Annotated in this window: 104 protein-coding genes and 1 pseudogene (1 of these 105 running past the window's edge); 32 read left to right on the forward strand and 73 right to left on the reverse strand. The window is 64.2% G+C overall.

Annotated elements, in window-relative coordinates:
- From katE to ACT54B_RS20160, 4 genes are all read right to left on the reverse strand, one after another.
- Positions 1-1,770, reverse strand: partial view of a catalase gene (katE, locus tag ACT54B_RS20145; RefSeq protein ID WP_476047747.1) — the 5' portion only. 306 nt of this gene lie to the left of the window's left edge; the window shows 1,770 of its 2,076 coding nt (coding positions 1-1,770); its start codon is at positions 1,768-1,770; the stop codon falls past the left edge of the window.
- 202 nt (positions 1,771-1,972) lie between these two features.
- The gene (locus ACT54B_RS20150; protein WP_476047575.1) at positions 1,973-3,058 is read right to left on the reverse strand and encodes an ABC transporter ATP-binding protein; all 1,086 of its coding nucleotides are present in this window, start codon (positions 3,056-3,058) and stop codon (positions 1,973-1,975) included.
- A gap of 24 nt (positions 3,059-3,082) precedes the next feature.
- The gene (locus ACT54B_RS20155; protein ID WP_476047577.1) at positions 3,083-4,519 is read right to left on the reverse strand and encodes an amidase; all 1,437 of its coding nucleotides are present in this window, start codon (positions 4,517-4,519) and stop codon (positions 3,083-3,085) included.
- 8 nt (positions 4,520-4,527) lie between these two features.
- On the reverse strand, positions 4,528-5,892 hold the full coding sequence (locus ACT54B_RS20160; protein ID WP_476047578.1) for an aminotransferase: 1,365 nt from the start codon (positions 5,890-5,892) through the stop codon (positions 4,528-4,530).
- A 192-nt stretch (positions 5,893-6,084) separates the two neighbouring features.
- On the opposite strand from ACT54B_RS20160, the gene ACT54B_RS20165 reads away from it, so the two are divergent.
- Positions 6,085-6,762, forward strand: a complete 678-nt coding sequence (locus tag ACT54B_RS20165) for a GntR family transcriptional regulator (protein WP_476047579.1) — start codon at positions 6,085-6,087, stop codon at positions 6,760-6,762.
- Positions 6,763-6,807: 45 nt separating this feature from the next.
- Here ACT54B_RS20165 and ACT54B_RS20170 read toward each other — a convergent pair whose 3' ends face one another.
- From ACT54B_RS20170 to ACT54B_RS20210, 9 genes are all read right to left on the reverse strand, one after another.
- Entirely contained in the window at positions 6,808-7,560 is a 753-nt protein-coding gene (locus ACT54B_RS20170; protein WP_476047580.1) for an SDR family NAD(P)-dependent oxidoreductase, read from the reverse strand.
- A gap of 15 nt (positions 7,561-7,575) precedes the next feature.
- A complete protein-coding gene (locus ACT54B_RS20175) occupies positions 7,576-8,376 on the reverse strand; it encodes an ABC transporter permease (protein ID WP_476047582.1) in 801 nt (266 codons plus the stop codon).
- Between the two features lie 3 nt (positions 8,377-8,379).
- Positions 8,380-9,666 carry an ABC transporter permease gene (locus ACT54B_RS20180; protein ID WP_476047584.1) on the reverse strand — a complete coding sequence of 429 codons (1,287 nt, stop codon included), beginning with the start codon at positions 9,664-9,666 and terminating at the stop codon, positions 8,380-8,382.
- Positions 9,651-10,697, reverse strand: a complete 1,047-nt coding sequence (locus ACT54B_RS20185; protein WP_476047586.1) for an ABC transporter substrate-binding protein — start codon at positions 10,695-10,697, stop codon at positions 9,651-9,653. Before ACT54B_RS20185 ends, ACT54B_RS20180 begins: the two co-directional genes overlap by 16 nt.
- A gap of 18 nt (positions 10,698-10,715) precedes the next feature.
- Positions 10,716-11,744: an ABC transporter substrate-binding protein gene (locus ACT54B_RS20190; protein ID WP_476047588.1), complete on the reverse strand. Its 1,029-nt coding sequence runs from the start codon at positions 11,742-11,744 to the stop codon at positions 10,716-10,718.
- A 35-nt stretch (positions 11,745-11,779) separates the two neighbouring features.
- Positions 11,780-13,081: an aspartate aminotransferase family protein gene (locus tag ACT54B_RS20195; RefSeq protein WP_476047590.1), complete on the reverse strand. Its 1,302-nt coding sequence runs from the start codon at positions 13,079-13,081 to the stop codon at positions 11,780-11,782.
- 14 nt (positions 13,082-13,095) lie between these two features.
- A complete protein-coding gene (locus ACT54B_RS20200; RefSeq protein ID WP_476047591.1) occupies positions 13,096-14,070 on the reverse strand; it encodes a transketolase family protein in 975 nt (324 codons plus the stop codon).
- Complete coding sequence (locus ACT54B_RS20205; RefSeq protein ID WP_476047749.1) at positions 14,067-14,930, reverse strand: transketolase; 864 nt, start codon at positions 14,928-14,930, stop codon at positions 14,067-14,069. The genes ACT54B_RS20200 and ACT54B_RS20205 overlap by 4 nt, the downstream gene beginning before the upstream one ends.
- A 279-nt stretch (positions 14,931-15,209) precedes the next feature.
- On the reverse strand, positions 15,210-16,133 hold the full coding sequence (locus tag ACT54B_RS20210) for a helix-turn-helix domain-containing protein (RefSeq protein WP_476047593.1): 924 nt from the start codon (positions 16,131-16,133) through the stop codon (positions 15,210-15,212).
- A gap of 170 nt (positions 16,134-16,303) precedes the next feature.
- Between ACT54B_RS20210 and ACT54B_RS20215 the strand changes: the two genes are divergently transcribed.
- The 5 genes from ACT54B_RS20215 (at position 16,304) to ACT54B_RS20235 (ending at position 22,445) form a co-directional block, all read left to right on the forward strand.
- Positions 16,304-17,512 carry an ABC transporter substrate-binding protein gene (locus ACT54B_RS20215; protein WP_476047750.1) on the forward strand — a complete coding sequence of 403 codons (1,209 nt, stop codon included), beginning with the start codon at positions 16,304-16,306 and terminating at the stop codon, positions 17,510-17,512.
- A 91-nt stretch (positions 17,513-17,603) separates the two neighbouring features.
- Positions 17,604-18,512, forward strand: coding sequence for a carbohydrate ABC transporter permease (locus tag ACT54B_RS20220; protein ID WP_476047595.1), 909 nt, complete (start codon positions 17,604-17,606; stop codon positions 18,510-18,512).
- Positions 18,512-19,363, forward strand: a complete 852-nt coding sequence (locus ACT54B_RS20225) for a carbohydrate ABC transporter permease (RefSeq protein WP_476047596.1) — start codon at positions 18,512-18,514, stop codon at positions 19,361-19,363. The genes ACT54B_RS20220 and ACT54B_RS20225 overlap by 1 nt, the downstream gene beginning before the upstream one ends.
- 56 nt (positions 19,364-19,419) lie before the next feature.
- Positions 19,420-20,511: an ABC transporter ATP-binding protein gene (locus ACT54B_RS20230; RefSeq protein ID WP_476047598.1), complete on the forward strand. Its 1,092-nt coding sequence runs from the start codon at positions 19,420-19,422 to the stop codon at positions 20,509-20,511.
- Positions 20,508-22,445: a beta-galactosidase gene (locus ACT54B_RS20235; RefSeq protein WP_476047600.1), complete on the forward strand. Its 1,938-nt coding sequence runs from the start codon at positions 20,508-20,510 to the stop codon at positions 22,443-22,445. Before ACT54B_RS20230 ends, ACT54B_RS20235 begins: the two co-directional genes overlap by 4 nt.
- A gap of 42 nt (positions 22,446-22,487) precedes the next feature.
- Here ACT54B_RS20235 and ACT54B_RS20240 read toward each other — a convergent pair whose 3' ends face one another.
- From ACT54B_RS20240 to ACT54B_RS20285, 10 genes are all read right to left on the reverse strand, one after another.
- Positions 22,488-23,561, reverse strand: coding sequence for an ABC transporter ATP-binding protein (locus tag ACT54B_RS20240; RefSeq protein WP_476047601.1), 1,074 nt, complete (start codon positions 23,559-23,561; stop codon positions 22,488-22,490).
- The gene (locus ACT54B_RS20245; RefSeq protein ID WP_476047603.1) at positions 23,558-24,358 is read right to left on the reverse strand and encodes an ABC transporter permease; all 801 of its coding nucleotides are present in this window, start codon (positions 24,356-24,358) and stop codon (positions 23,558-23,560) included. Before ACT54B_RS20245 ends, ACT54B_RS20240 begins: the two co-directional genes overlap by 4 nt.
- Before the next feature lie 12 nt (positions 24,359-24,370).
- Positions 24,371-25,231 carry an ABC transporter permease gene (locus tag ACT54B_RS20250; protein ID WP_476047605.1) on the reverse strand — a complete coding sequence of 287 codons (861 nt, stop codon included), beginning with the start codon at positions 25,229-25,231 and terminating at the stop codon, positions 24,371-24,373.
- Positions 25,232-25,293: 62 nt separating this feature from the next.
- Positions 25,294-26,271, reverse strand: coding sequence for an ABC transporter substrate-binding protein (locus tag ACT54B_RS20255; protein ID WP_476047752.1), 978 nt, complete (start codon positions 26,269-26,271; stop codon positions 25,294-25,296).
- A 78-nt stretch (positions 26,272-26,349) separates the two neighbouring features.
- Entirely contained in the window at positions 26,350-26,679 is a 330-nt protein-coding gene (locus tag ACT54B_RS20260) for an NIPSNAP family protein (RefSeq protein ID WP_476047607.1), read from the reverse strand.
- 11 nt (positions 26,680-26,690) lie between these two features.
- Positions 26,691-28,154, reverse strand: a complete 1,464-nt coding sequence (locus ACT54B_RS20265; protein ID WP_476047609.1) for an aldehyde dehydrogenase — start codon at positions 28,152-28,154, stop codon at positions 26,691-26,693.
- Between the two features lie 12 nt (positions 28,155-28,166).
- On the reverse strand, positions 28,167-29,204 hold the full coding sequence (locus tag ACT54B_RS20270) for an LLM class flavin-dependent oxidoreductase (RefSeq protein WP_476047611.1): 1,038 nt from the start codon (positions 29,202-29,204) through the stop codon (positions 28,167-28,169).
- Positions 29,201-30,130 (reverse strand): flavin reductase family protein, encoded by a 930-nt coding sequence (locus tag ACT54B_RS20275; RefSeq protein ID WP_476047613.1) that lies wholly within the window; start codon positions 30,128-30,130, stop codon positions 29,201-29,203. The genes ACT54B_RS20270 and ACT54B_RS20275 overlap by 4 nt, the downstream gene beginning before the upstream one ends.
- Complete coding sequence (locus tag ACT54B_RS20280) at positions 30,127-30,939, reverse strand: alpha/beta fold hydrolase (RefSeq protein WP_476047615.1); 813 nt, start codon at positions 30,937-30,939, stop codon at positions 30,127-30,129. The genes ACT54B_RS20275 and ACT54B_RS20280 overlap by 4 nt, the downstream gene beginning before the upstream one ends.
- Positions 30,914-31,516 (reverse strand): amino acid synthesis family protein, encoded by a 603-nt coding sequence (locus ACT54B_RS20285; protein ID WP_476047617.1) that lies wholly within the window; start codon positions 31,514-31,516, stop codon positions 30,914-30,916. The genes ACT54B_RS20280 and ACT54B_RS20285 overlap by 26 nt, the downstream gene beginning before the upstream one ends.
- Positions 31,517-31,615: 99 nt before the next feature.
- Here ACT54B_RS20285 and ACT54B_RS20290 point away from each other — a divergent pair, with 99 nt between their 5' ends.
- The gene (locus tag ACT54B_RS20290) at positions 31,616-32,329 is read left to right on the forward strand and encodes a GntR family transcriptional regulator (protein WP_476047618.1); all 714 of its coding nucleotides are present in this window, start codon (positions 31,616-31,618) and stop codon (positions 32,327-32,329) included.
- An 82-nt stretch (positions 32,330-32,411) separates the two neighbouring features.
- On the opposite strand, the gene ACT54B_RS20295 is transcribed toward ACT54B_RS20290, so the two are convergent.
- From ACT54B_RS20295 to ACT54B_RS20335, 9 genes are all read right to left on the reverse strand, one after another.
- A complete protein-coding gene (locus ACT54B_RS20295) occupies positions 32,412-33,110 on the reverse strand; it encodes a hypothetical protein (protein WP_476047620.1) in 699 nt (232 codons plus the stop codon).
- Positions 33,111-33,514: 404 nt separating this feature from the next.
- Positions 33,515-35,425: a HAMP domain-containing methyl-accepting chemotaxis protein gene (locus ACT54B_RS20300; protein WP_476047622.1), complete on the reverse strand. Its 1,911-nt coding sequence runs from the start codon at positions 35,423-35,425 to the stop codon at positions 33,515-33,517.
- 512 nt (positions 35,426-35,937) lie between these two features.
- Positions 35,938-37,233: an amidohydrolase family protein gene (locus ACT54B_RS20305; RefSeq protein WP_476047624.1), complete on the reverse strand. Its 1,296-nt coding sequence runs from the start codon at positions 37,231-37,233 to the stop codon at positions 35,938-35,940.
- A gap of 15 nt (positions 37,234-37,248) precedes the next feature.
- Complete coding sequence (locus tag ACT54B_RS20310) at positions 37,249-38,193, reverse strand: ABC transporter permease (RefSeq protein WP_476047626.1); 945 nt, start codon at positions 38,191-38,193, stop codon at positions 37,249-37,251.
- Positions 38,190-39,239, reverse strand: coding sequence for an ABC transporter permease (locus ACT54B_RS20315; protein ID WP_476047628.1), 1,050 nt, complete (start codon positions 39,237-39,239; stop codon positions 38,190-38,192). The genes ACT54B_RS20310 and ACT54B_RS20315 overlap by 4 nt, the downstream gene beginning before the upstream one ends.
- Complete coding sequence (locus ACT54B_RS20320; protein ID WP_476047630.1) at positions 39,229-40,785, reverse strand: ABC transporter ATP-binding protein; 1,557 nt, start codon at positions 40,783-40,785, stop codon at positions 39,229-39,231. The genes ACT54B_RS20315 and ACT54B_RS20320 overlap by 11 nt, the downstream gene beginning before the upstream one ends.
- The gene (locus tag ACT54B_RS20325) at positions 40,782-42,188 is read right to left on the reverse strand and encodes an amidase (protein WP_476047632.1); all 1,407 of its coding nucleotides are present in this window, start codon (positions 42,186-42,188) and stop codon (positions 40,782-40,784) included. The genes ACT54B_RS20320 and ACT54B_RS20325 overlap by 4 nt, the downstream gene beginning before the upstream one ends.
- Positions 42,189-42,197: 9 nt before the next feature.
- On the reverse strand, positions 42,198-43,190 hold the full coding sequence (locus ACT54B_RS20330; RefSeq protein ID WP_476047634.1) for a BMP family protein: 993 nt from the start codon (positions 43,188-43,190) through the stop codon (positions 42,198-42,200).
- 397 nt (positions 43,191-43,587) lie between these two features.
- Positions 43,588-43,887, reverse strand: a complete 300-nt coding sequence (locus ACT54B_RS20335; protein WP_476047636.1) for a hypothetical protein — start codon at positions 43,885-43,887, stop codon at positions 43,588-43,590.
- A gap of 332 nt (positions 43,888-44,219) precedes the next feature.
- Between ACT54B_RS20335 and ACT54B_RS20340 the strand changes: the two genes are divergently transcribed.
- The 6 genes from ACT54B_RS20340 to ACT54B_RS20365 all read left to right on the forward strand — a co-directional run bounded on the left by ACT54B_RS20340 (position 44,220) and on the right by ACT54B_RS20365 (position 50,508).
- Complete coding sequence (locus ACT54B_RS20340) at positions 44,220-44,684, forward strand: hypothetical protein (RefSeq protein WP_476047637.1); 465 nt, start codon at positions 44,220-44,222, stop codon at positions 44,682-44,684.
- A 59-nt stretch (positions 44,685-44,743) separates the two neighbouring features.
- On the forward strand, positions 44,744-44,908 hold the full coding sequence (locus ACT54B_RS20345; protein WP_476047639.1) for a helix-turn-helix transcriptional regulator: 165 nt from the start codon (positions 44,744-44,746) through the stop codon (positions 44,906-44,908).
- 35 nt (positions 44,909-44,943) lie between these two features.
- Positions 44,944-45,558 (forward strand): DUF2306 domain-containing protein, encoded by a 615-nt coding sequence (locus ACT54B_RS20350; RefSeq protein WP_476047640.1) that lies wholly within the window; start codon positions 44,944-44,946, stop codon positions 45,556-45,558.
- Between the two features lie 17 nt (positions 45,559-45,575).
- Entirely contained in the window at positions 45,576-46,250 is a 675-nt protein-coding gene (locus ACT54B_RS20355; RefSeq protein WP_476047642.1) for a response regulator transcription factor, read from the forward strand.
- Positions 46,251-46,793: 543 nt separating this feature from the next.
- Entirely contained in the window at positions 46,794-47,669 is an 876-nt protein-coding gene (locus ACT54B_RS20360) for a MipA/OmpV family protein (RefSeq protein WP_476047644.1), read from the forward strand.
- 1,159 nt (positions 47,670-48,828) lie between these two features.
- Positions 48,829-50,508 (forward strand): EAL domain-containing protein, encoded by a 1,680-nt coding sequence (locus ACT54B_RS20365; protein ID WP_476047646.1) that lies wholly within the window; start codon positions 48,829-48,831, stop codon positions 50,506-50,508.
- A gap of 91 nt (positions 50,509-50,599) precedes the next feature.
- Here the strand turns inward: ACT54B_RS20365 and ACT54B_RS20370 are convergent, their stop codons facing one another.
- The 5 genes from ACT54B_RS20370 to ytfQ all read right to left on the reverse strand — a co-directional run bounded on the left by ACT54B_RS20370 (position 50,600) and on the right by ytfQ (position 55,906).
- Positions 50,600-51,331 carry a FadR/GntR family transcriptional regulator gene (locus ACT54B_RS20370; protein WP_476047648.1) on the reverse strand — a complete coding sequence of 244 codons (732 nt, stop codon included), beginning with the start codon at positions 51,329-51,331 and terminating at the stop codon, positions 50,600-50,602.
- Positions 51,328-52,308 (reverse strand): galactofuranose ABC transporter, permease protein YjfF, encoded by a 981-nt coding sequence (gene yjfF, locus ACT54B_RS20375; protein WP_476047650.1) that lies wholly within the window; start codon positions 52,306-52,308, stop codon positions 51,328-51,330. Before yjfF ends, ACT54B_RS20370 begins: the two co-directional genes overlap by 4 nt.
- On the reverse strand, positions 52,305-53,312 hold the full coding sequence (locus ACT54B_RS20380; protein ID WP_476047651.1) for an ABC transporter permease: 1,008 nt from the start codon (positions 53,310-53,312) through the stop codon (positions 52,305-52,307). Before ACT54B_RS20380 ends, yjfF begins: the two co-directional genes overlap by 4 nt.
- Complete coding sequence (locus ACT54B_RS20385; protein ID WP_476047652.1) at positions 53,309-54,829, reverse strand: sugar ABC transporter ATP-binding protein; 1,521 nt, start codon at positions 54,827-54,829, stop codon at positions 53,309-53,311. The genes ACT54B_RS20380 and ACT54B_RS20385 overlap by 4 nt, the downstream gene beginning before the upstream one ends.
- A 114-nt stretch (positions 54,830-54,943) precedes the next feature.
- The gene (gene ytfQ / locus ACT54B_RS20390; protein WP_476047653.1) at positions 54,944-55,906 is read right to left on the reverse strand and encodes a galactofuranose ABC transporter, galactofuranose-binding protein YtfQ; all 963 of its coding nucleotides are present in this window, start codon (positions 55,904-55,906) and stop codon (positions 54,944-54,946) included.
- Positions 55,907-56,469: 563 nt separating this feature from the next.
- On the opposite strand from ytfQ, the gene ACT54B_RS20395 reads away from it, so the two are divergent.
- Positions 56,470-57,012, forward strand: a complete 543-nt coding sequence (locus ACT54B_RS20395; protein ID WP_476047654.1) for a lipocalin family protein — start codon at positions 56,470-56,472, stop codon at positions 57,010-57,012.
- Positions 57,013-57,535: 523 nt separating this feature from the next.
- Here the strand turns inward: ACT54B_RS20395 and ACT54B_RS20400 are convergent.
- On the reverse strand, positions 57,536-58,519 hold the full coding sequence (locus ACT54B_RS20400; RefSeq protein WP_476047655.1) for a sugar kinase: 984 nt from the start codon (positions 58,517-58,519) through the stop codon (positions 57,536-57,538).
- Positions 58,520-58,675: 156 nt separating this feature from the next.
- On the opposite strand from ACT54B_RS20400, the gene ACT54B_RS20405 reads away from it, so the two are divergent.
- Complete coding sequence (locus ACT54B_RS20405) at positions 58,676-59,446, forward strand: SDR family NAD(P)-dependent oxidoreductase (RefSeq protein ID WP_476047657.1); 771 nt, start codon at positions 58,676-58,678, stop codon at positions 59,444-59,446.
- Positions 59,443-60,336: an SMP-30/gluconolactonase/LRE family protein gene (locus tag ACT54B_RS20410; protein WP_476047659.1), complete on the forward strand. Its 894-nt coding sequence runs from the start codon at positions 59,443-59,445 to the stop codon at positions 60,334-60,336. The genes ACT54B_RS20405 and ACT54B_RS20410 overlap by 4 nt, the downstream gene beginning before the upstream one ends.
- A 31-nt stretch (positions 60,337-60,367) precedes the next feature.
- Here the strand turns inward: ACT54B_RS20410 and ACT54B_RS20415 are convergent, their stop codons facing one another.
- The 7 genes from ACT54B_RS20415 to ACT54B_RS20445 form a co-directional block, all read right to left on the reverse strand.
- Complete coding sequence (locus tag ACT54B_RS20415) at positions 60,368-61,381, reverse strand: aldose epimerase family protein (protein WP_476047660.1); 1,014 nt, start codon at positions 61,379-61,381, stop codon at positions 60,368-60,370.
- Positions 61,368-62,111 (reverse strand): GntR family transcriptional regulator, encoded by a 744-nt coding sequence (locus tag ACT54B_RS20420; RefSeq protein ID WP_476047661.1) that lies wholly within the window; start codon positions 62,109-62,111, stop codon positions 61,368-61,370. The genes ACT54B_RS20415 and ACT54B_RS20420 overlap by 14 nt, the downstream gene beginning before the upstream one ends.
- Before the next feature lie 20 nt (positions 62,112-62,131).
- The gene (locus ACT54B_RS20425; protein WP_476047662.1) at positions 62,132-63,004 is read right to left on the reverse strand and encodes a carbohydrate ABC transporter permease; all 873 of its coding nucleotides are present in this window, start codon (positions 63,002-63,004) and stop codon (positions 62,132-62,134) included.
- Positions 63,005-63,015: 11 nt separating this feature from the next.
- Positions 63,016-63,972, reverse strand: a complete 957-nt coding sequence (locus ACT54B_RS20430) for a carbohydrate ABC transporter permease (RefSeq protein ID WP_476047664.1) — start codon at positions 63,970-63,972, stop codon at positions 63,016-63,018.
- Between the two features lie 67 nt (positions 63,973-64,039).
- The gene (locus ACT54B_RS20435; RefSeq protein ID WP_476047665.1) at positions 64,040-65,254 is read right to left on the reverse strand and encodes an ABC transporter substrate-binding protein; all 1,215 of its coding nucleotides are present in this window, start codon (positions 65,252-65,254) and stop codon (positions 64,040-64,042) included.
- Between the two features lie 40 nt (positions 65,255-65,294).
- Entirely contained in the window at positions 65,295-66,392 is a 1,098-nt protein-coding gene (locus tag ACT54B_RS20440) for an ABC transporter ATP-binding protein (RefSeq protein WP_476047666.1), read from the reverse strand.
- Positions 66,392-67,636 carry an enolase C-terminal domain-like protein gene (locus ACT54B_RS20445; protein WP_476047668.1) on the reverse strand — a complete coding sequence of 415 codons (1,245 nt, stop codon included), beginning with the start codon at positions 67,634-67,636 and terminating at the stop codon, positions 66,392-66,394. Before ACT54B_RS20445 ends, ACT54B_RS20440 begins: the two co-directional genes overlap by 1 nt.
- A 164-nt stretch (positions 67,637-67,800) precedes the next feature.
- On the opposite strand from ACT54B_RS20445, the gene ACT54B_RS20450 reads away from it, so the two are divergent.
- Entirely contained in the window at positions 67,801-70,317 is a 2,517-nt protein-coding gene (locus ACT54B_RS20450) for a methyl-accepting chemotaxis protein (protein WP_476047669.1), read from the forward strand.
- A gap of 195 nt (positions 70,318-70,512) precedes the next feature.
- Here ACT54B_RS20450 and ACT54B_RS20455 read toward each other — a convergent pair whose 3' ends face one another.
- From ACT54B_RS20455 to ACT54B_RS20485, 7 genes and pseudogenes are all read right to left on the reverse strand, one after another.
- Positions 70,513-71,418, reverse strand: a complete 906-nt coding sequence (locus tag ACT54B_RS20455; RefSeq protein WP_476047671.1) for a hybrid sensor histidine kinase/response regulator — start codon at positions 71,416-71,418, stop codon at positions 70,513-70,515.
- Between the two features lie 115 nt (positions 71,419-71,533).
- A pseudogene (locus tag ACT54B_RS20460) lies at positions 71,534-72,493 on the reverse strand (porin).
- A gap of 247 nt (positions 72,494-72,740) precedes the next feature.
- A complete protein-coding gene (locus tag ACT54B_RS20465; RefSeq protein ID WP_476047673.1) occupies positions 72,741-73,781 on the reverse strand; it encodes a glutamine synthetase beta-grasp domain-containing protein in 1,041 nt (346 codons plus the stop codon).
- A gap of 268 nt (positions 73,782-74,049) precedes the next feature.
- Positions 74,050-75,369, reverse strand: a complete 1,320-nt coding sequence (locus ACT54B_RS20470) for a GGDEF domain-containing protein (RefSeq protein WP_476047674.1) — start codon at positions 75,367-75,369, stop codon at positions 74,050-74,052.
- 173 nt (positions 75,370-75,542) lie between these two features.
- Positions 75,543-77,285: a putative bifunctional diguanylate cyclase/phosphodiesterase gene (locus ACT54B_RS20475; RefSeq protein ID WP_476047676.1), complete on the reverse strand. Its 1,743-nt coding sequence runs from the start codon at positions 77,283-77,285 to the stop codon at positions 75,543-75,545.
- A 162-nt stretch (positions 77,286-77,447) separates the two neighbouring features.
- Positions 77,448-77,723: a cytochrome C oxidase subunit IV family protein gene (locus tag ACT54B_RS20480; protein WP_476047678.1), complete on the reverse strand. Its 276-nt coding sequence runs from the start codon at positions 77,721-77,723 to the stop codon at positions 77,448-77,450.
- A gap of 4 nt (positions 77,724-77,727) precedes the next feature.
- Positions 77,728-78,276 carry a cytochrome c oxidase subunit 3 family protein gene (locus ACT54B_RS20485; protein ID WP_476047680.1) on the reverse strand — a complete coding sequence of 183 codons (549 nt, stop codon included), beginning with the start codon at positions 78,274-78,276 and terminating at the stop codon, positions 77,728-77,730.
- Positions 78,277-78,515: 239 nt separating this feature from the next.
- On the opposite strand from ACT54B_RS20485, the gene greA reads away from it, so the two are divergent.
- Both greA and ACT54B_RS20495 read left to right on the forward strand, forming a co-directional pair.
- Entirely contained in the window at positions 78,516-78,998 is a 483-nt protein-coding gene (gene greA / locus ACT54B_RS20490; protein WP_476047682.1) for a transcription elongation factor GreA, read from the forward strand.
- 131 nt (positions 78,999-79,129) lie between these two features.
- On the forward strand, positions 79,130-80,572 hold the full coding sequence (locus ACT54B_RS20495; RefSeq protein ID WP_476047683.1) for a sensor domain-containing diguanylate cyclase: 1,443 nt from the start codon (positions 79,130-79,132) through the stop codon (positions 80,570-80,572).
- Positions 80,573-80,618: 46 nt separating this feature from the next.
- On the opposite strand, the gene ACT54B_RS20500 is transcribed toward ACT54B_RS20495, so the two are convergent.
- On the reverse strand, positions 80,619-80,957 hold the full coding sequence (locus ACT54B_RS20500; protein ID WP_476047684.1) for an HNH endonuclease: 339 nt from the start codon (positions 80,955-80,957) through the stop codon (positions 80,619-80,621).
- Positions 80,958-81,055: 98 nt separating this feature from the next.
- Positions 81,056-81,871 carry a helix-turn-helix domain-containing protein gene (locus tag ACT54B_RS20505; RefSeq protein ID WP_476047754.1) on the reverse strand — a complete coding sequence of 272 codons (816 nt, stop codon included), beginning with the start codon at positions 81,869-81,871 and terminating at the stop codon, positions 81,056-81,058.
- Positions 81,872-81,998: 127 nt separating this feature from the next.
- Here ACT54B_RS20505 and ACT54B_RS20510 point away from each other — a divergent pair, with 127 nt between their 5' ends.
- The 3 genes from ACT54B_RS20510 (at position 81,999) to ACT54B_RS20520 (ending at position 84,591) form a co-directional block, all read left to right on the forward strand.
- Positions 81,999-82,400 carry a hypothetical protein gene (locus ACT54B_RS20510; RefSeq protein WP_476047685.1) on the forward strand — a complete coding sequence of 134 codons (402 nt, stop codon included), beginning with the start codon at positions 81,999-82,001 and terminating at the stop codon, positions 82,398-82,400.
- Between the two features lie 137 nt (positions 82,401-82,537).
- A complete protein-coding gene (locus ACT54B_RS20515; protein WP_476047686.1) occupies positions 82,538-83,998 on the forward strand; it encodes an amidase in 1,461 nt (486 codons plus the stop codon).
- A complete protein-coding gene (locus tag ACT54B_RS20520; RefSeq protein ID WP_476047687.1) occupies positions 83,983-84,591 on the forward strand; it encodes a TetR/AcrR family transcriptional regulator in 609 nt (202 codons plus the stop codon). The genes ACT54B_RS20515 and ACT54B_RS20520 overlap by 16 nt, the downstream gene beginning before the upstream one ends.
- Before the next feature lie 27 nt (positions 84,592-84,618).
- Here the strand turns inward: ACT54B_RS20520 and ACT54B_RS20525 are convergent, their stop codons facing one another.
- The gene (locus tag ACT54B_RS20525) at positions 84,619-85,281 is read right to left on the reverse strand and encodes a DNA alkylation repair protein (RefSeq protein WP_476047688.1); all 663 of its coding nucleotides are present in this window, start codon (positions 85,279-85,281) and stop codon (positions 84,619-84,621) included.
- Positions 85,282-85,354: 73 nt separating this feature from the next.
- On the opposite strand from ACT54B_RS20525, the gene ACT54B_RS20530 reads away from it, so the two are divergent.
- Both ACT54B_RS20530 and ACT54B_RS20535 read left to right on the forward strand, forming a co-directional pair.
- Positions 85,355-85,936 carry a helix-turn-helix domain-containing protein gene (locus tag ACT54B_RS20530; RefSeq protein ID WP_476047689.1) on the forward strand — a complete coding sequence of 194 codons (582 nt, stop codon included), beginning with the start codon at positions 85,355-85,357 and terminating at the stop codon, positions 85,934-85,936.
- 17 nt (positions 85,937-85,953) lie between these two features.
- Positions 85,954-86,757 (forward strand): SRPBCC family protein, encoded by an 804-nt coding sequence (locus ACT54B_RS20535; RefSeq protein ID WP_476047690.1) that lies wholly within the window; start codon positions 85,954-85,956, stop codon positions 86,755-86,757.
- Positions 86,758-86,772: 15 nt separating this feature from the next.
- Here the strand turns inward: ACT54B_RS20535 and ACT54B_RS20540 are convergent, their stop codons facing one another.
- The 4 genes from ACT54B_RS20540 to ACT54B_RS20555 form a co-directional block, all read right to left on the reverse strand.
- Entirely contained in the window at positions 86,773-87,645 is an 873-nt protein-coding gene (locus ACT54B_RS20540; protein ID WP_476047691.1) for an aldose 1-epimerase, read from the reverse strand.
- Between the two features lies 1 nt (position 87,646).
- Positions 87,647-88,600, reverse strand: a complete 954-nt coding sequence (araH, locus tag ACT54B_RS20545) for an L-arabinose ABC transporter permease AraH (RefSeq protein WP_476047755.1) — start codon at positions 88,598-88,600, stop codon at positions 87,647-87,649.
- 42 nt (positions 88,601-88,642) lie between these two features.
- Positions 88,643-90,148 carry an L-arabinose ABC transporter ATP-binding protein AraG gene (gene araG / locus ACT54B_RS20550; protein ID WP_476047693.1) on the reverse strand — a complete coding sequence of 502 codons (1,506 nt, stop codon included), beginning with the start codon at positions 90,146-90,148 and terminating at the stop codon, positions 88,643-88,645.
- An 80-nt stretch (positions 90,149-90,228) separates the two neighbouring features.
- Entirely contained in the window at positions 90,229-91,212 is a 984-nt protein-coding gene (locus ACT54B_RS20555; protein WP_476047694.1) for an arabinose ABC transporter substrate-binding protein, read from the reverse strand.
- 261 nt (positions 91,213-91,473) lie between these two features.
- Between ACT54B_RS20555 and ACT54B_RS20560 the strand changes: the two genes are divergently transcribed.
- The 6 genes from ACT54B_RS20560 (at position 91,474) to ACT54B_RS20585 (ending at position 97,609) form a co-directional block, all read left to right on the forward strand.
- A complete protein-coding gene (locus ACT54B_RS20560) occupies positions 91,474-92,187 on the forward strand; it encodes a FadR/GntR family transcriptional regulator (RefSeq protein ID WP_476047696.1) in 714 nt (237 codons plus the stop codon).
- Between the two features lie 29 nt (positions 92,188-92,216).
- Positions 92,217-93,365 carry a galactonate dehydratase gene (gene dgoD, locus ACT54B_RS20565; RefSeq protein WP_476047698.1) on the forward strand — a complete coding sequence of 383 codons (1,149 nt, stop codon included), beginning with the start codon at positions 92,217-92,219 and terminating at the stop codon, positions 93,363-93,365.
- Position 93,366: 1 nt separating this feature from the next.
- Positions 93,367-94,146 (forward strand): SDR family oxidoreductase, encoded by a 780-nt coding sequence (locus ACT54B_RS20570; RefSeq protein ID WP_476047699.1) that lies wholly within the window; start codon positions 93,367-93,369, stop codon positions 94,144-94,146.
- An 86-nt stretch (positions 94,147-94,232) separates the two neighbouring features.
- Complete coding sequence (locus tag ACT54B_RS20575) at positions 94,233-95,948, forward strand: IlvD/Edd family dehydratase (RefSeq protein ID WP_476047701.1); 1,716 nt, start codon at positions 94,233-94,235, stop codon at positions 95,946-95,948.
- 11 nt (positions 95,949-95,959) lie between these two features.
- Positions 95,960-96,868 (forward strand): dihydrodipicolinate synthase family protein, encoded by a 909-nt coding sequence (locus tag ACT54B_RS20580; protein WP_476047703.1) that lies wholly within the window; start codon positions 95,960-95,962, stop codon positions 96,866-96,868.
- Between the two features lie 21 nt (positions 96,869-96,889).
- Positions 96,890-97,609 (forward strand): FadR/GntR family transcriptional regulator, encoded by a 720-nt coding sequence (locus tag ACT54B_RS20585; protein WP_476047705.1) that lies wholly within the window; start codon positions 96,890-96,892, stop codon positions 97,607-97,609.
- A 57-nt stretch (positions 97,610-97,666) separates the two neighbouring features.
- Here ACT54B_RS20585 and ACT54B_RS20590 read toward each other — a convergent pair whose 3' ends face one another.
- From ACT54B_RS20590 to ACT54B_RS20605, 4 genes are read right to left on the reverse strand one after another with little or no spacing between them, the layout of a single operon-like run.
- On the reverse strand, positions 97,667-98,812 hold the full coding sequence (locus ACT54B_RS20590; protein ID WP_476047707.1) for a hybrid sensor histidine kinase/response regulator: 1,146 nt from the start codon (positions 98,810-98,812) through the stop codon (positions 97,667-97,669).
- Complete coding sequence (locus ACT54B_RS20595) at positions 98,812-99,384, reverse strand: chemotaxis protein CheB (RefSeq protein ID WP_476047709.1); 573 nt, start codon at positions 99,382-99,384, stop codon at positions 98,812-98,814. The genes ACT54B_RS20590 and ACT54B_RS20595 overlap by 1 nt, the downstream gene beginning before the upstream one ends.
- Positions 99,381-100,214, reverse strand: a complete 834-nt coding sequence (locus ACT54B_RS20600) for a CheR family methyltransferase (protein WP_476047710.1) — start codon at positions 100,212-100,214, stop codon at positions 99,381-99,383. Before ACT54B_RS20600 ends, ACT54B_RS20595 begins: the two co-directional genes overlap by 4 nt.
- The gene (locus ACT54B_RS20605) at positions 100,211-103,657 is read right to left on the reverse strand and encodes a response regulator (RefSeq protein ID WP_476047712.1); all 3,447 of its coding nucleotides are present in this window, start codon (positions 103,655-103,657) and stop codon (positions 100,211-100,213) included. The genes ACT54B_RS20600 and ACT54B_RS20605 overlap by 4 nt, the downstream gene beginning before the upstream one ends.
- 332 nt (positions 103,658-103,989) lie before the next feature.
- On the opposite strand from ACT54B_RS20605, the gene ACT54B_RS20610 reads away from it, so the two are divergent.
- A complete protein-coding gene (locus ACT54B_RS20610; protein ID WP_476047714.1) occupies positions 103,990-104,835 on the forward strand; it encodes a YihY/virulence factor BrkB family protein in 846 nt (281 codons plus the stop codon).
- A 78-nt stretch (positions 104,836-104,913) separates the two neighbouring features.
- Here ACT54B_RS20610 and ACT54B_RS20615 read toward each other — a convergent pair whose 3' ends face one another.
- The 6 genes from ACT54B_RS20615 to gstA all read right to left on the reverse strand — a co-directional run bounded on the left by ACT54B_RS20615 (position 104,914) and on the right by gstA (position 108,715).
- Positions 104,914-105,954, reverse strand: a complete 1,041-nt coding sequence (locus ACT54B_RS20615; protein ID WP_476047716.1) for a DUF3618 domain-containing protein — start codon at positions 105,952-105,954, stop codon at positions 104,914-104,916.
- Positions 105,951-106,367, reverse strand: a complete 417-nt coding sequence (locus ACT54B_RS20620) for a phage holin family protein (RefSeq protein WP_476047718.1) — start codon at positions 106,365-106,367, stop codon at positions 105,951-105,953. Before ACT54B_RS20620 ends, ACT54B_RS20615 begins: the two co-directional genes overlap by 4 nt.
- Positions 106,351-107,286, reverse strand: coding sequence for a hypothetical protein (locus ACT54B_RS20625; RefSeq protein WP_476047720.1), 936 nt, complete (start codon positions 107,284-107,286; stop codon positions 106,351-106,353). The genes ACT54B_RS20620 and ACT54B_RS20625 overlap by 17 nt, the downstream gene beginning before the upstream one ends.
- Positions 107,287-107,500: 214 nt before the next feature.
- Positions 107,501-107,722, reverse strand: a complete 222-nt coding sequence (locus tag ACT54B_RS20630) for a tautomerase family protein (protein WP_476047721.1) — start codon at positions 107,720-107,722, stop codon at positions 107,501-107,503.
- A 1-nt stretch (position 107,723) separates the two neighbouring features.
- Complete coding sequence (locus tag ACT54B_RS20635) at positions 107,724-108,107, reverse strand: nuclear transport factor 2 family protein (RefSeq protein ID WP_476047723.1); 384 nt, start codon at positions 108,105-108,107, stop codon at positions 107,724-107,726.
- Positions 108,108-108,109: 2 nt separating this feature from the next.
- Positions 108,110-108,715, reverse strand: a complete 606-nt coding sequence (gstA, locus tag ACT54B_RS20640) for a glutathione transferase GstA (protein WP_476047725.1) — start codon at positions 108,713-108,715, stop codon at positions 108,110-108,112.
- 232 nt (positions 108,716-108,947) lie between these two features.
- Here gstA and ACT54B_RS20645 point away from each other — a divergent pair, with 232 nt between their 5' ends.
- The gene (locus tag ACT54B_RS20645) at positions 108,948-109,343 is read left to right on the forward strand and encodes a winged helix-turn-helix transcriptional regulator (RefSeq protein WP_476047727.1); all 396 of its coding nucleotides are present in this window, start codon (positions 108,948-108,950) and stop codon (positions 109,341-109,343) included.
- A gap of 19 nt (positions 109,344-109,362) precedes the next feature.
- Here ACT54B_RS20645 and ACT54B_RS20650 read toward each other — a convergent pair whose 3' ends face one another.
- The 4 genes from ACT54B_RS20650 to aqpZ form a co-directional block, all read right to left on the reverse strand.
- On the reverse strand, positions 109,363-110,412 hold the full coding sequence (locus tag ACT54B_RS20650; protein ID WP_476047729.1) for an MBL fold metallo-hydrolase: 1,050 nt from the start codon (positions 110,410-110,412) through the stop codon (positions 109,363-109,365).
- 219 nt (positions 110,413-110,631) lie between these two features.
- Complete coding sequence (locus ACT54B_RS20655; RefSeq protein ID WP_476047757.1) at positions 110,632-110,997, reverse strand: hypothetical protein; 366 nt, start codon at positions 110,995-110,997, stop codon at positions 110,632-110,634.
- An 84-nt stretch (positions 110,998-111,081) separates the two neighbouring features.
- On the reverse strand, positions 111,082-111,990 hold the full coding sequence (locus tag ACT54B_RS20660; protein WP_476047730.1) for a LysR family transcriptional regulator: 909 nt from the start codon (positions 111,988-111,990) through the stop codon (positions 111,082-111,084).
- A gap of 177 nt (positions 111,991-112,167) precedes the next feature.
- A complete protein-coding gene (gene aqpZ / locus ACT54B_RS20665; RefSeq protein ID WP_476047732.1) occupies positions 112,168-112,854 on the reverse strand; it encodes an aquaporin Z in 687 nt (228 codons plus the stop codon).
- Positions 112,855-113,131: the final 277 nt, after the last annotated feature.

A 113,131-nucleotide genomic window follows, 5' to 3' on the forward strand; every position in this document is an offset into this window, starting at 1 on the left:
GCCATCGATCATGAAATCGGCCGGGATGAGGCGGCCATCCGCGGCGATGACGCCGCCAACCTTCGGTGCGATGAGGGCGCATTCCGCCTTGGCGGCGAGAACCGCATCCCGAAGGCCGGCAAGCAGCTGCGCATCGACCCCGTCAGAAACGAGAATGCCGAGCTTGCGCCCTTCGAACCGCTTTGGCCCCTTCCTGACGATGCTGAGCGCCGGCGAGGGGTCGAGGTCCTGCCGGGTGGGCATGGCCGCATCGGCTGGCTTCGGCATCGACTGGAAGCCAAGCCGCTCCGCCACCGCATGGGCCAGCGTCTCGTCGATGTTCATCAGATGCGAGACGACGCGCTCGCGGATGACCGGTGTTTCCACGCGACTGAGTTCGAAGGTCAGCGCCATCTGGATATGGCGTTGCTCGGGCGGGGTCTGGCTGATGTAGAATTGCCGGGCCTGGCTGTAGTGATCGGCAAAGCTTTCGGGGCGCAGCCGCGCCTTGCGACCCTCTTCCTCGGCCGGCAGGGGAACGAAGCCCTGCAGGGGCGATTCCCGTGGCCCCTCGCCCCAGGAATTGGGCTGGTAATTCGCCCGTCCCACGGGATTGCGCATCGCCATATGTCCGTCCTGCTGGAAATGGTGGAACGGACATTTCGGCGCATTGATCGGGATATGGGTGAAGTTCGGGCCGCCCAGCCGCTTCAGCTGCGTATCGAGATAGCTGAAATTGCGGCCCTGCAGCAGCGGATCATTGGAGAAATCGATGCCCGGGGGCACGTTCTGGGTCATGAAGGCGACCTGCTCGGTCTCGAAGAAGAAATTGTCCGGCATGCGGTCGAGAACGAGCCGCCCGACCGGCTTTGCGGGCAGGATCTCCTCCGGAATGATCTTGGTCGCGTCGAGCACGTCGAAATCGAAGCGGTCGGCAAAATCCTGGTCGAAAAGCTGCAGGCACAGCTCCCATTCCGGAAAATTGCCGGCCTTGATCGCGTTCCACAGATCGCGGCGGTGGAAATCGGGATCGGCGCCGTTGATCTTCACGGCCTCGTTCCAGGCCACCGACTGAAGCCCGAGCTTCGGCTTCCAGTGGAATTTCACGAAAGTGGATTCACCCTTCGCATTGATCAGGCGGAACGTATGCACCCCGAAGCCTTCCATGAAACGGAAGGAGCGCGGGATCGCGCGATCGGACATCACCCACATGATCATGTGGAAGCTCTCGGGCGTGAGGCTGATGAAATCCCAGAAATTGTCATGGGCGCTCTGGGCCTGCGGAAAGGCACGGTCGGGTTCCTGCTTCACCGCATGCACCATGTCCGGAAACTTGATCGCATCCTGAATGAAGAAGACAGGGATGTTGTTGCCGACCAGATCCCAGTTGCCTTCCTGCGTATAGAGCTTGACCGCAAAGCCGCGCACGTCGCGCGCAAGATCGAAGGAGCCCTTGTTGCCGGCGACGGTCGAGAAGCGGACGAAGGCCGGGGTGCGTTCTCCGGCCCGCTGGAAGAGATCGGCCTTGGTATAGGCGCTGAGCGGCTCGTAGGTCTCAAAAAAACCGTGGGCACCATAGCCCCTGGCATGAACCACCCGCTCGGGAATGCGCTCGTGATCGAAGTGGAACATCTTTTCGCGGAAATGGAAATCGTCCATCACCAGCGGACCGCGCGGCCCGATCCGCAGCGAATTCTGGTCGTCCGCCACCGGGCCGCCCTGGGCGGTGGTGAGAACAGGCACGCCGTCTTCCGCAATCTGGTGGAGTTCGCCGCCCGTGCCCCGCAGCATCGGCTGGTCGTGGATGGCGACCCGTTTGGAGGCGGCATCGACGCCGGTGGTTCCCTGCCCCTTGCCCGAGGATGTGGATGTGTTCTTTGCCATGCCCTTGCTCCCGCTGCTGGATTTGCGCGGGAACGTAACCCTCTCGGCCGGGCAAAGTTCCGCCCGGCCCTTTCGCTGCTGCCCGGCCGTCAGGCCCGACGTCGCCGGTTCAGGCCGGGATCAGCACCGCATCGCCGCTGTCCCAGCCGAGCGCCAGCGTCTGCGCCGGCCGGATATCCGGACCGCCGCTGCCTGCATTCGGAATTTTCGCGACCAGACTGGCATTGTCCCCGAACCGCACATGCACCCGCTTGTGATCGCCGAGATAGATCACCTCCTCCACCGTGCCCCCGAAGGAGTTGCGGCAGGCGGTTTCCCGGTCGATCCGCACCCGCTCGGGACGAAGCGAGACGACCACGCGCTGGTGTTCTGCAAGCGCAAGCGGGCTTTCCACCACCAGGCCATGGCCGCTGTCGGTGCGGATGGCATATTCCTGGCCGCTCCGACCGGTGACGGTGCCGGCAAGACGGTTGTTTTCGCCGATAAAGCCGGCGACGAAGGCGGTCGCGGGCCTCTCGTAGAGTTCCGCCGGCGGAGCGAGCTGTTCGATCTTGCCCGCATGGAACACCGCCACGCGATCCGACATGGTGAGCGCCTCGGACTGGTCATGGGTCACATAGACGACGGTGATGCCCAGCCGTTCGTGCAGGTGCTTGATTTCGAGCTGCAGATGTTCCCGCAAGTTCTTGTCGAGCGCGCCAAGCGGTTCGTCCATCAGCACCAGGTCCGGTTCGAAGACGATGGCGCGGGCCAGAGCGATGCGCTGCTGCTGGCCGCCGGAAAGCTGGGCGGGCTTGCGGTCGGCAAAGGCCTCCATCTTCACCACGTCGAGGATGCGGCGGACCCGCTCGGCGCGCTCGGCCTTGCCGAGCCGGCGGATCCGCAAGGGGTAGTCGAGATTTTCCCCCACCGTCATGTGGGGGAACAGCGCATAGTTCTGAAAGACCATGCCGATATTGCGCCGGTGCGGTGGCACGGCGTCGAGCGATCGGTCGGCAAGCCGGATTCGTCCGCCGCTCGGCGCTTCGAAGCCGGCCAGCATCATCAGGCTCGTGGTCTTTCCCGAGCCGGAAGGGCCGAGCAGGGTGACGAATTCGCCCTTGCTGATCGACAGGTTGAGATTGTCGACAATCAGGGTTCGCCCGTCATAGCTCTTGTCGACATTGATGAATTCCACATAGTTCGAAACGGCCATAGCGCTTCCCCTTTTCTTGTCGTGTCATGCGGCGGCGTGGACGGGAGGCCGGCGGGCGGCCCAGGGCCGGGCTTCCTCCAGCCGGCCCGCGAGGTTGAACAGCGTGCCCTCGTCGTTGAACCGTCCGGTAAACTGGGTGCCGACCGGCAGGCCGTCCGCGCTCCACCAGAGCGGCACGCTCATGGAAGGCAGGCCCGCCATGTTGGCGAAGGTGGTAAAGGCGAGGAAGGCGAAGAACCGGTCCATCACCGCTTCGCCGCCATGCAGCCCCGCATCGAAATGACCCAGCGCCGGCGGCGGCGAACCGAGCGTGGGCGTCAGCCAGAGATCATAATCGCCGAGGAAGCGGGCGATGGCGCGGCCGACCCCGTGGAACCAGTGAAGATCGACGAGATAATCCGCCGCCTTGACCGTCGATCCGATCTCGAAAAGATACTGGTTGAACGGTTCGGCCTCTGCGGCCAGCTTCGCCGCCTGTTCTCCGCGGCTGCGGGCGATGGCGGTGATCGCCCGGGTGGCGGTCATGGCCCAGAAGCGCTTGTAGAGCGTTCGGTAAAGATCGCCGTCGAGGGCGGGAGACGCCTCCACCACCTCATGGCCCAGCGCCTCGCAAAGCCTCGCCGTCTCTCGCGTGGCGGCAACGCAGGCGGGGTCGACAGCGGTGCCGAGCAGGGAATGGGTCGTTAAGGCGATGCGCAGCCGGCGCGGTCTGGCCGCAAGCGCCGCGCCATAGGGTTCCGGCGGCTCGGGGGCGGTATAGGGGTCGCCCGGCATGCCGCCGCGGGTGGCGTCGAGAAGAGCGGCGCTGTCACGCACGGACCGCGTGATCACGTGCTCGTTGACGATGCCGCCCGTGCTGTCGCCGAGATCCGGACCGAGCGTGATGCGTCCCCGGGAAGGTTTGAGGCCGAAGAGGCCGCAGCACGAGGCGGGGATGCGGATCGAACCGGCGCCATCGCCGCCATGGGCGGCGGGCACGATGCCGGCGGCCACGGCCGCACCGGCCCCGCCGCTGGATCCGCCGCTGGAGCGGGTTATATCCCAGGGATTGCGGGTGGGGCCGAAGAGGCGCGGCTCGGTGGTGCCGAGGGTTCCGAATTCGCAGAGATTGGTTTTCCCGAAGGTGCTGAGGCCGGCCGACCGGTAGCGGCGCATCAGCTCGCTGTCATGGTCGGGCACCATATCCCGCGTCAGGGCGGAAGCCCCGGTCGTCGGCACCCCGGCCATGTGGCAATAGAGGTCCTTGACGAGGAAGGGCGCCCCGGCAAAGCGGCTGTCACGCGAGGCGGAACGGGCCTCCCGCCGCGCCGCTTCATCCAGCCGAAGCACGATGGCATGGATGGCGGGATCGGTTCGGTCGGCCCGGCGAATGGCCGCATCGACAAGCTCTTCGGCCGTGATCTGGCCGGACTTGACCAGGGCCGCCTGCGCGATGAGATCGAGATCGGCAAGTTCGTCCATGGCGCACCTCACCGGCCAAGCTCGGTCTGGACATCGGCGAGCGCCCTCGCGATACCCTCCACCAGCCGGTCGATCTCCTCCGTGGTCATGATGAACGGGGGGCAGATCGAAATGACATCGCCCATGTTGCGGATCATGACGCCATGGGCCCGACAACGCCGCTCCACCGCCGCGCCCACCTTCAAAGCCGGATCGAAGGGCGCGCCGGTCTTCCGGTCCGCCACCAGCTCGATGCCGGCGAGAAAGCCCGCGCCGCGAATCTCGCCGACGAGGGGATGGGGCGCCACCGCGCCTTCCAGCGCTGCAAAGAGATGCCGGCCAAGCGCCGTGGCCCGGGCAGGCGCATCGATCGCCCGATACTCGCGCAGCACCTCGGCCGCCACGGCCGCCGTCACCGGATGGCCGGAATAGGTAAAGCCATGGCCGAAGACGCCGATGCGGTCCGCCTCGTCGGCAATTGTCTGGTAGAGGGCATCGCCGATCACGGCGGCGGCAATCGGCAGGTAGCCGGAGGAAAGACCCTTGGCGACCGACATCATGTCCGGCACGAAGCCGAAGGTCTCCGAGCCGAACCACCGACCGGTGCGGCCGAAGCCGGAAACCACTTCGTCACAGAGAAACAGGATATCGTGGCGCGTCAGAACTTCCCGAATGCGGGGGAAATAATCCTTCGGCGGCGCCACCACGCCTCCCGCGCCCATGACCGGTTCGGCAATCATGGCGGCAATCGTTTCGGCGCCTTCCCTCTCGATCAGCGCCTCGAGCTCTGCGACGAGCCGGTCGCAATAGCCGGCTTCGGTCTCTCCCGGCTGCCGGTTGCGATAGGCATGCGGCTTTTCCGTGTAAAGCACGTTGAGCCCCGGCAGGTTGAAGCTTTCATGCATGTGGGGCAGGCCCCCAAGCGCGGCGCCCATGACAGTGCTGCCGTGAAATGCGCCCTTGCGGCTGATGATCTTGCGCTTGGCCGGTTTGCCCCGCGCGACATTGTAGTACCAGGCGAGCTTCACCATCGTGTCATTGGCTTCGGAGCCGGAATTGACGAAGAAAACCCGGCTGCCGGGAATGGGAGAGAGCTCCGCCACCTGTTCGGCAAGATCGGCGCAGGGATCGTTCGAGCGGTGGTTGAAGGTGTGATAGGTCGCGAGCCGGCGCATCTGCGCGGCGGCCACATCCGCCATCCGGTCGTTCGAGAAGCCGAGCGAGGCGCACCAGAGACCGCCCATCCCCTCCAGATAGCGATTGCCGGCGGCATCGATGACCGTCGAGCCCTCGCCCGCCACGATCATCAGCGGACCCTCCGCCTCCAGCCGGCGGGGATTGGTCTGGGAATGGAAATGATGCGCCATGTCGCGCGCCCGGGGAGCGTTCAGCAAGATAATCCTCCAAAAAACCGTATTGCGAATTATAAGTTATAAGTTATCAGATGACCGCGCAAGCGCTTTCCTGTGTCTTGCGGCAAAATTGATGCTTCCGCTCGCCGGGCGAGGGCATCTATAAGATATAAGTGGTTGGCGATTTTCCGCGCATGCGCTAAGCCGGCAACCTCGAACCAGGAGAGAATGCGAATGAGCATCATGGAGATGCAGCCGGGTGAAGCCGGCAGCCTGTCTGCGCGGATCTACACGAAGGTGCGCGAGGGTCTGATCGTCGGCAATTTTGCGCCCGGCGAACGGCTGCTGATGCAGGATCTCGCCGAGCAGCTCGGCACCAGCGTCACGCCGGTGCGCGAGGCCTGCCTGAGGCTTGTCAGCGAACAGGCCCTGGAACTCCGATCCGGGCGCTTCGTCACCGTCCCGGACCTCGGCAAGGGGCGTTATGTGCAGATCAAGATGATCCGCACCGCGCTGGAGGGTCTTGCCGCAGAGCTGGCGGTGGACAATGTGGAAGACAGCGACATCGAGGCGCTGGCCAAGGTGCATGCCCGCTTCGTGGAAAGCGAGAAGACGGGCGATCTCGAGGCGGCGCGCATTGCCAACCGCGCCTTCCATTTCGGGGTCTATCGCCTGTCGAGAATGCCCATGCTGATCGGCCAGATCGAAAGCATGTGGGTGTCCATGGGCCCGATCCTGAACGTCTATTACCGGGAAATTCCGCATGAATATGTGGGCGCGCAGGAGCATGAAAGCCTGATGGCGGCGCTGCGGTCCCGCGATGGCAAGAAGGCCCGGCAGGCGATCGAGAACGACATCAACCGGGCCGCCACGAGTTTCCTCTCCTATTTCGACGAGCGCGGGCTCGCCTAAAGCACGCCCGGCCAGCACCGGTTCGCCGGGCGCGCTTCCGCCGTTTCAGCCCCGGGACGTATCAAGGCTGCGGGGGGTGCGCAGGCCGGCGGTTTCCCCGCCGTCCACCGTGACGACGGTGCCGTTCACATAGGTCGAGCGATCCGAAAGCAGCCAGGCGACCACATCCGCCACCTCCCAGGCATGGCCGAAGCGGCCCGCCGGAATACGCAGCTCCAGCTGCCGCTTGCGGTCCGCATCGGCAAGGATCCGGTCCATCATGCGCGTCTCGATCTGGCCGGGGCAGACGGCGTTGAAGCGTACCTCCTCGCCGAATTCCAGCGCCAGCGCCTGGGTCATGCCGATCACGGCGGCCTTGGAGGCGCAGTAGACCGCCAACCCCTCTTCCCCCGTCTTGCCGGCAATGCTGGCAATGTTGACCACGGAGCCGCGCCCCTGCCTCAGGCCTTCAAGCGCATGGCGGATGAACAGAAAGGCGCTGCGGGCATTGACGGCCAGCACCTCGTCCCAGTCCTGCTGGGTCGCGGAGGAAAAGGCGATGCGCTTCGACATGCCCGCATTGTTGACGAGGCCGGCAATCCGGCCGTTGCCCCGCTCCAGCGCACTTGCGACGACGCGCTCGATATCCTCCTGGCGGCCGACATCGCCGGCTTCGAAGGTGACGCCCGGCAGCCGTGCGGCCAGCTCTGCTCCGGCGGCCGCATCCCGGCCGGTGGCGACGACGGGATGTCCCATGGCGGCGAGCGTTTCGACGCAGGCCCGCCCGATGCCATGCGTCGCGCCTGTTACGATGATCATTGCGTGAACTCCAATTCAGAGAGCTTGAATGCGCCGTGCCGCCGCGCGGGCCTGGACAAGAGCCCCGCCGCCCATGAGGACGATGGAGACAAGAACCAGCAGCGTGGACATGGCGAGGATGGATGGATCGATATTGTCCCGCAACCCGTCGAACATCTGGCGCGGCAGCGTGCGCTGGCCCGGCCCGCTGATGAACAGGGCGACGACGACTTCATCGAAGGAAAAGACGAAGGCGAAGAGGGCGCCGGAAACCACGCCCGGCGCGATCAGCGGCAGGGTGACGGTGCGGAAGGCCTGGAAGGGCGAAGCGCCCAGACTGGCCGCCGCGCGCACCAGATTGCCGTCGAAATGCTTGAGCGTCGCCGTCACCGTGATCACCACGAAGGGAACGGCGAGCACCGCATGGGCGAGCATCAACCCCGCGAAGGAGGCGACGAGGCCCAGTTTCGCGAAGAAGAAATACATGCCGACGCCGCTGATCACCACCGGCACGATCATCGGGGAAATGACGACGGCGAGCAGCGCCGAGCGGGCGGGCAGGTGCCCGCGCGACAGGCCGAGCGCGGCCAGCGTGCCGAGCACGGTTGCGAGAACCGTGGCCCCCGCCCCCACGATCAGGCTGTTGCGGAGCGCAGCCATCCAGGGCTGCGGTTGCAGGATCTTCTCATACCATTGCAGGGAAAAGCCCGGCAGCGGATAGGACAGGAAGTTGGCCGAGCTGAACGAGATCGGGATGACCGCAAAGGTCGGCCCGATCAGGAAGAGCATGGCAAGGAGGCAAAAGCCGATCTGCAGATATCTGAAATGCCTGGGCATCTGTCACTCCATTCCCACGATGCGGCCGATGCCGACCAGTTTGCCGACCAGACCGTAGAGCGCCAGGATACAGCCGAGCAGGAGCGCCCCGAGCGCGGCCGACATGCCCCAGTTGATCGTGGTATTGGCATAGAAGGCCACGAAATAGCTCAGCATCTGGTCCGATGCGCCGCCAACCAGCGTCGGCGTGACATAATAGCCGGCCGCGATGATGAAAGTCAGCAGGCAGCCGGCGCCGACACCGGGAAGCGTCATGGGAAAATAGACCTTCAGGAAGGTGGTCAGCGGCCCTGCCCCCAGCGATGTGGACGCCCGGACATAGCTCGGCGAGATGCCTTTCATCACGCTGATCAGGGGCAACACCATGAAGGGGAGCAGGATATGGACCATGGCGATGTAAAGCCCGGTCCGGTTGAAGATCAGCTCCAGCGGCATGCTGGTCAGCCCCAGTCCCTGAAGCAGACGGTTCACGATCCCCTCCTTCTGCAGAATGACGATCCAGGCGCTGGTGCGGACGAGAAGCGAGGTCCAGAAGGGCAGCAGCACGCAGGCGAGCAGGACGGCCGAGAAGCGCCCCCCGATGGCCACGATCGCATTGGCGACCGGATAGGCGAGCACCACGCAGATCAGCGTGACGACGGCGCTGATGGTCATGGTCCTGACCAGGGTCGCCAGGAACAGCCGTTCTTCCGGCGGCGCCAGGCTGACGCCACCCCCGTCGCCGGGACGCAGGTCGACGGCGGAAAGCAGGTAGAACCCGGTCAGCGGACCGGCATTCCTCTGGATCACCCGCCAGGTGGCCGGTTCGTCCCAGCGGCCGTCGAGCGTCACGAGCGCCTGCCGGGCATTGTCGACGGGCACCTGCCGCAGGCTGCGAACGGTTTTGGCCAGCAGGCTGCGGAAACCGGTCAGCTCGTAATTGAGCCGGCGTCCCGCTTCGGCAAGCACGCTCGGCTCGGCCCCGGACTTGATGTCGGAGACCAGCGCCTCGAAAGCCCTTTCCGGCACGGGCGCCGTACCATCCCATGTGCGCAGCACCTCCAGCGTGCCCGGCAGGGCCTTGCGGACCTCCGGGTTGCTGACCGCATAGAAGAGCATGGTGGCAAGCGGCAGCACGAAGGCGAAGACGATGAAGGCGACGAGCGGCCCGACGAGACCCAGCGAAATGAGCGTCTGCCGCCGCCGGTCGGCCCGGTAACCCGCCTGGAGCGCGACACCGGATCGGGCTTCGCTGAGGCCAGCCCCGGAGGGCTGGCCTGCAACAAGGGTAGAACTCACTGCGCCCGCCATGTCGCGAACCTCGCTTCCAGCGCTTCCCCGTTATCGGCCCAGAATTCGGTGTTGAGAGCAACCGCCGATCCCATGTTCGCCTCCGTCGTCGGCAGGTTCTTCGCCAGCTCCGGCGGGATGGCCGCGATGGCCTTCCGGTTGGTCACCCCGTAGGCGATGTGGCGGGGGAAGACCGTCTGCGCCGGTTCCGAAGCGGCGAAGGCGATGAATTTCTCCGCCGCCTCCAGGTTCGGCGCTCCCTTGACGATGGCCCAGTAATCGATGCCGAAAACCTGGCCGCCCCAGAGGAGGGCGAAGGTGCGTCCCGCAGCATTGGCGGCGGCCACGCGACCGTTGAACGTGGCGGTGGCGACCACATCGCCCGCCGCCAGCCTTTCGAGCGATTCCGCCCCGGTGGTCCACCACAGGATGGAGGGCTTGATGGCGTCGAGCTTGGCGAAGGCCCGGTCCTGCCCTTCCTTCGTGGCCAGCACCGTATAGACATCCGCCGGCTTCACGCCATCGGCCAGAAGCGCAATCTCCAGGGTCATCTTGGCGGTCTGGCGAAAGCCCCGCTTGCCCGGCCATTTCTGGAGATTCCAGAGATCGGCCCAGCTCTGTGGTCCGTCCTGAAGCGTCGCGCGGTCATAGCTCGGCACCATCGACCAGACGAAGGCGCCGACGCCGCATTCATTGTAGGCTTCCGGGAGGTAATCCTCCCGGTTGCCGATTTTCGACCAGTCGAGCGTCTCGAAGAGCCCTTCCGCGCAGCCCGACAGAAGCGTGTTCTGCTCGACCTGCATGACATCCCAGGACACGCTGCCGCTGGCCACCATGGCGCGCACCTTGGCCATCTGTCCGGAATAGGAATCCTCGGTCAGCACCGTCCCGGACTGCCGGGCGAAGGGTTCGAAAAAGGCCTTCCGCTCGGCATCCTGCAGGACACCGCCGGCGCCGACGACGGTCAGTCTGGCGGGCTCCGCGGCAAGCGGCGTCGCCCCGGCCAGAGCGGCGAGCAGGAAAAGCCCGCCGACGATCCGATGATAGGTCATGTCTCCTCCCCTCCCGGCTTATTGGGCGACCCAGCGATTGAAGCGCTGCTGCAGTTCTTCCTCGTGATCGACCCAGAAGGGTGTGCTGAGGGCCAGCGCTCCGGTCAGGTTCTCCGGGGCGGTGGGCAGCTGCGGCGCAATATCCGGGGCGATGCTTTCCGTGGCCCGGGCATTGGTGACGCCGTAGACCATCTTCTCGGCAAAGGCCTTCTGGGTGTCGGGGCTCGTCATGAAGGTGACGAGATCGAAGGCGGCCTTGCGATCGGCTCCCTTGGGGATGGCCCAGAAATCCATGGCATAGAGCTGGTTAGCCCAGGACATCTTGAAATGCCGGCCCTGCTTGTTGGCGGCAATCACCCGGCCATTATAGGCGGATGTCATGGTGACCTCGCCGGACGCCAGCCATTCCATCGGCTGCGCACCCGCTTCCCACCACTGGATTTCGGGCTTGATCTGGTCGAGTTTGGCGAAAGCCCGGTCCTGCCCCTCCTTGGTGGCGAGGACCGTGTAGATATCCTCCGGCTTGACGCCATCCGCCAGAAGCGCGATTTCCAGCGTCATGCGCGCCTGCTTGCGCAGTCCGCGCTTGCCCGGCCATGTCTTCAGATCCCAGAAATCCGACCAGGAGCGGACGCCGGACACCTTGTCTCCGTCATAGGCGAGGATCTTCGACCAGACGAAGGCCCCCACCCCGCAATCCGATTTCGCAGGGGCGATGATATTCTCCGCATTCGGCATGGTTTTCCAGTCGAAGGGTTCGAGAAGGCCCTGGTCGCAGGCCAGGATCATCTCGTTCTCGTCCATCTGCACCACGTCCCAGGTGGTGGTGCCGGTCTCGACCATCGCCTTGATCTTGGCGATGCCGCCCGTGTAGGACTCCTCCACCAGAGGCGATCCGGAGGCCGCCTCATAGGGCTTGAAGAAGGCTTCGCGCATCGCATCCTGCGTGGCGCCTCCGAAGCCGACGACCGTGAGATCGCGGGCCAGCGTCGGCGAAGCCGCGGCCATTCCGGCGATGACGGCCATGATTGCAGCAATATGTTTCATGGGTTCCCCTTTTTGCTTTGCTGATCAGGTGAGGTTCAGGCCGCCGCCGAGCGGGCGAGATCGGCCATGACGGTATCGATGAGCTCCAGCGTGTCATCGAGGACGCGCTCGTCGTGGCTCAGCGAGAGGTAGAGCCGCTTCAGTTGCAGCGGCTGGAAGATGTGGTTGGCTGCGATCAGCGCCCGGCGGAAGCGCAGGTCGAGCGCATCGTCATTGGCGAGGAGATCGGCATAGTCGCGGAATTCGCCGTCGAAGAAATAGACGAGCCAGACCGATCCATAGCCGGCCGCCTGCGCCTTCAGCCCGCGTCTGCCGATGATCTCGTCAATGCCGGCGCGCAGCCGGTCGCCGAGGGCGAACAGCCGTTCGTAGGTGCCGGGCCGGGACAGTTCGCGCATCGTGGCCTTCACGGCCGCCATGGAAGAGGGCGTTCCATTGAAGGTGCCCCCCATGAAGACCGCGCCTTCCCCCGTTCGCCCCACCCGCTCCATGATGTCCCGCCGGCCGGCGACGATCCCGATCGGGTAGCCGCTGGTGGCCGCCTTGCCGAAGGTGGCGAGATCGGGCGTGACGCCGAGAATGGACTGGTAGCCGCCCAGCGCATGGCGGAAGCCGGTGATGACCTCGTCGAAAATCAGCACCACGCCATGGTCCGTGGCGATGCGGCGCAGGTCGCGCAGGAACCGGTCCCGCGCGATGACCGCGCCCATGTTGTGGGCGATCGGCTCGACGATGATGGCGGCAACCTCGCCCGGATGGGCGCGGATATGGTCCTCCACCGCGGTCGCATCATTATAGGGAAGGATTTTCGTATGGCGGGCCGCATCATACAGGATGCCGTCCGACATGGGATCGAAGGCATTCAGCATCTGGCGGCTCGACTGGCCGTTCATGGCGACATAATCGTGCCAGCCGTGATAGCCGCCCTGGAACTTGATGATCTGCTTGCGTCCGGTATGGGCGCGCGCGAGGCGCAGGGCATGATAGGTGGCTTCCGAACCGCTGCTGCAGAAGGCCACCTGGTCGGCGCAGGGAATGGCCTCGACCAGCATTTCCGCCACCTCGACCTCCAGCTCGAGCACGCCGGCCCCGACAAGATCCAGGGCTTCGCCCGTCTCGGCGATGGCCGCAGCGAGGGCGGGATGGCGATGGCCGAGGACATTGGCGCCGAAGGCGCAGTGGTAATCGGTGTAGCGGGCGCCATCGGCATCGTAGAGATAGGGCCCTTCCGCCCGGGCAAAGGCGACCGGCCGGCCCAGCCGCCGGCTGGGGCTGAGAAGTCCGCCGGGAATGACCGCCTCGGCCCGCCGCGTAATGGATTGATTGTTCGTGGTCACGGGGAAAATCTCCGCTAGAGGGTTTCGAGGACGACGGCGCGAATGCCGTCACCGTCCAGGCGGTAGTGCCGGTAAAGATGGGTCGGTGGGGCGATGAGGCTGTATTCGTCGCGGATGCCATGGCGAACCAGACGCGCGCCCTTGCCCTTTTCGGCCAGCACTTCGGCCACGGCCCCGCCGAGCCCGCCGATGACATTGTGTTCCTCGACGGTGAGGATGATCCGCGAGCGCGCGGAGGCCTCGATGATCGCCTCCTCGTCCAGCGGCTTGATCGAATGCATGTCGATGAGGCCCACGGAATGGCCGGCCGCATTGAGCTCCTGCATCGCCTTCAGCGCCCCGTGAACGGGATAGCCGGCCGCAATGATCGTCACGTCCCGGCCGATGCCATGCACGATGGCCTTGCCGAGCTCGAAACGGACGCCCTCGTGGTAGACGACGGGATCATGGCCGCGATGGATGCGGAAATAGATGGGCAGCGGGTAATCGACGGTGGCTTTCAGCGCCGCCTCCAGCGCCGGCCCATCCGCGGTCGAGACCACCGCAAGATTGGCAATGCTGCGCATGATGGCCATATCTTCGGTCGCGTGGTGCGAGGTGCCGTAGAAGCCGAGCGAAATGCCCGTGTGGTGGCCGATCAGACGCACCGGCTGACGGCAATAGGCCACGTCCATGCGGATCTGCTCGCAGCAGAGCAGCGCAAGGAAGGAGGCAAAGGTCGCCACATAGGGGATCACCCCCGTCGTCGCCAGCCCGGCCGCAGCCGACACCATGTTCTGCTCGGAGATGCCGAACTGGACGAAACGCTCCGGAAAACGGGCGGCGAAGGCGGCAAGGCCGTTCGAATATTGCAGGTCTGCCGTGCCGGCCATGACCGGGTAGCCCGCCTCGGCAAGGCCGATCAGCGCGTTGGAGAGCGTCGGCAGGGAAGGCGCGCGGCGGTTGATCTCGCGATACTGCCAGGAATCTGGGGAAAGGAGCTGGGTCATGCGGAAATCACCGTGTTGAGAATGGTTTCGCGGGCACGCGCTTCGTCTTCCGCGCCGAGATAGCCGAGATGCCAGCCGGGCTCGGTTTCCATGTAATCGATGCCCTTGCCCTTCACCGTCTCGGCAATGATGCAGCAGGGCCGGGTGCGGGTGCGGTCGTCGCGAACGGCGCGCAACAGACGCGTCAGCGCGTCGAGATCGTGGCCGTTGACGGTGTGGACCTCCCAGCCGAACGCCCGCCATTTTTCATCCAGCGGCTCGATGGCGAGCACGTCATCCACCTTGCCGTCGAGCTGGTAGCCGTTGCGGTCGACGATCGCGACGAGATTGGACAGGCCCTGGCTGGACGCGCATAGGGCGGCTTCCCACACCTGGCCCTCCTGCATCTCGCCATCGCCCAGCAGCACGAAGGCGCGGAAATCCCTTTTCTGGAACCGGGCGCCGAGCAGCATGCCGATGCCGTTGGACAGCGCATGGCCGATGGAGCCCGAGCTGAAATCCACCCCCGGAACCTTGGTCATGTCGGGATGATCGCCGAGCGGGCTGCCGAGCCGGGTGTAGGTTTCCAGCCATTCGGGATCGAAGAAGCCGAGATCGGCGAGGATCGGAAAGAGACCGACCGCCGCATGACCCTTGCCCATGAGGAAGCGGTCGCGGTCTGCCCAGCCGGGCTCACCCCTCCGGATCCGCATCACGTCGTAATAGAGCGCGGCAAAAATCTCCGCGCAGGAAAAGACCGATGTGTAGTGCCCGACCTTGGCGATGGAGATGAGCCGGATCGTCTCGAGACGAACGAAGCGGGCTCGCTCCCTAAGAAGCTCCAGCCGGTCTTCAGGCAAAGGTTCGGTGTTGCGCGCCATCCCCCGATGGCCGCTTGCGATGTCTAGCGATGGCAAAACTGTGCTCCCGTTCTTACCTAGAACTTATAACTTATAAGATATAGGAAGCGAGGAAAGGGCGCAACCGTTTTCTTCACGCCGATGAAACAGGCGATCCAGGGCCGGCGGCGCGGCAAGAGGGTGGCTTGGGTGCCTGGGGCTTAAGAGAAAAAGCGGCCGCCGCCGCCGAAGCGGTAGGGCCTTGAGGCCCGCCGGAAGGGCATCCGGATAACGGGGGCGGTGGAAAGCGCTGTCAGGCCCTCAGGCGGCCACGGTGGCGCGGACCTTGTCGCGATAGGCGCCGGGCCGGATGCCGAAGCGGCGATGAAAGGCCTGATAGAAGCGCGACACCGAGCCGAAGCCCGCGTCGAAGGCGATGCTGGTCACGGGAATATCCGTACAGGCGAGCAGCGACTGGGCGGTATCCAGCCGATGCTGGATGATCGACTGGTTGATGGTCAGCCCCAGCGCGCGACGAAACAGCGAGGTGGCATAGTTCGGGTGCAGGCCCACATGGGCGGCCACATCGGGCACGCCGATATCCTCCAGCGCATGCGTGCCGATGAAGCGCAGCATGCGTTCGACCGTTTCCAGCCGCGCCACCGTTTCCTTGAAGCCACGCGTATCCAGCGTGGCATCGCGGCGCAGGTCGCGCCAGTCCTCCCGCGCCATGCGGCGAATGCGGGCGGAAATTTCATGCCGGGCAATGTCCACCGCATCCGCATCGCCGGACACCAGATACTCCCGCCAGCGCAGGAAGGTTTCCTGTTCGGACCGGGTGTCGCGGGCGGGCTCCAGCATGCCGCCCCGCAGCACGGTCTCGCGGAAGGCCTGGATATTCGGCAGTTCCAGAAACAGCGAGACCGGGACGTAGAGGCAGACGAACAGCGTTTCCTCCGCGCAATCCACCACCTGATGCGGCACCATGCCCCAGAACAGGCAGAAGCGCCCCTCGCCCAGATCGATCCGGCGCTGGTCGAAGCGATAGGTCATGTTGCCCTTGAGGACGAAGTTGATTTCCACCTGGCTGTGCATGTGCGGCATGGGCATGCGCTTGACCCGCATGAGATTGCCCGCGCACAGGCTGTGTCCCGCATAGACGACCATGGGATAGGCCGCGCCCCGGTCCGGATCCACCGGAACGGCACCCAGCCAGTCGATTTCTCTCAGTTCCGCGGTGAGCATCTTTGAAAACAGGAATTCAAATTGGATATCGGTGTAGCAGGCTACACTTTCCCCTCCTAACGTCAATGGCGTGAAGCGGGACGATTGGGAGTTGTACCCGCGCTCCTGCCCGAGGGGCAGGCAATCCGGGAGGACCGACCATGCATGCCAAACCCATTCTGCGCGCGCTGATGATGACCGTTTGCGGGCTTGCCGCCCTGCCGGCTCTGGCGGGCGAACTGGTGATCAATGCCGACAAGACCGATCCGCCGTCGAAGAAGATGATGGAAGCCGTCATCGCCGATTTCGAGAAGGAATATCCGGCGATCAAGGTCAAGTGGAACAATTTCGACCATGAAGGCTACAAGTCGGCGATCCGCAACTTTCTGACCGCGAACCCGCCGGATATCTTCGCCTGGTATCCCGGCAACCGCATGATGCCCTTCGTCAAGGCGGGGCTTGTGGAGGACGTGACAGATGTCTGGGAAAAGAACGGTCTTGGCAAAACCCTGGCCTCGTCGGCCCGCTCGGTCGAAGCGGATGGCCGCAAGTGGGGCATGCCCTATTCCTACTATCCCTGGGCGATCTATTATCGCGCCGACATCTTCAAGGAAAAGGGCATCGAGCCGCCGAAGACCTGGGCCGAGCTGCTCGCCGCCTGCGAAAAGCTGAAAGCCGACGGCATCACGCCCTTCGCCATCGGCACCAAGGCGCTGTGGCCGACGGGCGGCTGGTTCGACTATCTCGACCTGCGCGTCAACGGCTACGAGTTCCACATGGATCTCACCGCCGGCAAGGTCGCCTACGACGATCCGAAGGTAAAGGCGGTCTTCGAGAAGTGGGCCGAACTGGTCAAGCCCGGCTACTTCCTGGAAAACCACGCCGCCATCGACTGGCAGGATGCGATCCCGCAATTCGTGCAGGGCAAGGCTGCCATGTATCTGATGGGCAATTTCGCGGTGCCGATGATGAAGGACGGCGGCCTGAAGCCGGAGCAGATCGGCTTTATCCCCTTCCCGGAAATCACGCCCGGCGTGCCGCGCGCGGAAGACGCGCCGACCGAGGCCTTCTTCGCCGCATCGGGCGGACAGAACAAGGAGGATGCGAAAACCTTCCTCGCCTATCTCGGCCGGCCGGATGTGCAGGCAAAGATGAATGGCTTCACCGGCCAGATCCCCGCGTCGAACAAGGCGCCGCTGCCTGACGACCCGCTGCTGAAGGCGGCGACCGAAACGCTTGCCGGCGCCTATGGCCTCGCCCAGTTCTATGATCGGGATGCCCCTGCAGACATGGCGAAAGCCGGCATGGAAGGTTTCCAGCAGTTCATGCAGTCGCCGGAGAAGCTGCCGGACATCCTCGCACGCCTGAACAAGGCACGGGCCCGCGCCTACAAGCCATGAGCCGATCCGGAACGGATCATCTCCCGCCCGGTTCCCCCGCCTCCTCGGGAACCGGGCGGTCGAGCCACCCCGACATCACCGGACATTCCCCATGACATCCACCCTGCGCCCGTCGCGCCGGGCAGGCCGCGGCCTGCCGGCACGGCTCACCCCGTTTTTCTTTCTCGCCCCGGCGCTTCTCATGCTGGCGGCGTGCGTGCTCTATCCCATCCTGTCCTCGCTGTGGCTCAGCTTTCACGACTGGGACGGCCTCGGGCCGAAGACCTATGTGGGCCTGGCCAATTACGTCGAGCTTCTGGATGATGAGGCCTTCTACACTGCCCTCAAGAACAATGTGCTGTGGCTCGTCTTCTTTCTCGCCGCGCCACCGATGGGCCTGTTGCTGGCACTCCTGCTCAACCAGACCGTCCCGGGAATCCGGATCTACAAGTCACTGTTCTTCTTTCCCTTCGTGATCAGCCAGATCGTGACGGGGATCATCTTCAGCTGGTTCTACGCGCCCGATTTCGGCCTTCTGTCGCGCCTGCTGCATGCCCTGACCGGCGAGGAGATCGCCATTCTTGCCGACGAGCGCTTCGCCACCTATGGCATCATCGTCGCCGGGCTCTGGCCGCAGATCGCCTATTGCATGATCCTCTACCTGACCGGTCTCAACAACATCAATCCGGAGCAGATCGAGGCCGGTCGCATGGATGGCGCTTCCGGTTTTTCCATGCTGCGCCATATCGTTCTGCCCCAGCTCGGGCCGGCGAGCTTCATGGCCGCGGTGGTGACGATCATCGGCGCCCTGCGTTCCTTCGATCTGGTTTCCGCCATGACCGGCGGGGGCCCCTACGGCTCGAGCCGGGTCCTGTCCTTCTACATGTATGAACAGGCGCTCTCCGAATATGGCTACCGCATGGGCTATGGGGCGGCGATCGCCGCCGTGCTCTTCGCCATCATGATGGTCTTCATCAGCCTGTTCATCCTGCGCATGCTGGCCAATGAGAGGGCACGCTGATGTTTCCCGCACCCATCGACAGGGCTCCCACCCCCTATCGCCTCGCCTATCGGCTTCTGCTGCCGGTCGCGCTCCTGATCTGGCTGCTGCCGCTCGGCGGCGTGCTGCTTACCTCTGTCCGCCCGCTCGGCGATCTGGCGGCGGGCAATTATTTCGGCTGGCCCTCCGGCCTGGTCCTTGGAGAAACCTATGGGGCGGTGATGACCGCCTCGCCCATCGGCCACTATCTGGTCAATTCCCTTCTCATCACCCTGCCCGCGGTGGCCGGAGCGCTGCTGCTCTCCTGCCTGGCCGGATTTGCCCTCGCCACCTATCGCTTCCGGGGCAATCTCGCGCTGTTCTTCCTGTTCGTGGCCAGCAATTTCGTTCCCTTCCAGATCCTGATGGTGCCGGTGCGCGACCTGAGCCTGCAGCTCGGCCTTTATGATTCCGTTCTCGGGCTGATCCTCTTCCATGCGGGCTTCCAGACCGGTTTCTGCACCCTGTTCATGCGCAATTTCATCCGGCAGCTGCCCTTCTCGCTGATCGAGGCGGCGCGGATCGAAGGCGTCGGCGAATGGCAGATCTTCCGCCATGTGGTTCTGCCTCTGGTCCGCCCCGCCATGGCGGCGCTGGCCGTGCTGGTCTTCACCTTCGTCTGGAACGATTATTTCTGGGCGACCGTGCTGGTCCAGGGCAGCCATGCCATGCCTGTTACCGCAGGCCTTTCGGCCCTCAAGGGCGAATGGGTGTCCGCCTGGAACCTGATCGCGGCGGGCGCGGTCGTCGCCGCCCTGCCGCCGGCGCTCCTCTTCTTTCTCATGCAGCGCCATTTCATCGCCGGGCTGACGCTCGGCGCCACCAAGGGATGAGCCGCCGATGGCGGGCGTCCCGACACCCAGAAACGCAGACAAGCGGAGCCGACAGCATGGGACAGGTTAGCCTCAAGGGCGCAAGAAAGGCATTTGGCGAGGTCACGGTCATCCCGCAACTCGATCTCGACATTCCGGACGGAACGTTCTGCGTCTTCGTCGGCCCGTCGGGCTGCGGAAAATCCACCCTGCTGCGGATGATCGCCGGCCTGGAGGACATGACCGCCGGCCATCTCCAGATCGGCGGCCGGGACATGACGGGGGTCGGACCGGCCGAGCGAGGCGTGGCCATGGTGTTCCAGTCCTATGCGCTCTATCCGCACATGACGGTGGCCGAGAATATCGGCTTCGGCCTGCGGATGACCGGCCATCCGAAGGAGGAGATCGCCGCGCGGGTGCGCAAGGCCGCCGCCATGCTGGAGCTCGAAAAGCTCCTGGAGCGGCGCCCCGCCGCCCTTTCCGGAGGCCAGCGGCAGCGGGTTGCCATCGGGCGCGCCATCGTGCGCGATCCGCAGGTCTTCCTGTTCGACGAGCCGCTGTCCAACCTGGATGCGGCGCTGCGCGTGCAGATGCGCAACGAGATCACCGGGCTCCACCGCACCATCGGCACGACAATGATCTACGTCACCCATGATCAGGTGGAAGCCATGACCATGGCGGACATGATCGTGGTGCTGAACGGCGGGCGGATCGAACAGGCGGGATCGCCGCTCGATCTCTATCACCGGCCCGCCAATCGCTTCGTTGCCGCCTTCCTGGGTTCGCCCTCGATGAATTTCCTCAAAGGAACCACCGGGTCCTCCGGTGGCAGCCTGACCGTCACGCTGTCCTGCGGGCCGCATCTCGACCGCGCGCTTCCGGGGATCGCCCCTTCCGAGGACGTATCCGTGGGAATCCGCCCGGAAGATGCCCGTCTCGGCAAGGGCGAAGGCCTCGCCTTGGAGGGTCTCGTCGACCATGCGGAATTTCTGGGTGCGGAAACCTTGCTGACGCTGCGCCTGTCCGACGGGGCGAGCTTCATCCTGCGCGGGGCAGGAACGGTGCGCGTCGGCCCCGGCGAAAGCGTTCCCTTCCATGTCCCGGCAACGGCCTGCCACGTTTTCAATGCGACTGGTGCCGCCCTCATTCACGGAGATCGGACCCCATGACGCTCGGCGTTTGCTACTATCCGGAACACTGGTCGGAAGACCGCTGGACCACCGATGCGAGGCGCATGGCGGATCTGGGCATCCGGTATGTGCGCATTGGCGAATTCGCCTGGTCGCGGCTCGAACCCGCCCGGGACCGTTTCGATTTCGACTGGCTGGACCGGGCCATGGACATCCTCCATGCGGCAGGCCTGCGGATCGTCCTCGGCACACCCACCGCCACGCCGCCCAAATGGCTGATGGACGACTATCCCGATATCGCCCCCATCGACGAGCAGGGGCGTCCGCGCGGCTTTGGCTCCCGCCGGCATTACAGTTTTTCCGCCCGCGACTGGTGGCGGGAATCCGCCCGCATCGTCGAGATCATCGCCCGCCGTTATGGCACCCATCCCGGACTTGCCGGCTGGCAGACCGACAATGAATATGGCTGCCACGGCACGACATTTTCTTACGGCCCGGAAGAGCTGTCCGCCTTTCGCGACTGGTTGCGCCGTCGCTATCAGTCGCCCGAACAGCTGAACGAGGCCTGGGGCTCGGTCTTCTGGTCCATGGAGCTGACCAGCTTCGATCAGGTATCCCTGCCGAACCTCACCGTCACCGAGGCCAATCCGGCGCAGCGGATGGATTACTGGCGTTTCCTTTCCGATCAGATCGCCGCCTATGACCGCATGCAGTGCGAAATCATTCGCGCCCATTCGCCCGACCGCTGGATCACCCATAATTTCATGGGCTTTACCAATGATTTCGACCACTGGAAGGTGGGCGACAATCTCGATCTTGCTTCCTGGGACAGCTATCCGATCGGCTTTGTCGAGAAATTCCCCTTCTCGGAGGACGAACGCAATCGCTGGGCGGAAACCTCCCATCCCGATATCGCCGCCTTCCATCACGATCTCTATCGCGGGGTCGGCAAGGGCCGCTTCTGGGTGATGGAACAGCAGCCGGGGCCCGTCAACTGGGCGCCCTGGAACCCCGTGCCGAAGCCCGGCATGGTGCGTCTCTGGACGCTGGAAGCGATCGCGCACGGCGCGGAGGTGGTGAGTTATTTCCGCTGGCGGCAGGCACCCTTCGCGCAGGAACAGATGCATGCGGGCCTCAACCTGCCGGGCCTCGACGAATTGTCGCCGGGCGGTCAGGAGGCGGCGGAAGCCGCACGGGACCTCAAGGCGCTCGGCCCGCTCGGCCCCAGCGGCAAGGCATCCGTGGCCATCCTCTATGATTACGAGAGCTGGTGGGCAACCCGCATCCAACCGCATGGCCGCGACTTCCGCTATGAGGAACTCGCATTCCGCTGGTACGAGGCCATCCGCAGGCTGGGACAGGATGTGGATTTCGTCCGGCCGGGCGAGACGCTTGAGGGTTACGCGCTGATTCTGGTTCCCTCGCTCGTGCATGTGGACGAGGCGAGCCTGCATGCGCTCGACACGGCGACCGGGGTCGTTCTCTATGGCCCGCGAACGGGCTCGCGCGACCGCCATTTCCGCATTCCGGACGGTCTTCCGCCCGGCCCGCTGGCCGGCCTGACGGGCGTGCGCTCGATCCAGAGCGCTTCGCTGAGGCCGGGACTGGAAAAATCCGTGCACGGCGAGGTGCAGGGTTCCGTGATCCGCTGGCGCGAGGATCTGGAATTGCAGGGGGCCACGGCCCTCGCTCATTTCGACGACGGCCGACCGGCGCTGACCGTCCGGGGCCGGCACCATGTGCTGCCGGGCTGGCCGGATGGGCAGCTGCTCGGCACGACGATCGCCCTGCTGGCGGCGAAGGCCGGTCTTTCCACCCTTGCCATTCCCGAACACATCCGCCTGCGACGCCGGGGCGACCTGACTTTCGCCTTCAACTACGGCAACCAGCCCTGGTCCATACCCGATCATGTCACGCCGCTGTCCGGCGGGGTGAGAGTGAAACCGCAATCCTCCGCCATCTGGAAGGACTGAGCCGGATCGGGAGACCGTGGCTACCTTTTTTCAGGAAAGGCCCTAGCCAAAGGCATGGGCGCTCGAGGGATCGACGAGGAGCTTCACGGCGGAGCCGGGGGCAAGCCCCGACAGGGAGGGATGGCCGAAGGGGAGACGGACGGCGATGGGATCGAGCCCCGCCGGCTCCACGAGAACCTGCGTGTTGTTGCCGAGGAAGGTCAGGTCGCGGACGGTTCCGGCGATCCCCTCTCCGTCGCTTTCCGCCCGGCGCAGATCGATCCGCTCGGGTCTCAGCATCAGCGCAGCCCGTGTGCCCGGCTTGCCGTGAAAGGGCACACCGTCGAGCGCGATCCCGCCCGGCAGATGCAGGCGGGCCAGACGGTCCCCCACCGAGGAGACCTCCACATCGATGAAGTTGCTGTCGCCGATGAAGCCGGCGACGAACCGGGTCGCGGGGTTGGCGTAAAGCGCCTCCCCGGTTCCGATCTGGTCGATCGCCCCCTGGCTGAAGACGGCAATGCGATCGGAGAGACGCAGGGCCTCTTCCTGATCATGCGTGACATAGAGGATGGTCACGCCGGTTTCCTGATGGATGCGCCGGATCTCGAACTGGATTTCCTCGCGCAGCTTCTTGTCGAGCGCGGAGAGCGGTTCGTCCATCAGCAGCACCGGCGGCTGGTAGACGAGGGCGCGGGCCAGCGCAACCCGCTGCTGCTGGCCGCCGGACATCAGTGCCGGCTTGCGATCCTCGAAGCCTTCGAGGCGCACAAGGCGCAGGGCCTCCCTGACGCGGCGTTCGATGTCCGCCTTCGGCAGCCGGCGGATCCGCAGCGGAAAGGCGACATTCTCCCCCACCGTCAGATGGGGAAACAGCGTGTAGCGCTGAAAGACCATGCCGATATTGCGCTTGTGGGAGGGCGTGGCCAGCATGGTCTCGCCCTTCAGCAGGATGTCCCCCGCGGTCGGATCCTGAAAGCCGGCGAGAATGTAGAGTGTCGTCGACTTGCCGGAGCCCGAAGGGCCGAGGAAGGTCATGAACTCGCCTTCGCGGATGGAGATGGAGACGTCGTGCACCGCCGTGACGGCGCCGTAATCCTTGCGAAGGCCGCGGATTTCGAGAAAGGGTGTGGTCATGTCTTGCGTCCCTTGCGGACTAGCGCCGCCAGAACCATCAGGCAGATGGTGAAGAGGATCAGGAGCGTGGATGCGGCGGCAATGACCGGCGTGAGGTCCTGGCGGAGCGTCGCCCAGATCTTGACCGGCAGTGTCTGGAGCGTCGGACTGGCCATGAAGATCGCCAGCACCACCTCATCCCACGAGGCGAGAAAGGAAAACACGGCGGCCGCGAAAAGCCCGTGGCTGATGGCGGGCAGCGTGACGCGCAGCCTTGCCTCCCAGGGGCTTGCCCCGCACAGAACGGCCGCATCCTCGATGGACTTGTCGAAGCCTTCGAGAGCGTTGCCGATGGCGATGATGGAAAAGGGCAGCGCGATCAGGAGATGGGCGATGATGAAGCCGACCATGGTTCCCGCAAGCCCGATCTTCAGGAAGAAGGCGTAGAGCGCCACCGCGAGCACCACGACCGGCAGGATCATCGGCGTGAGGAAGAGCGCCCGGAGCGCTTCCCGGCCGAAGAAGCGCGACCGGTTGAGGCCGAGCGCCGCCAGAAAACCCAGCGCCACGGAAAGGACGGTCACGATGACGGCGATCTTCAGGCTCGTGAAGGCCGATTGCAGCCAGCGGGGATCGGCAAGAAGATCGCCGTACCAGCGCAGCGTCCAGCCGGGCGGCGGAAAGATGAGCCATTGCGAGGAGCCGAAGGACAGCGCCGCGATGAAGATAATCGGCAGGATGAGGAAGAGCGAGACGAGGACCGTCACGCCGACCAGCAGGATTTTCCAGGGGCCGAGCTTTTCGAAATCGAGCAGCATGGGCGGTCCTCCTCAGGCCGTGCGGCCGGCAGCGCCGAAGAAGCGCAGCTGGATGCCGTAAAGAACGAGGGTTACCACCAGCAGGACGAACGCCGCCGCGCCGCCCATGCCCCAGTTGACCAGCGACTGGACGAACTGGGCCACCATCTCGGCCAGCATCATGTTGGCGGTGCCACCGAGCAGCGCCGGCGTGACGTAATAGCCGAGTGCCATGACGAACACCATCAGCGCGCCCGCGGCGATCCCCGGAAGGGAAAGCGGAAGCAGCACGCGCGCAAAACACTGCCAGCTGTTTGCGCCGCACAGGGCGGCCGCCCGCAGCACCTGCGGATCGATCGATTTCAGCACCCCGACCAGCGGCAGGATCACGAAAGGCAGCATGATATAGGTCATGCCGATGGTGACGCCGACGAGATTGTTCACCAGCGCCAGCGGCTGGTCGATGAGGCCGAGCCCCATCAGGGTCTTGTTGATCACGCCCGTGCGCTGCAGCAGCACCATCCAGGCATAGGTGCGCGCGAGAAGGTTGGTCCACATCGAGAGTATGATGATCGCGAAGACCAGCTTCGCCCAGCGATCGGGCATCACGGCAAGCGCCCAGGCAACCGGATAGCCGATCACCACGGATAGCAAGGTGACCACCCCGGCCACGAGGAACGTGTTCATGAAAATGCGCAGATAGGTGGAGGTGCCCAGAAGTTCGGCATAGTTCTGCAGTCCGGGCGTCGGCTCCAGCACGCTTCTGAGCAGCAGGGACGCGACGGGGACGAGGAAGAACAGCACGACGAGAACGACCGCCGGAGCCAGCCAGAAACCCGCGGCTTCCCGCCGGCCCGCTGCCCTCCTCACCCCGGATTGATTGCTGATGGCCATTGCGCCCTATCCTTTTGTGGACCTGTCGGCCGGCGAAGACCGGCCGACATCGGTGGCTCGCCTTACTTCGCCTGCCAGTCGTACCAGCGCTTGCCGATGTCATCCCGGTGTTCGGCCCAGTAGTTCATGTCGGCATTCACCTGGCTTGCCGCCTGCTGGTCCGGCAGGGTCTTGGCCAGCGCCGCATCCATCAGCGCGCTCGAACCGGTGTTGATCGGCGCATAGCCGGAGGCGGTCGCGAATTTCGCCTGCGCTTCGGCGCTGGTGGCGAAGGCGATGAACTTCATCGCCGCATCCTTGTTCTTCGTCCCCTTGGGCACGACGAGGCTGTCGGCGGCGGTGATGTTCTGGTCCCAGGAGGTCTCGACCGTGACGCCGGTGGCGGCAAGCGCCGTCAGGCGTCCGTTCCAGAACGAGCCGAAGGGGGCTTCACCCGATGCGAGCAGCTGCTGCGATGCGGCGCCCCCATCCCACCACACGATATCGGACTTGATCGTATCGAGCTTCTTGAACGCCCGGTCGAGATCGAGCGGGTAGAGCTTGTCGGCGGCCACGCCATCGGCCAGCAGCGCGGCCTCGATCACGCCGGGAGCCGACCACTTGTAGAAGGCCCGCTTGCCGGGAAACTTTGCCGTGTCGAAGAGATCGGCCCAACTTTTCGGGCAGTTTCCGCCGGCGGCTTCCTTGTTGCAGCCGATGACGAAGGAATAGTAGAAGCTGCCGACCGAGTGATCGGTGACGAAGCGCGGATCGAGCTTCGACTTGTCGATGATCGAGAAGTCGAGCGGCTCCAGAAGCCCGGCCTTGCCGGCCTGCACCGCATAATCGCCCTCGACGTCCACGACATCCCAGTTCACCGAGCCGCTCTCGACCATGGCCTTGATCTTGCCGTAGTCGGTCGGGCCGTCCTGGACGACGTTCACGCCCTCCTTGGCGGTGAAACCCTCGGCCCAGTGGGCCTTCTGCGCATCCTGCGTGGTGCCGCCCCAGCTGGTGAACACCATGTCGGCCGCGCCAGCGGTTCCGGCAAGGGCGGTCATGGCCAGAAGGGCCGTGATTGCAAGCGTCTTTCTCATGTTTCCATTCTCCCTGGTTTTTCGGTTCCCGTTATGGATTTTTCAGGCAGGCGCATGTCCGCCGGACGGGGAAAAAGCCGCCGGCTTCATGATCTTGTTTTCGGCAATCTCGATGAGATCCCGGATCTTCGGCAGGAAATTCAGCCAGTCCGGATCGGCCATCAGCCGCTCGCGGCGGGCCTGCCGGTCATCCAGGCTCTCGAAGGCCCAGATGTGAACGATCTCGTTGATCGGGCCGATTTCGGAGAAGAAATAGCCGACAAGGTGGCCGAGATGCTTCTTCTGGATGGCGATGCCCTCTTCTCCCACCACCTTGAGGTACGCGGGAATGGCGCCGTTTTTCAGCCGGTAGGTGCGGATTTCGTAATACATCCCGTCCCTCCTCAGCGCATCACGAAGGGATCGGGGATCGGGTCGTCGGAGGTGCGGACCCAGACGGTCTTGGTGCGGGTATAGTCGAGCGCTGCCGCCAGACCGCCCTCGCGTCCCTGACCGGACTGGCCGAAGCCGCCGAAGGGAGCGATGGGCGACACCGCACGATAGGTATTGACCCAGACCACCCCCGCCCGGATGCGCCTGATCATGCGATGGGCGCGGGCGAGATTCTGCGTGAAGACGCCGGCGGCCAGCCCATAGCGCGTATCGTTGGCCAGCGTCACCGCCTCCTCCTCCGACGTGAAGGAGCGGACGGACAGGACCGGGCCGAAAAGTTCGGTCTCGAAGGAGGGCGCCGTCACGCCATCGCAATCGAGGATGGTGGGCGGATAATAAAAGCCCGGCGACGGGGGGATGGCGCCACCGGCAAGAAGACGGGCCCCGGCACGCACGGAGGACCGGACCGTCTGGTCGATGTGCTGGCGCTGACGGTCCGTGCATAGCGGGCCGACCTCGGTCGCCCGGTCGAGCGGCGCCCCGATGCGGATCGCCTCGGCCTTGCGCTTCAGCCTATCGAGGAAGCGATCCTTGACCGATGCCTCGACGATCAGCCGCGAACCGGCGACGCAGGACTGGCCGGTGGCGGCGAAAATGCCCGCCACCTGCGCATTGGCAGCGCTCTCCAGATCGGCATCCGCAAAGACGATGAAGGGCGATTTGCCGCCGAGTTCGAGCGAGGTGGAGGCGAGGTTTTCCGCGGAATTGCGCACCACCGCGGCAGCGGTTCCCGGCCCTCCGGTAAAGGCGATGTGGGCCACCAGCGGATGGCGCGTGAGCGCCGAGCCGCAGGACGGCCCGAAGCCGGTGATGACGTTGACGACACCCGGCGGGAAACCGGCCTCGTGCACCAGCCGCGCGAATTCGAGAAGCGGTGCCGGACCGTCTTCCGAGGCCTTCAGGACCACCGTGCAGCCGGCCGCCAGCGCCGGGCCGATCTTGACCGCCGAAAGGAAAAGCTGGCTGTTCCAGGGAACGAGGGCGGCGACCACGCCAATCGGCTCGCGCCGCAGCCAGACATCCATATCCGGCTTGTCGATGGGCAGATAGGCGCCTTCGATCTTGTCGGCAAGCCCGGCATAATAGCGGTAATAATCCGCCACATAGGCGATCTGGGCCGAGGTCTCGCGAATGATCTTGCCCGTATCCCGGGTTTCCAGCTCGGCCAGCGTCTGCGCATTCAAGGCCACCAGATCGGCGAGCCGATGGAGGAGCTTGCCCCGCGCACTTGCGGTCATCGCGGCCCATGGACCGGCATGAAGCGCCCGTTCCGCAGCCTTGACGGCACGATCGACCTCCTCTTCGCGGGCCTCCGGCATGTCCGCCCAGACGGCGCCGGTTGCCGGGTCAAGGCTATCAAAACGGGCCACCCCGTCCTCGAAAGCACCATCGATATAAAGCTGGAAGCGGGACATTCGGCTTGTTCCTTACTGAAAGGCCGGCATGACGTCGTTGATGAAGCGTTCGAGCGATGCCTTCTTGCGTTCGAAGTTCATTCCCGTGTCGATCCAGAGCGAATATTCGTCGTAACCGAGCGCCTCGAATTTCTTCAGGCGGTCGATCACCTGCTCCGGGGTGCCGAGCGGAAGATTGGTCGCCATGACCTCCGGCGAGAGGTTGGCATTGGCGGCCATTTCCTCTTCGGTCAGCGCCTCGATCAGGCCCTGGCGGATCGGCCGCTCGTTCTTGAACCAGGCAAAGAAGTAATTGTAATAGACGGACAGCTCACGGGCGGCGCGCGCCACATCCTCCGCATCGGCACCCACATAGGTATGCTCAAGCAGCATAATGCGCGGGCGGCCCGCTTCCGGATACTTGGCGCAAGCCGCATTGAACTTGCCCATCAGGTTCTCGACCTCGGCATCGCCGTTCCAGAGCGGCGTGACCTGCACGTTGCAGCCATTGGCGACCGCGAATTCATGGCTGTTCGGGTCACGCGCGGCGATCCAGAGCGGCGGATGCGGCTCCTGAAGCGGCTTCGGGGAAGACGTGGTCGACGGAAAAGTCCAGAACGCGCCCTCATGGGCGTAATCGCCCTTCCAGATGCCCTTGATGGCGGGAACGAGCTCGCGCATGCGCTGGCCGGCCTGCCAGGCATCCAGACCCGGCATGATCCGCTCATATTCGAAACTATAGGCGCCGCGGGCAATGCCCACATCCAGCCGGCCATCGGTGATGATATCCGTCATCGCCGCTTCACCCGCCAGCTTGATCGGATGCCAGAAGGGGGCAATCACGGAGCTGGTGCCCAGACGCACGTTCTTCGTCCGTCGGGCGAGATCGGCCAGATTGATGAAGGGGTTCGGCGCAATGGTGAATTCCATGCCGTGGTGTTCGCCGGTCCAGATCGCGACCATTCCGCCCCGGTCGGCAATCTCGCACAGCTGGATGAACTCGTCGTAGAGCTGCTTGTGCGACTGGCTGGCATCGAGCCGCTCAAGATGGACGAACAGCGAGAACTTCATGCATCACCCCTTCCGGCCAGGGCATGCACCCGGCCTCTTTCCTGATTGCCCACATAGAGGCCGAAATTGCCCAGCGTCCGCTCTGCGGCATAGCGCCTGAGAAGATCGCGCGTGGCCGCATCCTTCACCCGCTCCATCGGCAGGTCCTCGACGGGATGGAAGCTTGACGAAACCGCTTCGCCCGCCCCGATCCGCGCGCGGTAGACGAGGTGCTGGCACCGTTCTTTCGTGTCTTCATAGACCGAATAGAGCATGCCGGTCTGCGCGCTCGCGCCGGTCATCGCTTCGAGAGCCCTTTCCAGAACCTCGACCCCCTCGCCGGGTGTGAGGGGAACGGATGGAAGCGACAGGCGGCCATCCTCTTCGCTCTTCAGCAGGATGAAGCCATCCCTTTCGGCGACCGCACCGACGACCTGCGGCAGATCCTGCCCCGCCAGCAGCGCCTTGTCGGCCAGCGTCGGCGAGAAATAGCTGCCGCGCGCATAGCCGAGCCCGGGCGTTCCGGCATTTCCGAAGGCCTCGATGCGGCCAAGGAGAATGACGTGGTCTCCCGCATCCACGACCTGATGCAGGCTGCAGTCGAACCAGGCCGCCACATCCGAAATCAGCGGCGAGCCGTGCGGGCCGGGTTCCCAGCGCACGGTTGCGAAACGGTCCTCGACGGGGCGGGCAAAGGTGTTCGACACATCCTTCTGCTCTTCGGAGAGGATGTTGACGGCAAATTTTCCCGCCGTTGTCATGGTCTCGAAATTGCGCGAGGTGCGGGCAAGGCAGACCAGCAGGAGGGGCGGATCCAGCGAGACGCTGGTGAAGGAATTGGCGGTGAAGCCAATCGGCCTGCCCTCGGCATTGTGGGTGGTCACCACGGTGACGCCCGTCAGGAAAGCCCCGAAGGCATCGCGCAACTGGCGGGGATCGATCGTCATGGCCCTGCTCCCTTGTCCTGCGCTTCCGCCCTCATCCATGCGAGCAGGGCGGCATTGACCGCGTCGGGGGCGGTCAGGTTGACCATGTGGCGGTGGCCTTCGATGACGACAGCCTGACCGCAAACGGCGGCCGATGCCATGGCGCGGGCCATTTCCGGTGTCGAATTCAGGTCGCCGTCGCCCGTGAGGAACAGCGCCGGACAGGTGACCTGCGGCCATCGGTCGGCATAGAGGGCGTCGCCCCTGGCAAAGGCGCCGTAGGCGGTGGCGTAGCCCTGTGCATCCACGTCCGCCAGCAGGTCACGGCACAGCCGGTAGGCCGCCTCATGCTCGTGCCCGGGGCCGAACCATCGCTTCAGCGGCGCTTCCCGGTCGAAGCTGCCGGTGCTGATTTCGGCGGCCCGGGCAATAACCGCATTGCGGGCCGCCTCTTCCCGGCGATAGACGCCGTTCAGCAGGGCGACGCGGGCGACGAGTTCAGGCCTTTCGGCGGCGATCCCGCCGGCAATCAGCGCTCCCATGGAATGGCCGGCCACGCTCGCCGGCCCGCAGCCGAGATCCAGAAGCACGCGGGCAAACCAGCCGACGAAATCGACAAGGCCGGACGAAAGGGCAAGCGGCGCGCTTTGCCCATGCCCCGGCAGATCCACGGCGATGATCCGGTGGTGCCGGGCCAGCGCGTCGATCTGCGGCGTCCAGGCTTCGAGCCGCATGCCGACCCCGTGGATCAGCACCAGCGGCTCGCCCTCGCCGCGAACCGCAAAGGCCGCCCCCGACGGGGTTCTAGACCGCTGCAGGGTTGCTGACATCGTTGCCCAGCTCCTTGAGATCCTGATAGCGGTCGCCGATCCGGTGATGCGGCCGGCCGCCGATCGACGCACCGAGGGCGACGACGATTTCATCCGCTGCCGGGGCATCGGGCATGGCGCACTGGATCGTCAGGTAGTGCGAACGGCGGCCCTCGTCGTTCTTGTCCATCAACGGGATCATGATCGGCGCATTGGCCGGGCCGCGGGTGTTGCAGAAGGCGAGATAGGATTTCGCGCCGACAGCCTGGCGGTAGTGATTGCCGAAACGCAGCGTATGGATCAGCGCCGAGGCATGTTCGATTTCTCCGTCGAGCCCCACGACCGCAGACTTGCCATAGGCCTCCACCGCCTCGCCGGATCCGGCCACGTCGAGGATCATGCCCGTCAGCAGCTTGCCGAGAACGGGAGCGCAAGCGTGGATTTCCGGCTTCAGGTCCTCCACGAAGCCGCGGCCGGCCCAGGGGTTCTTCAGGACGGCCAGGGCCGCGATCAGCTTCAGCGGGGTGGCCGCCTCGCGTCCGCCTTCGATGAGTGTCGTTTCCACATGAAGAAGGGTTTTGCGAATTACCGGACCCAAGGTCGCCTCCTGTCTGTTTTCGTGTTTGTATGTTGGTATACCATCAGACGAAGTGTCAAGGGCTTGTGTGACGGTTTTTTTGACGGTAGGTTTGCCCGCATGAGCAGCACAGACGCACAACTTGCCGGATTGAGAATCGAGACGCCGCCCGCCACGCTTCGGGAAATCGCGCTGGATCGCATGCGACGGGCGATCATCGCGGGCCTGTTCGAGCCCGGCCAGCGCCTCGTGGAACGGACATTGTGCGAACAGCTCGGGGTTTCGCGATCGGTGATCCGCGAAGTCATCCGCCATCTGGAATCGGAAGGGCTCGTCGATACCGTCTCCAAGCAGGGGCCGAGCGTGGCGCGGGTGACCTGGGACGATGCGCGGCAAATCTACGAGATCCGCTCGGCGCTGGAATCCACCGCCGTTGCCGACTGCGCGCGCATCGCCGACAGCAAGATCAAGGAACGCCTCGCCGACGTCCTTGCGGAACTCGATCAGACGTCACGCAGCAAGGAACCGCCGGCCATTCTCGACGCCACCTACGAGTTCTACAAGATCATCTTCGAGGAAAGCGGCCACACCATTGCCTGGGACATCGTCAGCCGGCTGAACAGCCGCATCTCGCGGCTGCGCGTCATGACGCTCTCCACGGCCAACCGCACCGTTTCGGGACCCGCCAGACTGCGGGAGATCCTCGATGCGATCACCCGCAACGACGCGGAAGGTGCAGCCCTTGCCTGCCGCAACCACGTTGCGGAAGCCGCCTTGATCGCCGAGCGCATTCTCACGAGCACGGCAAGCCAGGAACATCCCGGCGCGGCGTGACATTCAACACCAGCCCGCAGGGTGCCGGCAGGATGGGCTTGCTGGATCAGGGCGAGACGGTGCCAGAGCGGGATTGTTCCGGTCAGACCACCGCGTCTTCAGCGTCGAAGGTGGCCTGGAAAAGCTGCAGTGCCTGCAGGATTTTTTCGGCAAACTGCTTGTGCTCCGGAGAGGCGAGGGTGAGATTGTATGCCGCTCCGCTGACGGCCTTGTCGATGAGAGCGCCGTAGTCGTCCACCTTCGACCATCCTCCGGCACCCATAACGTCGGTTTGCCCCGCGCCCACCATCGACATTTGCAGGTGCATCCTCGTCTCGAAATCCAGTCCGGACGTGGTTTTGTCCCACGCATCCCTGACCTGCTGCGGGGCATCGCCCGGGGGAAAGACAATCGTTCGAGCCACGCCCACCATGAAGGTTCCGTCGCCATCCAGGTCCCGTGCCATCGAACGGGGAACCAGCACATTGTAGGCGCCCTCGGCCGACAGGCTGGAAGGATCGATATCGTTGGCAAGGGACTGGGTCGTCTGGATCGCTTTCAGCTCTTCGGATGTCAGCGTTTTCAGAAACGCGACCGGATCGTTGAAACCGCCCGTGCTGGCCGCCTTGCGGACAACGGAAAGATAGGTTTGACGGGCCGCGTCGACCCGATCCATGTAATCATCGGACGCGCCGTCGGCCCGTCTCTGTGCAGACCATTTATCGTAGGATTTGACGATGGCATCGTAATTCATGGCCTCGCCCGGACCCGGTTTCTCCCGGGTACGCGATGCTGCAGCCATGACGTCGGAAAAATCTCCGTTCGGCGCCTTTCTATGTTGATCCAGATTTTGGGAAACGGAATTGAGTGCGCTACCGACTCTACTGAACATACGACCACCTTCGCTGAACACAGGAATTACCCCAGTTCCGAATAGGCCGTTCCGCTTGCTCAAGGCTTGCGAGAACCCCGGGGACCATGGACGTCGGAAAGCGCAGCCGGGGAGATTTGCCCCATCGGCACGATGTCGTTCACTTCTGGCAGGAATCCTCAAAACGGAAGCAGGGTCGAGACTATCCACGGCCGAGGAAGCAAGGTGCTGCCAGGCCCATCCTTGAAAGGATCTCTTCTCGACACGCTTCCATTTTGAAGGGTGACATTCGGTGAAAGCGTCAGGCCACTCGATCCAGCCTAACGATGCAGCGCCTAGAAATCCTCCCAGACCTGGAGCTTGGTCGCGGTATTGCCACGGACCGTGTTGACGACCGGGTTGAATGGCCGCCTGGCGGATGCCGTCTCCGGGAGAGCGCCGGATCTGTTTCCAGACGGCGCGGAACCGTGAGAACCGCCCCCGATCTCGAAACGACCAATGAGCTGGAACAGCGATTCCGCCTCCTTGGCCAAGGCGTGGCTTGCGGCGGTCGACTCTTCGACCATCGCAGCATTCTGCTGCGTGCCCTGATCCATGGTGTTGACAGCGGTGCTGATCTCTTTCAGCGCCGTCGCCTGTTCCTTGGCGCCTTCGACGATGGCCGTCACATTCAGGCTGACGGCCTGAACCTGGGAGACGATGTGCTCGAGAGCATTGCCGGTTTCCGTGACAAGCCGGACGCCGTTTTCGACCTGGGAGCCGGATCTCGAGATCAGGGTCTTTATTTCCTTCGCTGCCGAGGCAGACCGCTGGGCCAGTTCCCGCACCTCCTGCGCCACAACGGCAAAGCCCTTTCCGGCTTCCCCGGCGCGCGCCGCTTCCACGCCCGCATTGAGCGCGAGCAGGTTGGTCTGGAACGCGATCTCGTCGATCACGCCGATAATGCTGGTGATTTCGCGGGACGAAGTCTCGATTTCATGCATCGAATTGACGGCGCGTCTGACGATTTCTCCGGAACGCTCGGCAGACTCACGCGTATCATGCACCTGCTTGCCAGCCTCCTCCGCCCGGCGGCTGGAATCGGACATGGTCGTCGTAACCTGTTCAAGCGCTGCTGCGGTTTCCTCGACCGAAGCCGCCTGATGTTCGGTGCGCCTCGAAAGATCGTCGGCAGCCGCCCGGATCTGGCTGGAGCCTGCAGCAATGGCCAGTGCATTCTGGTTGACCTGACGCAGGGCGTCTTCCAGCTTGGAGACGGATTCGTTGAATTCGACGCGAATCGGATCCAGGTTTTCGGCGAAGGCGGTTTCTATGCGGTAATTCAGCTTGCCGTGAGACAGGTGGCTCAAGGCCTGCGCAATGCTGTCCACCGCAAACTGGACTTCCGCTGCCTCCTGTGCCTGCTGCATTTCCCGTTGCTGCCGTTCCCGGTCGCTCAGAGAGCGATTGGCATCGGCTTCCTGTTCCAGACGCAGGCGCTGTTGCGCGTTTTCCCGGAAAATGGCGACGGTTGACGCCATCTTGCCGATTTCGTCCTTGCGATTTTCGCCATAGATTTCGACGGCCAGGTTGCCGCCGGCGAGATCGGACATGGCCGACGTTATCTGGTTCACGGGCTTGATCACGCCTTTTTGCACCGTCCAGATGGAAATGCCGGCCAATACGAGCCCAAACAAGGACAGGGCGCTCATCAGCTCCGTAAGAAGCAGACCGAGCGCGTTCCCCTCGGACAGGTTTTGTTTCGAGACTTCTATCTGCAGGTCCATAAGCTTGGAGATGTCGTCTCCGAGCGGATCGATCGTGGGGTAGAGCTTCAGGTCGGCGAAATCCGCCACATCCGTTATGCGCCCCTCACTCAGGATCGCGCGGAGTTCTTCGATGCCTTCGTTGGAAGCCGTTCGAACTTCGGCAAAATGATCGGCAATTTGCCGCTCTTCCGGCGTGAGAACCGTGGCCATGTAAGCCTTCCAGTTCTCCTCGATCACGGCCCGCGCCTCATCGATACCTTTCAGTCCCCGCTCGGCTGACAGAGCACCCGAACGAACTTTGTGAACAGCATTGACGATGGAAACCGCATATCCATCGTTGATCTGCTTGAGTTGCTGCATCGGCATGACGCGGTCGGCTACGATCGAATTGGCGATCTTGCCTTGCTCGCGCATCGCGTAAAAGCTGAAGCCAGAAAGAATGATAAGCGCTGTCGTAAGCAGCGAGATGCAAGCAAACAGCTTGACTCGTATGGTCATGGTGTCACCTTCCTAAGAAACACAAAATGACCGCTCATGAATAGAAGCCTGCCGGACAAAAAACTGCCCACTTTCTGGCCCTGGGATCGGCTTCAACCACTCCCGGTTGACGTTACGAAATTACATCTAATATATACAGATTAACGGTTCGCTAAATCGTTTCAGGAACCGGAGATTTTCCAGCAAGAATTTTAACCGCGTTTGGCAGTTTACACTCGATGCGCGTTCAATTCATGAATCCCTATCGCGATACGGCCGCAATTTTCATGCGTCGCCACTTCTCGTCTCAAGTTACATCCACCCGGTATATCTGCGTTCAGGCCGAATAGGGAATATACTCGTAGCGGTCCTGTATCGGTTCCACAGGGAAACGCCGAGAGAGTGCGAATTTGCACTCGGCGTTGTTTCGATGTCCCGTTCCCTATACTCGACTCGCAACCCTTTTGCGGTGACACGGGGGTGCGGCAGGGGGCAAGGCGGCCCGGGCGGTCTCCGCCCGGCGCGGCACAGGCTTACATCGAGGATTTCGGTATGTAGTCGCGACCGGGATCGATCGTCTCCGGTCGTCCCTCAAGACGCAATGCGCACAGGCGAGGAGCAGATCGCGCGATGACATTTCCCCCCTTGATGACACAGAGCCGTGTGGGCTTCAGTCGCAACGCTTCGTAGACATCGGAGGCTTGCAGAACCACCAGATCGGCATTGCATCCTATGTCGAGGCCATAGCCCTCCAGGCCCATTGTCCTGGCAGAATTAACGGTCAAGGCGTCGAATATCTGCCTCTTGTCCTCGAGACTGCCCATTTGCGCGACATGGATCGCCATGTGCCCCACTTCCAGCATGTCGGCGGAACCCATCGAATACCAGGGATCCATGGTGCAATCCTGCCCGAAGGATACGTTGAGGCCGGCCGCCATCAGTTCACGAACTCGCGTCATGCCGCGCCGTTTCGGATAGGTGTCATGGCGGCCCTGCAGCATGATGTTGATCAGGGGATTGGGGATGACGTTGATCTCGGCCTCCGCCATCAACGGGATCAGCTTCGAGACGTAGTAATTGTCCATGGAGTGCATGGAGGTGAGGTGCGAGCCGGCGACCCTGCCTTGCAAGCCGTGGCGCACCGTTTCGGCGGCCAGCGTTTCGACATGCCGCGACATCGGATCGTCGGTTTCGTCGCAGTGAATATCCACGGGCAGCCCCCGGTCGGCGGCGAGACGGCACAGGGCCTCCAGCGAGCGGCGACCCTCGTCCATCGTGCGTTCGAAATGGGGAATACCGCCGACAATGTCGAGGCCCATATCGAGCGCCCGCCGGAGCGATTGCTCCCCTCCTTCCGCCCGGTAATATCCGTCCTGGGGAAACGCGACGAGCTGCAGCGTGATATAGGGCGCCACCCGCTCGCGCACCTCGATCAGCGCCTCGGCCGTCACCAGGCGCGGGTCGGACGTATCGACATGGCTGCGGATAAAGAGAAGGCCCTGGCTGACGGCGAGATCGCAGTAGCGCAGCGCGCGTTCCACCAGCGCTTCCTTCGTCAGCAAGGGGCGAAGTTCACCCCAAAGCGCAATGCCCTCCAGAAGCGTGCCGGACACATTCATGCGCGGCATGCCCAGCGACAGGGTCGCATCCATATGAAAATGGGGATCGCAGAAGGGCGGACTGACCAGGCGTCCGGTGGCATCGATCTCCTCGCCGGCATCGGCCTGGATATGTTTTTCGATTGCCTTGATCTTGCCGTTGGCGAGGCCGATATCGAAGCCCTGACGACCGTCCGGCAGGTTGGCGTTACGGATGATGAGATTGAACATGGCCATATCCTCGGGTCAGCGCTCCCCGCGCCGATAGGGTTGCATGAGAGCCTGCGGAACACGGGCGCGGCGCGCCATCACCGCCAGAGCAGCGATCGACAGGACGTAAGGCATCATCAGGAACAGCTGATACGGCACGGTGCCCCCCAACGTCGTCTGCAGGCGCAGCTGGAAGCCATCGAACAGGGCAAACAGCAGAGCGCCAAGCAAAGCCCGCTCGGGCCGCCAGGAGGCGAAAACGACAAGCGCGATGCAGATCCATCCGCGCCCCTGCACCATCGTCGGGAAGAAGCTGTTGAAGGCCGAGAGCGTCAGGAACGCGCCCGCCATGCCCATCAATGCGCTGCCGGCCATCACGGCGCCAAAACGCATGACCATCGGGTTGATGCCCTGCGCTTCTGCGGCATGCGGGTTTTCCCCGGTCATGCGGATCGCAAGGCCAAGCGGCGTGCGAAAGAGGACATAGGTAAACACAGCCGCCAGAACGATGGCCAGATAGGTGGGCGCGGTCTGGGTAAAGAAGGCCGGCCCCACAAACGGCAAATCGCTGAGACCCGGAACGGATAGGGGTTTGAAGGGCGTTATGGTCGGCGGCGTGCCGGCGACCGGGACCGCAAGGCGGAAGATGTAATAACTGAAACTCGAGGCAAACAGGGTAACCCCCAGACCGGCAACGTGCTGAGACAGGCCAAGCGTGACCGTCAGCACTGCATGCAGGAAGCCGAACAGGACGCCGGCGAGAGCGGCAACCGCAAAGCCGGTCCACAGGTCCGCTCCGTTGTAGACGGCAAGCCAGCCAATCATCGCACCGAACGTCATGATGCCTTCGATGCCAAGATTGAGGACACCCGAACGCTCGCACAACAAGGCGCCCAGCGTGCCGAAAATCAGCGGTGTGGCGATCCGCAGGACCGCAGCCCATAGCCCGGCAGAGGCGAGGATATCGACAAGTGTGCTCATCGGCGGATCCTGTACTGAGTGAAGAAGACGGCCACCAGCATGGTCAGCAAGGACAGGGCCACGATGACATCGGCAATGTAGCTCGGGATACCCATGGCGCGGCTCATGCCATCCGCCCCGACGAACATGGTGGCGGTAAAGAGACCCGTGAGAACCACGCCGAGCGGATTGAGATTGGCCAGCATCGCCACGACAATGCCGGAATAACCGTAGCCCGGCGACAGATCCGTCGTCACATATCCCTTGACACCCATGACCTCGACGGCCCCGGCCAGCCCTGCCAGTCCCCCGGAGATGCAAGCCACGACAACCAGCGTACGCCCGAGAGGAACCCCGGCAAACACCGCACCCGTCGGATTGAGGCCTGCGGCGCGCGCCTGGATGCCGAACACCGTGCGGGACTGGACGAAGGCCAGCACGAAGGCCAGAACGACGGCGATGACGAGACCGAAATTCAGCCGCGAGCGGCTGATCAGCTTCGGCAGCATCGCCGCATCGGAGACGGCCTGCGACTGCGGCCAGCCAAAGGCTGCCGGATCCTTCAGGACCGTATCGATCAGCATGGAGACAAAAAGCACCGCGACGAAGTTCAGGAGCAGTGTCGTCACCACCTCGTCAACGGAAAACCGCAACCGGAGCCAGAGCGGCACCAGCAAGAGAACCATGCCGGCCAGAGCACCCAGGACGAGAAGGGCTGGAATTTGCAGCATGGAGGGCCAGGACCCGATCATATGCGAACTGGCCGCCGCCACGGTAATCGCGCCGAGATAGAGCTGGCCCTCCCCGCCGATGTTCCAGAGCCGCGCACGGAAAGCGACGGCAGCGGCAAGGCCGGTCAGGATCAGCGGTGTGGCGCGCGTCAGCGTTTCCGTGGCCGCAAGACGAGACCCGTAGGCCCCTTTCAGAATATGCCAATAGGCGTCCAGCACCGGCGCGCCTGCGATCGCAATCAGCAGGCCGGCGATCGTCAGGGCTGCAGCCACGGCAATCAGGGGGGTAGCGATGACCAACGCAACCGGTCGATGCTCGCGCCGTTCAAACCGCATGATCTGTCTCTCCTTCCGGCCCTGCTGTGCGCGCGGCCGTTTCATCGCTGGTCCATTCGCCGGCCATCATGAGGCCCAGCCGTCTGGCAGATGCTTCCTCCGCGGAGATCGGCGCCGACATTCGTCCGCCAACGATGGCCTGGATGCGATCCGCCAGAGCCATCACCTCGTCCAGATCTTCCGAAATCAGCAGGACCGCCGTGCCTTCCCGTCGGGCGGCGAGAATACGCTCATGCACGGCTGCAACCGCGCCTTCGTCCAGCCCGCGCGCTGGCTGTGCGGCAATCAGGATGCGCGGCCGGTCGATCAGGTTTCGCCCCAGGATCAGTTTCTGCATATTGCCGCCGGAGAGGAGCCGGATCCTGCTGGAGGGCGTTCCCCCGCGCACGTCGAAGCCATCGATGATGTCCTGCGCGAAGGCCATGCCCTTCTTGCGATTGACGAGACCTCGATGAGAATAGCGGGAAAGCCGCTCCAGCACGGCATTTTCCCAGATGGCCATTTCCCCGATCGTCCCCTCCCTGTTCCGGTCTTCGGGGATACGCCCGATACCGGCGGCGCAGACATCGGCCACCGAAAGGGTGTCGACTGGCTGCCCGAACAGAAGAAGATCACCTTCGGTCTTGGCCGCCGTGCCGGACAGAAGCTGCGCCAGCACCGTCTGCCCATTTCCCGAGACGCCGACAATGCCCAGGACTTCCCCTTCCCTGAGGTGAAAATCCACCGCCTTCAGCCGGTCCACTCCGTCCCTGCGCACCGTCACGGCCGCCGCTTCCAGAACGACGGCGCCAGGCTTGGAAGGTTCACGAACCGGCCGAACCACGGTTCGCCCCACCATCAGTTCGGCCAGTTCTGTCTTGCTGGTTTCGGCGGCCTGGCGCTCGGCAACATGCCGTCCGCCGCGCAGCACGACGACGCGGTCCGCTGTCGCCATGACTTCATCCAGCTTGTGCGAAATGAAAATCAGCGAAAGCCCCTGCCTTGCCATGTCCTTCAAGGTCGAAAAAAGATGTTCGGCCTCGATCCGGGTCAACACGCCCGTCGGCTCGTCAAGCACAAGGATACGGGCGTCGTTATAGAGCGCCTTGAGGATTTCGACCCGCTGCTGCTCGCCGACGGACAGATCGCCCAGCCGCGCATCGGGATCGATTTTCAACCCGAAACGATCCGAAATGCGAAGCAGCTTCGCCCGCGCTTCCGACCGCTTCAGCCTGACGGACCAGAGGCTTTCGGTCCCCGTGGTGACATTTTCCAGCACCGTCAGATTCGGTGCCAGCGCAAAATGCTGGTGTACCATGCCTATGCCGGCGCGAATGGCCGCGCGCGGCTTTCCCTGCGGCAGTTCCAGGCCATCCACCAGCACACGGCCCGTGTCGGGCAGGTAATGCCCGAACAGGATACTCATCAACGTCGTCTTGCCGGCGCCGTTCTCGCCGAGCAGAGCGACGATTTCGCCCTGGTTCAGGGAGAGCGAAATACTGTCATTGGCAAGCGTCGTCCCGAACCGCTTGCTAACGCCTTCAATCTGGAGAATTGGCCTGTTCATTCTTGCCATCCTGCAATGGGGAAGCGGTGCTGCCAGCGCCCGTCCTGCTCCAGCACCGCAGCCAGCTGCAAGATCACGGCCTCTGCGCCCATAGGCGCCATCAGATGGACCGGGAGCGGAAGCCCCTCCCGATCCGGGCCGAATGGAAGCGTCAGCGCCGGAAAACCGGAAACATTCGCCAGGGCGGCGAGCGGTGCAAAGGCGGCCATACGGTGGAAGTGAAGGTCATGATCCCGGTGATCGCCGGGAAAGGAGCCGACCGGAAGCGGCGGGGAGGAAAGGATCGGACTGATCAGGCAATCGATACCGTCGAACAGCCGCCACAGATCCCGGCTGACCAGGACCATGGCATTGAGGCTGTGCCAGAGGTCGCGCGCCGACAGGGACAGGCCCCGCTCGATGACCGCCTGGGTCAGCACCTCTGTTCTGCCGGCATCCAGATTGAAGCGCGTCACGAGATCGGCCAGGTTGATGCAAACAATATCGACAAAGGCGCGGCGACTTGCTTCGGCAACCGCCTCGACCGCCTCGAAAGGAACCGGAACAAGGCGGTGGCCCGCCGCTTCGAGCGCGCGGGCGGCCTCTTCCACAACGGCACAACGCTCCGGTGTTGTGGGATATTCGTCGCCTGTCCCCGGCAGGACACCGATGCGCAGCGCGCCTTCGACCCCTCCCTTCAGCGCAACAGGCGGATAGGGACCGCACGCCGCACCCGACAGGGCTTCAAACAGCGCAACCGTATCGCGCACCGACCGGCACACAGCGAGTTCGGTTGCAATGCCACCCAGGTGATTGCCGAAGTGCGGACCGGCCGGCATGGATCCGCGGCTCGGCTTGAGCCCGACAAGACCACAGCAGGCGGCCGGCACGCGGATCGATCCACCGGCATCGGTCGCGTGAGCGACGGAAACGATCCCGGCGGCAACGGCGGCGGCCGCACCGCCGGACGATCCGCCCGCAGACAGGTTCGGCGCCAGCGGATTGCGCGCCACGGGCCCAATCGCCGGTTCGCTGGCCAGCGACAGGCCGAACTCCGGGCTGGTCGTCAAACCGAAGGGACAGAGGCCCGCGCCGCGAAAGCGCTCGGCCAGATCGGATTCGACCGGCTCTTCCGGCTCCTCCGAAAGAAGACGGGAACCGGCCCGCACGGGAAAGCCTGCAAAAGGACCGCCCAGATCCTTGCCGAGCGTCGGGACACCGGCAAACCGCATGGCACGCCGCGTCCCGGCGGGGAGCGCATCGATCCGCTCTGCCGCCAACAGGCCTTTCTCGGGATTCATATAGGCAATGCAACCCAAATCCTGACGGGATTGTGCTGCGGAGATCGAAGCCGCCATTGCCTGGCGGCTGGTGAGGCGATCCTGGCGGATCGCCTCTGCCAACGCTGTTGCGTCCGCCTGCATGGATGAGCCTTAGTTCGGCTCGTCCACGATCTTCGGAACCTCGAATGTGCCCGCCTTGATTTCGGCGCGCTTGGCTTCCATCGCCGCTTCCGCATCCGCCGGGGCAACGCCCTTGACGTAAACGATATCGCTGCCGCCTTCCTTCATCAGACCGTAGGCCGTGTAATCGCGGCCGGTCGGCTTGCCGGCGGCGACGTCGGCCAGCGCCGCATTCAGAATGGGGCGGAAGTTCCAGAGCGCGTTGGCAAAGACCGTATCGGGATAGCGCGGCGTGTAATCGATGAGCGAGCCGATCGACTTCACATTGCGTTCCTTGGCGGCATCGGCGGTGCCGATCCGCTCTCCGAAGAGAATGTCCGCACCCGCATCGATCTGCGCCAGGCCGGCTTCGCGCGCCTTCGGAGGATCGAAGAACGTGCCGATGAAGGTCACGAGGTGCTTCGCGTTCGGGTTGACCGCCTTGACGCCCGCGCCAAAGGCGTTGATCAGCATGTTGACTTCCGGAATGGGCATGGCGCCCACAGAGCCGACGATGTTCGATTTGGTCATCTTGCCGGCCAGCATGCCGGCGAGGTAGGCGCCGTCGAAGTTCCAGGTGCCGAAGACGCCGAAATTGTCACCGGCCTCCTTGCCGCTCGACCCCATGACAAAAGCGGTTTCCGGATAGTCGGCAGCCACTTCGCGCGCCTGTTTTTCGACAGGGAAGGTTTCGCCGATAATCAGCTTGGCACCCTGTTCGGCATATTCGCGCATGGCACGGGGATAATCCGTGCCGGACACACCCTCCGAAAACACATATTCGATGACACCCTCGCCGGCGGCCTCCTGCAGTGCCTTGTGAAGCACGGAGTTCCAGGCATTTTCGACCGGCGAGCCATGAATGCCGGCCACCTTTATGGGTGCAGCCGCGCGGGCACGGACCGTGGGGGCGAACACGCCTGCGCTGAGGACGAGACCAGAAGCAAGAACGCTACGCCTGGAGAGAAGCAGTTTGGTTGTCATCGAGAGGTTCCCTTATATTTTTTATCGATTGGTAAATTCATAGCAGCGCCCAAATAAGAGTCAATATTTATTCATGATCAAAAAATAGGCATTAGGTGCCTGTTTTTGCTGCAATTTCTGGAATCGGGCAGGTTTTCCAGCCGGGGAATTTTTGTCGACGATAGGCTCGTTTCTGGCCAGATAACGACGCATGAAGCACCGAGAGCCAGGCACGCCCGGGCGCGACGGCAAACATCTGCGGAACGGTGCGAGAGACGGCTGCGTCCCTAAGCGCCAGCCGTGAAAAGCTATTGGGTCGTTGGCGGCCAGCACTTGCGGACGCGACCCACCGGTTTTCCAAGCCTATAGATCTACGCTGCGGCTGATCTTCATCGATCGCCTGCGGGGTCGGAGAACCTTAGAGGGCGCCCCGCAGCAGCATTTTCAACCGGCCGTTTTTGATCAAGCCTTTGCTGATGACGCCATATACCCTGCCGATCAGGGTTGAGCAGAACACCAGATTGATCCAAAAATACACGTTTACTTCAGAATAAATAAGTTGATAGGCATCAACAAGTGACAGGAAATCCATCAGTAACGCGATGACAATAAACGTCTTTACGTATTTCATCTGTCTAATTTTAATATAATTGTATATAAACCGGATTTTTTCCCTCAAAGACAGCCCGTCCTTATGACAATGATTGATGTCATTCATGAGGAAATATCCCTGAATACTCGAGCAGACCAGCATCTTTCTGAATGTCGCGTTCAAGTTTAATCCATACGCAGAGACGCATATGCAGCGCGCAACATTTGCTGGGTAGCGCCTCAGGACGCTCCGGTCAACTCGGGGAAGCACGAATGCGGCTCCAATTCTGCTCTGGACCTAACGTCCACGGGAAAGCGGTCGATGCAGCGCGGCAGACCGCTGTGGCGGCAGGTCGGCGCGACAGAAAGTCAAGTTCGACGAACATCATGTAAAAAATGCTTTACATGATGTCATGATTTTCGTACACGGATGATCACAATCGAATGGTGGAGACTGCGATGGCGATGCGCGAGAAGGTGGCTTGGCTTTGCACGGTCGGTGCATTGACGATCTTCGGCTACTATTTCTGGAGCGTATGGTCCGATTTCACGACGCGCACGCTTCGTGAAGAGGTTCTGTTCTGGCGGTTCCTCTGGTGCCTGGGGATCTTCATCGCGATCGCGCTTCCTGCAGCCATGATCACCGCATGGGTGGCCAAGCAGGAACTTGACCAGCCCCCGGACGAAATGGAGCGATCCATAGAGCGCTTGTCCCAAAGGGTCGGACTGTTGGTTCTCGAGGCTTTCCTCGTGGTTATCGTTCTGCTGAACGGTCACATTGCGGATGTCGCCCGATCCGATTATCCGGGAGATCCTGCCGCAGCAGCGGCGTTGATTCTGGCAAATCTGGTTCTGTTGGCGATGGTCGTGGCGAGCGTGTTGAGAGAGATCATCGTCATACTCCAATTTCGGCGATATGCCTGATGGCCTGCGGTCCCCCCATTACCAATTCTATCCGCCGCTTGCGCTTCGAAAACGGCGAAATGACCCAGCAGCAGCTGGCTGACATGATCGGCATGACCCGTCAAACGGTGGCTGCCATCGAACAGAACAAATACTCTCCGTCCCTTGAGGCCGCATTCCGCATAGCGGAGGTCTTTGGCGTCGAGATCGGAGACGTCTTTCAGTGGAAAAAAACCGCCGGTTGATGGACCGAAGGGCGTTTTAACCAAGGAATCCCACATTGAATAAATGGTACAACAAGCCGGCCGTCGTGCCGGCAGCGCTTCTGCTTGCCAATTTTCTGCCCATTCTGCTTGCACTGGTGCAGGCCGTGCAGATACCGATCGGCGCCCTGCCCGAGGACAGCCAGCGCCTGACCGCCACGCCCCTCACGCATTTTCTGCATGTCGCCGGAGGCGCCGCTTTCGGCATCCTCGGCCCCATTCAGTTCGGGCTTGGCCGCGCGCGCAACTATGGCTTTCTGCATCGGCTGCTGGGCAGATTGTTTGTGGCGTCAGGGGCCCTGATCTCGCTGTCGTCGATGACGCTGCTGTTTAGGTTTCCGGAGGCCTATTCGGTCGCCATCAGCGGCGCTCGATTGATCTTCGGCGTCCTTCTTGCCGTCGCCTTGACGATTGCCGTGCAGGCCATTCGCCGGGGACAGGTCTTGCGCCACCGCAACTGGATGATCCGGGCCTATGCCATCGGCATGGGTGCCACCGCCGTGTCGATGATATTCTTTCCCGTTTATCTGATCACCGGAGATGCGCCGGCCGGGTTTGTTGCCGATGCGGCCTTCTGTGGGGCCTGGATCGGCTGCATTCTCTTCGCTGAATACCTGATCCGCCGAAACTGAGCAGCGGAGCAGCCCTGATGCGCCTTTTGTTGATAGAAGACGAGGTGGAGCTCGCATCCATGCTGGTGTCCGTGCTCGGAAAGAATGGTCTTCTCGTCGATCATACCACCTTGATCGGCGACGGGCTCGAACTCGCACGCCAGAACACCTACAACACCATCCTCTTGAACCACCGGCTGCCGGATGGCGACGGGTTGTCGTTTGTGGAGAGCTTCAGAGGCGACGGCGGAACGACCCCGATCCTCGTCTTGACGGCGCGAAACACCCCGCAGGAACGGGTGAAGGGGCTGAACCTCGGGGCGGACGACTATCTGGGAAAGCCGTTTTTGATGGACGAGCTCATCGCCAGGGTCCGCGCACTCCTGCGCCGCCCGGTGACCGTGGTTGAGCAGAAACTTGCGGCCGGCAGCATGATCATCGATCCCGTCCATATGACGGTGCATGTTGGTCCGGAACAGATCGACATTCCGAGACGAGAACTGTTGCTTCTTGTCGCCCTGGCGAAACGCATCAACAAGACCGTGGGCCGGGATACGCTGGAGGCCGCCGTTTACAATTACGAGGACGAGATCCAGTCCAACGCTCTCGATGCGCATGTTTCAAGGCTGCGGAAACGTCTTGGCGATGCGGAGGCGGGGGTCAGCATTCACAGCATCAGAGGGGTAGGCTACCTCCTCAAGCGAGATGCCTGACGCCTCCCTGGCCCTCGTGCCCAGCAGCAGGGTGAAAAGAGGGATCACACACACTGAAAACGCAGGCGATTGAAGCGGGCCGGACTTGATCAACCCGGCTCGCATTTTTTCTTTCCTCGCGGGCCATACCGCAAGACCTCCTCGATAGTCTGCACATTGGCGGCCCTCCTGGGCGACGGTGCAGGCAAACGATCAAACCACTCCGACGCCCTCTTGGATCTCGTAGCCCTGCGGCAGGAGGCGGTTGCCGATCTCGCGTGTCCGGCCCTCTCCCCGGCAGAGGAGATTTCCCTCTTCCTCGGCGGCGAGCGGATTTTCCGGCGCAGACGCGCCAATCCCCCCTCAGACGAGCCCTGATTGCGGCCATGATCACGCGTCCCAGAGGGTGCCGGACACCACAGGAAAATTTGGGCAGGTCAAAAGTGCTCTCCCGCCCCGAAGACCGGCAAACACGTAATGTTCCCGTAATCCTGGCTTTGCATCGTGCGCGCGTCGGAGCCTAGAGCCTCATCCGCATCATTGTATTTTGCCAGGAGTTATTGAGTGAACCCTTTCGCACCCCATGCGCTTTCCATCCATGAGCGCAAGCGCCCGCTTCTGCGTGGTCTTTACGCAAGCTGTGTCATTGCCATTATGCCATGTGCCTCCCATGCTGCGGACCTGAATGCCGGGGGCGCAACGAGTTCAGCGCCTGAGCAGGGGTTTGATGCGCAGCGTTACAGCGACCCCAACGGGCAGCCGCGGGATTGGGAGCTGACCTTGGGCGCAGGCGCGCTCTACATGCCGGAATATGAAGGATCGGACAAGCTGGAAGTCCGTCCGCTACCCATTGTGTCGGCCAGGATTGGCGACCGGGTCAATGCCGATATCACGGGTGTGTCGGTGGATGTGCTGCAGCATGACGGCCTCCGGATGGGCGTCAAGGGCGGCTATGAAATTGGCCGCAAGGAAGACGATTCGCGCTATCTCAAAGGACTTGGCGATATCGACAATGGCGGCGTTGTCGGTGGCTTCGTCAGCTATGACGCCGGCCCGATCCAGGCCTATGGCAAGCTCGACAAAACGGTGGGCGGAAGCAACGGCTTGATTGGCACCGTCGGTGTAAAGGCGTCCTATCAGTACGAGAAATTCATGTTTTCCGCCGAGGCCTCGGGCGTATGGGCGGATGAAAAGCACATGCAATCCTATTTCGGCGTCACGAAAGCCCAATCTCAGCAATCAGGTCTCAACGAGTTCGACCCGAAGGCCGGTTTCAAGCGGGTCGATCTGAAGGCATCCGCAACCTATGCGATCAATCAAAACTGGGCCGTCACCAGCGTGGCGGGCGTGGGCATCTTGACCGGGGACGCGAAGAACAGCCCGGTCGTCAAGAAAGATGTTCAGCCGTTCGGCATGATTGGCGTGGCGTATCAGTTTTGACCATGCGGCGGCCTCCCGATCGGTCGCCGCAGCCTGACGGCCGCAACTCCCTGGCGTATCCCCGTACGGCAGCGTGCCTTTTTCGCCGCACCATGGCACCTGTAGAGTTGCGGTCGTCCGGAAATTTACTCCGGCCCCCCATTTCCAATCCATCGATGTTCGAATCGCCTTTTCCAAAAAGTGATCCATGATCGGGAGGGTGCTTTCTTCGAAGAAACTCCGAAGCGAATAAAGCATCCAAAAACGAGGTGAAGACTCGGCTGCCATTGGCTCCATGGTGGCCGAGTTTCACCGAGCAGGGCGTTGGTCAGGCAGAATGGCAGGGCATGGAAGATGCTTTTCTCCCGCAGGAAATCGGGACGAATTGATCGGCGTCCCCATGCGGATTTTTTCTCGGCCGCACCTCCGCGCCCATGCCGATGACAGTATATCGCCGCTCCCAATCAGCGTGTCTGCAAACATAATGTCCAGCGTGATGCCCAATATTTCATCGCAGTATCCCCCTGCTCGCCGCGAGCGATTGCGCCCGTAACCGTTTTTTTAACGGCCGCACATGTTGGCCTGTTGGGAAACGCTCGAGCGAAGGCCGGTGCTTCGCCGCAGATGTCGATACCAAATAGTTGCGCTCCTGGATTTTGCACCCAGCGCGCGATGTCGTTCGTCCACCATTATGAGCCATTGATAGAATTTACATCCGTTCATACGCATTTCGTAGACTTTAAATCGATTGTGGCTATGCCGAATCCCCAGATATGGGTAATTTTTTCCCAGCCTCAAGCGCGCTCGGCCGAGAAAAAAACGGTCGAAATCCTGAGGAAAAACCCCGAAGTATATCACGGTATACTGATAAAGGACGGTCCGCGAACAACCCCATTCGATGCGCAGCTGGATGCCGTCGAACACCGACAAAGTCCCCTGTGAGGCCACGCACGACAGCGACGGAGCCTCGAACCCAAGCCCGAACGTTCGTGATGGAGAATACCACGTTGAAGACAACCATGAAAGCACTGTTGAATTACACAAGAGGTAATTCAACGGATTTTACTTTAACTGTCATTGGATATTCCATTTCATCGTGGCTCAACGAAAATTCAATATTAAGAAATTCTGTAAGGATATTTCGCCGGAAAGACTTCGAATTCATTCCGGGAATCGCGCCGTGAATACCAATTCGTTACTGGTAGGCTTTGCCACCTCGACACGTTGGGGGCTTCTTATCGTGAACCACGAAGGAGAGGTCAAATATGTCAACGCAGCGGTCTCTTCAATCCTCGGCTATCGACCGGCCGACCTCATCGGAAGGCCGATAACCACCATAATACCGGAACGCCTGCGCGGCGCGCATAACAGCGGGATGGAGCGAGCGGTCGAACTGGGCGAGTCGAAACTGGGCGGCAGCCCGGTGGAGGTCCATGCGCTCAAGTCGGATGGAAGTGAAATTCCGATTGAAATGACACTGTCGGTTTGGCGCAACAAGGGCCAGGTCTGGGCGGGCGCGATGATCAAGGATGTATCCGACCGTCGCGCCCGGGACGCCCGACTGCTTCGCCTTGCCACCCGTGATGCCCTCACAGGCCTTCTCAACGACAAGGCGTTCCGGGACCGCCTGTCTGAAGAAATAATGGAGGGCCCGACGAGTGTTCTGGTTATCAATCTGGGCGGATTCCGGGAAGTATTCGATCTGTTCGGCCGAGTTATTTCGGACTCCCTGATACAAGCAGTGGGTGTGCGGCTCTTGTTCGTCCTGGGTCACGAGTCGAACGTCGCCAGGCTGAGGGGAGATGAATTCGCGGTCTTCGTGCGGGGCTTCGATTCCCGTTCGAAAGCAGAAATGCTGGCAACCGAACTTGTCCACACGTTCAACAAGCCCTTCAGCCTGGGCGGCATGGAATTTCAGCTCAGCGCGAGCATCGGCATTGCCATTTCAGATCATGAAAATGATGATGCCGAGGTCTTGCTGGCCGCGGCCGATTTCGCCCTCCAGAAAGCGATCTCGAGCGGCGGGCGTGCATTCAGCTTTTTTGACGACGGGATGCGCCAGGAAAATGAATCTTTCAGGGTTCTGCGAGACGAACTTCGTGCCGCCCTCACGCACAATGAGCTCCGGCTATACTACCAACCGCAATATGAACTGGTCAGCAAACGCCTCGTCGGTTTCGAAGCGCTCATTCGCTGGCAGCATCCGCAACGGGGGCTTCTTGCCCCGGCACTGTTCTTGCCTCTCCTGCATCGGAGCATATTGGCGCTGGATATCGGATGGTGGACGCTGGAGGAAGCCTGCCGTGTGGCCGCGACCCTGAACCACCATGGGCATTACAAGATGGCGGTCAATCTTTTTCCCATGCAGTTCCGCGCGCCCACCCTTGTGGAACGGGTGAATGCCTGCGTGAAGCGCTATAATCTCTCCCCCGACAAGCTGGAGCTGGAGCTGACGGAAGAAATCGCCCTCGACGACGTCGGCGGAGCGATCGACACCGCGAAGGCCCTGAGGGAAATCGGCGTGGGCATGGCCTTCGATGATTTCGGCACCGGCTATGCCTCCCTGAGCTCCCTTCAGAAAATTCCCCTTTCCACCCTCAAGATCGACCGAAGTTTCGTTCAGCACGTTCACGAGAAAAAGTCCTCCGATGCAGCGATCGTTCGCGCATTGATCGGGATGAGCGCTGACCTTGGGCTCTCGAGTATCGCGGAGGGTATAGAAACCTTGGAACAGGAAGCCGCCCTGATCGACATCGGCTGCGCCATCGGACAAGGATATCTCTACGGAAAACCTGCGGATGAGGCCGCAACCTTGGCGATCGTGCTGGCAGACCCTTCCAGGACCTCGGATCGGGCCTGACGCGCTGAACGAACCGGACCTGCGGCCATGGCCGGATATTCCGGAATGGTGGGATATTCCTCTTCAGACGCTGAGGCGGCCCGGCGTCGGCTCAGAGCCCGGCACCGATCTCGTCAAGCGTGATGGTCGCCGTCATCGCTTCGCTTGCGGCATCCGGCTCTCCGCGCTCGATGGCGGTGACGAGCGCGCGATGCGCCTGCACCAGCGCGGCCATGCGCTCCTCGTCGGGACGCTCGACCAGCGGCCGGTAGCCGAAGGCATGCGAAAGCTCGATCACGCCAATGAAGCTCCGCAGGAACGGGTTCTGGGAGGCATCGGCAATGATGCGGTGCAACTCGAAATCCGCCAGGGCGAAATTCTGCGTCTCCGATCCGGAAATCTCCATCTGGCGGATCCAGTACTGCATCAGGCGCACGTGGTCGGCGGTCCGCCTTTCCGCAGCGCGAGCGGCGGCATGGGGCTCGACGATGCGTCGCATGTCCTTCAATCCGGACAGGAAATCCTTCTCCAGAGGCTGGCCGAAATGCCAGGCGAGAACCTGCGCGTCGTAGAGGTTCCAGCGGGTGCGCTTCGCCACCTTGGTGCCCACCTTCGGGCGCGCCTCGAGCAGGCCCTTGGCTTCCAGCGTCTTCAGCGCTTCGCGCAGCACGGTCCGCGACACGTCGAACTCGGCCATCAGGGCGGCATCGTTGGGCAGCGTGCTTCCCACGGGAAAGCGGCCGTTGATGACCCCGGCCCCGATCTCGTTGATCACGTGGGAGTGGAAATTCCGCGCCGTCGTTCGCCCGGCAAGGGAGCGAAGGAGGCTCCCCGGTTCGCTCATGCAGGGCCTTTCCTGAGCTGGGCAGGCCCGTTCTGTCGATTGAAGACCAGGTTCTGCAGGAGAATGAACATGAAAAGCAGAAACCCGATCGCGATTTTCGTCCACCAGCTGGACAGGGTGCCGTCGAATACGATGAATGTCTGGACCAGACCCTGCAGCATCACTCCGATCAGCGTGCCGAAAATGAAGCCATAACCCCCGGTCAACAGGGTTCCGCCTATCACCACGGCTGCAATCGAGTCAAGTTCGATACCAACCGCCGCGAGCGGATAGCCAGCCGACGTATAGAGCGAGTAGATAATGCCGGAGAGGCCGCCCAGGAACGACGAAAGCGCGTAGATCGCCACCGTCGTCCTGCCCTTCGGCACGCCCATCAACGCCGCCGAAACGGGATTGCCGCCGATCGCATAGACATAGGATCCGAAGCGGGTGCGGTGGGCGATCAGCCCGAAGACGGCAAAGACCGCGAGCATGGTCAGCCCGATCGCACTCAGCCGGCCGCCGCCGGGCAGCTTGTAATAGAGCGAGGAGATCGTGCGATAGAATTCGTGGTCGATCGGAATGCTGTCCTGCGTCAGCACGGAGGCAAGCCCTCGCGCCAGGAACATGCCCGCCAGCGTGACGATGAAGGGCGGTACCCGCAGGAAATGGATGATCGCGCCCATCACCGCGCCGAACAGCGCGGCCATGGCCAGCACCAGCGGGAAGACCACGAGGGGATGGAGCCCGAGCCGGGTGATCATCAGGGCGGTCACGACGCCGGTCAGCCCGATCACCGCCCCGACCGAGAGATCGATGCCGCCGGAAATGATGACGAAGGTGGCCCCAACGGCAGCAACGCCCAGAAAGGCATTATCGGTCAGGAAATTGCCGAGAACCCGGGTCGACCACATCCCCGGATACTGGCTCACGCAGAGCGCATAGGCGACGATGAAGATCAGCGTGGTGGCGGCAAGCGGCCGGTAACGGGCATTCATGGCGCCTTCCTCCCCGGGAATTTCAGGCCTCTGAGGCCCGAGACGATGTCGCCGAGCCGCGCCGATTGCAGAACGAGAATGATCATGATCACGCCGGCCTTGACGATCAGGTTGAATTCCGGCGGGAAGCCGGACACGAGGATGCCGGTGTTCATCGCCTGGATGATGATGGCGCCCAGCACCGAGAGCGGGATCGAGAAGCGGCCGCCGAGCAGTGACGTGCCGCCGATGACGACGGCAAGGATGGCATCGAGTTCGAGCCAGAGGCCGGCATTGTTGGCATCCGCGCCCCTGATGTCCGCCGCCGCGATGATGCCGGCAATGGCCGCGCAGAGCCCCCCGAAGGCATAGATTGCCAGGATCAGCGAGCGGCTGCGCAGGCCCGTATAGGTGGCCGCCGAGCGGTTGGTGCCGATCGCTTCGATGAAGAGACCCATGGCGGTGCGGCGCACGAAGACATGGGCTGCCAGCATCAGCAGAAAGGCGATGACGGCGGGCATGGGAAGACCGAGCACGGAACCCGTTCCGATGAAGATCAGCGCCGGATCGGAAAAGGTGACGATCGAGCCTTCGGTGATCAGCTGGGCAAGGCCGCGCCCCGCAACCATCAGCACCAGGGTTGCGACGAAGGGCTGGATGGCGAGAATGGCAATCAGGAGACCGTTCCACAGGCCGCAGGCAATGCCGACGGCCAGTGCCGCCGCCAGCGTCACGACGAGCGGATGGCCCGAGACGGTGAAGGTCGCCGCCACCGCACCGGCTACCGCCATGACCGCGCCGACCGAGAGATCGACACCCCGGGTCGCGATGATCGGCGTCATGCCGATGGCGAGGATGGCGACCGGCGCGCCGCGGTTGATCACGTCGATCAGGCTGCCGAACAGGCGACCGTCCTGCCAGGTGATGTCGAAGAAACCCGGAAAGACCATCCAGTTGATCAGCAGCACGCCCGCAAGGGCCAGCACCTGATGGCTGAAGAAGGGGGAAAGGCTCTGGGCTTTCATGGCTGCGTCTCGGCATGATGGCTGGCGATGGTCTCGACGATGCGCGAGACATTGATGTCGGCCCCGTGAAGCTCGGCGGCAATCGCCCGGTCACGCATGACCACGACGCGGGAGGAATAGCTGACCACCTCGTCGAGCTCCGAGGAGATGACGACGAGGGCAAGCCCGTCCTCCCGCAGCCGGCTGATCACCCGGACGATTTCCGCATGCGCGCCCACATCGATGCCGCGTGTCGGCTCGTCGAGGATCAGGAAGCGCGGATCGGTAGCGAGCCAGCGGGCGAGGATTACCTTCTGCTGGTTGCCGCCGGAAAGCAGCTTGACGGGCAGATCGGCAGAGGCGGTGCGGATGTCGAGCGCCTCGATATACTGGCCGGCAATCTCCATCTGCTCGTCGCGATTGAGCGCCCGGAACCAGCCGAGACGGGCCTGTACGGCCATGATGATGTTTTCCCGGACCGAAAGATCCCCGAAAATGCCGTCGAGCTTGCGGTCCTCGGGGCAAAACCCGAAGCCCAGCTCGACGGCATCCCGAGGAGACCGGATGACGGTCTTGCGGCCGTCGATGGTGAGGCGACCGCTGTCGGCCATGTCGATGCCGAAGAGGAGTCGGGCCATCTCCGTTCGACCCGAGCCGAGCAGGCCCGCGACGCCGATGACCTCGCCCCGGTGGATGTCGAGCGTGAGCGGCTCGACACGCCCCTTCAGCCCATAGGCTTCCAGCGAAATCAGCGTTTCGCCGACGGCGGATTCCTCCGCCAGGATCTCGCCGTGATGGGTAACCAGATCCTTGCCGAGCATCATCTTGACCAGTTCGGTGCGGTTGATGTCGGAGATCGGGCGGGTGCCGATCAGCTGGCCGTTGCGCAGCACCGTGACCCGGTCGCTGAGCGCGAAGACCTGATCGAGAAAATGGGTGATGAAGACGATGGCAAGGCCCCGCGCCTTCAGCCGGCGGACGATCTCGAACAGCTTCTCCACCTCGGCGGAATCCAGGCTGGCCGTGGGTTCGTCGAGGATCAGCACCTTGCCGGACAGTTCCACCGCCCGCGCGATCGCCACGATCTGCTGCACGGCGACGGAGAAGGTTGAAAGCTCGGCCCGGACGTCGATGTCGAGACCGTAGGTCGCAAGCACGGCGCGGGCATCGCGCTCCATGCGGCGGCGGTCGACCAGACCGAAGCGGCGGGGCTGGCGGCCGATATAGAGATTGTCCATGACGGTCATGTTCGGCAGGAGATTGACCTCCTGATAGACCGTGCCAATGCCGAGTGCCTGCGCCTGAAGCGGCGTCGAGAAAGAGACCTCGGCGCCATCGAGGCGGATGCTGCCCTGATCCAGCGTGTAGGCGCCGGTCAGGATCTTGATCAGGGTGGATTTTCCGGCACCGTTCTCGCCGAGCAGGGCATGCACCTCGCCCGCATGAAAGGTGACATCAACACCCTTCAGGGCGGCATGATTGCCGAACATCTTGGTAATGCCGGCTGCTTCCAGCAGCGGGCGCTGATCGATCGTCATTGGCTTGTCGTCCCCCCAACGCCCATGCCGGGCGATCCTATCCGGATTGCTGACAGGTTAGAAGCTTCAAAAAGCCCCCGCCCAAGGGCTGACGGGGGCTCTTCGGGGAGGATCTCAGTAGCCGAGACCCTTGCGGGCTTCATACTCGCCCTGCGGATTGTCGGCAGGCGTAAAGAGCTTCGATTCCGTGATGATGAACTTCTCCGGCTGGGTGCCGTCCTTCTTGAAGGCTTCCAGCGCATCGAAGGCCGGGCCTGCCATGTTCGGCGTCAGCTCGACGGTGGCATTGGCTTCGCCGGCCGCCATGGCCGCAAAGATATCCGGCACCGCATCGATAGAGACGACGAGAATGTCGGAACCGGGCTTCAGGCCCGCATCTTTGATCGCCTGGATGCCGCCGACGGCCATATCGTCGTTATGGGCGTACATGGCGCAGATGTCCTTGCCGCCATTCTCGGCCTTGATGAAGCCTTCCATCACTTCCTTGCCCTTGGCGCGGGTGAAATCGCCGGTCTGGCTGCGGGCGATGGTGATGTTGGAATGACCGGCAATGGCCTCCTCGAAGCCCTTCTTGCGGTTGATGGCCGGCGTGGAGCCCACGGTGCCCTGAAGCTCGACCACCTTGCAGGGCTTGTCGCCCACGGTCTTGGCCAGCCATTCGCCGGCAACGCGGCCTTCCTTGACCTGATCGGATGCCACCGAAGTCAGGTAGAGATCCTGCGGGGCCTCGACGCCACGGTCGAGCAGGACGACGGGGATTTCCGCTTCCTTGGCCTCGCCGAGGACTTCTTCCCAGCCGGTCGCGACCACGGGGGCGACAAGGATGGCATCGACGCCCTGGGCGATGAAGCCGCGGATCGCCTTGATCTGGTTTTCCTGCTTCTGCTGCGCATCGGCAAATTTCAGCGTGATGCCGCGCTTTTCTGCCTCCTGCTTGGTGACGGAGGTCTCTGCCGCACGCCAGCCGGATTCCGAGCCGATCTGCGAGAAACCGACCGTCATGCCAGCCGCCATGGCTGCCGTAGAGACGAGCGAGGCCACACCTGCGCAGAGCGCAAGTTTAAAAATCCTGTTCATGATTTCCTCCCATTGAACGGCCCCCACCTCCAATGGCGGCCGAGCCAATTGATTGCCCATTCACGGCACGCTGTAAAGTCCAAAAGTAATATTATACGTGCTGCAATGCAGCATTATTAACCGGAACCAGGGACTAGGCAGAGGTCGGTCCCGACAGGCAACGCAGACGACGGGTCTTGCCTACCCCCTCTCCTGCCCTCACATTCGACTAGGGACAGCCGGTGACAAAAAATTGATTTCATTGCGGATAGGTCCATTGCAAAAAGGGCTTGAAATCGGAATTCAAGCCTAGACCAGCGGTTCCCGGCCGGACTGGCCACGTGCTGCATCGCACAATCCTCGACCCGGAGGCGATCAGCTACAATCTCGACAAAAGGGGTGGTTGCCCCTTCCGTCAGCGCCTGCGGCGCCGCCGGCAGCCATGCCCTGGCCTTGATAAGCCCCCTCCAGATTGACCGCACGGCAAAGACTTTTGTCGCGATGATGAAACTCGCGGCGCTCTTTCACGTCCTTTCTTCCAGCCGACCCCATCGGACGAACTCGATATGAAGGAGACATGGATCATGCGAACGTCCATCCGTACCATCGTGGCAGCATCCGCCATCGCACTCGCCTGCACCGGTGCCGCAACCGGCCTTGCCCATGCAGAGCCGGCCGTCGTTCCGGTTGCGCGGGATCATTATACCGGCACCTGGCTCGAAGTGGGCCGAACGCCCATGTGGATCACCGATGGCTGTGTCGCGGGCTACACCACCTATACGCGCGGCCTCTCCGCGGACCGCGTGCTGGTGGAGGATGGCTGCCGCATGGGCGGTCCGAAGGGAGAGCTGAAAACCATCAACGGTATCGGCACGATCAAGGATCCCGGGGATGGTCGGGGCAAGCTGAGGGTGCGCTACCCCTTTCTCATCACGATGGACTACTGGGTCCGCTACACCGCCCCCGATCGCAGCTGGTTCATCAGCGCAACGCCGGGCATGGACTATCTCTGGATCTACGCCCGAAAGACGCCCACCCCTCGCGCCCTTGAGCGCATGAAAGCCAAGGCGGCGGAGCTTGGCTACGATGTCAGCAAGCTCGAATTCCCGGTGACCGCGGCACCCTGATCGATCCACAGCCAGCGTTGCCCCGCCCCGTTTCGAGAGCGGCGCGGGGCCAGCGCATGCCGGTCTGAAGGGTTTTCATGGATCCGGCACAGCCCCTATCCGTCTCTTTTACTTCGATATTTTTCATGAAATGGATTTTATTCCATGCTTGATGTCTGCCAGGCATGATTGTTCACCTTCAGCCTATTCATTATCGATAGTCTTCAAGTATCGATAGTGAAGATTATAATCGTTCAGACGCCCTTGGATGCTCTCTGCGGGCGCTGCCAACAGGCGTGGAGGAAGAGGGCCGGAGCGGTTGCGAGGCACAGAGGAACGCCCCCGGGGTGGGAACGACGACCCTTCCGAGGGGAGAAGGGCATGTTCAGGCAAGCGGCGCCGGGACAATGCGGATCCATGCCGGAAAGGGCGATCCGGTCGAGGAAGGACCAGCAAAGTGGTGAATGGGCTTTCAGCGACGGGCAGGCTCGGCGCAGAAGCGGGCTTTCGGCCTGTCTGCACGTTCCGGCCCGGGACACGCCTGTCAGAGGGCTGGGCTTCGCTTGACGCCGGCCGCGGTCGTCCCGGCGGGAGGGGCGTCCATGACAGGGTCACCCTTCGGAAGCGCTGCCGCCACCAGCGCTCCGGGATGCAGGATCACGCGGCGGCTGAGGGCATGGGCGGATCGGATCGCGACCTCCGGAGGGCTTCCGGAAAGATGGGCCGCGAGATAACCGGCGTTGAAGCTGTCGCCCGCCGCCGTCGTATCCACAGGCACCTCCCGGGGCAGATCCGTGACCACTCCGCCTTCCTGCACCGTGGAATAATGCACCGGGCCGCCGCCTGCCTTCACCACCACCTCGCCTGCGCCATAGCGGTGATAGCGGGCTATCGTCTCCTGTTCGCTGCGGTCGCCGAAATATATCCGCTCGTCATCGAAGCTCGGAAGAACTAGATCACAAAGGGCAGAGGCGGCGGCGATCCAATGGCGCATATCCTCGGCGTGACGCCAGAGGGCGGGCCGCAGATTGGGATCGAACACCACTTTCGTTCCGTGGGCCCGCGCCTGTTCCAGACTGTGCAGGAGAATGGCGCGGCCGTCCTCCGGAAGGATCGCCAGCGTTATGCCGGAAAAATAGGCGATGCCGGCCTCTGACAAGGCGGGATCCAGACGGCTTGCCGCATCCGCCAGACGGCGAGCGGCGGAATTGTCCCGCCAGTAGGAAAAGCTGCGCTCCCCCTCCCGCAGGGTAATGGCATAGAGCCCCACCTCCCGTTCGGGATCGCGGCTGACAAAGCCCGTCTCCAGCCCTTCCGCAGCGAGAAAGGAAAGGAGGCGCTCGGAAAACTCGCCGGTACCGACCCGCGTGAGATAGGCCACCGGCCAGCCTTCGCCCAGAAGCCGGCGCAGGTACCAGGCCGTGTTCAACGTGTCCCCCGCAAAGCCCACTTGCCAGCTCCCGGGGCTGCTCCCCCGCGAAAGCTCCACCATGGCTTCGCCGATGGATACGATCCTGTTCTTGCGCATGCCTCTTCCCCTGCCCTTGGCGCTCCGGATGCCATGGTTCCCGCGCTGCCCTGATGCCATACTGTTATCGGCCCCCATGGTGGAGCGGGTGCTTGCAAGGGGACCCAAAGCGATATAATACTAGTATGGTAGTTCTTGCAAGGGAGGAATAGGTCCATGGGAGTCATCGTCACGGGGGCGGCAAAGGGCATCGGGCGGGCTGTCGCCTTGCGTCTTGCACGGGAGGGGTGGCCGCAGGTGCTGGTCGACGTGGACGCAGACGGGACCGGGAGCACCCTTGCCGACATCCGGGCCGCGGGGGGCAAGGCCATCGCCTTGACGGGGTCCGTCAGCGACGACGAAACGGCACAGGCCGCGGTGCGCCTCGCCATCGAGCATTTCGGGCGCCTGACCGGCCTCTCCCACAATGCGGGTATCCAGCGATATGGCAGCGCCGAGACCACGGACGACGCCACCTGGGCATCGGTGATCGATGTCAACCTGACCAGCGCTTTCCTCCTGGCGCGCGCCGCCCTGCCGGAGCTGAGAAAAACCAGGGGGGCAATCGTCTTCATGTCGTCCGTCCAGGGTTTTGCCTCGCAGAAGAACGTAGCGGCCTATACGGTCTCCAAGCACGGTCTCAACGGTCTGACGAAATCCATTGCGGTCGATTTCGCCGAAGACGGGGTGCGCGCCAATGCGATTGCACCGGGCTCGGTCGACACGCCCATGCTGGATTGGGCGATCGGCCTTTCGGAGGATCCCGTCTCGCTGCGCCAGACGATCAACCGGATGCATCCCATGGGCCGTTCCGGCCGACCGGAGGAAGTGGCCGAGCTGGTGCTCTTTCTGTTGTCCGATCGCTCGTCCTTCGTGACGGGGGAGATCATCAAGATGGATGGCGGCTTGCTCAGCCTCATCGGCGGCACGCCGAGGAGTGGCGCGTGACCCCTGAAATCCTCACGCAAACCCATGATGTCGTAGGCGAAAGCCCGGTTTTCGATCCTGTCCTCAGCAGGCTCTACTGGGTGGATATCGTCGGCAAGGCGCTGCGCTGGCGGGGGCCGGACGAAAGCGTCACCAGCCTCGCCCTGCCCGACTTTCCCACCGCCGTCGCGCTCACCGACCGGGGGCGGTTGCTGCTGTCGCTCGCCTCGGGACTTGTTCTACTCGATCCGGCAGAGGGTCGGCCCCTGCCTCTGGCCGCGCCGGAGGAGGGCGACGGGCTGATGCGCCTCAACGAGGGCAAATGCGATCCCCGGGGGCGCTTCTGGTCGGCAAGCATGGAAACGAACCTCACGCCGGAGGGAAAGCCGCGCACCCCCGCCGGCCACATCGGCCGCCTCTACCGCGTGGACGGGCGCGAGGTGACACCCATGGGCGAGCGGATGCTCGGCATTCCCAACACCATGGCCTGGTCGCCGGACCGCCGACGCTTCTATTTCGGCGACAGCGCCCGCAACCTTCTCTGGGTTCACGATTATGACGAGGCGGACGGCACGATTGGCAATCGCCGGGTTTTCGTGGAAGGGGGGCCGGGCGTTCCGGACGGTTCCGCCATCGATACGGAGGGATGCCTGTGGACGGCCCGTTTCGGCGCGGGATGCGTGATCCGTTACACGCCGGAAGGAGGGGTGGACCGGGTGGTGGAGCTGCCCGCCAGAAACCCCACCGCCTGCGGCTTTGGCGGATCGCGGCTCGATGAGCTTTACATCACCACGGCGACTTTCGGCCTGTCGGCAGCAGACTGCGCGCGGAACCCTGCCGAAGGCGCCCTCATCCGGCTTCGCCCGGGCATCGGCGGCCTTCCGGAAACGGCCTTTCGAGAGCCCTACTAGGACTGGCGTCCAGACGAAGGGTCAGGGCGCGTCACGCCGAAAGGGCGAAGGCCGAGAGGGCATAGTCGGTCCGGAAGGGTCTGTCGGGATCGAGATGCAGACAGGTCGGAATGCCGGAGGCCGCAATCGGATTGGCCGGATCGGCGCTCACCGCAGCCCCCAGATCGAAAGCGCCTGCCACCGGTTCGATCCCGAGAGCTTCGAACCGGCTGCTCCAGGGCCAGGCGGAGCGTCCGCGATTGGAGACCCAGAGCAGGATGCTTCTGAAGACGGAGGCATCGAAGGAAAACTCGGCGCGATAGGCTTCCTCCCCATGGACCAGCCGCGCGGGGGATTGCACGTCCAGCAACTGCACCAGCTCTTCGGTGGCAAAGGGCAGCGGCAGATGCGCCAGCGAGAGGGAGCCCTCCCCGGCCGGTATGGACTCGAGATGGGTGAAGGCCGCGCCGGGGTTCAGGCGCGAGACACCGGGTTCCACCGCCATCGGGAAGACGAGACCGCGCCGGAACGGGATATCGAGCCGTGTGCCCGCGCGTGCGGCACCCAGCGAGAAAACCGGGTGCAGCGCCACCGGCAGCGAGACGCTGCGACGCACCTCGATACCGAGGCTGCATTCGAGCCGGGCCTCTCCCGGAACGCCCGCCACCCGGCGGGTGAGACGCTTCACCGGGGACGCATCGGGGTAATCGATCTGCATCTCCACTGCGGCCTCGCTCAGCTGCCGCAGCTGCCAGTGGTGATGGGACGCAAAGCCGTGAAAATGGGCCTCGACCGGATCGGCCGGCCCGGGCGTCCAGGCGGCAGGGAGACCCTCGGGCGGGGCGGGCGCCCCGAATGGCACGCAGGGCCACTCCCCCCTCAACCGCTTCATCAGGCCGGGAAGGGACGGATAGCGCGGATCGCCGGTCTCTTCGCACCAGGGCGCGACCGCCAGCGGCGACACGGTGCGGCCGTCTTCCAGCACCAGGTCGAGCGGCCCGAGCATGCCGCCCAGGGACTGGACCTCCACCCGGCCCCTGTCCCAGTGCAGGTCAAGCCTTTGCATGATGCGGGATCACATCTTCGAAATAGTCCGGCATCGCGGCCACCTGTTCGGGAATGCCTTTCAAGACCCGGCGCAGATGCAGCCTGAGCGCCGTTTCGGCCCGGCCGAAATCCTGCGCGGCGATCCCGTCGGCAATGGCGGCATGCTGCTCCACCAGCTCACCGAGCGAATTGGCCCAGCGCAGATCGAGATTGCGGACCCGGTCCAGCGGCGCCCTGACCTCCTCGATGTGGGAGGCAAGGCCGACGATCCCGCTCCGGTCGCCGATCGCCCGGTGAAACCGCTCGTCGGATTCGTAGAACCGCTCGATCTGGTTGTGCACCTGGCAGGCCTTCTGGATGGCAAGCTCGGCCTTCAGCTGGTCGGCAAGCGCCTCGCCATGCCCGTTCAGCGCCCGGCGCAGCGCCTCGACTTCCACCGCCTCGCGGATCATCTGGGCGCGGTAGACCGACGTCAGCGAAATGCGGCTGACGATCGATCCCCGCTGGGAAAAGATGTTGACCAGGCCCGCAAGCGACAGGCGCAACAGCGCTTCGCGCACGGGCTGGCGGCTGACGCCGAAGAAACCGCAGAGACCGCCCTCGGACAGGGCGGTATCGGGCGCGATGGAGGTCTGGATGATCTGCTGCCGGAGATAGCAGAAGATCTGCATCGAAACGGGCCCGTCGCCGTTCAGCTCCGGCACGGGCAAGGTTTCGGTGATTTCCTCCAGATTGCGTCGTCTTGACAAATCACACCCCCAAATCGATCTCAGGACACCTGCATGCCCTGCATGAACCGTTTTTTCAACACGAAGAACAGAACGAGCGTCGGCAGCGATGCAATTACCGACGCGGTCATCACCAATGTCTGGGCTCCCCGGGCATAGGCGCCCTGGAAAACCTGCAGTGCCGACATGATCGACCGGACATCCGGGCTTTGGGTCAGCACCGTGGAAAAGAGCAGATCGTTCCAGATCCAGGTGAACTGGAGCAGAAAAACGGCCACCAGCGGTCCATAGCAGTTCGGCAGGACAATCTGAAGAAACAGTCTCAGCTCTCCACATCCATCGATGCGGGCCGCCTCGTCCATCTCCCGGGACAGCTGGTTGAGATAGTTCTTCAAAACCAGAACCGGGAAGGGAATGCAGATCGCGGTGTAGAACAGGATCATGCCGAGGCGTGTATTCAGGAGGCCGGTGTGCATATAGGTGAAGAAGAGCGGGATCAGATACATCTGGAACGGAAACACCGTTCCCGAGAAGATCAACAGGAACCAGTAGGCGCGGCCCCTGAACTCGAAGCGGGACAGGCCATGGGCTGCCATGGCGGCGATCAGCACGGCGAGGCCTGCGCCGACGAGCCCGTAGAGCAGGGAATTGAACATGCCCTGTCCCATCTTGGCGACGGTCCAGGCGCCCACGAGATTGTCCAGGAGAGGGGCAAAGCCCTGGGGCAGCGCAAGCGCGCCGCCTTGCGCATATTCTTCCGGCGATTTCAGGATCGAGACGGCCACATAGTAGAAGGGCAGGAGCCACACCAGCGAAAGGCCGGCCATGAACAGGACGATGATCCGGTTTCCGCGCTTCCTGCGTTCGTTGCGCGACAGCTGGTCGAGGTCGAGTGTGGTGATGTCGAAGGCCATGGGGATCTTTCCTAGCGGATCATGCGTTCGATGCGGTCCTGAAGCACCGCCTGGGTCCAGGTGACCGCCAGCACCACCGCCCCCAGCACCACCGAGATGGCGGAGGCATAGGCCCAGGCGCTCTTCTCGAAGGCTTCCACATACATGTAGACCGTGAGCGAAAGGGTTCTTTTGGCCGGGTAGTCCTTGGCCATCACCCAGATGTGGTCGAAGACGGTGAAGCCGGCGAGCACCGACAGGATGACGACGACCAGGATGGTCGGCAGGAGAAGCGGCAGGGTGACATGCCGGAAGACCTGCCATCCCGACGCGCCATCCACCGTCGCGGCCTCCAGCGGATCGCGCGGCAGCGCCGACAGACCGATGAGAAACAGCACCATGGAAAGGCCGACGGTCTGCCAGATATAGGCGACGACCACGGACCAGGTGACGGTGCTGGACTCGTACAGCCAGCCGAAGGTCACGGGTTCGCCCAGGATCCGGGACAGGAGGCCGTTCAGAAGACCCTCCGGCGCATAGAGATAGAACCACATGACCCCGACGGAGGTGGGGGCGAGAATGCGCGGCACGAAGAAGATGCTCTTGGCCAGCTCCTCGAAACGCTGCCCCCGCATCATCATGGCCAGAGACAGGCCGATGGCGCCCGGCAGCACAAGCGAGGCCAGAACCCAGATCGACGTATTGAGAATGGCGTCGCCGAAATTCGGATTGGTGAGCAGCAGCTCGTATTGCCGCAGCCCGGCAAAGGAGGACAGGCCGGAGAATTTCTTCCAGTTCGTGAAGGAAATCCACACGTTGAACAGCACCGGGTAGAGCAGCATGCCGCAGACCAGCACCAGGGCCGGAGACATGAACAGGAGCGCCGTACGACGCTGCCGGCGTCGATCCCGCGCAGCCTGAAAGTCCAGGCTGGCGAAATCGATCTTCTCGAGCTCGTCTTTCGACAGGTTGAAGGGATCGGGTGTCATCGGCATGTCCGGGAACGCGGCACCCGCGGCTCCCCTTGCGGGGAACCGCGGGCCCGTTCGGTTTCGATTACTTCGCGGCCCAGTACTGGGCGTTGATCTTCTGCATGGCGGCCATGACTTCCTTGGCCTTTTCCTTGGTCGGCGTGAGCATGAAGGCGCTCATCTGGGCAACCAGATCGCCCTGGATTTCAGCCGGCACCGCTTCCCACCAGCGGGTCACGGCCTTGTGTCCGCCCTTCAGCATCTCGTCGGAGATGTCGGCGACGATCTGGTTCGGCGGCGAGGCCTTGAGGTTGCCGGTGTAAAGGCTCTGCGCCTTGGACCATTCCGACGCACCGTCGACGCTGGCCCAGTATTCGAAGGCGGCGCGTTTTGCGGGATCCGCCCAGGCGGCCTTGGAAATCAGGATGGGCGAGCCCTCGACCACGATCTGGGCCGGCGCATCGGCCGAGATGTTGGGCATGATGAAGGCGCCGAAATCCTTGCCGATCTTCATGCCCTGTTCCTCGATCAGGCCCGTGGCCCATTCGCCCATCAGATACATGGCGCCCTTGCCGCGGGCGAAATCGGCCACCTCCTCGGTGGAGCGGGGATCGGTGAAATATCCCTTGGCATAGAGATCGACCCACCGGTCGAACACGGCCTGCACCTCGGGCCCGTCATAGGGGACGGTTCCGTCATGAAGACCCGCATAGGCGGCGGGGTTGGTCCGCATCATCAGTTCCTCGAACCAGATGAAACCCCGCCACCCATCCTGCACGGTCGCGTTGAACGGTGTGATGCCGGCGGCCTTCAGCTTGGCGGCCACCTGTTCCAGTTCGGCCCAGGTTTTCGGCGGCGTCACGCCGGCCTTTTCGAATTCGGCCTTGTTGTAGAAGACGACCCAGCGGGCCAGCAGCAAGGGAATGCCGTAGGTCTTGCCGTCCACCTGGAACAGGGCCCGGTTGCCGGCAGAGAATTCGCCGCTGGCGATCTTCTTGTCCCAAAGCTCGTCCACCTCGGCCACATTGCCGGAAGCCACGACGTCCTCCAGCGCCTTGCCCGTCCACCAGGTGAAGAGATCCGGCGGATTGCCGGCTGTCATCGAGCTTTGCAGATAGGCCTTGTACTGGTCGGTGGCATAGCTCGTATGGGTGAAGCCGCCTTTCTTCGCCATGACGTCGAAGCCGGATTTCCAGAAATCCTTGTCGTGCGCCATGGTCACATCGGCGGCCTGGCTTGTGGCCACCGAGGCCAGAAGCGTGCCGGCCAGCACCGCGTATTTGAGTATGGTCCTGATCATTTTTCCTCCTCCAAGGTCTTAGATCGTGAGATTGGATCGCCTACCGCGCGCGCAGTGTTTCCCCGCTTTCGGGGTCGAACAGGTGGACGCGGGTGAGATCGATATCGAAGTCCAGACGCTCGCCATCCGCGACCGGGCGCGGCTGCTGCATGCGGGCAATCAGTTCGGTTTCGCCGAGCCGGGTGAAGACGAGCGCTTCGTTACCCAGCCATTCCGTGAAGAGCACCTCCCCCGAAAAGCTGGCGAGCCGTTCCGGAACGAGGCCGTGCCCCCGGACCGAAACATCCTCCGACCGGATGCCGAAGGTGACCCTCTGCCTCTTTTCCAGCGCCCGGAAGCGGCCCGCCGGCAGCTCCACCGGGGTTGCGATGGCCGGAACGGTGAGAGTCGTCGGGCCAATGGCCTCCGCCTGGATGAAATTCATCGCCGGCGTGCCGATAAAGCCTGCCACGAAGAGATTGGCCGGATCGGAGAAGACGGTATAAGGGGTAGCCGCCTGCTCGATCCGGCCATCACGCATGATGACGATCTTGTCAGCCATGGTCATGGCCTCGATCTGGTCATGCGTGACATAGATCACCGTATTGTTCAGTCGCTTGTGCAACCGCTTGATTTCGGCGCGCATCTGGTTGCGCAGCTTGGCATCCAGATTGGACAGCGGCTCGTCGAAGAGGAACACGTCCGGTTCCCGCACGATGGCCCGGCCCATGGCCACGCGCTGCCGCTGGCCGCCGGAGAGCTGGGCCGGCTTGCGGTCAAGATAGGGGCCGAGCTGCAGGATCTCGGCGGCGAAGGCCACCCGCCTGTCGATTTCCGCCCGCGCAATGCCCGCGATCTTCAGGCCGAAGCACAGATTGTTGCGCACCGTCATGTGGGGATAGAGCGCATAGCTCTGGAACACCATGGCAATGCCGCGCTGGCGCGCCGGCAGATCGTTGACCACCCGGTCGCCGATGCGGATCTCGCCCCAGCTGATGGATTCCAGCCCGGCGATCATCCGGAGCGTCGTGGACTTGCCGCATCCCGAAGGGCCGACCAGCGCCACGAAGGACCGATCCTCGATCTCGAGGCTGATACCCTTCACGGCCGGATGGGACCCATAGGCCTTGACCACATTGGTGAGTGTGACGCCAGCCATCAGACCGTACCCCCCGGCATGTCCTTCACCGCCGGATCGGCATAGTTTCGCTCGGGAAACACCGAATACCAGTGCGGCCGCGCGGGGTCGCGATCATAGGCGTAGCCGCCTGTCTCGCGGTAATATTCGGCGTAGCGGCGCATCTTGTCCGGATCGAGCGTAATGCCGAGACCCGGTCCCTGCGGCACGGCGATGCAGCCGTTGCGGTAGGTCATCCTGCCGCCGGCAATCACGTCGTCGGTGAGATGGTGATAATGGGCATCCGCCGCGAAGAAGAGGTTCGGCAGGGCCGCGCCGAGATGCAGCATCGAGGCAAGCTGGATGCCCAGTTCCCCCGAGGAATGCACGGAGGCGCCGTACTGGAAGGTTTCCAGCACGTTGCCGGCCTTGTAGGCCTGCCGCAGACCGCCCCAGAAGGTGGTATCCAGCAGGATGACATCGACCAGATCCTGCCGGATGCACTGGGCCAGCTGCTCGAAGTTCACCACCACCGCATTGGTGGCCGTGGGGATCTTCACGAACTGGCGAAGCCGCCGCATGCCCTCCAGACCCCAGGTCGGGTCCTCGAAATAATCGTTCCGCAGATGCTGGATCGCGTTGCCGACCCGGATCGCCTCCTCCACCGTCCAGACGGAATTGGGATCGAGCCGCAGACGGTCTTCGGGAAAGGCATCGGCCAGCGCGCGATAGACCTCCAGATCATGGTCCGGGTGGAAATGTCCACCCTTGAGCTTGTGGGTGGTGAAGCCATGGGCCTGCTTGAGGCTGCGGGCATGGGCAACGATCTCTTCTGCCCGGGTTTCGCCACCCAGCCCGGTCTTCGGATCGTGGTAGCGATAGAAGAGATAGGAGGCAAAGGGCACCTCTTCGCGCAACGCCCCGCCGATCAGATCGCAGGCCCGCACGTCCAGCGTCTTGCCGGCCGCATCCATGCAGGCCATTTCAAGGGCTGCATGAAGCTGCATGCGGTTGTTGTACAGGCTGCCGACCGGGTTCATGATTTTCCAGCGCAACTGCTCCAGCTGCAACGGATCATGACCCTTCAGATAGGGCAGCAGCCCGAGAATGGCGGCTTCCGCCGATTCCCCGCCCCCGCCCATTTCACCGAGGCCGACAACGCCGTTGTCGAGCTCCACTTCCACGATCGTGCGGACGAACCGGCCCCAGTGAGCCCCGTTGGAGTGGCGCAAAGGCGCCTCCAGGGGCACAGCCACCGTGGTTGCTCTCAAATTCACAATTCTCATCAGATGGTCTCCTCAAGCGCATAACTACCATACTAGTTTGCGCTGTCAATCGCAAAACGGCGCTTAACCCATTCTAAATAGCATTATTAGTATGGTAGTACTACATTTTATGAAGCAGACCTTCATTCGCTGTGCCGCCACGCCTTCAAAAGGGAAGCCCCACCATGCTGCTTGACCGTCTCCTGTCGCGCTTTTCCATCGGGACCAAGGTTCTCATTCTTCTGTCGCCCTTCGTCCTCAGCATTGCCGCCCTGGGCTTTTCCGGCCTCCATGCCAGCGGCACGCTGCAAAGCCGGATCGAGACTTCCAATCGCGCCATGCAGTCGCTGGGCGGGTTTCGCACCTTTTCGGAGGGGATGGAGCGCTTTCTGGCCAATCCCACCGAAGCGGCCCGCGGGGATCTGCTGCAGCGGCTGGCGACCCAGCGCCTGATCCTTCAGGATACGCTGGAGGGTGTCGACAAGGGCTCCGCCGGAGAGGCGGCGCTGACCCGCGCCGCTGCCCTCATCAATGCGGTGGATGCCCAGGTCGACACACTCTGGTCGCTCCATAGCCGGGAAGTGACGCTGGCCGGGACGATGCAAGCCATGGCCGGTGAAATCGTCGCCTCGCAGGCCGAGGTGACGGCGGGACTTTTGGCGGAAGAGCGCACGGCCAGTGCCGACCGCGATGCCCTGCTGCGGGAGATCACGCTGGCGACCCGGGCGGACGAACTGGCTCGGCGGTTGGAGGAGGTGGTCGCCCGGGCGAATGGCACGACGCCGCAAACCATCCGGTCGACCATCGAACCGCTCGTGGCCGAGATCGTTCCCCGCCGCCGCGCCCTGGCAGATGCGCTTGCCGCACGCAACAAGATCCTGGCGACAGACCTGCAGAAAGCCCTGGCTGACCTGCGGCAGGCGCTGCAAGGCGCAGGGCCGGAGGCCGATCTGCTGCGGGCGATCCAGCCGCTTGGCGGTCTGTCCGTCGCCCTGAAAACCCTGTCCAAGAATAGTCTCGAGGGCATCGGCTCGGGCGCGGCCAACCGTTCCGCGGCAACGGCGGCGACCGAGGCGATCCTGGTGGCCGGGCGGCAGTTTCAGAGTGCATCCTACCGGCTGCAGATCGTGCTCGCCGCCTTTCAGGGTGACCCTTCGCCAGACAATCTCGCCAATCTCGGCACGGAACTGGAATCCTTCCGCCGCGACCTCGGATCCTTCGTGGCCGCCGCCGCCGGAAAGCCTTTTGCCGAGGGGCTGAAGGAGCGGCTCATTCCGGCCATCGAAACCGTTGCCGGAACCAGCGCCAGCCTGAGCGAAATCGCGCGGGACCGGAAGCAGAGCTTCGCCGCAGCCACCGGAACGCTGGGCGCCATTGCCGCAGAGATCACCCGCTTTTCCGATCTGCAGAAGCAGAGTGCCTCCGACGTGGGGGCATCCACCCATCGCACCTCGCTGGGCGTCATGGCCTTCGGCATTCTCCTCTGCCTCTTTTCCGGCGTGACGCTGGTTGTGACCCTACGCGGGCCGATCGGCCGCATGAGCCAGGCCATGAAGCGTCTCGCCGGCGGCGCGATGGAAACCGCCATCGCCGGGCTGGCGCGGCGCGACGAGATCGGCGACATGGCCAGAGCCCTCGAAATCTTCAAGCAGAATGCGATCGCCAAACAGGAGGCGGACGAACGGACGGCGCGCGAACGCGCCGGGGCAGAGGCCGAGCGGCGGGACAACCTGGCGGAAAAGGCCGAAATGGACCGCCAGATCCGTATCGCCGTGGCGGATATCGGCCGGGGTCTCGAACGGCTTGCGGCGAGCGACCTCTCGACCGGCCTCGACCGGCCTTTTCACGGTCAGCTCGAAAAACTGAGAACGGATTTCAACCATTCGCTAGGCGGTCTAAAGCGGAGCATCTGTGACATCACGGCCCATAGCGGCGAGATTTCCGGACGGGCGGAGGCGATCAACGGGGCCGTCAGCGACCTGGCGAAACGCACCGAACATCAGGCCGCGGCACTGGAGGAAACGGCGGCCGCTCTGGAAGAAATCACCACCACCTCCCTGGCGACGGCCGAGAGTGCTGCGGAAGCCAATCGCGTCATGAACGAGGTGCGCGGATGTGCGGTGACCTCGGCCAGCGTGGTCGGCGAGGCCATCGAGGCCATGGGCCGGATCGAGGCGGCTTCCGGTCATATCGGGCAGATTGTCGACGTCATCGACGACATCGCCTTCCAGACCAACCTTCTTGCTCTCAATGCCGGTATCGAGGCGGCGCGGGCCGGGGGCGCGGGAAAAGGATTTGCCGTCGTGGCGCAGGAGGTACGGGAACTGGCGCAGAAATCGGCCGGTGCCGCCCGCCAGATCAAGGCGCTGATCGACCGATCCGCCGAGCAGGTGGCGGACGGCGCGCGGCTGGTGCGGGAAACCGGCCATGTGCTGGACGATATTGCGCGCCGGATCGAGGACGCGTCCCAGGGCATCGCACAGATTGCCCTTGCCAGTCACAACCAGTCCGATGCCATCCGCAATGTCGGCTCGGCGCTCGGTGCGCTCGACCACATGACCCAGCAGAATGCGGTGATGGTGGAAGAAACGTTTGCCTCCATCCGCCGCCTCGCGGGCGAGGCCGGCGAGCTCCTCTGCGTCGTCAACCGGTTCCGCTTGCCGCCGGAGGGGGAAGCAGAGGATCGACGCGAGGCGGTCTGATGTCCGCAGGCCGCAGGATTCTTGCAAAATGTAAGAAAGCGGGAAAGCCGGTGTAATCTTCGCGGTCCATAAGGTGCGTGCACTGACGGCGATCCACCGCTCCAGATGCTTGAACGGCCCGACTGAAGTTTGACCTCGTTCAGTCGGGCCTTTTTTTGCCGTGGCGCCAGCGATCTGCCCGCCGGGGCCCCTCGATCAGCTGAAGCGGCGCATCCGGCTTTCGCGCAGACCCTTGGCGCGCATCTCGGCCACCGGAAGCACCACCACCACCCGCAGGCCCGGTTTGTTGTCTTCCAGCGCCACCGAGCCCCCATGGGCCTCGATGATCGCCTTGACCAGCGCCAGGCCAAGGCCGCTTCCGCGCCGGTCCGACATATCGAGGCGCACGAATTTCTCGAAGACGGCATGACGCATATGGGCGGGAATGCCCGGACCGCGATCGGCAATCACCACCCGTGTTGCCGTCATTCCGGACTCGATGGAAACGTCAAGCCCGCTGGCGGGCCCTCCGTATCGCAGCGCATTCTCCAGAATGTTGCAAAAGGCCTGCAGCAACTGGCGACGGTCGCCGCGCACGCAAAGACCCCGGTTCGCACCGCTCCGGTCCAGTTGCCGCAAGGGAATGCGATGCAGGCACGGGGCATCGACGAGAATGGCGGCGAGGTCGTGCAATTCTCCCGGCGCGCCACACAGACCGGACCGGATGCGGGAAATGTCGAGAATCGCATCGAAGATCTCGCCCATGTCGCGAACCTGCTCGGCCACGACCTGAATCCTCCGCTTCAGGTTATGGGGGTCATTCAGATCCGACCGCGACTGGATCTCCTCCAGTTCCAGGAAAATCCGGCCCAGAGGCCGCTTCAGTTCATGGGCAATCGCCTCCTCCACGGCAATTTCCCGTCTGACCGGCCGGTCCCGCGCCAGCCCGTCCAGGCCGGGCAACCGGCGATCGACCAGCAGCGCCTCATAGGTTTCCCCCAGGGCATGGGCGAGCGCATCCCTGCCATCCTCCAGGCTATCGACGGTGTGACCGGCCGCGCCCAGTCCCTTGCGGATATAGGCGATCATCTGTCTGTCGTCTTCGACAAGAAGTATGCGCATGGCCCCTGCCCCCGGCCCCTGCCCCCGGCCCCTGCCCCCGGCTCCTGCCTGCCTCCGCTCACGACGAAAGGACCCGACTGTCCGTCAGGTCCTTTCGCTTGGCAACCGGTCTCGATCAGAAGGAGCGCTGCAGGCGGAAGTAGCCGCTGACGCTCTCGTCCTTGTTGTAGTTCAGATCGAGCGATGCGGCGAGACCATCCGTCACCTGATAGCTGGTCAGGGCGCCGACGAACCAGTTCTGGTCCCCGGCCAGGTTTTCCGAAACCTGGAATTCCGGCATGAAGGTGAGCTGCTCGGTGGCCTTGATGGAATAGGCCGCACCGACGGCCCAATGGGTGGCGCCGGTATAGATATTCTCGCCATTCGACCACAAGCCCGCGACGCTCAGCGTGCCGATACCGGCGGTGGCCGACAGGATGCCCTTGACGGCGCCCTGATCCGCATCCGTATCGTAAACGCCGATGACGGTCGCCTTCACCGGTCCGGCGCCTGCGCTGATCTGGCCTTCGATCCCGAGACCGTAGGAGGTTTCGCCCGTCTCGTCGAGACCGAGGCCGACGCCGAAGCCATCGCCTTCGTAGGTATAGGACAGGGCATTGAACTTCGCCTTGGACTTTCAGGAGGAGTTCTCGCCGATCCCCGCATCGAAATAGGTGGCGAAGTAGCCGGCCTTGAAGCCGCCGAGCTGCATATAGGCCTGATCCAGCCCGAAGGTGTTGGACGTCCCGTCGTCATTGGTCGCAACCGCTTCGACGAAGCCGACCAGCGGGCCATATTCCGTATCGCTCTTTGCGGTGAACTGGAGGTCGCCGATCGAGGTGGCGTCCCACTTGCGATCGAAGCTGGCGCTGTTGAAACCGACCTGGAAGCGAACATAACCGCCGATCTTCAGGCAGGTTTCCGTTCCGGGAATGAAGAAGAACCCGGCCCCGAACGCATCGCAGACCTTCACATATTCCGCCGGCTCCGGCTCGGCCGCAACGATTGCATCCGCCGCAAGGGCATGGACACCAGAAAGCGACAGGAGTGCTCCCGCAAGAGCGATTTTCATGTTTGACATATTCAGACCCTTCATTTCGTAGCATTCCGACACAGGAATGATCGAAGGAAGCGCCTCGAAATTTTCGCTGGAGACACGGCAAACTTACATTCCTGTAAGCGAAGCGCGCAGAACGGCGATCAACCGGTCTTGTTGCAAATCCGACACAGGGACCTGCCGGGACACGCTCGCCCGCACAGCGGAAGGCCGCGCAAAAAGAAAGCGCCCGCCCGGAGGTCCGGGCAGGCGCTTCAGGAAGGACAAAGCTGGTCGAGGGGCCGTATCAGGCCGCTTCGCGGGCTTCGACCCCGGTCGGAACCGTCGAGATCGTCTTCAGGATCTGCGAGGCGATCTGGTAGGGGCAGCCCTGCGAATTCGGGCGACGGTCTTCCAGATAGCCGCGGTAGCCATTGTTGACGAAGGAATGCGGGACACGGATGGATGCGCCGCGGTCAGCCACGCCGTAGCTGAACTGGTGGATCGAGGCGGTTTCGTGCTTGCCGGTCAGGCGCATGTGATTGTCGGGACCGTAGACGGCGATGTGGTCTTCGCGCGCATGGGCGAAGGCACCCATCAGCGCTTCGAAGTAAGCCTTGCCGCCCACTTCGCGCATGTGCTTGGTCGAGAAGTTGGCATGCATGCCGGAGCCGTTCCAGTCGGTGTCGCCGAGCGGCTTGCAGTGATACTCGATGTCGATGCCGTATTTTTCGGTCAGGCGCTGCAGCAGGTAGCGGGCGATCCAGATTTCGTCGGCAGCGCGCTTGGAGCCCTTGCCGAATACCTGGAATTCCCACTGGCCCTTGGCGACCTCGGCATTGATGCCCTCATGGTTGATGCCGGCGGCGAGGCAGATGTCGAGATGTTCCTCGACGATCTTGCGCGCGATGTCGCCGACGTTCGAATAGCCGACGCCGGTGTAATAGGGGCCCTGCGGCGCGGGGAAGCCGGTTTCCGGGAAGCCGAGGGGACGGCCGTTCTTGTAGAAGAAATATTCCTGCTCGAAGCCGAACCAGGCGTCCTCGTCATCCATGATCGTGGCGCGGGAATTGGACGGATGCGGGGTCTTGCCATCCGGCATCATGACTTCACACAGCACCAGCACCCCGTTCTTGCGCTCGCTGTCGGGATAGACCGCGACCGGCTTCAGGACGCAATCGGAATTGCTGCCCTCGGCCTGCTGGGTGGACGAACCGTCGAAGCCCCACAGCGGCAGGTCTTCCAGTTTCGGGAAGGACTCGAATGCCTTCACGAGCGTCTTGCCGCGCAGGTTCGGGGTCGGCTTGTAGCCATCGAGCCAGATATATTCGAGCTTGAATTTCTGCATGCTGATAGTCCTGTTCCTAATCAATGAGGATGACGTGCTTTTCGATCGGCAAGGGAATGCAATCGCCGTGCCAGTCTGGAGGCGCGCTTCGGCCCATCGCAGCGAAGAGTTTGCACAAAAAACAGGCACGGCCTGCCGCTATTGCGGGCAGTGCCTGCCTAATGAGCGGAGTCTTGCGGTGCAGCGCCCATCGGCGACCGCGCAGCGAGGAGTTCTCGATGGTCCCGACGTCAGGCGGCACCCGTCCAGGGGGAAGCCGGAGCCCGGCTCAGGTCGCGGAGGCAACCACGCGGTTGCGCCCTTCGCGCTTGGCCCGGTAGAGGGCCTTGTCCGCCCGGGAAACCAGCGAACCGAAGCTTTCTTCGGCCGCAAACGAGACCGCCGCGCCGATGCTGGCGGTGACGCCGATGGCGGCATCCTCGAAGGTAAAAGCGCTTCCATTGACCGCATGAAGCAGCCGTTCACCCAGCGCGCGGGCCGCGTCCAGCGAGGCGCCTTCGACGATCAGCGCGAATTCCTCTCCCCCGAGGCGGGCCAGACAATGGGACGCGTCCAGCCGTTCGCCGCAGCGCCGGGCAAATTCGGCAAGCACGAAATCGCCCGCGCTATGGCCGAAATTGTCGTTCACCGCCTTGAAGTGGTCGATGTCGAGCATCAGCAGCGCGAGCGTCGCGCCGGGCGTTCCCGCAACCCGGGCATGCACCTGCTCGGCCCTTTCGAAAAAGCAGCGCCGGTTGAGAAGCCCGGTGAGGGAATCCGTATTGGCCAGTCGCTCCAGCTCTTCCGCATAGGCCCGCTCCCGGGTGACATCGATATAGAGGTTGACGTGGAACTTGCCGATCGCGCGATGACGGAACTGCACGCGCCGTTCCGTGCCGCTGGCGGTCCTGACGGTGAGGTCGAAGGGGGTCATTTCGCGATTCTGCTCGCGCGCCTCGGCAATGGCCCGATACCAGCTGGACCGGGCATATTCGCGATAGTCGGGGTCGGGATAGACCAGCCGCCACCAGTCCTCGATGGTGGCGATTTCATCCTGGGAATAGCCGAAAAGCTCCTTGAAGGTGGAATTGGCGAACTGGATCTGGTCGTCCGCGGCCGCGATCTCGAAGCCGAAGGGCATCCAGTTCAGCATCGACATCACGTCTTCCTGCCATCCGGCCAGCGCAATCGTGCCTTGCGGCGGCGCATCGGTGAAGGTGAAGAGGCGCAGCAGTTCGCCGTGGATGGCGAGCTTGGTCACCTGCACCGCCAGGGGGCGCTCCTGCTCCTGAACCAGGGCGCGAATGATGAATGGTTCGCCGGGCTGTCCCACCGGCGCATTGTTCCAGATCTGTGACAGCATGGCGGCGGCTTCCGGCCCGACCAGCGCCTCGATCGGCAGACCCGCATCCGGTTCGTTGCCCAGCCCGAAGAAGGCCCGCGCGCTCAGATTGGTCCGGCGCACCTGCAGGCAGGCCTTTTCGACGAGCACCAGCGGCGCGCCCACGCAGCCCATCCAGAAATCCAGCTCTTCGGCGGACCGGTCATAGGCGGCCGTCTCCGCCCCGGCGGGCAGGGGTGCAGGTTTTTGCGAAAACGGCGGGGTCATGCACTGTCCTTGCTGCTTGAATGGATCTGCCACTCGGGAAACACCCTTGACCGGCACCTTGTTGCGTCACGTCTTCGCCCGGGGCTCAGGGCACGGCCTGAGCGGGCATCTCCCGCAGTCCACGCCTGTTGCGCACCGTTCTTCTGTACGGTCGGGTGCCGACCCTCCCTGCCTCATGCAAACCGGTCATGGCGCGCCGTCCGGGAGAGATAGGGCAGCAGTTGCGCTGCCGACATGGGTCTGGCGTAGTGATAGCCCTGCGCCACGGCGCAGCCCAGCGCCTGGATCAGGGCCGCCTGTTCGGCGGTCTCGATGCCCTCGGCCACGGTGCCCAGACCCAGATCGCCGCTCATGGAGACGAGCGCCCGGATGATCGCCAGATCGCTCGGCTTGCTCGGCAGATCCTGCACGAAGCTGCGGTCGATCTTCAGCGTGGTCAGCGGATAGCGTTGCAGGGAGCTGAGCGAGGCGAAGCCGGTGCCGAAATCGTCGAAGGCAATGCCCACGCCCAGCGCGCGAAGCCGGGCCAGCGCGTCGAGCGAGCGGCCATCGTCGTTGAGGGCAATGGTTTCGGTGACCTCCACTTCCAGCAGCGAAGGCACGAGCCCCTCGGCCTCCAGCGCGGCAGAAACCTTCTGCACGAGGCCGGGCGCGCGCACCTGCGCGGCGAAGAGATTGACACCCATGCGGATGTCCGGATGCCCGGCGGCCCGCAAGGCCGCCAGTTGCCGGCAGGCGTGCTCGAGCGTCCACCAGCCGATGTCCAGCGCCAGCGAACTCTGCTCGGCCGCGGGCAGGAAGGCATGGGGCGGCAGGAGACCCCGCTCGGGGTGATTCCAGCGAATGAGCGCCTCCAGACCGATCACCCGTCCGTCGAGAAGCGAGACCTGCGGCTGAAAGTAAAGCTCGAGCTCGCCGAAGCGGAGCGCCCGGCGCAGCTCGTCGCAGGTATCGCGCAGCACCCGGGTTTCGTTGCGCATGGTGTCGCTGTAGAGGCAGCTCGTCTGGCGGCCGGCCGCACGGGCCCGGTGCCGGGCAAAATCCGCACAGGCAATGGCCTCCTCCGGCCCGGACCCCGCCACCGACGTCAGCAGATAGCCGACGCTGGCGGTCAGTTCGAAGGAAAGATCGGCCACGTCCACGGGCGTGGAAAAGCTGTCGAGCAGGGCGTCGGCCTGGTGCTGGGCGGCGCGGGCATCGTCCATGTCGGGAACCAGGATGGCAAATTCGTCGGCGCCGAACCGGGCCACCTGCGCGCCCGTTTTCAGCAGATAGGGAAGCCGGACCCCGACGGCCTGGAGGATGGCATCTCCCACCGCATGTCCATGCATGTCGTTGATTTCACTGAAACCGTTGAGATTGAGCACGAAGAGCCCGGCCGCCGCGCCCGAGGCCATGGTGTCCCGCAGCAGCTCGGTGAAGCGGTGGCGATTGTGCAGCCCCGTCAGCGTATCCACGCTGGCAAGGCGCAGCAACCGGTTGTCCCGCTCGCGCTTCTCGGTGATGTCGGTGATGATGGCGCCGGCACACATGCCCTCTCCGGTGCGCCAGACCGACAGGGTGATCTCGATCGGAAACTCCACGTCTCCCTTCTTCACCGCGGGAACCTCGACGGTGCGGCCGCCCAGGTTGAGCTCGGCGCCCGCCGCCGCCCGGGCAAAGCCCTTGGTATGGGCACTGCGCAGCCGCTCCGGAATGATCATCGCCACCGGTTTTCCGATCATCTCCTCGCGGCTGTAGCCGAACAGGGAGAGCACGGACGGATTGGCATAGACGATGTGGCCGGTCTGGTCGATGGCGAGAATGGCAAGCCGGGTCGCTTCGGCAAAATTGGCCGTTATGGCCGCGTCACCGCCGCTGCCCGCAAGAAGAGGGACGTCTGACTTTCCGCCGAGACCTTCCGTTTTTCTGCCCATGACACTCCCGGGGAGACAAGAAGCATTCGCATTTTCACCATAGAACATGAAATTACTGAAATTACACTGAAAGACCATCCAGTTCTTTGAAAAAACTGCACCGGTCAATTTCCGGTATCCATGGCGAAACTTGCAGTTGTCGTCAGCGGGGCGTTTTGACCTTCAGCCCGGCAGGAAGGCGGCCAGGAGGGCTGCCGCAGAGCTGAAGCCCATGAAGCCGTAGAGGGGCAGTGCCAGGCGGGGCCCCACACCGCGCAGGCCGAGGAAATCCAGGATGATCAGCCGGGATTTCACGAGCGTCATGATCAGGATCACGACCAGCACCAGGGCCGGCAGCGGGCCTTGCTTCCACTGCGACGCCAGAAGGGCCGCGACGGTGCCGAGGGCGAGTATCCAGTTTCCGCTGGCAAAGAGAATGTCACGGGTCTTGGTTTTCATGGGATCAGCTCAGATAGAGGAGGGGGAAGAGAGCAAGCCAGACCAGATCGGTCACATGCCAGAGGGCGGCCACCCGGCGGGTATCGCCCGAGCCGGGACGGAAGGCGAGAAGCAGCAGCAATCCAGCGAGAAAGACCACATGCGCCAGATGATAGCCGGTCAGCATGACATAGGACTGGAAGAAGGTTTCCGCGCCCTTCAGGCTCGCAATCGCCCATTCCTGCCGGTATTCGACGATCTTCAGCACGACGAAGGCGAAGCCGAGGCCGCTGGCGGTCACGAGATGCAGGCGGCGGAAGAAGGGCAGCACGCCCTCCTGCACCGCCAGAGCGGCAAACCAGCCCGAGAGCAGCAGGATGACCGTATTGAGGCCGGCGAGACGGCTGGACAGCAGGCTGCGGCCGGCTGCAAATCCGGCAGGGTCCATCACCGACTGCACTGCGAAAGCGCCGATCAGGGCGGCGAAGATCAGAAGTTCTCCCCAGACGAGTATCCACATCAGCAGATCGCCCGCGCCTTCCGCCTGTTCCCCGTTCCGTTCCGTATAGGCCATGCTCTTCTCCCCGCCGATGCGATGGGTCCGTTCGATGCCGTTACCCTAGAGGGCGCCGGAGCGCCCTACTTTGCGTTTTCGCAAACTGGAACGAGAGGCCGCGCGCCCGCGTGGGGCGGGAGACGGGCGGCACGCGGGCAGCCGGAGCGGCAATTGCCGCCCGCAAGCCTTTCATCCGGCGCCGCATCTCCTTATATCCTCTCCGGAAGAATCCCGCGGGCATCGAAAAGGAGAGCCGGATGAGCGTCGCCTTCGTCAAGGAAGAGAGTGCGGAAACCGCCGCCGAGACCCAGCTGCCGGATCGCCCCGTGTCGCCCCATCCCAATCTGGTCACGGAAGAGGGGCTGAAAGGGCTGCAAGCGCAGCTCGAAGAGGCGCAGAAAGCCTATGCCGCAGCCAATGGCGTGGAGGATGTCAACGAACGGCGACGGCTGACCGCCTCGCCGTTGCGCGACATCCGCTATTTTTCCGAACGCCTGCGCACCGCCGAGCTCAGGGCTGCGCCCGCTTCGGCCGACACGGTCGCCTTCGGCAGCACCGTCACCTTTGCCCGGGACGACGGACGCGTCCAGACCTACCGCATCGTCGGCGAGGATGAGGCCGATCCGAAGACGGGGTCGATTTCCTATGTCGCGCCGGTGGCCCGGCTGCTGGCCGGCAAGGCCGTGGGCGACGTGGTCACCTTCGGGCAGCACGAACTGGAAATCCTGTCGATCGCCTGAGCCGACCCCAAGCCCGATCCCTCGCGACGGGGCGCCGCCCGCCCTTTTCCCCGCCCTTGCAGCGATGCCTGTTGAGTTATCGGGATAAAAGTAGTCCAATATTCCTCCGAATGATCAAGACGCGATACAGCATGTCCCCAGCCAGCCAGTCAGACCTGTTTGATCTTTCCCCGATTGCCATGTGGATCGAGGATTTCAGTGCGGTACAGGCGCTGTTTGCCGAATGGCGCGCAGAGGGGGTGGAAGACATCCGCGCCTATCTCTCCGCCGACCGGGCGCGCGTGGCCGCCTGTTCGTCCCGCATCCGCGTACTGGCGGTGAACCGCAAGACGCTGGAGCTCTTCGAGGCCCGCGATCTCGCCCATCTGACGGACAATCTCGGTCAGGTCTTCCGCGACGACATGCTGCACAACCACATCAACGAACTGGCGGAGCTGTTCGAGGGCCGGCATGCCTTTTCCTCCACCACGGTCAATTACACCCTCACGGGCCGGCGACTGGACATCCAGCTGCGGGGTACGGTCATGCCCGGCCATGAAGCCTCGCTCGAGCGGGTGCTGCTGACCACCGAGGACATGACCGAGCGGGAGAATGCCCGGCGCGCCGAGCGGGAGCAGCGGCTGCTGGCCGAAGGCATTTTCGAACATTCGCCCATCTCGCTGTGGATCGAGGATTTCAGCCGGGTAAAGGCGCTGATCGATGCGATCCGCAGCCGCGGCATCCTGGATTTCCGCACCTTCATGGATGTGCATCCCGAATTCGTGCGGCAATGCATGAGCGAGATCCGGGTGATCGACGTGAACCGGGCGACGCTCGACCTGTTCGGCGCTCCCGACCGGATGACCCTGCTTCTGCGCCTCGGCGACATCTTCCGCGACGGCATGGAAAAGCCGTTCCGCGAGCAGCTGACCGACCTGTGGAACGGCTCGCTGGTGCATCATCGCGAGGTGGTCAACTATGCGCTGGATGGTGGGGAGCGGCATCTGCTGCTGCATTTTTCCGTTTTTCCCGGCCATGAGGCGGACTGGTCGCGGGTGCAGGTGGCCCTGACCGACATCACCGCCCGCAAGAAGGCCGAAGCCTATCTGGAATATCTGGGCAAGCATGACGTGCTCACCAAGCTGTATAACCGCGCATTCTATGTGGAGGAGGTCAACCGGCTGGAGCGGAGCGTGATCCGCCCCGTATCGGCCGCGATCATCGATCTCAACGGGCTGAAGGACATGAACGACCGGCTGGGCCATGCGGCAGGCGACGGGTTGCTGCAGCGGCTCGGCGAAATCCTGAACGGCGCGGTCTCGGCGCCCAGCCACGCGGCCCGCATCGGCGGCGACGAATTTGCGATCCTCATGCCCGGGGCGGACGAAAAGGCCATGGCCGCCCTGCTGGATACGCTGCGGGAACTGCTGAAGATCAACAACCAGTTCTATTCGAGCTGCCCGCTGAGCCTTGCGGTGGGCACGGCCACCACCGGCCCCGGGGAAAGCATCGAATCGATCCTCCGCCGGGCGGATGCCGCCATGTACGAGGACAAGAAGGCCCATTACGAAACGCTGCGGAACGGCCAGGACTGAACGCCGGCCGGCCCTCGGGCATTTCCCGGAAAAGCGACGACAAGAGCTAGAGCCGGTCGCGGCGGCGGTTGCTGCGGCGGGTGCCGTCCATGAAGCCGGGCGGCTTCTTGCGCACCCATTGCACGAAGGTCTGGATATCCGGATGCTCCAGCAGGGCTTCCGCCGAGGCATACCGGTTTTCCAGCTCGCTTTCGGAAAAGAGCGCGTGGATCTGCCGGTGGCAGATGCGGTGCAGCGTGGCCGTCACCTTGCCGCCGCGACTTTTCGGCACGAGATGATGCTCGTCCCGCTGGTCCGGTGGAATGTCCCGGCCGCAGAGCGGACAGATCACCGGCGCCGGCTGCTCATACCAGGACGTGACGTCCTGCCTGTGCTTGCGAACCATGGAAACCCTTGGGGCTGAACGCTTCGGGGAAAGGACGGTCACGCCCGTCCGCAGGCAAAGATAGGCAGGACAGGCCGGTCCGGCAAGGCGGCGGCCGCTCAGGAGGCGGGCGACAGCCCCTCCAGAAGCCGCCGCATGGCCGCGGCCGTGCCGGCATCGGCCGGATAGAAGCTTTCGATCACCACGCCCGCCAGCGTGATGTCCTCCGCCGTGCCGAAAACGGTGGTGGTGCCGAGGAATTCCAGCGGGCCTTCCGGGCTCGACAGACGGAGCGGAATGGCAATGCCCTGCCCCGCCACCGGGTGGGCCGGCCCGGCAGTTCCTCCGGCCGGTGGCCGGTAGGCGGCAATTTCCTCCTTCAGCGCGATCACCACCCGGTCGGCGCAGGCCTCGATATCCCGGGCCAGCCGCGCCAGAATATGGCTCCGCCATTCCCGGTAGTTGAGGATGCGGGGCGCCAGCCCTTCCGGGTGCAGGCTGAGGCGGAGCACGTTGACCGGCGGTTTGAGCAGATGGGGCGCTACCCCCGCCAGCAAGGGACCGATCGCCGCATTGGCCGACAGCAGCGTCCAGTGCCGGTCGACGGCAAGGGAGGGATGGGGCTCCGTCGCGGCGAGGATCTGCGCGATGATTGAGAGCGCCTCCTGCAGCTCCGGCGCCGACAGCGATCGCTCCCGATAGGCCGGGGCAAAGCCCGCCGCCCGCAGGAAGGCGTTGCGCTCGGCAAGCGGCACGCCGAGATGATCGGTCAACCGCAGCACCATGTCCCGGCTCGGCCGCGAACGGCCCGATTCGAGAAAGCTCAGATGGCGCTGGGAGATCTCCACATCCACGGCCAGCGCCAGCTGGCTGAAGCGTCTGCGGGTGCGCCACTCCCGGAGGAGGCCGCCGAACTGTTGCATATCCGTGTCCATCGCCCTGTCTCGCTCTCCGGCTGTCTTCATTCAATTACCTAGCAGGTAATCGACCCCAGAACAAAACCGGTGGACCATGCCTCCATTGCCGGCAACACACCCCCCCTCCTGCTGAAAGGTTCAGACCATGATCACCGCGCTCACCACCCTTCCCCTGAAAATCCTGCTGCGGATCGATGCCGCCACCTGCCTCGGCATGGGGCTTGCCCTGGTCGCGGCCTCCGGCCCGATCGGGACCCTGATCGGCCTGCCTGCGGCCCTGCTGTTCTGGGCCGGCGCCGCGCTTCTGCCGATTGGAGGCTTCATGCTGCTGACGGCCGCCGCAGCCCGGCCCCCCGCCCTGTCCGTCGCCCTGATCCTTCTCGGCAATCTCGGCTGGGCGGTCGCCAGTATCGCCCTCCCCCTTGCCGGGCTGATCGCGCCGAATCCGATGGGCTATGCCTTCCTGGTGCTGCAGGCCGGCGCCGTGCTGGTGCTGACGGAGCTGGAATATGGCGCCATCCGCCGCTCCCGCGCGGCGGCTGCCTGAGGCAGGCATGCGCGACCCTTTGAGGCGGCCGGCGACCACCGGCCGCCCTTTCGCCGTTCGCCCTCGCCGCCGCTGGACAGGTCCCAGCGAATGCCCTAGCTTAAAAGAGAATTGATGATTCTTTTTTGGAGGTTCGGATGACGGTAAGCGATAGGGAACGGCTGGACGAGGTCCTGCCACTGGTCGCGCTGGACGCCACGGCGCAGGCCGAGGCGGTGCGGGCGGGTCGGCTGCGGCCTGCCGATCTCGTGGAGGCGGCCCTTGTCCGGCTGGACCGCATGAACCCTCTGGTCAATGCGCTTAGCTTCGACGGGCGGGCGCTTCTGGCCGACGCTTTGTCCCGCACGCCCGGCAAGGGCCCTTTCGAGGGCGTGCCGGTGCTGATCAAGGATCTCCTGGCATGGCCCGGCCAGAGGCTGGGGCTCGGGTCCCGCCTTCTCGGCGATTACCGGCCGGAGACGGGTTCGCCCTATAGCGAGGCGCTGGCGCGGGCGGGTCTGGTGGTGATCGGCAAGAGCACCACGTCGGAATTCGGGCTGCTCGGCACCACCGAAACGCTGGCCTGCGGAGCGACCCGCAATCCCTCCGATCTCTCCCGGTCGACGGGCGGCTCCTCCGGCGGTGCCGTGGCGGCTGTGGCCTCCGGCATCGTGCCGGTCGCCCATGCGTCCGATGGCGGCGGATCGATTCGCGGTCCGGCATCGCTGTCCGGTCTCTTCGGCTTCAAGCCCAGCCGGGGGCGGACCCTGCCCGCCGGTATGCCGGAAGATGCGCCGCTTGCCGGCATTCTTGCCGACCATTGCGTCAGCCGCTCGGTGCGCGACAGCGCGACCTGGCTTTCCGTCACCGAACGGCCGGACCTCGCCGCCCCCCTGCCGGACTGGCAGCGCCTGCAGGCCGAGCCGCTGCCGCCCCTGACCATCGGCTACCATCGCCGCGACTGCTGGGGAGAGGAACCGGAGCCGGATGCGGCCGCCGCGCTCGAGAGGACGGTCGGCCTGCTGGAAGCGATGGGGCATCGGCTCGTTCCCGTCAGCGGACCGCAATTCGATGCGGCGCGTGCCGCCGCCGCCGTCTTCGACCTCATGGCCTTCTCGACCGCCGGCATGGTCGGGATGATCGCGCCCGGCCTGCCCGACGCGGCGGCGGCGGATCTTCTCGAACCCTACACGCTCCATCTGATCCGCCACGGGGCGGCCCTGCCGCCGGCCCGGATTTCCGAGGCGCTTGCGGATATGGAGGCGGCTGGCCAGCAGGCGCTCGCGGCCCTGGCCGGGCTGGACATGCTGCTGTCGCCGACCGTTCCCTTCCTCGCCTTTCCGCTTGGCCTCCATGGTCCGCAGGCCTCGCCGGAGGTGCTGCGCCGGCATTTCGAACGGAGCGCGGGCTATACGGCCCCCGCCTCGCTGGCGGGCCAGCCGGCCATGTCCGTGCCGCTCTACCGGAATGCGGCAGGCCTTCCCGCGGGCAGTCATTTTTCCGCCTGGCCGGGGCAGGATGCAGCGCTTTTCCGGCTTGCCTTCGCGCTGGAAACCGCCGCACCCTGGGACGCTGGAATCATCCGGCAGATCGGGAGGCTTGCGTGGTCCAGGTCCTGAAGGACGAATTGCGGGAGCGGATCCTCGAAGCGGCCGGCAGCGTGTTCGCGGAGGCGGGCTTTCGCGCGGCGCGGATTTCCGACATCGCGGCGCGGGCGGGCACCAGCGCCAGCAATGTCTACAAATATGTGAAGGACAAGGCAGACCTGTTCGACCAGGTGGTGCCCGCAGGGAAAGTGGACGAGCATGGCCGCCTGCTGCGTGAGCGTCTGGCCGAGTTTTCGCTGCGGGCGGACTGGCAGGCCCTCGATGCCCGGCGCTCGGACCGGGCGGCCGGGCTTCTCAGCTTCTGGATGGAAAACCGCCATCTCTCGGCAATCCTGCTCGCCCGCGCGGAGGACACGCCTTTCGCCTCGATCCGGCAGGAGGCCATAGCGGAGATGACGGAGGAAGCGATGCGGGACCGCCCGAAGGAAGCGGCCCTGCGCTTCGTTCTCACCCAGATCTTCACCCGCACGCTCGACACGCTGGCCGCCATTCTGCGGGAGCATGCCGAACCCGCGGAGATAGAGGCGGCCATTGCCTGTTTCTGGCGCTTCCAGCTGGCCGGCCTGCATGGCCTGCTCGCCCCGGCGGCCGAGGGCCGTCCCTAGCGTCCAGCCCTCGGAGGCTTCCCGACTTCAACCTTTCCGCCGCCGCACCATTTCGGCAATCCAGACCGGCGCATAGGGCGACGTGCAGCCCGGCGAAACGGGATAATCGATCAGCACGCCGAGCGTTTCGCCGACGGCGATGGCCCGGCTTCGCAAGGCGGGACGGTGGATGCCGATTTCCGCCAGACACCGGTTCATCACCCATTGCTTGTCCGGATGGGCGGTGCCCATCTCCTGCTCGATGCGGTCGAGCAGCTCGGCGGCATCGAGCGCCGGATCGTCCTTGAGGATCCCGTCGACGGCCAGAAGCCAGCCCGCCCGCCCGACAAGCGCCTCCGCATCCCTCCAGATCGGGCCCAGCATTTTTCGATGACGGCTCCGGCGGGCGAGATGGACGACAAACCAGTCGAGAAGCTTCGCATCCTCGATCTGACGGACCATGGCGTCGAGTTCATCGGAGGTGCATTGCCCCGGCCGCGCCAGCAGCGTCGCCAAAAGCCGGGGCGCGGTTTCCCCCGTATTCCAGAGCGCCAGCGCCAGCGCATGGTCCGGGCCGCAGGCCTTGGCGAGCGCCCGCACCCCGGCAAGCGGGATGGCGGAGTTCCGGTCTCCCGGCCTGTCCCGGCCGCGCCGCCGGGGGGTCTCAAGCGCGTCCAGCCGCTGCAGAAGATCGGAAAGGGACAGGGTCACGATGCGCCTCCCGCGCCTTGACAACTTTATTTGTCAATGCCATCCTGCTTGATATCTGTCAAGGAAATCAATCATGCTCGATATCGACGTCATCGATGAGCCCCTCGCCGCCGCGGCGGCGCTGGAACCGACCCGCAGCCGGCTTCTCGCCGAGCTCGGCGAGCCGGCCTCGGCAGCCGCGCTGGCCGCCCGGCTCGGCATCAAGCGGCAGAAGATCAACTACCACCTGCGCACGCTGGAGGAGCATGGCCTCGTCCGCGTCGCCGATACGCGCAGCTGGGGCGGCCTGACGGAGCGCCTGATGGTGGCGAGCGCCAGCGCCTATGTGGTGTCGCCGCAGGCGCTCGGCCCGGCAGCGGCCGATCCGGCCCGGACGCGGGACCGGCTTGCCGCCAGCTATCTCATCGCGCTTGGCGCCCGCATCGTGAAGGAGGTGGGCGACCTCTGGCGCCGGGCGCGGGCGGCGGACAAGCATCTGGCGACCCTGGCCATCGATACGGAGATCCGTTTCGCCAGCGCAGCCGACCGGGCGGCCTTCACCCGGGAGCTGAGCGAGGCGGTGATGCGGCTGGCAAGCCGCTATCACGACGACACCGCGCCCGGCGGCCGGCCGCACCGGCTTGTTGCCGTTTCCTATCCCCTCCCCCCACCGTAAAACGGAAAGGACATGCCATGCCCGTGCACAAGGACCCCTCCGGCCGCCGCAGTGTGGAGGCTTCGACCGAAGTACCCGGAACGCCGGAGGATGTCTGGCAGGCCATCGCCTCCGGGCCCGGCATTTCCTCCTGGTTCGTGCCCACCACGCTGGAACCCCGCGTGGGCGGCGTGACCGTGTCACGCTTTGCCGCCGATCACAGCATGGATTCCGCCGCGACGATCACCGCCTGGGAGCCGCCCCGCCGCTTCGTGGCGGAGGCCGACGGCCCCGGCGGCACGGTCGCCACGGAATGGACGGTGGAGGCCGCCTCCGGAAGCACCTGCACGGTCCGCGTGGTGCACAGCTGGTTCGCGGAGACCGATGACTGGGATTCGCAGTTCGAAGGCCACAGCCATGGATGGACAGCCTTCTTCGCCATTCTGCGCCTCTATCTCGACCATTTCCGCGGCCAGCCCAGCCATATCGTGCAGGCCATGGGCGTTTCCGCCGGGTCGGTCGCGGAGGTCTGGCAACACGTCCTCGCGCCCCTCGGCCTTGACGGCGTGGCACCGGGAAGCCGGGTGGATGTGCGGGCGCCCGCCCCTGCCTTTTCGGGACGGGTCGAGGTGGTGAACCCTCCCGACTGGCCCGGCCTGATCCTGCGGCTCGAGACGCCCTGTCCGGCGCTGGCCCATTTCTTCGCGTTCCCGATGGGCGGTCCGGTTCTGGTGCCGGTTCGTTTCTACCTCTATGGCGAGGAAGGGGAACGGCAGGCGGCCCGCTGGGAAGAGGCCTGGAAGACCTGGCTTGCGGCCCGCTTTCCGGCCCCCGCGACCTGAGGTCTCCTGCCCGGTTCAGCCCTCGGAGCGCCGGAGGGTGACCGTCCCGGTCAGGATGGCGCGGGGCTCCAGCAGGCACAGGCCGCCATCGCTGCGGTGATGGGCATCGGGCATGTGGCTCATCGGCTCCAGGCAGAAATAGGGCGTCGGACCGTCGGGCTTGTAGGCCATGAGGTGGCTAAAGGCCGGGTCGGCCGTCAGCACCGTCCGGCGGTTGCCCTCGGTCGCGGTCACCGTGCCTTCGGGGAAATCGAAGACATTGTTGATCCATCCCGGCGGCGCCGGCCGCGGCCGGGAGAAATCGTAAGGCCCGTCGGCGGCGCGGGCATCGCCCGGCAGATGGCCGGCCCCCTCCTCCCAGACCCGGTTTGCCCTGAAGCGGAAATGGTGGTCCGGCCCGTTCGGCAGATAGGGATGAAAACCGATGCCGAAGGGCAAGGCCGTGTCGCCCCGATTGGTCACCGAAAGCGTCAGACGCAGGCCATCCTCCAGCGCCTCGACGGTCTGCCGGGCGCCGTAGCTGTAGGGCGAGCGGGCATCGGCCCGGATATCGAGAGCCAGCACGGCCCGGTCCGGGCCCGCCGCCTCCGCCCACCAGAGAGACCGCCAGCCATCCCCGTGCAGCACGTCGGCAAAGCCGGGCACGGGCAGAAGCCGGTGGCGTTGCCCGGCGGACTGGAATTCGTCCCGTCCGATCCGGTTGCCGAAAGGCAGCATGGGAAAGCAGGCTTCCCGGCCATGGAGCCGCGAGGCGAGACCCGGCGTCGTCGTCGGCACCAGAAGCGGCGCGCCGTCCAGCTCCGCCGAAAGCACCGCCCCGCCCGCAAGCGAGACCAGGAGCCGGCAACCGCCCCGGGAAAGCCGGAGGACGGAGGCCGGGCCGGTCATGTCAGCGGGCTCCGCGCTTCAGGGCCGAAAGCCGAAGATTGTCGAGCAGCACGGCCACCAGCAGGATCAGGCCGCGCACCACATACTGGTAGAAGGCCTGGATGTTCATGAGGTTCATGACGTTTTCCGCAATGCCCATGATCAGCACGCCGACGATCACGCCCGACATGGCCGCCCTTCCCCCCGCGAGCGACACGCCGCCGAGCACGCAGGCGGAGATGACCGAGAGTTCGAGCCCCGTCGCCGCATTCGGCTGGCCGGACGTGATGCGCGAGGCGAGCAGGATGCCCGCGACACCGCAGACCAGTCCCTGGATCGCAAAGATCCAGACGCGCATGTTGACCACCTTCACCCCCGCCAGCCGCGAGGCCTCCGGATTGCCGCCGATGGCCAGCGTGTTCTTGCCGAATACCGTGCGGTTCAGCACGAAACCGAAGAAGAGGAAGAACAGGCCCATGACCCAGACCGGCGCGGGAATGCCGAGGATGCGCGAGAGCGCGAGATCGTAGAAGGCGGGATCGTTGATGCCGACGGCCCGGCCATCCGAGGCGATCAGCGCAAAGCCGCGGACGATCTGCATGGTGGCAAGCGTGGTGATCAGCGCGTTGATGTGAAAGCGGGCGATGACGACGCCATTGACGAGGCCAACCAGCCCGCCGCTGGCCAGGGCCGCGAGAAGGCCGAGAAAGATCGACCCCGTGGCATTGGAGGCCATCACCGCCACCATGCCGGAAAAGGCCACCGTCGAGCCGACCGAGAGATCGAAATCCCGCGAGGCCAGGCAGAACATCATGGTGCAGGCGACGATGCCGATGGTGACCACCGACTGGAGGAGCCCCAGCATGTTCCGCTCCGTCAGGAAGTTCGGCACGGTCAGGGACACGAGCAGAAAGGCGATGGCGAAGATCACGACGAGCCCCTGCTCGCCGAGAAGGATTTTCTTGAGTGCCTGCATCACGGTTGTCTCTCTTGAAGGGGAATGACGGCGAAAGGGGCCTCAGGCGGTGCCGCGACCCGCATCGGGGAAGGCGGCTGCCAGAATGTCCCGGTCCTGATAGTGCGGGCGCCGGAACTCACGCGTCACGCGGCCGCCGCACATCACCATCAACCGGTCGGTGATGCCCATCACCTCCGGCAGTTCGCTGGACACGACGACGATCGCCATGCCTTGGGCGGCGAGATCGTAGAGCAGCGCGTAGATTTCCGACTTCGCCCCCACGTCGATGCCGCGGGTGGGTTCGTCGACGACGAGAACCTTCACGCCCTCCTCCGCCAGCCAGCGGCCGAGGATCACCTTCTGCTGGTTGCCGCCGGAGAGGTTGACGATATCCTGCCGGCGGGAGGGGGTGCGGATCTTCAGCCGTTCGATGAAGCGGTCGGCAAGGGCGGCCTCGCGCGCCGGGCGGATGATGCCGAAGGGCGAGAACAGCCGGCGGGCCGAAATCGCGATGTTTTCCTCCACCGGGCGGCCCTGCACGATGCCGTCATGCTTGCGGTCTTCCGGGCAGAGCACCAGCCCGGCGCGGATGGAGGCCGGCGGGCTGTCGGCAGGAACGGCGATCCCGTCGATTTCCACCCGTCCGCCGCGCCTGACATCGACCCCGTAGAGCAGCCGGGTCATTTCGCTGCGCCCGGCGCCGATCAGGCCGAAAAAGCCGAGGATTTCGCCGGCGCGCACGGAAAAACGGATTGGCTCCGGCAGCTTCGCCCCGGAAAGCCCCTCGACGGACAGCCGCACCGGGCCTTCGGGGCGCGGGCGATAGCCCCAGATGTTGGAAATCTCGCGCCCGACCATTTCGGCGATCACCTGATCGCGGGTCACCGATGTGATATCGGCATGATGGGCCGCCAGCTTGCCGTCCCGCAGCACCGTCATGCTGTCGCAAAGGCGGAAGATTTCGTCCAGCCGGTGGGACACATAGAGAATGACCGTACCGGCGGCCTTCAGACGGGCGATCAGGGAAAAGAGAATCTCGCTTTCTCGCGAGGAGAGGGACGAGGTGGGCTCGTCGAGCGCGATCACCCGGGCTTCCAGCATCACCGCCTTGGCGATTTCCACCATCTGGCGCTCGCCGATGGAAAGGCTGGCGATCTTGGCGGCCGGATCGATCCCGATCCCGTAGTCGGAAAGGCGCGCCCCCACTTCCGCCATCATGGTCTTGCGGTCGATGATGCCCGCGCGGGCCGGGAAGCGGCCGAGCCAGAGATTTTCCGCAACCGTCAGTTCCGGAACGAGCTGCAGCTCCTGGTGAATGACGATGACGCCCGCATGGAAGGCGTCGCGCACCGAATGGAAGTGCTGCACCGCGCCATCGATGCGGATCTCGCCGGCATCGGCCTGCTGGTCTCCGGACAAAAGGCGGATCAGCGTCGACTTGCCGGCGCCGTTTTCGCCCATCAGCCCGTGCACCGCCCCGCGGGCGACACCGAAGCTGACCGAGGCCAGCGCCTGCACGCCGGGATAGGATTTGGACAATCCGCTGAATTCGAGAAAATCTGCCATGTTCCCTCCCCATGACCATCCGGCCCGGCGGCACCTTGAACGGGCCTCCGGACCGGATTACCCCACGTACGCCCGGGAGGCTATTCGATGCCGAGCTCCTTGCGAACCTCTGCATAATTGTCGCGCAGCGCAAGCTGGCCGGAGGTCAGGATCAGCTTTTCGGGTTCCTTGCCGTTGGCGATCCACTCATACATGTTGAGTGCGGTTTCATAGCCGTGGCGCTTCGGCGAGATGATGACCGTGCCGACGAAGCCGGTCGCGTTGGGCTTCTTGAACTCGTTGATCGCGGAATCGGCGCCGCCGATGCCCACGGCCACCACGTTTTCCGGCGCGATGCCGACGCTTTCGGTGGCGCGGACGGCGCCCAGCGCCGCCTCGTCATTCAGCCCGAAGGCCACCCAGTTCTTGATGTCGGCATGCTTGTTGAGCACGGTGGTCGCCGCATTCAGCGCCGCTTCCGTATCGGTCTTGGCCTGGGGGGCGTCGAAGATGTTTTCGGCCGGGAAGCCATTGGCCTTCAGCAGGGAAATCGCGCCTTCGACCCGGTCGACAGCGGTCGGGAGCTGGTCGTAGGAGACGCGGATCGCCCCGACGGTCTTCGGATCCCAGCCGCGCTTCTTCGCCTCGTCGACGATGGCCTGGCCCACGGCCTCGCCGATCTTGGTGGCGGAAATGCCCATATGAGGGACGTCCTCGATCGGATTGCCGTCCGCGCCGACCAGCCGGTCGTCCACGGTCATCAGCTTCAGATTGTTGGCGGTCGACTTGGCGACGATGCCGGGGCCGAGCTTGACGTCGGGGGTGCAGATGATGAAGCCCTGGGCGCCCTGCGCACCGAGATTGTCGATGGCCGACTGGACCTTCTCACCATCTTCCGCGCCGATCTTGACCAGCTCGAAGCCCTTTTCCTTGGCGGCCACTTCCGCGAATTTCCATTCGTCCTGGAACCACGGCTCCTCGGGCTGCTTCACGACGAAACCGATCTTCACATCCGCGGCAAATGCCGAGGTGGCCGCAATGACGGCGACCGTACCCGCCAGGATGGCGGCCTTGAAAAAGCGCATTGTCTCTCTCCCTTTTGACGCCTGCTCCCATGCAGGTGAAAAAATCTTTAGGACAATTCATCATACCAGTCAATTGCCTTTGTATGATGAATCTTGTATTCCTGTCCGACATATGATTTCAATCATCAGGCCACGGCGCCCCTGCTATGGCGCTTGCACACAGAACGTAATATGCCAGCGGATCAGAGAAGCCGGATGGCATTTGCGGAGGAGAGGCAGTTGGAGGAAACGGTCTTGGGCCCGGAGGCTGACAGCACGGACATGAAAGGCCGGCGTCCGCGCGTGGCCAAGAACATCACCGAGGCGCTGGCGCTCGACATGTGCGACGACCGCTATCCGCCGGGCAGCCAGCTGCCCCGGGAGAACGACCTGTGCGCCCTTTACGGCGTCAGCCGCACCGTGATCCGGGAATCGCTGAAGATCCTCGAATCGAAGGGCATGGTGAAAAGCCGTTCGCGGGTTGGCACCGTCGTCTGCGACAAGGACGACTGGAACATTCTCGATCCGCAGGTGCTCGGATGGATCGGGCCGCGCATCTATGATTTCGATCTGGTCGGCTGCATCCTGGAGGCGCGGCGCACCATCGAGCCGGCGGCGGCGGAGCTTGCCGCGGCCCGGGCCACCAGCCAGGACATTGCCGATCTGGAAAATGCCTGGATGGCGATGCGCGATCTGGAGGGCGACAACGAGCGCTTCACCGAGGCCGACGTGGCCTTCCACACCATTCTCCTGCGCGCCAGCCACAACCAGGTCTTCCGGCAGCTTTCCGGCATCATCCATGCGGCGCTGAAATATTCGCTCTTCACCTCCAACCGGGCGGTGGAGCGGCATGACGAGGCGCTGGAGATCCACCGGGAACTGGTCGAGGCCCTGCGCATGCGCAACGGGCCGGCGGCGCGAGCCTGCTCGTCCCGCATGCTCGATCTGGCCGCGCGCGATCTCTCGGGCGCCCTCAAACCCCATCGCCAGCCCTGACGGACACGCCGTCGAACGGAACCTCCTCCATGAAGATCACCAAGCTGACCACCTATATCGTGCCGCCCCGCTGGCTGTTCCTGAAGATCGAGACGGACGAGGGCATCTCCGGCTGGGGCGAACCCGTGGTCGAGGGACGGGCGCTGACGGTGCAGGCCGCCGTGCACGAGCTGGAGGACTACCTGATCGGCAAGGATCCGTTCCTGATCGAGGATCACTGGAGCGTCATGTATCGCGGCGGCTTCTATCGCGGCGGCGCGGTGCACATGAGCGCCATTGCCGGCATCGATCAGGCGCTCTGGGACATCAAGGGCAAGGCGCTCGGCCAGCCCGTCCATTCGCTTCTCGGCGGCCAGCTGCGCGACCGCATCAAGGTCTATTCCTGGATCGGCGGCGACCGCCCGAGCGATGTCGCCCGCAATGCCCGCGAGGTGGTGGCCCGCGGCTTCAAGGCCATCAAGCTGAACGGATGCGAGGAGCTGCAGATCGTCGACAGCTGGGAGAAGATCGACAAGGCGGTGGAAACCATTGCCACGATCCGCGAGGCCATCGGCCCGCATGTGGGCATCGGCGTGGATTTCCACGGGCGCGTGCAGCGGCCCATGGCCAAGGTGCTGGCGAAGGAGCTGGAGCCCTACAAGCTGATGTTCATCGAGGAGCCGGTGCTTTCGGAAAACCGCGAGGCGCTGAAGGAAATCGCCAATCACTGCTCGACGCCGATCGCGCTGGGCGAGCGGCTGTTCTCCCGCTGGGATTTCAAGCAGGTGCTCGCCGACGGCTATGTGGACATCATCCAGCCGGACCTGTCCCATGCGGGCGGCATCACCGAATGCCGGAAGATCGCCGCCATGGCGGAGGCCTATGACGTGGCGCTGGCGCCCCATTGCCCGCTCGGCCCCATCGCCCTTGCCGCCTGCCTGCAGGTGGATGCGGTGAGCCACAATGCCTTCATCCAGGAACAGAGCCTCGGCATTCACTACAATGCCTCCAACGACATTCTCGACTATATCGCCAATCCGGAGGTGTTCTCCTATGCGGATGGCATGGTGGCCATTCCGCAGGGGCCGGGCCTCGGGGTGGAGGTCAACGAGGACTATGTGATCGAGCGCGCCCGCGAGGGCCATCGCTGGCGCAACCCCGTCTGGCGGCATGAAGACGGCAGCGTGGCGGAGTGGTGAGATGGCCGGTCGCCTGACGGAACGCTATATCGCCATCACCGGCGCGGCACAGGGGATCGGGCTGGCGATCGCCCGGGATTTCGCCGCCGAGGGCGCCGATCTCTTCCTTCTCGACGTGGACGGCCCGCTGCTTCTGGCATCGGCCGACGCGCTCCGCGCGGATTTTCCCGAGCGGACGATCAGGACGGCTTGCGCGGACCTGCGCGATCATGCGCGGCTCGAAGAGGCCTTCCGCGAGGCGGCAAGGCATCGGGTGCTGGACGGGCTGGTCAACAATGCCGGCGTCAACGTCTTTCACGATCCGCTGGAAACCAGCGAGGCCGAATGGCAGCGCTGCTTTGCCATCAACCTCGAAGGCGCCTGGGCCTGCAGCAGGGCCGTGCTGCCCGGCATGATCGCGCGCCGGCACGGGGTGATCCTCAACATCGCCTCCACCCATGCCTTCACCATCATTCCCGGCACCTTTCCCTATCCGGTCGCAAAACATGCGCTTCTCGGCCTCACCAAGTCGCTCGGGCTCGAATATGCGGGCCAGGGCATCCGCGTGAATGCGCTGGCGCCCGGCTATGTGGCGACCCAGAAAGCCATCGAGTGGTGGAACAGCGCCGCCGACCCCGAGGCGGCCCGCGCCGAAACGCTGGCGCTCCATCCGCAGGGGCGGATCGCGACGCCCGAGGAAATCGCCCGGGCGGCGGTCTTCATGATTTCGGACGAATGCCCGTTCATGACTGCCGCCTGCCTGACCGTCGACGGTGGACTGAGTGTCCGGCACCACACCTAGGATCCCTCCGGCGCCCTCCCGTCCTCCGCCCGGCGGCCATTGACCTTCTATTACTCCGATTATATGATTTTATCGAGGAGACGACCATGACACGTGTTTTGAGATCCCGGATGTGGTTCGGCGGACAGGACAAGGATGCCTTCATCCATCGCAGCTGGATGAAGAATGGCGGCCTGCCGGACGATGCCTTCGACGGACGGCCGGTGATCGGCATCTGCAACACCTTTTCCGAATTCACCCCCTGCAATGCGCATTTCCGCGGGCTGGTGGAGCATATCAAGGCGGGGGTGCTCGAAGCGGGCGGGTTGCCGCTCGAATTTCCGGTCTTTTCCTGCGGCGAGTCCAATCTTCGCCCCACGGCCATGCTGTTTCGCAACCTCGCCTCCATGGATGTGGAAGAGTCGATCCGCGCCAATCCCATGGATGGCGTGGTGCTGATGGCGGGCTGCGACAAGACCACGCCTTCGCTCGTGATGGGGGCGGCCTCCTGTGACCTGCCCTCCATCGTGATATCGGGCGGGCCGATGCTGAATGGCCGCTTCAAGGGCCGGGTTCTGGGCTCCGGCACGGATGTATGGAAGTTTTCCGAAGACGTCAGGGCCGGGCTGATCACGGCCGAGGACTTTGCTGCCGCGGAAAGCGGGATGTCCCGGTCGGCCGGCCATTGCATGACCATGGGAACGGCCTCCACCATGGCTTCCATGGTGGAAGCGCTCGGCATTGCCCTGTCCGGCAATGCCACGGTTCCCGCCGTCGATGCGGGCCGGGCGCGTCTGGCGCGTCTGACCGGGCGGCGCATCGTCGCCATGGTCCGGGAGGACCTGCGGCTTTCGCATATCCTGACCCGCAAGGCCTTCGAAAACGCGATCCGGGTGAACGGCGCCATCGGCGGCTCCACCAATGCGGTCCTGCATCTCCTCGCGATTGCCGGGCGTGTCGGCGTCGATCTCACCCTGTCGGACTGGGACCGGCTCGGCCGCGACGTGCCGACCATCCTCGACCTGATGCCCTCGGGCGCCTATCTGATGGAGGATTTCCACTATGCGGGCGGCCTGCCGGCGCTGATGAAGGAAATATCCGGTCTCCTCGCGCTCGATGCCCCGACGGTGGCGGGCATCTCCCTCGGCGAGGCGATTGCGGCGGCGGAAAACCACAATCCGCAGGTGATCCGCCCCTTGAGCGATCCGCTGACGCAAAGCGGCGGGATTGCCGTGCTGACAGGCAACCTGGCGCCCCGGGGCGCCGTCATCAAGCCTTCGGCGGCCTCCCCCCATCTCATGCGGCACCGCGGACGGGCCGTCGTCTTCGACACGGTCGAGGACCTGAAGGCCCGGATCGACGATCCCGCGCTCGCCGTGGACGAAACCTCGGTTCTGGTGCTGCGGCATTGCGGGCCGCGCGGCTATCCCGGCATGGCGGAGGTGGGGAACATGCCGCTGCCCCGCAAGCTTCTCGAAAAGGGGATACGCGACATGGTGCGCCTGTCGGATGCCCGCATGTCCGGCACCGCATTCGGCACCGTCGTGCTGCATGCCGCGCCGGAAGCGGCGGTGGGCGGACCGCTCGCGCTGGTGCGCGACGGCGATGTGATCGTGCTCGACGTGGAGGCCCGTCGGCTGCATCTCGACGTCGGCGAGGAGGAGCTCGCACGCCGCCGCGCCCGCTGGACAGCGCCGGAACCGGCCATGAAGGGCGGATATCAGAGCCTCTATGTGGAGCGGGTCATGCAGGCGGATACGGGCGCGGATCTGGATTTTCTGGTCGGCAGCCGCGGTCACGCGGTGCCGCGCGAAAGCCATTGAGGAGACGAGAGATGATATCGTTCGATCCCGAAAGCCTGCATGGCATTCACGCGGTCCTCTATGCGCTTTTCGACCGCAGCGAGCGGCTCGACCGGCAGGCGATGCGCCGCCAGACCGAGATCTGCCTCGCCAGCGGCGTGCACGGCATGGTGGCGCTGGGCCTTGCCACCGAAGCCAGCAAGCTCGACGAGAGCGAGCGCCAGACCGTGATGGAATGGCTGGTGGAGGATGTGGCCGGCCGGGTGCCTGTCGCCATCACCATTTCCGGTCCGTCGGTGGAGGAACAGGCGCGCCAGATCGGCCATGCGGTCCGGGCCGGCGCCGACTGGCTGATCCTGCAGCCGCCGATGATCGGACACTATTCGGCGGCCGAATATATCGCCTTCTTCAGCCGTGTCGCCGCCCGCGCGCCCTTGCCCGTGGCGATCCAGAACGCCCCGGCCCTGATGGGGCGGGGCCTTTCGGCGGAGGATATTGCCGGGCTGGTGCGCGACAATCCGAATATCCGCCTGATCAAGGGCGAAGGACCCGCCGTCGACATTGCCCGGCTGATCGAGATCACCGGCGGTACCCTGCCCGTCTTCAACGGCCGCGCCGGGCTGGAGCTGATCGACAATCTCCGCATCGGCTGCCGGGGCATGATCCTTGCGCCCGACAGCATCGATCACGCGGTGCGTGCCTATGAATTCTTCATGGATGGCTGGACGCTGCATGCGGAGGACGCCTACAGAACCCTTCTGCCGGGCGTCGTTTTCACCATGCAGGGACTGGAGAATCTTCTATGCTACGGCAAGCGCCTGTTCGGCATGCGGGCGGGCCTGGCCATCGAGGACCGGGCGCCGGCCCTGCGGCCGACGGCGGAGGGGCTGGCCATGACCCGCCGCCATGCCGAGGCGCTCGGGGATTTTCCGGAGGAATAGCCGGACGGAATGGGAAGAGGCATGAAGAGCATCAGGGCGATTGCGGCGGCAGAACGCGGGCTTCCGGCCCGCATTGCCGCCGATATAGGCCGCCGGATCATCTCCGGGGAGCTGAGGGCCGGCGAAAGGCTGCCGCCCGAAACCGAGCTTCTCGAGGGGCTGGAGGTCAGCCGCACGACCCTGCGCGAGGCGCTGAAAATCCTGTCCACCACCGGCTTCATCGAGGCGAAGCCGAAGATCGGCACCCGGGTGCGCGCCGCCGAACACTGGAACACGCTCGATCCCGTCGTGCTCGGCTGGCACCGGGACGTGGAGGACGAGGGGGGCGTGGCGGAAGAACTGTTCGAGCTGCGGCTGTCGGTGGAGCCGCTCGTGGCGCGGCTTGCGGCGCGGCGGGCATCCCGGGCCGACATCGCCCAGATCCGCGATGCCTATGAACGCATGGGGCGACCCTCCATGGCGGTGGACGAGGCCATCGAGGCCGATATCGATTTTCACCTGCGCATCTTCCACGCGGCCCGCAACCGCTTCCTCATCCCCGTCGCGTCCGCCATCCGCACGGCGCTGATGCTGAGCATTCCGCGCACCTTTGCGCGGAGCGGCGGTTTCGGCGCCTCTCTCGCCCAGCATGAAAAGGTTCTTCTGGCGATCGAGGCCCGCGACGGCGAGGCGGCGGCGGCAGCCGTCGAAACGCTGCTTGTCTCCACCTATGAGGCGAATTATCCGCCGGCGCGGCCCTGACGCCGTCCTGCGCGGTGCCGGACGGAAAGCCGCCCTCCCCCGCTCCCGGGACTTTCCTCAGCCCACCGCCCGCTCGGCGAGGATGCGGGGAATGCGGATCTGGAAGCGGCTGCCATTTCCCTCGCCATGGCTGGTGGCGCGGATCTCCCCGCCATGCAGCTCGACCAGCTTTTTCACGAGACCGAGGCCGATGCCCAGCCCGCCCTGCGCATAATCCAGATGATCGTCCACCTGCACGAAGGGGCGGAAGATCTTGGCCAGCGCATGGGAGGGCAGGCCAAGGCCATTGTCGCTGACGCTGACGGTGGCAAAGCCGCCGTCCTCACCGGTCGTGACCGCGATTTCCCCGCCTTCGGGCGTATATTTGGCGGCATTGTGCAGAAGATTCGAAATACATTGGGTGATGCGCACCAGATCGGCCTCCACCATGACCGGCCGGTCCGGCGGGGTGACGGAGAGATGGTGCCGGCGCGCATCGATGGCCGGCTGGGCGAATTCCACCGCCGCCGTCACCGCCTCCTGCAGGTCGAAGCGCTCCTTGCGCAGCTCGATCTTGCCCTGCGTGATGCGCGAAATGTCGAGAAGATCGTCCACCAGCCGGACCAGATGGGAGAGCTGCCCCTCCATGAGGCCGGTGATGCGGGCCGCCGCTTCCCGGTCCGGATTGCGGCCGAGGAGCTTCAGCCCGCCGTCGATGGAGGCGAGCGGATTGCGCAATTCATGGGCGAGGATCGCCAGGAATTCGTCCTTGCGCCGGTCCGCCTGCTTCAGGGCTTCCGCCTGCGCCTGCAGGATGTCGCGCTGGGTGGCGATCTCCTGCCGCTGCCGGTAGAGCTCGAAGAAGACATCGGTCTTGCTGCGCAGGATATCGGGCTCGATGGGCTTCTGGATGAAATCCACCGCACCCGCCTCATAGCCCTCGAAGCGGCGCTGAACCGCATGGCTTCCCGCCGTCACGAAGATGATCGGCACCCGCCGGCTGCGCTCGTTGCCCCGCATCAGCTCGGCGAGTTCGAAGCCGTTGAGGCCGGGCATCTGCACGTCGATCAGCGCCAGCGCCACGTCGTGCTTCAGAAGCAGTTCCAGCGCCTCGTCGCCGGACCGGGCCTTGAGCAGCAGCAGATCCTCGCGCCGCAGCAGCGCCTCCAGCGAGAGCAGGTTTTCGGGCAGGTCGTCGACGAGCAGGAAGGTAACCGGTTGCATTACTGTGTCATTCCTTGCAGATAGGCTTCAATGCCTTCCAGCGTCATGATGCGTGCTTCGGGGCAGAGCCGCGCGGCGGCCTCGGGCATGGCCGCGGCATAGGCCTCGCGCGGGTCCTGGACGATCGCCGTGCCGCCCGCATCGCACACGGCGCGCAGGCCGAGCGCCCCGTCCTGATTGGCCCCGGACAGGATGATGGCGGTCAGCGCCGCGCCCCAGGCATCCGCCCCGCTCTCCAGCGAAACATCGATGGAAGGCCGCGAGAAGAACACCAATTCCTCGTTGGACAGCGCGATCGTCCCTTCCCGCTCGATCAGCAGATGGTAGTCGGGTGGCGCGAAATAGATGGTGCCGGGGCGGATCGGCTCCTTGTCTTCGGGTTCCACGGCCCGCATCCGGCATTTCTGGTCGAAAATCGGCGCCATGACGCTCCTCCGGTCCGGCGGCACATGGACGATCACGATCACCGGCCGCGGGAAATCGGCGGGCAGGCCCGGAAGAATGGTCGACAGGGCTTCCACCGCACCGGCAGAAGCGCCGATCATGACCGCTGCGGGCGAGGGTGCCGTCATGGTCCGGTCCTCTGATAGATCTTTTCCTCCCGGACGAAATCGCGAAAGGCGGGCGCATGGGCGGAAAAGCGCAGCGTTTCCTTCGATCCCAGCCCGAGAAAGCCATTGCGCGGCAGGGAGTCGCGAAACAGCCCGATGGCGCGATCCTGCAGGTCGCGGTCGAAATAGATCATCACATTGCGGCAGGAAACCAGATGCATCTCGCCGAAAACGGAATCGGTGACCAGACTGTGATCGGAGAAGACCACCTGCCGCCGCAGGCTCTTGTCGAAGACGGCCCGTCCATAGCCCGTGTGATAATAATCGGACAGCGAGCTTCGGCCGCCGGAGCGGCGGTGATTTTCGGTGAAGAGGCGGATGCGTTCGAGATCGTAGATCCCGGCCTCGGCCCGGGCGAGCGCATCCTGATTGATGTCGGTGGCGTAGAAGATGGTGCGCTCCTCCAGCCCTTCCTCGCGGAAAAGGATGACGAAGGAATAGAGCTCCTCGCCGCTGCTGCATCCGGCAATCCAGACCTTCAGCGAGGGATAGGTGCGCAGGTGCGGCACCACCTTCTCGCGGATCGCCCGGAAATAGTCGGGATCGCGGAACATCTCGCTCACCTGCACGGTAAGATAGTCGAGCAGCTTCGGCAGCATGGCCGCATCGTGCAGCACCGCCTCCTGCAGCGCGGAAATGGTCGCAAAGCCCAGATGTCCGCAGGCCTGCCGCAGCCGCCGGCGGATCGAAGCCAGCGCATAATTGCGGAAATCATAGTGATAGCGGTGAAAGAGCGCCTCAAGCAGCAGGCGGATCTCGATATCCTCGACCGGATCGGCGGGCTCGGTCATTGGGGCATCCAGACCCGCACCAGGGAGAGCAGCTTCTCCACGTCGAGCGGCTTGGCCATGTAGTCGTTGGCCCCGGCCTCGATGCAGCGCTGCTGGTCGTCCGGCATGGCCTTGGCGGTGAGGGTGATGATGGGGATCTTCCGCAGATCCGGATTCTGGCGGATCTTGCGGGTGGCGGTCAGGCCATCCATGACCGGCATCATCACGTCCATCAGCACGAGATCGATGCGGGCATCGGTTGTTTCCCAGGAGGCCTGGAGCTTCTGCAAGGCCTCCTCGCCGTTGCGGGCGATCTCGACGATGGCGCCGCGCGGCTCCAGAATATTGGTGAGCGCATAGACATTGCGCACGTCGTCCTCGACCACGAGGATGCGCCGCCCCTCGAGAAGCGCATCCCGGTGGCGGGCGCGGCGGATCATCTTCTGCTGCTCGTCGGGCAGTTCCGACACGACCTGGTGCAGGAAGAGCGTCACCTCGTCCAGCAACCGTTCCGGCGATTTCGCCCCCTTGATGATGATCGACTTGGAATAGCGCCGCAGCCGCTGTTCCTCGTCGGCCGAGAGCACCCGGCCCGTATAGACGATGACCGGCGGGAAGGAATGGGCGGTATCCTGGCTGATCGTTTCGAGCAGCGAGTAGCCGGAAGCATCCGGCAGCGAGAGATCGAGCACCATGCAGTCGAAGGTCTGCTCCCGCAACAGCGACAGGCATTCCGCCGCCGTGCCTGCGCCGACCGTTTCCACGTCGTGGGAGGACAGGAGCTTCGTCACCGCCTCGCGCTGGACCTCGTTGTCCTCGACGATCAGCACCCGGCGCACGTTCTGGGAAAGCTTCGCCTCCAGCGTGTGGAGAATGTCCACGAGCTGCTCGCGGGTGACGGGCTTCAGCATGTATCCGATCGCACCGAGCGAGAAGGCCCGCTCGGAGAAGTCATTCGCCGAGACGATGTGGATCGGAATATGGCGGGTGCGCACGTCGCGCTTCAGCCGGTCGAGCACGGAAAGGCCCGACTGGTCCGGCAGGCCGACATCGAGGATGATGGCGCTCGGCATGAACTGCCGGGCGAGCGTCAGCGCCTCTTCCGCCGTATGGGCGACCAGCGCCCGGAACTTCATCTCGCGGGCAAGATCGCGCAGGATCATCGCAAAGGAATGGTCGTCCTCGATGATCAGGAGCGTGCGTTCGGGATCGCCGCCAAGCGCCCGGTCGTCCTCGACCAGCATGCCGCGCCGGACGGTGGGAACGGTGGCCACCGCCGGTTCGGCAACCGCCTGCGCCACGGCCTTTTCCCCGGCGGGGGCGGCCATCACCGGCCGCGGGGCGACCTTTTGCGGATCGAAGCGGAGCGGCAGCACGACCGTGAAGGTGCTGCCCTCCCCCGGCGCGCTCTGCAGGCGGATTTCACCGCCGAGAAGCCGCACCAGCTCGCGCGAGATCGACAGGCCGAGACCCGTGCCGCCATAGCGCCGGCTGATGGTGCCATCCGCCTGGTGGAAGGCCTCGAAGATCCGGCTCTGTTGCTCCGGCGAGATGCCGATGCCGGTATCCGTGACGGAAAAGGCGACATGCTCCCCGCCTGCCGGACGCACGGAGAGCGTTACCTGCCCCTTTTCGGTGAACTTGATCGCATTGGCGATCAGGTTCTTCAGCACCTGTTCCAGCCGCTGCGGGTCCGTTTCCATTCCCGGTTCCAGCTCCGGCGCTATCGCGATGGAGAAGGTCAGGCCGCGGTCGGTTGCCAGCGGGTCGAAGACCTGGCCGATGGCATTGGCGAGGCGTTCGATGGACACCGGTTCCGGCTTGATGTCCACATGGCCCGCCTCGATCTTCGAGAGGTCGAGGATGTCGTTGATGAGGTTGAGGAGATCATTGCCCGAGGACTGGATGGTCTGGGCATATTTGACCTGCTCCGGCGTGAGGTTCTCGTCGGGATTGTCGGCCAGAAGCCGGGCGAGGATCAGCGAGGAATTCAGCGGCGTGCGCAGCTCGTGCGACATGTTGGCGAGGAAATCGGACTTGTAGCGGCTCGCCTGCTCCAGCTCCCGCGCCTTGACCTCCATGGCGCCCTTGGCCCGTTCGAGATCGTCGCGCTGGCGCTCCAGTTCGCGGGCCTGCTCCTCGAGCTGGCTGTTGGTCTGTTCCAGCTCCACCTGCTGCTGTTCCAGCCGGACCTGGGATTCCTTCAGCGCCCGGCCCTGTTCTTCCAGCTCCTCGTTGGAGACGCGCAGCTCTTCGCCCTGCACCTGCAGCTCCTCGGTCTGGCGCTGCATGTCGACGAGCAGCGTCTGCAGCCTTGCGCGATATTCCGCCGAGCGGATAGCGGTGGCGATGATGGCGGAAGCCTGGTCCATCAGTTCCGCCACGGTGTCGTCGACCGCATCCAGATAGCCGAATTCCGCAAGCGCCACGACCTGGCCATCGGCAATGCCGGGCGAAATGAGGAGGTGGCGCGGCTTCTGCTGGCCGAAGGAGGAGCCGAAGGCGATGTAGCCATCGGGAATTTCCCCCACCCGCAGCGTGCGCCGCTCCGAAAGGGCATGGCCGAACAGGCCGTCCTTGTAACCGAGCCGCTCGGGAACGCCCGCCTGTTCGGGTATCCCGACGGTCGCCACCCGGCGGAAGCCGTTGCGGTCGTCGGCAAAGATCGCGCCGGCCACCGCGCCGGTATAATCGGCGATGAAGCGAAGGATCTTTTCGGCCACGGCCTCCGTCGTCTGGTCGCCGAGGGCAGCCGCGTTCAGGCCGGCCTTGGCCTTCTGCATCCATTCCTCGCGCCGCCGGGCCAGCGTCGAACGCCGCAGCAGCATGCCGATGCCGATGGTCAGCAACAGGCCGAAAAAGCCCGAGAGCAGGCTGGTGGCGAGCGCCGTCGCATAGCCATTGCGCATTTCGGCGAGCCGCAGGCCGCGCTTGCGCAGCTCCTCGTTGCGGATATCGGCAATTTCGGCCCGGATCGCATCCATGTCTTCCCGGCCCTTGCCGGAGCTGACGATGGCGATGGCCGCTTCGAGGCCCTTCTCATCCCGGGCCCTTATCGTGGAGGTGAGTTCCTCGAGCTTGGAGCGGATCAGCTGCTGCAGCTCCGCAAAGCGCGGCAGCTGGGCGGGATCGTCGCCGATCAGGCCCTTCACCTCCGCGAGCCTTGGGCTGAGCTGGTCGGTGGCCTTCCGGTAGGGATCGAGATAGCGGCTGTTGCCGGTAAGCAGGAAGCCTCTCTGTCCCGTCTCCGCATCCTGGATATCCGACAGCAACTGGTCGATGCCCACGATGACCTTGTGGGTCTGGATGACGCCGTCATTGTTGTCGCGCAGCCGCTGCGTCGTATAGACCGCCAGCAGCGTGCTGAGGATAAAGAAGGCGAAGACACCCGAAAGGCTGATCGCAACGATGGGATCGAGACCGAGCCTTCGTTTGGAAGACGCCACCGCTGCTGTCTGTTTCATCTCTTCTCCGAGAATTCCGGGGCCGACCTGTCTCGGCGCCTTCGGTAAGGGTGCTTGTTCTGTTCGTGCCGGCGGCGGGCAAGGCCCCGATGAAAGCCCCGCCCCGTTCCCCTGCCCCCGCGCAACCGGCCGGACGGCCGTCATCGCCCGGGAACCGGGTTTCTCCAACCCGCCATAACGCCCCCGGATACGGCTGGTTCCGCCTGAGCGAAAATAAATTGTCCGCCCCGTTAAGAGATGCGCCGCCCGCGGGAACAATCCGCCGCTTCCGGACGTAATGCCGGGACCGGCACACGCCCGCTTGCCGGCCAACCCAGCATGGACCCGTCCCGATGCCCAGCACGAAGACCTATGAAATTCTCTTCAGCCCCGTTCTGCGCCGCACCTATGCCGAGATCACCGCAGACCGGATTTCCATGACCGCCGCGGGCGTGACCTATTACATCCTGCTCGCCTCCTTTCCGGCGCTCGGGGTGCTGGTCGCGCTTTACGGCCTCTTCACCGAGCCTTCCGACCTCGCCGCCCAGATCCACGTGCTCGCTCCCGTGCTGCCCCCCGGGGCGCTCGACATGGTGGAAACGCAGCTGGACGATCTTGCCGGCAAGGAGGCCGGGGCCCTTTCGATAACCGTGATCATCGGTTTCCTCGCCGCGCTCTGGAGCGCGATCAGCGGGGTGAAGGCGGTCTTCGAGGCGCTCAACATCGCCTATGACGAGACAGAGACGCGCTCCTTCCTGCATCTCAACCTGCTCGCGCTCGGCTTCACGCTCGGCACGATGCTGGTCGGGCTGATCGTCCTTCTCGGGATGGGGATCGTGCCGGCGCTGCTCGCCTTTCTGCATCTCGACGGCTTTACGGACCGGCTGGTACGGCTTGCCCCCTGGCCGGTGATCACGCTGATGGTGCTGGCGGAAATCCTGTTGCTCTACCGCTACGGACCGAGCCGGGAGCCGCTGGCCTTCGGGCGCATCCTGCGCGGCGCGGTTCTCGCCACGCTCTGCTGGCTGGTCGCCTCGGCGGGCTTTTCCTACTATCTCGGCCATTTCGCCAATTACAACGCCACCTACGGCGCGCTCGGCGCGCTGATCGGCCTTCTCATCTGGCTCTGGCTTTCGGTCTTCATCCTCCTGTCCGGCGCCGAATACAACAAGGAGCGGGACCGGGAGAAAAAAGCCTGACCCCCCAATGCATTCGCCCCCCTTTCCGGTCTGGAAAGGGGGGCGGGAGGTCGTGACGATCAGAAGGGGGCAAGCGGATCAGAGGCCCGCCGAAGGGCTCCGGTTTTCCGGGGTGGCCCCGAGATCGCGGAAGCTGCGGCTTTCCTCGATGATGCGGTCGCGGGCCTGGTCATGCAGCTCGTCGGCCATTGTGACGGCCTTGTCATAGACATCGCCGGCCACCTTCTTACCCTGATCCATCAGCGCGGCGGACCGTTCGCCGAGATCGTCCTTCACCGCATCGGCGGCTTCGCCCATCAGCTGGTCCTCACGCTCCGTGTGCGGAAGCGCGGCCCCGATGGCCGCACCGGCCGCAAAGGCCAGCGCACCGCCGACCAGCGGCTGGTCGCGGAAGGTCTTGAGGATCATGTCGTTCAGCCGGCCGGCCTGATCCTGAGCGCCCGACAGGGCGGACGAGGAGGTGGAGCCGATGCTGGACCCCATGCCGGAAAGGCTTCTGGTCACGCTGTCCACCATGCCGCTTGCCGTTTCCCGGGCGGAGGCCCAGGTATCGGCAGCCCAGCCGAGCGCATCGTCGAAGAGCGCGCCCGTCTCGTCCCGGATATCGGTGATGCGGCGACCGGTGGCATCGGCAAAGCCGCGGAAGACGCTGCCCGCCTCGTCCATGTAATCGCCGGCCCGGCGACCGGTTTCGTCGGTCAGCGCGCGGAAGCGCTTGCCGCCCGTGTCCTCGAAATGGGCGTAATGGCGGCCGTTCTCCATCTTCGGCGGACCGGTGCGGCGCACGTTCCCGCTGACCGTGGCGAGCGGGTAATCGAGCGGCGCGCGGTCGGGCCGCGGATTGTCCATCCGGGGCGCCGTATGGCCGGACCCGGCCATCAGCCAGGCGATGCTGACGCCCATCAGGGCCAGCGGCAGGGGATTGGCCTTCACGGCGCCCCCGAGATTGCCGATATATTCGGCGCCGCCGCTGTGCTTCAGATAGCCGAGCGCTTCGTCGATCAGCTGGCCGGGGGTCAGCTTTTCCTGGATGGCGGAGAGTTTCTCGCCGATCCGCTCCCGGTCATGTTCGATCTCGCGCTCGATGTCGGCGGAGGATTTTTCCGTGTCGTAGCTCATGACAATTTCTCCTTTACGACTTCGGCGTCACGGCGAAGCGAGCGCCCGGTCCTGTCGAGCGAAAGATCGGTCCCGCGCAGGATGGACAGGCCGCGCGACATGGACATCCAGGCCGCGAGTGCGACGATGACGCCCACGATCACCGCTGCCAGCGAATGGGCGCCGGCATCGGTAAAGCCCTGGGCGACCAGGAAGGCGGCAAGGCCGCTGACGAGGGCTGACAGCAGCACGCCGATGGCCCCGATGGCGAGCACCATGCCCGCCACCAGCATTTCGATGCCGCCGACGGCGAAGGTGAATTTTTCCGAGGCCTCCCGCTTGGCAAGGTCGATTTCCTTGCGGAACAGGCTGGAGAGATCCCCGACAAGGCCGGAGAGCAGCTCTCCGAGGGGACGATTATCGCTGCTGGACATGGTTGCTGCCCTCATGGCTGGTGGTGGAATTATAGGTCTGGCCCGTGGAAGGCCGGTCGGTCGACTGACCCTCGGCGCTGCCGCCGAGGGCGACACGGCCGGGCGGATAGGGGTTGGGGGCCGAGGGGCTCAGGGTCGGCGTATCGCTCGCCGCCGCAGGACGGTCGGGCGAGGTGCCGAGCCCCGTGCCGCCGATGCCCGTGGCCTCGGCCCCGCCCGCCGGACGGGCGCTGGCCGGCGCGGAGGGGCCGGTCGAGGGCTGGAAGGTGCCGGTCCGGTTCGCCGGGGCCGAGGGGGCCGGGGTGATCGTCCGGTTGATGCTGTCGGCGCTTTTCGGCGCGGGCGAGGAGGCGGAAGCCCCGCTGCCCGCCGCTTCCGGCGAAAGCCGCCCCGCCATGGGATTGGCGGAGGTGTTCACGCCGGCGCCACGGGCGTCGGCGGTTGCCGTCTGCCGGCTGGCGGAGGCGGTGACGAAACGGCTGGCGGCGAGACCGGCCAGCGCGGCCAGTCCGAGGAAGGCCACGGGCTGGCGACGGCCGAAATCCTCGGCCATCGACATCACCTCGCCCATGTCGCGGTTTTTCAGGTCGGTGGCGAGCCGTCGGGTACTGGAGCCCAGATCGCGGGCATAGCGCCCGACGGTGGCATGATCGCCGCTCTTCAGTTCGCCGCCGACCTTCTCCAGCGCCTCGGCTACGCCGGCGAGCTGGTCGGCCACGATGTTCTTCTTCTCCGCCGCCATTTCGGCGGACGTATCGAGCGCCTTCGAAGCGCCGGCCTTGGCCGCTTCCTTGATTTCGCTGAAGTCCTGGGCGGCCTTGTCCTGCAAGTCGCTGAAACGGGCGGACTGGGGGTCGCTGCCCATGCCGGATGCGCGTCCCGTCTGTCCGTCCCGGATCTGGTCTGGATAATCGGTCATGTGATGTCTCCCGGTTCTCGTGCGCGGCTGCCATGTGCAGCGTGCCGTTTTGATAATCGCGGGAGGCCGACAAAGTTCCCTTCTCCGGCTCAGGAACCGGTGCTTCCTGCACGAAACGGAAGCGGAAGGGGGCGGAGAGACGGAAAAGAACCATCTCCCCTTCAAAAAACCGGCGGCGTCGCCGCGCCGCCGGTTCGAGGCTCGAAAGCCGGGCTCAGCGCGACCCGGAGCGGGCGGCGAGCGTTTTTCGATAGTCTTCCACGGGCAATCCGCCGATGCCCCAGTCTTCCATCTCCACCTCGTCGATGACGACGAAGGTGGTGGCGGGATTCTTGTCGAGGACGCGGACCAGCAGGTCCGTCACCCCGGAAATCAGCTCGGCCTTCTGCGCGGGCGTCACGCCCTCGCGCGTGATCTTGATGTTCACATAGGGCATGTCAGGCATCCCTCTCGGTGAAATGGAACACTTTCGAAATGACCTGCCAGCGCCCGTCGATGAAGATCAGGGTGAGGAAGTCGATGAAATCGCGGTTGCCGATGCTGCATTTGAGGCTCACCCGTGCCGTGACCGGTCCGGCGAACTCGACGGAAACGAACTCGTCGTTGCGGGCTTCCCCCCGGGAGGCGGGCGAGGGCCGCTTGTCGACCACGTCGAAATAGGTGTCCATGTCCCGATAGAGCAGCGTGCCATCGCTGACGCAGACATACTGGGCCTGCGGATGGAAGACGCGGCGGAGCCGGGCCGTATCGGAATAATGCAGCCCGTCGAAATAGGTCTTCACCACGTCCAGGATGGCATCAAGGGCGGTTTTGTCTGACATGGTCACGCAAGTCCTTCTGCATGCAGGGATTTCTGGACGCTCGGCCGCGCCGCGACCCGGCTCATGAAGCCGGCCAGCTTCGGCCAGGCGGACAGGTCGATCCCCGTAAAATTGGCCCAGTTCACCACCACAAAAGCATAAGCATCGGCAATGGTGAAGTCCCGGCCGGTCAGAAAGGCGCGCCCGTCCGCCAGACGGTCTTCCAGCCAGCCGAGCTTTGCCGTCACCGCCTTGCGGGCCGAGGCCTTGGCGGCGTCATCGGAGGCCGGGTTGAACAGCGGACCGAAGGCCACATGCAGTTCCGTGCCGGTGAAGTTCAGCACTTCGGAAACGCGGGCCCTCGCCATCGTGCCGGTTTCCGGCGCCAGATCGCGGCGGCCCTTGCGGTCGGCCACGAATTGCAGGATCGCCGGACCTTCCGTCAGCACGTCGCCGTCGATCTCGAGGGCCGGCACCTTTCCCTTGCCGTTGATGCGGAGGTAATCCGCCCCCGAGGCGGTGCGCTTTGCGGTCGTGTCCACCGCTTCGATGGCAAAGGGATCGCCAAGCTCGTTCAGGACGATGTGGGAGGCGAGCGAGCAGGCGCCCGGCTTGTAATACAGCTTCATGGAAAGCTCCTTGATGTTTGCGTTGCGAAGCCACCCTAGCGGCGCAGTCACCTTAAGTAATCAGGAAACTTGAAGTGCCCGACAGAATGGAGTATCCTGGCGGTAACCAGAGCATTCCGGGAAAGGCATGGTCGCCGGCTTTCCGTCGATCCCTGCAAAGAAACAAAGCATTAGCGCCCGTCCGGCTATCCCCCTTGCGGACCCGGCAGGCACGAGGAAAGGCCAGAGCTCCATGCCGCTGAAGCGACGCAAGAACCGCACGCCAACCCCGCTTTGCCCGCTCTCGGAATGCATGGCGGTTCTCGGCGGTGCCTGGACGCCCAATATCCTCTGGTATCTCTCGGAAGGTCCGCGACGGTTTTCGGAGCTGCGGTCCGACATTCCGCTCGTCTCCGCCAAGGTCCTGACCCAGCGGCTGCGGGAACTGGAGGATCGCGGTGTCATCGGCCGGAACGTGATGCCGACCTCGCCGCCTTCGGTGGAATATGTGCTGACGGAGCATGGGCAGGAATTTCTGCCGGCGATCCGCGCCATTGTCGATGTGGGGTATCGCCTGAAGCAGAAGCAGAAGGGCGGCCTGACGCCGCCCGAGCCGGTTGTCGAGAGGCCGGGCAGCCAGCCCGGCTGACGGAAGGGCGCGGCCTGCCTCAGCGGAGGCTCGGCCCGTCCACGCGGATGCTCTGCTCCATGGCCATGCACTGGTCGTAGATGAAGACATCGAAGGCGGACAGGCGATCCCGCCATTTGGGTGCGAGGTCGGCCACGCAGCGCACCGTCACGCGGTCGATGAAATTGTCGAAGACCGCCCAGGGATTGGTCTGGTCCTTCGTCTGCATGCCCTCGCCGGGGGTCGTTTCCCCGAGCGCCTTGGCGGCCGCGCCGTGCAGGTCGGTCATGAAGGCGAGTTGCTGCTCCACGTCGGCGCGGGTGCCGGCCCGGCCCACATGGCCGGCAAGCAGGTGCTTGTAGTCATATTTGCCGTTCAGGGCGGAGACGAGAGCGAAGACGCCGGGAATATCATGGGCAATCGCCATGCGCCGCCACATCATCCAGCCCGGAAACACCACGTCGACCAGCATCAGCGTGCCGCTCCCGGCGTGCCAGATCTCGATATTGCCCGGCTCGTGATTGGGGCCGGAATAGTTGAGCTGAAGCGTCTGGCCGCCCGCTTCCAGCCGGAAAGGCTTGTCGATGCCATCGAAGATGCGGGTGGGCAGCGGCCGGTTGGGATCGGCGGCGCGGGCCAGAATGTCCCGGGTTTCCCGATGGGCGACGATCTCCACCTTCGGATAGGCGGCGACGATCGCGGCCGCGCTGCCGATATGGTCCACATGGGCGTGGCTGTAGATGAGATGGGTCACCGGCCGGCCCGGCGCGATCTCGTCCACCGCCTTGAGAATCATGTCACCGAGCGGTGGCGGCGCATCGGCCAGAATGACGCCATCGGCGGTCACGAGCACCATCATCTGGTAGACGCCGTTGGTGACCATATGGGCGCCCTGGCCGAAATTCTCGATCCGGTACCCCTTGGTCTTGTCGATGTCGGGGCCGAGGCCGGAGCCGAGAACCGTGTCATAGGTCTCGTTCCGGGTCATGGGCGGCGCAATGTCGCCGGCGCCGGGATAGGCCAGGTAATCGCCCGCAAGGGCGGTGGTGGCCTGAAGCAGGATCAGGCCAGCGAGAAGGGTGTTTTTCATCATCGGTTCCTTTCGTCGAACGGACGGCTCGCGCCGTGCGCCGATCTTGATAGCGGACCGATCACCTTAGGTAACTTGGAAACTTAATGTGCGCAGCAGAATGCGGTATCCGGGCGGTAACCGCCCGAAAAGGCCACAAACGGCAGGCCGCGGCCCGTGCCTTCCGGCTGGAAACCGGAAAGGGGGCGCGGCCCTGCCCGTTCGAGACGAGACGTTCGCTCAGGCGGTTTCCGCCGTCTCCCGCACGTCGTCCAGCAGGAAATGCAGCACCAGATAGCGGGTGGTGTAATGTTTGCCGCTGTCGGCCACGCCCTCCTCCGTGCCGCCATCGGCGGGATGGACGGCGTGGTAATGGGGATTGTTGGCAATGAGAGTGATTGCCTTGCCCGCATGGCGGCCCGAAAGGCGATAGCGGGCTTCGGCCAGCGGCCAGAGCCGGGTGCAGACCTCTTCCGGCAGGCGTACCCGCAGGGCCTTGCGATGGATCACGTCCCGATCGCCGCTCTCCTCGCGCAGCGCGTGGGGAATGTCGAGCGTGACTTCCTCGGCTTGATCGATGACGAATTGGAATTCTTCCGGCCACATGCGTCGCATTGCTGTTCCTCCCGGGCCTCTCTCGGCCTCGCAAAGAAGCTTAGCGCCTTGGCGGGGGGAATCAATCCTTCAGGATCAGCGATGCACCACCGCAAACCGGGCCTTCGGCCCGCGGCCCTGCATGCGGTCCAGCTCCTGCCGGAACCAGCGGCTCAGCGCCTCCAGCGCCGGCTCGGAGCGGCGGCTTTCCTTGATGCAGAGATGGTAATCCTCGTGGGTGGCAATGCTGGTTTCGTCCATCCGCTCGATTCGGCCGGCCTCCAGATCCTCCTCGACGAGGAAATCCGGCAGGAGGGCCGCGCCCAGTCCCTGCCGCACCATCTGCAGGGCCGTGACGTAATGGGAAGCCTGAAGCCAGCGACCGCCCGGCGGGGCAATATCGCCCTTGCCGCTTTCCTGGCCGTAGGTCTGCCAGTCCAGCCCCACCGTGCCCGGCTTGAGGTCGGTGGTGATCAGCGGCAGGGCGGCAAGCTTCGCGCCGACGGGGGCCACCGGCACCAGACGTTCGGCCCACAGGAACTGGGCATGATAGCCCCGGTCGCGCGGCAAGGTGGTCACGAAGGCATCGCCCACCGCATCCGTCAGCTCCGGATCCGTGGCATACATCACGATCTGCAGGTCGATCAGCGGATGGGCGGCATAGAAGCGGTCGAGCCGCGGCACCAGCCAGGCGGAGGTGAAACTGCTGCAGACGGCAAGCCGGATGCGGTCGCGCGTGCCGCCGATGGCCCCGGCCAGCGACCGCTCGATCTCGGCAAAGGCAGGCTGCAGCTTGCGCGCCAGGTTGCGCCCCGCCGGCGTGAGCTCGATCCCCCTGCCCCGCTTCTGCACCAGCCGTTCGCCGACAATTTCCGACAGGAGGCGAAGCTGGTGGCTGACCGCACTCTGGGTCACGCCCAGCTCCTGCGCCGCTGCGGCAACCGACAGGTGCCGCGAAACGGATTCGAACGTGTGCAGCGCACGCAGATTGTGCCGGCTATCCATTGCCTGTCGCCTTGTCATGAGCCGTGAGCGGGATTGCACCCGCCCCCCTGGGCGGCCGCTCGCCGGAGAAGTCTAGAGCGAAACAAACTATAATGAAACACTAGAGTATCTAATCACTTCTATTCGACATTTCTTGTCGAGCGCCGGGCCGCCGCCGGGGCGACCCGGTTTGCTCTCTTACTCGCTGTCGCCCACCGTTTTCCAGGCAAGCGCTCCCACGACCGCCCCGATCACGGGCGCGACCCAGAACAGCCAGAGCTGCTGCAGCGCCCAGCCGCCGGCAAACAGCGCCTGGCTGGTGGACCGGGCCGGATTGACCGAGGTGTTGGTGACCGGAATGGAGATCAGGTGGATCAGCGTCAGCGCAAGACCGATGGCAATCGCCGCGAAGCCCGCCGGAACCCGCTGATGGGTGGACCCGAGAATGATGAACAGGAAGAAGCCCGTGAGAATGGCTTCCGTCAGCAGGCAGGCCGCCAGCGAATAGCCGCCTGGCGAGTGCTCGCCGTAGCCATTGGCGGCAAAGCCGCCGATTTCAGCGCCTGTCTTGCCCGTGACGATGACGTAAAGCGCGCCAGCCGCCAGGATCGCGCCCGCCAGCTGCGCGAGAATGTAGCCCACCAGCTGTCCCGCCGGAAAGCGTCCCGCAACCGCCAGACCGACCGAGACGGCCGGATTGAAGTGCCCGCCCGAAATGCCGCCCACCGTATAGGCCATGGTCAGCACCGTCAGGCCGAAGGCGAGCGAGACGCCTGCAAAACCGATGCCCAGATCCGGAAAGGCGGCGGCCAGAAGCGCGCTGCCGCAGCCGCCGAAGACCAGCCAGAATGTACCGAGCAGCTCCGCTGCCAGTTTGTTTTTCATGATGTTCCCCCTGTCCCTCAGGCGCAAACGCCCGGCTTCATGCCCCCGGACCCCGGCTCGAGAGCGTGCAGCAGGGACGGGATGTCGCTTTGTCGCATAGGTGCGAATGGGATAAACAATGAAAAAAACATGTTATGGTTGAGACAATTTCATTTTTAGCCAGAAAATTTCACGTCCGCGCGCGCGCCCGGCAGCGCCTCGACACCGGCGGAATTTCCGGCATCCCCTTGTAAATGCTTCCTTTTCGGAAAACGCCCGGTCATTGCCGCCTCTCCTC

The organism is Gellertiella sp. DMC107 (assembly GCF_056313605.1).

Coding starts and splice junctions, on each gene's coding strand:
- ACT54B_RS20150 (WP_476047575.1), bottom strand. CDS start 3,058: ATGGCCGTTTCGAACTATGTGGAATTCATCAATGTCGACAAGAGCTAT.
- ACT54B_RS20155 (WP_476047577.1), bottom strand. CDS start 4,519: ATGGACGAACTTGCCGATCTCGATCTCATCGCGCAGGCGGCCCTGGTC.
- ACT54B_RS20165 (WP_476047579.1), top strand. CDS start 6,085: ATGAGCATCATGGAGATGCAGCCGGGTGAAGCCGGCAGCCTGTCTGCG.
- ACT54B_RS20170 (WP_476047580.1), bottom strand. CDS start 7,560: ATGATCATCGTAACAGGCGCGACGCATGGCATCGGGCGGGCCTGCGTC.
- ACT54B_RS20175 (WP_476047582.1), bottom strand. CDS start 8,376: ATGCCCAGGCATTTCAGATATCTGCAGATCGGCTTTTGCCTCCTTGCC.
- ACT54B_RS20180 (WP_476047584.1), bottom strand. CDS start 9,666: ATGGCGGGCGCAGTGAGTTCTACCCTTGTTGCAGGCCAGCCCTCCGGG.
- ACT54B_RS20185 (WP_476047586.1), bottom strand. CDS start 10,697: ATGACCTATCATCGGATCGTCGGCGGGCTTTTCCTGCTCGCCGCTCTG.
- ACT54B_RS20190 (WP_476047588.1), bottom strand. CDS start 11,744: ATGAAACATATTGCTGCAATCATGGCCGTCATCGCCGGAATGGCCGCG.
- ACT54B_RS20200 (WP_476047591.1), bottom strand. CDS start 14,070: ATGACCCAGCTCCTTTCCCCAGATTCCTGGCAGTATCGCGAGATCAAC.
- ACT54B_RS20205 (WP_476047749.1), bottom strand. CDS start 14,930: ATGGCGCGCAACACCGAACCTTTGCCTGAAGACCGGCTGGAGCTTCTT.
- ACT54B_RS20210 (WP_476047593.1), bottom strand. CDS start 16,133: ATGCTCACCGCGGAACTGAGAGAAATCGACTGGCTGGGTGCCGTTCCG.
- ACT54B_RS20215 (WP_476047750.1), top strand. CDS start 16,304: ATGATGACCGTTTGCGGGCTTGCCGCCCTGCCGGCTCTGGCGGGCGAA.
- ACT54B_RS20220 (WP_476047595.1), top strand. CDS start 17,604: ATGACATCCACCCTGCGCCCGTCGCGCCGGGCAGGCCGCGGCCTGCCG.
- ACT54B_RS20225 (WP_476047596.1), top strand. CDS start 18,512: ATGTTTCCCGCACCCATCGACAGGGCTCCCACCCCCTATCGCCTCGCC.
- ACT54B_RS20230 (WP_476047598.1), top strand. CDS start 19,420: ATGGGACAGGTTAGCCTCAAGGGCGCAAGAAAGGCATTTGGCGAGGTC.
- ACT54B_RS20235 (WP_476047600.1), top strand. CDS start 20,508: ATGACGCTCGGCGTTTGCTACTATCCGGAACACTGGTCGGAAGACCGC.
- ACT54B_RS20240 (WP_476047601.1), bottom strand. CDS start 23,561: ATGACCACACCCTTTCTCGAAATCCGCGGCCTTCGCAAGGATTACGGC.
- ACT54B_RS20245 (WP_476047603.1), bottom strand. CDS start 24,358: ATGCTGCTCGATTTCGAAAAGCTCGGCCCCTGGAAAATCCTGCTGGTC.
- ACT54B_RS20250 (WP_476047605.1), bottom strand. CDS start 25,231: ATGGCCATCAGCAATCAATCCGGGGTGAGGAGGGCAGCGGGCCGGCGG.
- ACT54B_RS20255 (WP_476047752.1), bottom strand. CDS start 26,271: ATGACCGCCCTTGCCGGAACCGCTGGCGCGGCCGACATGGTGTTCACC.
- ACT54B_RS20260 (WP_476047607.1), bottom strand. CDS start 26,679: ATGTATTACGAAATCCGCACCTACCGGCTGAAAAACGGCGCCATTCCC.
- ACT54B_RS20265 (WP_476047609.1), bottom strand. CDS start 28,154: ATGTCCCGCTTCCAGCTTTATATCGATGGTGCTTTCGAGGACGGGGTG.
- ACT54B_RS20270 (WP_476047611.1), bottom strand. CDS start 29,204: ATGAAGTTCTCGCTGTTCGTCCATCTTGAGCGGCTCGATGCCAGCCAG.
- ACT54B_RS20275 (WP_476047613.1), bottom strand. CDS start 30,130: ATGACGATCGATCCCCGCCAGTTGCGCGATGCCTTCGGGGCTTTCCTG.
- ACT54B_RS20280 (WP_476047615.1), bottom strand. CDS start 30,939: ATGTCAGCAACCCTGCAGCGGTCTAGAACCCCGTCGGGGGCGGCCTTT.
- ACT54B_RS20290 (WP_476047618.1), top strand. CDS start 31,616: ATGAGCAGCACAGACGCACAACTTGCCGGATTGAGAATCGAGACGCCG.
- ACT54B_RS20295 (WP_476047620.1), bottom strand. CDS start 33,110: ATGGCTGCAGCATCGCGTACCCGGGAGAAACCGGGTCCGGGCGAGGCC.
- ACT54B_RS20300 (WP_476047622.1), bottom strand. CDS start 35,425: ATGACCATACGAGTCAAGCTGTTTGCTTGCATCTCGCTGCTTACGACA.
- ACT54B_RS20305 (WP_476047624.1), bottom strand. CDS start 37,233: ATGTTCAATCTCATCATCCGTAACGCCAACCTGCCGGACGGTCGTCAG.
- ACT54B_RS20310 (WP_476047626.1), bottom strand. CDS start 38,193: ATGAGCACACTTGTCGATATCCTCGCCTCTGCCGGGCTATGGGCTGCG.
- ACT54B_RS20315 (WP_476047628.1), bottom strand. CDS start 39,239: ATGCGGTTTGAACGGCGCGAGCATCGACCGGTTGCGTTGGTCATCGCT.
- ACT54B_RS20320 (WP_476047630.1), bottom strand. CDS start 40,785: ATGAACAGGCCAATTCTCCAGATTGAAGGCGTTAGCAAGCGGTTCGGG.
- ACT54B_RS20325 (WP_476047632.1), bottom strand. CDS start 42,188: ATGCAGGCGGACGCAACAGCGTTGGCAGAGGCGATCCGCCAGGATCGC.
- ACT54B_RS20330 (WP_476047634.1), bottom strand. CDS start 43,190: ATGACAACCAAACTGCTTCTCTCCAGGCGTAGCGTTCTTGCTTCTGGT.
- ACT54B_RS20335 (WP_476047636.1), bottom strand. CDS start 43,887: ATGAATGACATCAATCATTGTCATAAGGACGGGCTGTCTTTGAGGGAA.
- ACT54B_RS20340 (WP_476047637.1), top strand. CDS start 44,220: ATGGCGATGCGCGAGAAGGTGGCTTGGCTTTGCACGGTCGGTGCATTG.
- ACT54B_RS20345 (WP_476047639.1), top strand. CDS start 44,744: ATGACCCAGCAGCAGCTGGCTGACATGATCGGCATGACCCGTCAAACG.
- ACT54B_RS20355 (WP_476047642.1), top strand. CDS start 45,576: ATGCGCCTTTTGTTGATAGAAGACGAGGTGGAGCTCGCATCCATGCTG.
- ACT54B_RS20370 (WP_476047648.1), bottom strand. CDS start 51,331: ATGAGCGAACCGGGGAGCCTCCTTCGCTCCCTTGCCGGGCGAACGACG.
- yjfF (WP_476047650.1), bottom strand. CDS start 52,308: ATGAATGCCCGTTACCGGCCGCTTGCCGCCACCACGCTGATCTTCATC.
- ACT54B_RS20380 (WP_476047651.1), bottom strand. CDS start 53,312: ATGAAAGCCCAGAGCCTTTCCCCCTTCTTCAGCCATCAGGTGCTGGCC.
- ACT54B_RS20385 (WP_476047652.1), bottom strand. CDS start 54,829: ATGACGATCGATCAGCGCCCGCTGCTGGAAGCAGCCGGCATTACCAAG.
- ytfQ (WP_476047653.1), bottom strand. CDS start 55,906: ATGAACAGGATTTTTAAACTTGCGCTCTGCGCAGGTGTGGCCTCGCTC.
- ACT54B_RS20395 (WP_476047654.1), top strand. CDS start 56,470: ATGCGAACGTCCATCCGTACCATCGTGGCAGCATCCGCCATCGCACTC.
- ACT54B_RS20400 (WP_476047655.1), bottom strand. CDS start 58,519: ATGCGCAAGAACAGGATCGTATCCATCGGCGAAGCCATGGTGGAGCTT.
- ACT54B_RS20405 (WP_476047657.1), top strand. CDS start 58,676: ATGGGAGTCATCGTCACGGGGGCGGCAAAGGGCATCGGGCGGGCTGTC.
- ACT54B_RS20415 (WP_476047660.1), bottom strand. CDS start 61,381: ATGCAAAGGCTTGACCTGCACTGGGACAGGGGCCGGGTGGAGGTCCAG.
- ACT54B_RS20425 (WP_476047662.1), bottom strand. CDS start 63,004: ATGGCCTTCGACATCACCACACTCGACCTCGACCAGCTGTCGCGCAAC.
- ACT54B_RS20430 (WP_476047664.1), bottom strand. CDS start 63,972: ATGACACCCGATCCCTTCAACCTGTCGAAAGACGAGCTCGAGAAGATC.
- ACT54B_RS20435 (WP_476047665.1), bottom strand. CDS start 65,254: ATGATCAGGACCATACTCAAATACGCGGTGCTGGCCGGCACGCTTCTG.
- ACT54B_RS20440 (WP_476047666.1), bottom strand. CDS start 66,392: ATGGCTGGCGTCACACTCACCAATGTGGTCAAGGCCTATGGGTCCCAT.
- ACT54B_RS20445 (WP_476047668.1), bottom strand. CDS start 67,636: ATGAGAATTGTGAATTTGAGAGCAACCACGGTGGCTGTGCCCCTGGAG.
- ACT54B_RS20450 (WP_476047669.1), top strand. CDS start 67,801: ATGCTGCTTGACCGTCTCCTGTCGCGCTTTTCCATCGGGACCAAGGTT.
- ACT54B_RS20455 (WP_476047671.1), bottom strand. CDS start 71,418: ATGCGCATACTTCTTGTCGAAGACGACAGACAGATGATCGCCTATATC.
- ACT54B_RS20465 (WP_476047673.1), bottom strand. CDS start 73,781: ATGCAGAAATTCAAGCTCGAATATATCTGGCTCGATGGCTACAAGCCG.
- ACT54B_RS20470 (WP_476047674.1), bottom strand. CDS start 75,369: ATGACCCCGCCGTTTTCGCAAAAACCTGCACCCCTGCCCGCCGGGGCG.
- ACT54B_RS20475 (WP_476047676.1), bottom strand. CDS start 77,285: ATGGGCAGAAAAACGGAAGGTCTCGGCGGAAAGTCAGACGTCCCTCTT.
- ACT54B_RS20480 (WP_476047678.1), bottom strand. CDS start 77,723: ATGAAAACCAAGACCCGTGACATTCTCTTTGCCAGCGGAAACTGGATA.
- ACT54B_RS20485 (WP_476047680.1), bottom strand. CDS start 78,276: ATGGCCTATACGGAACGGAACGGGGAACAGGCGGAAGGCGCGGGCGAT.
- greA (WP_476047682.1), top strand. CDS start 78,516: ATGAGCGTCGCCTTCGTCAAGGAAGAGAGTGCGGAAACCGCCGCCGAG.
- ACT54B_RS20495 (WP_476047683.1), top strand. CDS start 79,130: ATGTCCCCAGCCAGCCAGTCAGACCTGTTTGATCTTTCCCCGATTGCC.
- ACT54B_RS20500 (WP_476047684.1), bottom strand. CDS start 80,957: ATGGTTCGCAAGCACAGGCAGGACGTCACGTCCTGGTATGAGCAGCCG.
- ACT54B_RS20505 (WP_476047754.1), bottom strand. CDS start 81,871: ATGGACACGGATATGCAACAGTTCGGCGGCCTCCTCCGGGAGTGGCGC.
- ACT54B_RS20510 (WP_476047685.1), top strand. CDS start 81,999: ATGATCACCGCGCTCACCACCCTTCCCCTGAAAATCCTGCTGCGGATC.
- ACT54B_RS20515 (WP_476047686.1), top strand. CDS start 82,538: ATGACGGTAAGCGATAGGGAACGGCTGGACGAGGTCCTGCCACTGGTC.
- ACT54B_RS20530 (WP_476047689.1), top strand. CDS start 85,355: ATGCTCGATATCGACGTCATCGATGAGCCCCTCGCCGCCGCGGCGGCG.
- ACT54B_RS20535 (WP_476047690.1), top strand. CDS start 85,954: ATGCCCGTGCACAAGGACCCCTCCGGCCGCCGCAGTGTGGAGGCTTCG.
- ACT54B_RS20540 (WP_476047691.1), bottom strand. CDS start 87,645: ATGACCGGCCCGGCCTCCGTCCTCCGGCTTTCCCGGGGCGGTTGCCGG.
- araH (WP_476047755.1), bottom strand. CDS start 88,600: ATGCAGGCACTCAAGAAAATCCTTCTCGGCGAGCAGGGGCTCGTCGTG.
- araG (WP_476047693.1), bottom strand. CDS start 90,148: ATGGCAGATTTTCTCGAATTCAGCGGATTGTCCAAATCCTATCCCGGC.
- ACT54B_RS20555 (WP_476047694.1), bottom strand. CDS start 91,212: ATGCGCTTTTTCAAGGCCGCCATCCTGGCGGGTACGGTCGCCGTCATT.
- ACT54B_RS20560 (WP_476047696.1), top strand. CDS start 91,474: ATGAAAGGCCGGCGTCCGCGCGTGGCCAAGAACATCACCGAGGCGCTG.
- dgoD (WP_476047698.1), top strand. CDS start 92,217: ATGAAGATCACCAAGCTGACCACCTATATCGTGCCGCCCCGCTGGCTG.
- ACT54B_RS20570 (WP_476047699.1), top strand. CDS start 93,367: ATGGCCGGTCGCCTGACGGAACGCTATATCGCCATCACCGGCGCGGCA.
- ACT54B_RS20575 (WP_476047701.1), top strand. CDS start 94,233: ATGACACGTGTTTTGAGATCCCGGATGTGGTTCGGCGGACAGGACAAG.
- ACT54B_RS20580 (WP_476047703.1), top strand. CDS start 95,960: ATGATATCGTTCGATCCCGAAAGCCTGCATGGCATTCACGCGGTCCTC.
- ACT54B_RS20585 (WP_476047705.1), top strand. CDS start 96,890: ATGAAGAGCATCAGGGCGATTGCGGCGGCAGAACGCGGGCTTCCGGCC.
- ACT54B_RS20590 (WP_476047707.1), bottom strand. CDS start 98,812: ATGCAACCGGTTACCTTCCTGCTCGTCGACGACCTGCCCGAAAACCTG.
- ACT54B_RS20595 (WP_476047709.1), bottom strand. CDS start 99,384: ATGACGGCACCCTCGCCCGCAGCGGTCATGATCGGCGCTTCTGCCGGT.
- ACT54B_RS20600 (WP_476047710.1), bottom strand. CDS start 100,214: ATGACCGAGCCCGCCGATCCGGTCGAGGATATCGAGATCCGCCTGCTG.
- ACT54B_RS20605 (WP_476047712.1), bottom strand. CDS start 103,657: ATGAAACAGACAGCAGCGGTGGCGTCTTCCAAACGAAGGCTCGGTCTC.
- ACT54B_RS20610 (WP_476047714.1), top strand. CDS start 103,990: ATGCCCAGCACGAAGACCTATGAAATTCTCTTCAGCCCCGTTCTGCGC.
- ACT54B_RS20615 (WP_476047716.1), bottom strand. CDS start 105,954: ATGAGCTACGACACGGAAAAATCCTCCGCCGACATCGAGCGCGAGATC.
- ACT54B_RS20620 (WP_476047718.1), bottom strand. CDS start 106,367: ATGTCCAGCAGCGATAATCGTCCCCTCGGAGAGCTGCTCTCCGGCCTT.
- ACT54B_RS20625 (WP_476047720.1), bottom strand. CDS start 107,286: ATGACCGATTATCCAGACCAGATCCGGGACGGACAGACGGGACGCGCA.
- ACT54B_RS20630 (WP_476047721.1), bottom strand. CDS start 107,722: ATGCCCTATGTGAACATCAAGATCACGCGCGAGGGCGTGACGCCCGCG.
- ACT54B_RS20635 (WP_476047723.1), bottom strand. CDS start 108,107: ATGTCAGACAAAACCGCCCTTGATGCCATCCTGGACGTGGTGAAGACC.
- gstA (WP_476047725.1), bottom strand. CDS start 108,715: ATGAAGCTGTATTACAAGCCGGGCGCCTGCTCGCTCGCCTCCCACATC.
- ACT54B_RS20645 (WP_476047727.1), top strand. CDS start 108,948: ATGCCGCTGAAGCGACGCAAGAACCGCACGCCAACCCCGCTTTGCCCG.
- ACT54B_RS20650 (WP_476047729.1), bottom strand. CDS start 110,412: ATGAAAAACACCCTTCTCGCTGGCCTGATCCTGCTTCAGGCCACCACC.
- ACT54B_RS20655 (WP_476047757.1), bottom strand. CDS start 110,997: ATGTGGCCGGAAGAATTCCAATTCGTCATCGATCAAGCCGAGGAAGTC.
- ACT54B_RS20660 (WP_476047730.1), bottom strand. CDS start 111,990: ATGGATAGCCGGCACAATCTGCGTGCGCTGCACACGTTCGAATCCGTT.
- aqpZ (WP_476047732.1), bottom strand. CDS start 112,854: ATGAAAAACAAACTGGCAGCGGAGCTGCTCGGTACATTCTGGCTGGTC.